The following is a 115343-nucleotide window of genomic DNA, read 5'->3' on the forward strand; positions in this document are numbered from 1 at the left end:
CGATTGCTACTCGCTATGACAAGTTAGCCTGTCATTTCCTCAGTGCGATTCATTTAGTTTCTTGTGTCATTTGGCTTAATTGATGACACGCCCTAGTATGCCACACGTTATTTTAATTTTTATGAGCGACTGAATATTATGCCCCAATCCACTAAGCCTGTTAAGAATTACGCCCTACCCGACCATTTATTGGATTTACTCGGACAGTATTTACAAGAGCAAGTCACGCCCACTATCGAAATTGATCCTGCACAGCTCGCCTATCGCTGGGTCGGTGGTCATAATGGACATTTGGAGCCATTGGCAGTGAACTTATTTTTAAGTTTAGATGATTTGCATGGTATCGATACGCAAAAGGCAAAACTGGTACAAAACACACGGCAATTTCTAAAGGGCTATCCTGCCAATCATGTCTTAATGACAGGGACACGTGGTGCTGGCAAATCATCGCTGATTCGGGCATTGCTACAAGCCTATCATAGTGAGGGACTGCGCATTATTGAAATTGCCCGTGATGACTTGCGAGTGCTTGATAAGATACGTGCCGCCATTAATGCGTTGCCAGCGGATTGTGGCTGTCATTATGTGGTGTACTGTGATGACTTGGCGTTTAACGGTCAAGATGAAAGTTATCGGACATTAAAAAGCGTATTGGACGGCTCGCTAGACTCAGAGCAAGACAAGCTACTGGTCTATGCGACCAGTAATCGCCGTCATCTATTGCCTCAGCTAATGAAAGACAATGTCAATATTTATAACGGTCAAACCGATGAGGTCAATCCTTATGAAACCATTGATGAGACGGTATCGCTGTCTGATCGCTTTGGGCTTTGGTTGTCCTTTCATCCAATGGATCAAAATACCTATTTACACATCGTGCGCCATTATTTATCACTTTCGCCAAACCGCCATCTAGATAATGCGAATGACGTTAAAGAAAGTAATAATGAAGAAAAAAATAAGACGCTACCTGATAACATCAGAGCAGCAGCGTTGCGCTGGGCATCAGAGCGCGGTGGACGTTCAGGACGTGTGGCATATCAGTTTAGCCGCTACTGGATAGGACAGACACGATTAGCAGCTGAAGACAATCCATTGTAAAGCTTCATTAAAAGTTATGTTTATGATGACGCTCAGTGCTTAACGACCGCGTGCAGAACCCAAATATTGTACGCGGTTATTTTCGTTAATACCTGCCAAGTCAACGGCACCATCGACCATATATTGGTCAAAATCGGCTGCCAACCATAAATTACCTTGATAAACACTTTCGGCATCCAAGCGAATATGCGCCATGTTGGGCGTGCTGCTATTAGGATTATCAAAGCTTTGATAACGAGCGCTGAAGTGAGTCAAAATTAGATTATTTACGCCACTTTTTTCCACAAAACCCGCCACCGATTGCGCACTACTATGCATTGGATCAAACTCTGGATTTTTGCCTTGAATTTTAGTCAATACCTCGTGCGTATATGTCGCTTCATGCACCAATAAATCCGTATCAACCAACGCCGCAGTGAGAGACGCTGGCGTATCGTTATCACCAGCCACCACTACTCGCGTTCGTGATAGGTCATCATTGACATAATCTAATGCACATAATTGCTGACCCTCTTCAGTGATGACATCATGACCTTGCTGCAATTTACCCCATAGCGCGCTTGCAGGAATACCTTGCGCCAGCAGTTTGTCCGTATCAAGCGTGCGATGATGGATAGTCTGCGTGATACCAAATGCATGAGAAGCAACCCGATGTGCTAGCAACGTGATATCAATATCAAGCTGATGCTGGTCGCTTAATCGGATATTTACCTTGTTTGTATCACTTTGCTCAGACAGTACCTCTTCAATGGCTACAAAATTGAGAGCAAAAGGTAAATACAAATCCGTGGTTAAGGTAATAGCTTTAAGCAATGTCTTGATTGCTTTTGGGGCAATCAGCGTCAATGGCTCACAGCGTCCTGACATGGCGGCACTTGCCAGCAGTCCTGGCAGACCATAACAATGATCGCCATGCACATGGGTAATACAAATCGCTTGGAGCTGATGCAAAGACAGTTTGGTATGCAATAGCTGCTGCTGCGTGCCTTCACCGCAATCTATCAGTAGCCATGGACGCGATTTTTTATTTTGATTGGCATTCTGTGGTTGATTGCCTTGCTGGGCGCCAGATAAATAAGGATCCAGACATTCAATCGCCAGTGCGGTCACATTGCGCTGTTTGGTTGGCACACCGGCAGAGGTACCCAAAAAAGTCAGCTTCAACATAGATTACCTCTCTTACACATGATACTTATCTGCTATGACAATTGGCACATCATGGTTTTTTGCGCTGCAACCATCTGCCCACCATTGGCGGTACATTCACTGACCATATTGGACTCATAAGATTTCCAGCCGCCATAAAAGCTGGCAACACATAGAATCACTACGAGCAATTTTTGTGACCATGCTTTAATGGATACCTGCTGATGGTTCACATTGTCAGCGGTAGTATCAAGCGCGGGCTTAGCAGCAATGCCAGTATCGACATCAGTATGCTTGTTATGCGATTTATTTAAGTCTGTCATTTCTTATCCTAAAAAAGGTTTTGTCTATGAATAAACAAAACCCTTCGTTTTAATATTAAATCAGTCATTTATGAACGATTGAATGCGCCGCGTTTAGAACTGCAAACGACCACCCTTTTCTTCTGCACGCTTAAAGGCATCACGCTCTTCACAGCGTTTTAGCCAAATTAAGATATTGGCATATTTACTGCTATCTAATCCTGTACCAGCATTGGCACCCACAACCGCAAGATGCATTTGGATATCAGCGGCACTAAATTCAGCCCCTGCAAACCAATGATTGTCTTGCAAATGCTGCTCCATCATGGCCAATATAGCATCTAGACTTTTGCTTATCATATTTTTTTCGACTTGATTTCGTATGCTTTTGCTCACAGGCTTGATCAGCATGGGCGACTGCTCAACCACTTTGGTAAATACCAAACGCATGACCAATGGCGGCATCACTGATGCTTCAGCGAAATGCAACCAAAACGTGTAAGCCTCCCACGCCGCTTCATTATCATCCGCAGGCTTGAACTGTTTCTCGCTATCATAATGCTTCAACAAGTATTCGATTATGAACCCTGATTCGATGAGCACACGGTCATTTACTTCTAACATGGGTGCATGACCGAGCGGATGTATTTTTTTTAAACTGTCAGGCGCACGGTATGCTTTATTGCGCTCATAGCACGTCAATTGATAATCGACGCCAAGTTCTTCTAACAGCCAAATAATACGAAATGAGCGCGAATTTGCTAAATGATGAAGGTGTAACATAAACCATCCTAGTTATAATGTGAATAAGTTATCGCGTGAATAAGTCATGATATGTATAGTTGGTGCCACGCATTCCATTAATAAACGTTATTAAGCGTGGCAGCAATGCTATCGATAATAGCGTAATTAATGCCTCTTTAACACAGAAACTGTGTAGAGTAATGACGAAAAACACTGCCTGCTAAGTCAAGTCTATATCGACTTGCTGGCAGGCGCTACTTTGAATGCAGCTCTTCAATTTTGCGTGTCATCTTATGTATTTTTTGCTGATACTTTCTAATTTTTCGGAAACGATGCGCGGTTAATACACCTTTAATACGGCGGTTTTTCAGACGGCGACGTGGCGGGAAGCTACCCACTTGTGGCTCATTATAACCATGCAAGCGGTCATCACGCTTACGTGCCAAGTAACCAAGCGCACTATCCACAATCATCATCAACAGCGCGACAAAAATCATGCCGTACATAAATAAAGAGCCGCCCTCATCGATACTTTGATGCAAAATCGTGATGGAAAATACAAATAAAAATATCGGCTCAAGGTAGCATAAGGTGCCAAATAATGAGACGGGCAGCTTTTGACTGGCAACCATGGTCAATGACATCGCAGCCGTACTGATAATGCCTAATAGTGGCAACAGATACCAAAACTTATCGGTAGATATTGCCAGCGCAAACCCGCCATTGAGATATAAAGCAATCAACACCACCGGCGTCAATAAAACAAGGTCAGAGATAAGCCCTGTGATCGGCGGCACTGCCAATTTACGACGCAGTAGATAATAAGGCGGATAACCCAAGCAAACAAATAAAGTCGCCCAAGAAATACTGCCGTACTGAAAGACGTCATAAGCAATACCTGCACCTGCACAAATGGTGGCAATCCATTGTAACAAGCTCATGTCTTCGCTATAAAAAAACCGACCAACCATAATCATAATCATTGGATATAAAAAGTAACCCAATGTCACCTCAAGCCCCAAATCATTGACAGGTGCCCACATAAATATCCAGATTTGCGCGCCCAATATTGGTGTGGGTATGATAAATAAAAACCATTCTTTTGGCGTCTTTAGGGTTTTTAAATAATCAAAAATATGCTGCCACTGCTTAAGCACACTAATCAGCAGCACCAGACTCAATAGCATCATCAATACGCGCCAAGAAGCGACTTGAGTCCCTGACAACGGCTGCATCAATAGACCAAATAAGAATAGCAATGAATATAAAAAATTTGCTGCCACTGCGGCGATGGTACCTTGCGACGTTTGATTCGTGGTAAGCATAACGACAACCTTGAAAAATGAGCGCACGTCCTTGGCAATTTTAGAAAAAAACAAAAGCCTCCGACGCGGACGTCGAAGGCTTTTTGATCTATAAACTCTGTTATCTACAACATAATCATATAAGATTGAGATAAATACTTGGAAGATATCGTGTTTATCTTATGGTCAGTATTATGTCAAAGTCAGAATAGATAAGCAATACACCCGCTTTACTAAAGCGTTCACCTACCCATTCAGCATCTTACTTTGCACTCAACTGCTCGATTTTTTGCTGTATTCTATCCATCTTTTTTTGATAGCGCCGAATCTTACGAAAACGATGCGCGGTTAAAACCCCATCAATACGCTGATCTATGAAACGACGACGTGGCGGAAACCCGCCCACTTGTGGCTCTCGATAACCATGCAAATGATTATCACGGCGGCGCTTAAGATAACCTTTTATACTATCAGCAATCATCACCAGTAATGCCAAACTTACCATACCATACATGAACAAAGAGCCGCCCTCATCGAGGCTTTGACTTAGAACAGTGATGGATAAAACAAACAGCAGCATAGGTTCGACATAGCTTAGCGCCCCAAATAATGATACAGGTAATTTGCTACTGGCAATCATGGTTAAGGACATCGCCAGCGCACTAAAGGCTCCTAGCAGTGGTAATAAATACCAGAACTTGATGTCCTGTGCTGCCGTACTAAAGCCGCCGCTAAAATACAACATAATGAGCACTACTGGGGTTAACAGAGCCAAATCAGACAACAGCCCTGTGATAGGCGGCACAGCCAGTTTACGCCGCAATAGATAATAGGGTGGATAGCCCAAGCACACAAACAACGTTACCCAAGATACTGAGCCATATTGAAAGATATCATAGCCAATACCTAAGGCTGCACATAGCGCGGCCACCCACTGCAACGCACTCATATGCTCGTGATAAAAGAAACGGCCAAGCACTATCATCACCAGCGGTAACAGAAAATAGCCCAAGGTAACATCTAGCCCAAAGCCATTGACCGGTGCCCACATAAATAGCCAAATTTGACCACCCAAAATCGGTGTGGGCAAAATAAATATCAGCCACTCTTTCGGAGTTTTTAAGGTTTTCAAATAATCAAAAACGTGTTGCCATTGCTTGGTAAAACTGACCAACAATAGCAAACTTAGCAGCATCATGAGCACGCGCCATGAGGCTACCTGCGTACCTGTCAAAGGCAGCATAAATAGCCCAAACACAAACATCATCGAAAATAAAAAGCTCGATGATATCGAAGCAAGGGTTCCTTGAAAAGTTTGATTGGTCGAGAGCATAACAACAGCCTTAAAAAATAGAACTTTATGGGCATTATTTATAAAAAATTAGAGCAGCAGAAACTTAGGGCGTGTCATCAATGAGATTGTGAGGCTTAAAATGAGAAAAATTGTAGATAAACAAGGAAGCAATTGCCGTTAATGTGAACATATTGACAAAATTGCTGACGATGTTTAGCAAAATTTAGCCATTTTAAGACCACTAAACGTACTAATGTGCTAATTGATGACACGCCCTAAAGGCAGACTCTAACAATAGATGACGTACAGAAAAAAATAAAAGCCTCCGACGATAACGTCAGAGGCTTTTTATAGAACAATCATATAAGACTAGATCAAAAAGCTAACTACTGAGACATTTATTCGTCGTCTGCGTTTTCACCGTCTGTACTGTCAACATCCATAACGTCATTCGTTGCTGTGTTGCCAGTCGCTGCATCGATATCTATCTGCTCTTGACCTGCCACATCAAATGTACCATCTTCTCTCATGGCATCAACCAGCTCATCGTCACCTTCTTCATGCTCAACACGCGCCATAGCGACCAGCTTCTCGTCTTTTGATAGACGAATCAGCGTCACACCTTGCGTATTACGACCAGAGCTAGCGACATGCTCAACGGGCGTACGAACCAACGTACCTTTGTCAGAGATTAAAATAATATCGTCTGTAGAGTCAACCTTAGTGGCTCTTACTAGCGCACCATTACGCTCACTGGTTTTGATAGCAATTACACCGCCGCCGCCACGATTTTGGGTATTGAACTCATCGATAAAGGTACGTTTACCAAAGCCGTTTTCACAAGCAATAAGGATTTCGCGGACATCATCTTCGATCACAACCAATGATCTTATCGACTCATTAGCCGCCAAACGCATACCACGGACACCTTTAGCCGTACGACCCATCACACGAGCATCATTTTCATCAAAACGAATGGCTTTACCACTGGATGCAAACAACATCACTTCTTGGCTACCATTAGTGATACGAGCACTGACCAGCTTATCGCCCTCTTCTAGTCCAACCGCAATCAAGCCGTTCGAGCGAATATTGGCAAACTGCTTAAGCTCTACCCGCTTCACCGTACCATTGGCAGTTGCAAAGAACACAAAAGGTGGCTCTGCTTGCGTGATAGCGTCTAATGAATCATCATCCCCATCTATTAGAGCATCTGTTAACGCGTCACCTTTTACCGATAATTCTTCCACTATTTTTGGAATTGGCAGTATCGTAGTGACGGTTTCATCAGGATTTAAGCCAATTAAATTCACTAGTGGACGACCACGAGCACCGCGACTGGCAATCGGCACTTCAAAACCACGTAAGCTAAAGACACGACCGCTATCCGTGAAGCACAATACGGTAGCATGCGTTGAGGTCACCACCAAATGATCAATCACATCATCTTCTTTCATTGCGGTTGCAGACTTACCTTTACCGCCACGTTTTTGTGCGACATAATCGTCAATCGGCTGAGTTTTTGCATAACCTGTACGCGAGACCGTCATGACAACCGTCTGTTCAGGAATCAAATCTTCACGGTTAAAGTCAGTACGTGAGTCAATAATATCGGTACGGCGCTCATCACCAAAGTTATCACGAATCTCAATCATCTCATTGGAGATAATGGTCATTAGCTTATCAAAATCACCAAGAATAGACTCTAAATGAGCGATTTCACGTAGCAAATCTTGGTATTCTTCGGTCAATTTGTCTTGCTCAAGACCCGTTAGACGATGCAACTGCATATCTAAAATCGCGTTGACCTGCTCAAGTGATAAGCGATAACGTTCTTCGCCCTCAATCAAGCCAAATGGTGCTTTAGGATCTTCGCCTTCGATATAGTCAGGACGCACAGATTGGCTACCAGCAGCGGTCAGCATCGCCACCACGCTACCTGAACCCCACGTGTTATTTAGTAGGCTTTCACGTGCCAAACCGCGGTTTGCAGAGGCTTTAATTGTTGCAATAATCTCGTCGATATTGGCTAATGCAACGGTCAAACCTTCGAGCAAATGACCACGTACGCGCGCTTTGTTTAACTCATAAATCGTACGGCGTGTCACCACTTCTTGGCGATGACGTACAAAGGCGGCAATCAGCTGACGCAAAGTCAGTAATTTCGGCTGACCATTATCGAGCGCCACCATATTGATACTAAAGCTTGATTCGAGCGGCGTTTGCAAGAACAAGTTATTAACGATAACTTCAGCTGTCTCACCACGACGCAAATCAATGGCGATACGCATGCCATCTTTGTCAGACTCGTCACGAATCTCGCTAATACCTTCAATCTTTTTATCACGTACGAGTTCTGCGATACGCTCAATCATTTTGGCTTTATTAGATTGATAAGGTACTTCGGTAAACACAATACGCTCACGATCGCGGTTGACACCCGTATCACTCATGGCTTCAATATGATAGCGACCACGTATGTGCAAACGACCTTTACCCGTGCGATAAGCATCTAAAATACCAGCGCGACCATAAATGATACCGCCTGTAGGAAAGTCAGGACCTGAGATGTGTGACATCAACTCTTCAGCTGATACTTGTGGGTTTTCGGCATAAGCCAAACAAGCATTAATCACTTCTGTCAGGTTGTGCGGCGCCATATTAGTCGCCATACCAACGGCAATACCAGTCGCACCATTGATTAGTAAGTTTGGAACACGCGCTGGCATGACGCTAGGCATACGCTCAGAACCATCGTAGTTGTCTTCCCAATCAACCGTGTCTTTGTCTAAATCAGCAAGCATCTGATGCGTCAGTTTGGTCATACGTACTTCGGTATAACGCATGGCAGCCGGAGGATCATCATCGATCGAACCAAAGTTACCTTGACCGTCAACCATCGGATAACGCAAACTAAAATCCTGCGCCATCCGCACAATGGCATCATAGACCGCACTATCGCCATGTGGGTGATATTTACCAATGACATCGCCGACGACACGTGCAGACTTCTTATATGGCTTATTATAGTCGTTAGATAGCACGTGCATGGCGTACATCACACGGCGGTGTACAGGTTTGAACCCATCACGCACATCAGGCAGCGCACGCGAGACAATCACGCTCATCGCATAATCCAGATAGGATTGCTTTAGTTCCTCTACGATGCCAATAGGACTGACCGATTCGCTCATATACACTCCTTCACTCACATTGTTTTTCTAATGTTGACACGTTTGTTCAAGATACTCATGGGTTATACAAAAATATAGCTGCATCAATGCGCAGCTACTATCAGAATAGTGACCCTAAAAAAGCACTGTCAAAGGTGCAAAACAATAGGAAAATAGTGATACGGTTTTTGTTAAAAATAATGTTCAATTAAAGAAGCTATTTTAGCACAAATTTGCTGATTTAGGGGCGTCTGGCTGTTATTAAAATTAAGCAAAACAGCTGATTAGCGGTTTTTTTCACTCTAATAACAAGGGTAAAAACAACTTTAACGACATACTTGTTTTGATTGACTGATTTTGCCGTTTTTGCAAACAAATTTACCATCTTTTGAGCAGTGAGATACGCCGCCCATTTTGCCCGAACAAGGTGTATTCTTAGCCTGTGCTTGACTGATCGGAGCTATGATAAAGACACAGGCAATTAGTGATAATATTATCGATTTCATATCTTTCTCTTATTGAGGATTAAATGATATTCATGAAAAAACTGCATCCAGTGGATACAGTTTTTTCGATAGTCAGGCTATTTTTTATGGTTAAAATGACCTCTATTAAGCAGGTTTAAATTCCTGATTAAAGAACTCACGTGTGGCTTGCGTACAAGCCGTACTGACCAGACCGCCGTGATAGTTGCCCAATACAGCAACGCTTGCAGGTATGCCTTGCTGTGCTCCTGCATCTACTACGCGTTGAAGATTTTGAACAAAGTTACTTTGAACACTTGCTACTACAGAATTAATATTCCATTGGTTCATGGACGCCTGTCCAATAAGTTGAACATTAGAATTATCAGGACGATCATTAGCTGTCGTCGCATCAACATCTAATACTGTCACGTTAACGGTAAGGGCTGGATTTTGTGCGACACTCCCTTGAATAATAGCAGCCATTGAACTGGTATTTAGGTCATAAAAAACCGTTGGATCTTGATTGCCACCACATAGCAGAGTTGGCATTTTTGGTACATACCCACGTAGATCATTGGCTTTTAAGGCTTTTCGTAAGTTGTTTTGTGGATTGGCTGCTGGTAATGCTCCTGTCATCGCGATTAGGCTATCAGGGTTCTGTAATGCATCTGCGACATAAGCGGTACGGAAGTCTGTTTTGATCAGATAGTTATCATCCGCGAAGCCAATAGAGGCAAAGGGAACGGTAGGCGCTGGTAGAAGATCAAGCGTAGGATTGTTTTCAGGATCTTTTTCAAACAGCGCATTATCAGGCAGTTTATTAGCAGCGACCAACTCACCAAAGCTCAATAAACTTGGTAATTGTGTGTCTGCATAATTGGCAGTGAATATATCAGCAGTACTGTTATAGACATTGCCATACGCATTTTGGAGACCAGATGCCAGTAGCGGTGCAAAACGCGATGCGCCGATATTGACGTTACCCGAAAATATTGCATCACCAAACGCTGCTAGTGCATAAGGCCCTGATAAAGGTGCAATGGCAGTGACAGGCTCATCATTTTTCTCGAACATTCTTGCAGTTGCCATCGCCACATGCCCACCCTGAGAGTAACCACTGATGAATAACTTACCAGAGTCATCAAGGTTGGTGTAGTCAGGATCATTAGCGCGCTGTTGTCTTGCAATGATGGTACGGGCACTGTCTAATGCATCAGCCATGTCAGTGGCTTGTTGTTCAGCCACAAGGTATGGATGGTAATCAAGATCAGACTCATCATAACCAGCATAGTTTGGTGCAACGACGATGTAGCCTTGAGCCGCAAAGTTGGCAGCGATTAATGTCGCCTCACCAGCTGCTGGGTTTTGAGGATTGGCGACTTGACTAAAATCGTAGCCTTTATCCGTAGTTGTGCCATGGGCATACAGTAAGATAGGTCGATCGCCTTGACAGTCAGCACTGTCGCCACTTGGTAGCATCAAAGCTGCTGTCGCGTTGGTACGCTCACCCGCTGCCCCTACTGTCGGATAGCTAACTTTTTCGATTTTGATATCGCATTTGGCATCAGGGGTTGCCGTACCATCAAGACCGAACTGGGTATTTATTTGCGCGGTGTTAAATGAGCTGATTGATTTAACTGACGTCGCAGAGTCAGAGCCTATGACAGCATCAAAATCATTGTCATCGCCACAACCGACCAGCAGCAAGCTACTAGCAATAGCGACGGATAATAGGCAGCGCAGCATCACAGGCTTGCCCGTCGTAATGGATACTGATTGATGGGTACTGCTAGATGATTTGTTATTTATAGCGGTAGTAGATTTAGATACGATCATGGTTGCTGTCCTTAGCGGTGGTAGATCAGACGTTTGCTGAGAGTCCTTGACAATAAAAAATTTCAGTATGGCAGACTCTTTTTATCGATTGTTTTTTATTGAATACAGTGAAGTATCAGATATTTTCAATAAAACTTACTCAATAATTGTTTCTTAAACCTTACTACTTATACCGTAAAATATTGTGAAAAGCTACTGGGAAACAGGTATTTAATAGCATATTTAACGCTCTGGTAAAGCTAGTATTGGTGTCAAACCTAGCTTAGATTTTGTCTTTGTTGTACGATGTTTCAAAATACCACCCTAATACAGATAGCGCTTTATGCAAACCAATAGTGAAAGTACCAAAGAACATGTCAACCAATCGGTTGATCTGACACAACCAAGCGACGCATCAGGTGATATACGTGCCGATCGTAGCTTCGATGCGATTACGGATCATTTTGAAAAAAAGGTCTACGGTGGCTTAAAAGGCGATATTCGATTGGCGGTGCTACGCCGTGATATCTTTGAATATAGCGCGCAAATGAGTGAAAGCCTTGGGCGACCTTTACGTATTTTGGATGTGGGTGCAGGGCTGGCACAGATTGCAATAGAGCTTGCAGCTCAAGGTCATAAATTGGTCATCAATGATATCTCAGCCAATATGCTAGAAAAAGCGAAAGCGAGTGCCGCGCAGATAGACGAAGACCTGAATATCACATGGTACGTTTGCCCCTATCAGGAGCTGCCAGAAAAGTTGGGTACAGAAAATAGTGAAAAGTTTGATTTAATCATGTGTCATGCGCTGCTTGAATGGTTGGCAGAGCCCGCTGCGGTGATGGACTTTTTTGATCAGCAATTAACGGATAAGGGTGCACTATCTTTATGCTTTTATAACCCAGCAAGCTTTGATTATCGCAACCTAATCATGGGGAACTTCAACTTACTCGATAATACAGAATATAAGGCGGATAACAAAAAAAGCCTCACACCCAACCATCCTGTTGCCAAAGAAGAAGTCGAATCTTGGTTGACTGCGCATCATTATCAGATCATACGCACCAGTGGTCTGCGCGTATTCCATGATTATGCCCCGCTTAAGCGTGGTGGACACAATGACCCAGATGCCGTGATACGCATGGAGCTGCGCTACTCGCAATTAGAGCCGTATAAATGGTTGGGACGTTATTTGCACATATTGGCGACACGATAAGCGTAAGTGCAAGCCGCTGTTGTTTGACGTAAACATAAATTAATATAGTCGCCGCAGTTTAAAGTAGATACAAGGCAGCCAAGCGTCAATAGCATGCTGTGTGCATGTCGCGAGGTTAATACTCTAATCACTTATAAATGCTGCGACTATTCTGTCTCGTCAACTCTCTCTGACCTATCATACTCTGACCAAGTCGTCGCATTGATGTCTTTTTCATCAAATACCACGACATGCTCTAGGATAGGTAAAATACCAATCTGCGATCCAATCTCGTGATTATGGTGACTGGCGACTAAAGACAGTACCGTTTGCCCGTCGTCAAGTTGCAAGCGATATAAATAGTTGGCACCGCGAAATACGCGTCCAACGACTAAAGCGGTTTGTGTGCTCTCATCGTCATGAATGATATCATCAGGGCGCACCAGCACCTTAATCGGTGTGCCGTTAGGATAATCGTACTCGCAATACTGTGGATACCCTGACTCATCGTACACTTCCATACGTCGATAGATATCGCCTAATGCCGTCTCAACATGGCCTTCTTTGATGATGCCATCTATCATCGCACCTTCGCCGACAAACTCAGCGACAAAAGGACTGATTGGCTCATGATATAGCTCGCTTGGGGTTGCCCACTGTACCAGTTTACCTTTATGCATCACCCCCACTTTATCAGCCAGTGCAAAAGCTTCGTTTTGATCATGAGTGACCAGTATTGCCGTGGTATTGGTGCGTTTAAGAATATCACGAACATTCATTGCCAATGATTCACGTAGCACCACATCTAGATTAGAAAACGGCTCATCGAGTAGCAATAATTTCGGCTTTGGCGCTAATGCACGGGCTAATGCCACCCGCTGCTGCTGACCACCTGACAGCTCATTTGGACGTTTGTCAGCATGCTCAGACAATTCAACCAGCTCTAGCATCTCAGCGACACGGGCCTTTTTGTCAGCAGCCGACCATTTATTCAGACCAAAAGCGATGTTTTTTGCCACGCTCAAATGCCCAAACAACGCATAGTCCTGAAACACCATACCCATACCGCGTTTGGCGGGTGCGACTGCATACGAGTTACGGTCAGTTTTATCAGTAAGACATTGATTGTTTAAGAGAACCGTACCATCACGGCTTTGTTCCAGCCCTGCAATCGCTCTTAGTGCCGTGGTCTTGCCGCAGCCGCTATAGCCCAAAAAGCAACCAATCTCGCCTTGCTTCAATTGCAATGACAAACCATTGACGATAATCGTATCGTCATAACCGACGATTAAATCTTGCACACTAAAATAAGGACTAGTAGCCGTAGCTGCCTCAGTATTTGTCTCAACATCTTGGCTAAAAGCACTGCTTTTTTCTAAAGACTTACTAGGCTGGGCGGGCGACGTCTTAATTTGAGCAACTGGTAATTTTTTTATATGCTCCAGTCTTGCCTTGGCCTTTATTGACTTGGCATTGATTGATTTAGAGTCTGCTGAGCCTTTCATTGAATCAGTGTACATAGACGGTACCAGTTAGCTATTAGTAAATAAAACCCATAGATAAAACAGTGAAAACAATCATAAAATGGAGCGTCATCGGATAATGCAGATTCACTCTAAAAACACCTTAACCTTGCTTATCGCTTTGACGCAATAATATCCAAACAGGCAGCAGCCCAACCAGCACAATCAATAAACTGGGCAACGCAGCTCGTCCCCACATGCCTTCACTGGTCATCTCAAACACCCGCACCGCCAGCGTATCCCAGCCTTGACGACGCGTCATTAACGTAATCGGCATCTCTTTCATGACTTCAACAAACCCCATCAACAGTCCTGTCAATATTCCCGGACTAATAACAGGCAACATCACTTGCCGCCAGCGCTGGTAAGTACTGTCACTCAGTAATTTGGCGGCCGCTTCTTGATTGACCGTTAGTCGCTGTAGCTGTCGATCAACTGGCTGAAAACTCACCGTCATAAAACGCGTCGATAATGCCAATAGCATCACTATCACACTGCCTGATAGCACTTGCTGCGTGGTAATCCCAAAGGCAATCATTTGGTTGTCTAGCCAAGCAATTGGTATAAAGATGCCCACTGCCAATACTGTACCCGGCACCACATAACCCAAATTTGCCAAAGTAGTCATGAGCTTGGTCAATTTATCAGGATACTGCCGCTTAATCCACGCAATGATAATCGCCAAAAAGGCAATAAAAATCGTGGTCATGCTAGCAATCATGAGGCTGTTGGTCACAAAATCAATATAGCGCGCATCGAAATCTTGGCGAAAGTTCAATGCCGTCCAGTAGATGAGCTGCAAAAGTGGGATTAAAAAAGCGCCAGCAAATACCAAGGTACATAGCAATGTCATACCCAATTTCGCAGGCGTGCTGGCATCAAAACGCTGACTGCTGCCTTGAGTCACGTTATTGCCGCGCTTGGTTTGCCAATACTGCTCAAACAATACCACAATAAAGATCACACCGATGAGCAAAGCCGCCAATTGTGCCGCAGTGGTCAAACTAAAGAAGCCAAACCATGCTTTGTAAATAGCCGTGGTAAAGGTATCAACATTAAAGACTGACACGGCACCAAAGTCTGCCAAGGTTTCCATACTGGCAAGCAATAATCCGCCAATAATCCACGGCAATGCTTGTGGTAATGCCAACCGAAAAAACACGCGGCTACGGCTTAAGCCCAGCATTTGTCCTGCTTCAATCGCTCGCCTGCCTTGCGATAAGAACGCTTGACGCGCCAACAAATAGACATAGGGATAAAATGCTAGGGACAATACCAAACCTGCTCCCCAGACATTACGGATCGAAGGAATCGCTACATCAAAGCCTAGGTCGCGCAGACCTGTCTGTAATGGTCCACTAAAATCAACAATACCAATAGTGACAAACGCCAATACATAGGCAGGTATCGCCAGCGGTAACATCAGCGCCCACGAAAAAAACCGCTGTCCAGGGAAGCGGTACATACTGGTTACCCAAGCAAGCGCGGTGCCAATAGTGCCAGACACAACCGTTACCATCAGCAATAAAATTGCGGTATTTTTAAGCACTTGCGGCAGCACATAATCTGCCATGTGCGTCCAGATATCAGCAATTGGCTGCGTCCAAGATAGCAACACAATCAAAATTGGCAAAAGCATAAACGACGAAATCAGTCCTAAGACTGATTTTGAGATAATACGTTTACGGACGGCGTGGTCTTGGCTGACAGTCTGCTTTCCATCAATATTATGATTATCCATATTGTTGGCATTAGCACTATCATTGACTGTATCGTTTTGACGTACAGACGCGTCTGGCGTTTTGATCATATCATTATTACCGTGTCATACGCATAAAGACCTTATAACATTATACCAAACTCAAAAATACGGCTAAAAACACTGTCTGCTTTGAACATAAACACTATCATTTAGCCTATCAAGCTTGATACTCGTGCTTGATAGGCATTGTCATTTTTGAGAATGGTATGACTGTCAATACCTTATTTATAACCTGCTTTGTCCATCAACTGAATGGCTTGGGTTTGTAGCTCACCAAACTTTTGCACATTGATATCGTCTTTTTTGAATTCACCCCATGATCTGAGCATTTCTGACTCATCAACCCCTACTTTTACTGGGAATTCTTTGTCTGAGCTGGCATAAAGACCTTGCGCCTCATCAGAAGACAACCATTCTATCAGTTTAAGCGTACCCTCTGGATTGTCTGAACCTGCGACCACACCAGCACCTGAAATATTTACGTGTGTACCAGTCGTGCCTTGGTTTGCCCAAAATATTTTCACAGGGAAGTTAGGTTTTTCATCGAGCAGACGACCGTAGTAGTAACTGTTGGCAATGCCCACTTCACACTGACCAGCAGCGATGGCTTCTAGCATACTGGTATCATCGCTGAACACGTCAGTAGCTAAGTTAGCGACCCAACCACGGACGATTTCTTCGGTTTTCTCTTCGCCCAAATGCTCCATCATACTGGCCACAAGTGACTGGTTATAGACCTTTTTAGAGGTACGTAGGCATAACTTGCCTTTCCACTTCGGATCAGCTAAATCTGCATAAGTAGACAATTGGTCGGCACTGACTTTACTTGGGTCATAAAAGATCGTACGAGCACGCAATGATAGCCCTGTCCACTGACCTTTTGGATCACGATATTTGGCAGGGACATTTTCTTCTAACACAGTAGATGATACTGGTTGTAACAAGCCTTGCTGAGCGGCTTGCCATAAGTTACCCGCATCAACCGTGAGCAGCATGTCGGCTGGCGTGTTCTGACCTTCAGCTTGCAAACGCGCCATGAGCGGACCTGTACTATCTGTGACCAGCTCAATCTTCACACCCGTCTGTTCGGTATAACGGTCTAGCAATGGCTTAATCAGCTGCTCATTTCGCGAAGAATAAATGGTAATCATTTGACCACCTTCGCTCGTAGCACCATCAGTAGCAGCTGGTTGCTCAGTAGCCGCCGCTGATGTCTCCGCCTCCACGCTCTCTTCTGTTGTAGATGAATTGCTACAACCAGTCAGTCCCAACATCATGCCAAATACGGCAACAGGCAAGATAAGCTTAGTAGAAGTTAGGTTAGCGCTAATGGCATTCAATGACATGGTTTTCCCCATAATGATGCTACGAAAAGGTGAGATAAATAGACAAGATGACAATAAGATAAGACGGTGCTAAAGACCTCTAACAATAAGGCTCAATCACGCGATAATCTCTGAAACAATATACTAATAGAAATGAGATTAATTATCAATACATTTGTTTAACTCAGAAATGCACCGATAATTTGGCTCAACTGTCTCTTTTTAAGGATAAATTTATAGATCCTCATGAATCAATCTATAGATTTTCTAAGTGATGGCATGTCTTAATTATCTTTCAATGATCTGCTGATTCACGACAGCAACCATTGACCCAAAATCACATTGACGGCGGCTTCTGTACGCAGGATACGCGAGCCTATAGTGACTGCCGCGCAACCTTGAGTGGCAAGCAGTGCTATTTCATAATCAATCCAGCCGCCCTCGCTACCGATACAAACCAGACTTGGTAATCCTAACGATGGCGGCTGTTGTAGATACTGTGTAAAGGATAGCTCACTATACGGGTGCGCCACGATGGCTCGATTGGTTACCAAACCTGCCAGCTCATCTTCCACGAATGGCTTAAAGCGTTTTTGTAAAGTGATACGAGGCGCTATGGTGTCAACCCCTTGTTGCAGCCCTTCTAATACAAACTCATCAAGGCGCTCAAGCATCGGACTTTGCCAATAGCTTTTTTGCGTTCGATAGCTGTTGATTAGGATGATATCGCGCACACCAAGCGCGGTCATATCCATGATTAAGCGTCGTAGCACTTTAGGACGCGGTAGTGCCAACACAACGGTTAAATCTAGCTTTGGTGGCGGCGCAGTGGTGAGCTGAATATCACGCAACTCAATAGCATCAGAGCGGATGCTCTCTATAACAGCAGTGCCCAAATAACCGCCCATTTGACCGATTTTCAGCGTATCACCAACTTTTGCTGTTAGCACTTTATTGACGTGGTTTATTTGTGATAATTCAGCAATATATGCCGCATCCGAAGAGAAGTTTTCAATGGGTAATAATAGACAATTCATAGCAGCTCTTGGCTTGGTTGTTGAATAGCATGCTGCTCGACAACCTCTTTAATCATGGTAAATTGGCGGGTCAGTACGGCTTGCTGTTGTCTCGTCATTCGCGCGCCAGCTTGCCCTGCTTGTTCCGCTACCTCAAGATCACTGAGCCAAGACACTAGCTGCTGATAAATGAGCGCTACCTCCTCTTTAGCGGCAGGCTTCTTACGAGAGGATTGTTGATTCGTATCATCATCAGTAGTAGCCGCATTAACAGTAATGGGACGATAGAAAACATTGTTTGGCTGATATAACGCGCCGACCTCCGCCAATTTATCCACCACGCTTTGACAAGACTGCGTATAGCGTCCCATGAGCACAGGCGTTGCCACACTCGCTGGCTCAACGGGATTGTGCCCACCGACATCTACTAACGAGCCGCCGACCAGTGCCACATCTGCCAACTTATACCACGCCATCAGCTCACCCATGCTATCAGCCAGATAGACTTGTGTGTCTACATGAATGCTATCTTCTGCACTACGCCGTGCCATTGTTAATTCAGACGCTTGAATGAACGCTGCTACTTCATCAAAACGTTCAGGATGTCTAGGTACAATGATAAGCAGCGCATCAGCGAGCGCGGGATGTGACAATAGCTGTTGATGCAATGACAGTGCCGTCTCTTCTTCGCCACTATGGGTACTTGCGGCAACCCAAATCGGTCGACCAGCGATATTCATCTCTTTTGCTAATGTGGACTCTTTGACCGATTCAAAATATTGGTTTGGTACACTAGAATTTTCTGTATATTCAGCTTCTATATCTTCAATTTGAGGCGTATTAATCACCCATTTGAGTGAACCTGCGACACGAATTTGCGCGCTATTCGCACCCAACTGTCGAAAGCGTTTAGCAGAGTCGCTGTCTTGGGCGATAATCAAAGTCAGATTTTTCATCATACTGGCACTGACCGCAGCGATTTTTTGATAACTTTTAAAAGAAGACGCTGACAGCCGACCGTTGACCAAGATACTGGGAATATGGTGTTCGCATAATTTGGTTAGGATATTTGCCCACAGTTCCGTTTCGACAAACAGAGCAGCGATGGGCTTTACATGCGCCAAAAAAGCCTCAATCACAGTTGGGCTGTCGACAGGTACGTAGCTATGGCTCATCCGACCTTGAGCAATATCATCGGCGAAACGGCTAGCACCGCGAGCAAAACCTGTCTGCGTGGTATTGGTTAGCCATATTTGATAGCCATCAGCCAATAATGTATCTAATAATGGCGCGACGGTATTGGTCTCGCCCAATGACACCGCATGACACCAAATAACGCCTTTATCGGTTTGCGCATTAGTCACTTTAGCCACTGGTCGCGGCGGATATTGTTTGCCAAAACGCTGCGCCACTTCTTGTTGATAGTTGTCACGGTTGTGTGAGCGTTGCCAAACTTGCAGTCGATATAGCGGCTTAAGTAAGCCAATGGCGCACTGATAATACAAAGGCGCAGTATAAACAGTGCGGCTGGGCAACGATACTGGGTCAGTCGCTTCTAAAGCACAATCAGAGGATATAGGAGAAGATGGCATAAAGTTGCCCAGATTAGTAATGGCTTAAATAATATAGTCAATTCATTATAAAAGAGTAATAGCATTAACCTCTTTAAATTAAATCGACTATAGTAAGGTGACGGTAAAAAATGCGCCAATTCTACCTGAATTTAGCGATTAACAATACGCTTTACAGCGTGTTGCCATAAAATATTTTAGACAATAATTAGGATCAATATTGCCACTACGAGTATGGCGGCGAATAACAACTGATAGCGCTTCATGCTATGTTGCTCTTGTTTTTGTGTCGTTATCAGCGCTTGCGCCTGCTGCCATTGCCCTACTACGCTCGCCGCTTCCGCGTGTCCATTCTTTGCTGCTTGCTCTAGCCAATATTTGCCAGTGTCTATATCTTGCGCCACGCCGACCCCTTGGTAATACATCTTGCTTAGTAGGCGCTGCGCACGACTGTCATTTTTGCTGGCTGCCTGCTTAACCCACTCAACCCCTGACGCTGTAGCAGCACCCTTATCAACCGCTAATCCTTCACCAAGTAACTCATACATTGCCAAATGTAGCATGGCAGCGCTATTACCCGCATGCGCCGCCTCTTGTAGTGTTAATAGCGCTTGCTTTTTTGTCGTCAAATGACTCTCTGAAAAGCGCATTTGCGCGCGCGGCTGACTTTGCTTGGCGATATGCTGTTCTAACTGCTCCAACACTTTATGGGCTTGCTGATATTCGCTATTGCCAGCCGTTTGAACGACGTCTATGTTATCCAGCTCTACGAGTAGTTGCGTAAAAATCGCAGGCGTTGGCAATTCCTGAGGAGAAGGCACTGACAATGGTAGTGGCTGCTCTAATACCGTATTTTCTGAGGTCGTATGAGGTTGCACTGTTTCTGATTTAGACAGCACAGGCTTAGTTTGGTTCTCTTGCTGAGACAGGTTCTGAGATTCTGGCACATCATGTGGCGTATGACTCAACCTTTCTTTTTCTAACGGTTTCTGACTATCAACCGTTTTAATGCGCTCTACACTAGCGCTTGTATCTGGTGTGCTGATATTAATGGCTGATGTGATTGCATTAGCAACGTGATTGTCGTGCGCGTGTGGCAACCTTGCGCTAACCGCTTGATACAGACCACTAGCCACTTGACCGCCTTGTACCGCCTTAAACGGCCGATCAATATGACCAAATAGACGCATCCCTATCGGCTCTAGTGCAAAAAACAATGACGTAACGCTATTAGCATCAGCCGACTGACAATAGACAACCGCCAGATGTTGATAAAAATCATCGGTTGTAAGAGCCAGTTCAGGATAGCGCTTATGTAGCTCAAACTGTCCATACCAATGCGGCGTACTTTGCCATTGCTGTGCCAATACTCGCCCTGCATAAAACGCCAAAAATACCATAAAGTTACGATAGCGTTCATCGAGCAATAATCTCTCTTCATGCCATCGACCAGTTTTAACCATCTCACGGCGTATGTGCGACAGCAGCGTATCGACTCGCTGTAAGCTGGCCAATGACTCATCTAATATACAATCACGAAGCTCACTTTCGTAAGCAATGCCACCAGCGATAGGACGATCCGCTAGAAAGTCTTGCCAATAGCCTGCTGCAATATAGTCAAAGGGCGTTAGAGGTGATGCAGACGATGCATACATAGACAAGCGCATCCTTTATCGGGATAAATTAATAGTAATAAAAATAAGGTCATCATGGGACTAAACTGACATCAGTCGTTTACCTTACCCTAAAATCGAAAATGCTACAATAAAGGACTAAATAAGCGTACCACATTATCAAATAAACGCTCTGCACCATGGCGCTGTTGCCACTGCTCTAAACTCAAAAAACGGCAACTTTGTAAGTAGACTTCTTGACAATCAGCCACTTGAGCGACCATCTCTGGTGTATAAATGGCCAAGCTCACCTCCATATTTAGATAAAAACTGCGCATATCGATGTTTACAGTACCAAATAAACAATAATCATCATCAATAACCACTGTTTTGGTATGCAACAGACCACCCTTAAACAAGGCAATCGTCACGCCTGCCTCGAGCAGCTCTTGATAATAGGCTTGTGACGCATGCTGTACAAGAAACGAATCCACCTTTTCAGGGACAATCAGTGTCACCTCAACCCCGCGTTTGGCAGCGATCGTTAATGCTCCCGATAGCGCCTCGTCAGGTACAAAATACGGTGTGGTAATGCGAATGCGTTTATTGGCGCGATGAATAACGGTCACCAATGTATTGTAAATCACATGGGCTGTCACTTGCGGTGCGGAGGGTATCAGCTGCGCCAGCACCCCTTCTACCATCGGCATCTTCGGTATCACAATCGATGTCGAGCCAATATTTGGCTGCTTATAATAGTCGATCTCACCAGCCAATACCTTTACCCGACTGTTTAAATCATTAATGGTTGGGTTCATCACATATAGTTTACGAGTATAGCCATTTACTCGCTGATTGAGCGCGTCTAGATTGTCGTTATTTTCCGCACCAATATCCGTGGCCACCACGATCGCCATAGCGGTCGTAATACTAATAGAGTGTTGACTGGTCGTGCGTATCGCCACATCGATCCACTGTCCAACGTTTTTATTTTGTTTAAAAAATCTTGGATCGACCAAGTTAAAGCTACCGATATAGCCAATGTGCTCATCAATCACCACAATTTTACGATGATTGCGCAAGTCAGAGCGTTTAAATAGCGTTTTAAATAAACCCACTGGTAATGACTGATGGACAAAAACACCTGCTTTTTCTAAAGTACGATGGGCGCTACTATTAAAAAAACTAAAGCTGCCCACGCTATCGGCCAAGATATGACACTCAATGCCACGCTGCGCTGCCGCTGACAGCGCCTCTATCACCTCTAGTACTTGCCCTTTAGGATAAACAATATAAAACTCCATCAGGATAATACTCTGAGCGGCATTGATATCTTCGATTAATCGCTGAAAGATAGTATGAGGATCTGTCAATAGCTGCATATTGTGATTAGGAAACACGCCCAGCCCCGTCCAACGCGTGCCTATTTGACTGACACCGCGGTAGTTGGCTGGCAGCAGCTCTTGTCCTTGATCAAAAACCAAATTCTCACGCCGTGCCATATCATCCATCAATAAGCTTGCTTGGTCTACCCGTTGACGATAGCGCCGCCCTATCATCGGCTCACCCAATAGTATATAAGCGATGAAACCAAAAAGGGGCAAGGTATAGAGCACAGCAATCCAAGCGATAGATACACCGATATTGCGCTGCACTGACACAACACGTAGCGTCATTACTATCATGAGAACAATATGCAATACCAGACCCAAGCCTGCAAAGTCTCCCCAAGACCAGGTCGTAAAAGTTTGTTCAATAGTGGAATTTTCTATGCCCGCCTCCAACAATCAACATAAAATAAAGCATGAGTCGTAAAACACCCTCAATAGTATAGTAGTTTTTGACCATCAAACAATGACTAACCATAATAAGTTTTTAGGCAGCAACCTTAGTAAACACGTGCCTCAGACTACTATTAATAATAGCTTTCAGACAGTATTTTCAATTATTTTTCAAAATAGTTAAAAAACTGTTTGACAGCCATGTGTAAATCTATATAATACACACCCACAGCAGCAGAGCTTAGTGACAAACTTAGAGCTCAGTTGATGTTGAATAAATTGCATAGCAATTGTTCGAAGGGTGATTAGCTCAGTTGGTAGAGCGTCTGCCTTACACGCAGAATGTCGGCGGTTCGAATCCGTCATCACCCACCACTATTTAGTAAGCGCTACTCTTAAGTAGTAGGCTAAGTGGTTAAATAAACTAAGTACGACCTAAGCAGCGGTAGTTCAGTTGGTTAGAATACCGGCCTGTCACGCCGGGGGTCGCGGGTTCGAGTCCCGTCCGCTGCGCCATATTTAAAACGAATTTAAACTCTTAAGTTTAAGCAAGTTTCGCCTCAAACATTAGATTGTTTGAGGTTTTTTTGTGTCTGCAGTTATTCTAGAAGCCTGTGTTTATAAGGGTTGGATGTTTTCCCTATATTGACCTTTGCGAAATGCTCTACTCTTTAACAATGCATGAATGACAAGTTTTCTTGCAAGCACTCTATGCTTTGAAAATCAGTGACCAAGTGCTCGGTGACCAAACGGTGACCATTTCGTGACCAAGATTGTTAAAATTAGTCATGGTAAACGATCCCGTTTGACAGATTTTATTCAGCTATTTTATTTTTGAGAACAGGGACAGAGATTGGTACCTTATAGAATTTAGTAAAGCCTTCAATCGATTTGCCAGCGGTTAAACAGTTTGGCAGCTTATCCCCCTCATTTTGATCAGTATAGATAACAACGCAACTAACAACCTTTGATGACTGTTCCTCTACCGTATGGTAGCCTAGCTTATCTAGTATACCCATATCTCTTGCATAACCACTTATCTGTTTAATATCATCAATGATATAGCTTAAATTCTTGTCTTGTTGATAAGTTGGTCTGTATTTGGCATCTATAATGAGCGGTTGCATGTCATCTATTAATAAATAGTCTGGGTACCCGTAGCTACCTTTTGCTTGAAAAAGTATCCTATCTCCATATTTATCTTTAAGAAGTCCTAACACGTACAGTTCGAAAAGTTTTGACATATCAATCCAGAACGGTGGTACTGATATTTGTTCAACGCTACTATTGTCGATCTCACTGATATGATAGCCAAAGCGCTTAAGAATGATCTTAGAGAGTTTTAAGGCTTCCTGATACTCTTTATAAAAGGAGTTACGCTTGACTGCTTTAAGCTCATGTAAATTAACTTCATCACTAACTCTCTCGAAAGCAGGTGTGCAATAGTCAATTAAACACTTCATTGATCCAAGATACTCTGGGTATTGAGATAAATAACGTCTAACAAAGCTTAGCGTATGCTTTAAAACTCTATTCTCAATGCTATCAAAGCCAAACTCTTCATAACTACAAAAGGTATTCGTAACTCTATTTCGAACTATATTCTTTTTGATATTCTGAGCAATTAAGACTTTGCCTTTAATTCTGCTATTAAGATTGCGTTCGACTTTATAATAGGATTGTTTCAATCCCTTTTTTACCAAGATTTTTAGAGTTTGAAGGAACTGCATGATCAATAGTGGCGTTAATAAATCCATCTGCTGATCTATTTCAATAAAAGGCTCGTTTAGCTTAATGTGGTATAGGTCTTTAGTATTCTTAGCAATATCACCATGCGTAAGACATGATTGAAGCATGCCTAGATAGTCAATTTCTTGCAGCCCTTTATTAATCTTTGGTGCTACATAGATGGCTTGTTGATTCTTTACAAGCCAGTCTGCACCAATAAAGTATGACATTTTGAGCGAAAGGCTTTCTCTACCATAAACAACTTGAACGCATCGCTCATTCTTCTCATTGTCTTGAAAAAATATATCTGAAACCTCTACCTCTTCATAAGCAAAATCTATCTGCTTGTGTTCGCTTACAGTTCCTAAATGGTTTGATCTTATTAGCTTAGACATGAAGGTTTTCGACTACCTCTCTAGCGCTATCTAATAAAACACCATCCTTTATATACTCATATAAAATGGGCTTAATCTCATATTCAATCTTTTGTTTAAGCTCAATTTCAAGCTCTTTCTCAGTCATATCTTCATCGTCAGACAATATAAAATAGCTATGACCTATTTGAACATCATTAGCATCAAAATCTGATGATAGATAGGAATTATCGTTGTCGAATAATCTAGCCACATCATCAAAAAGTTCTTTAGCTCTTTTGTGTATGACTACACTTGCATTGGGCAATACGTCATAAAATGCAAAACGTCTACGAATAGCGTAGTCAATATGACCTACCGAGCGATCAGCTGTATTCATTGTGCCTATGATATACAGGTTTTTAGGAAGCTTGATATCTCGTGTACCTTCATATTCATACATGGACTGTACAAACTCACCGCGGTATTCAAGAGCATAGATCAGTTCGCCTAGCACAGAAGGTAAATTTGCACGATTAATCTCATCAATTATAAGTAAATATTTACCATTAGGGTTTTCAAGAGCTTTTTTTGCAAACTCAGCTAGAATCTTATTCTCAACCTTATAACTTATAACTCCTTCGTGACTACTAGCAACGATACCCCTTACAAAGTCTTCATAAGTATAGGCAGAATGGAATTGGATGATTTCAAACTCTCCATGAGTCATAACTTCATCATTCTCAGATAACTCTTCACCATCTTTTAAATTAAAGTTGTCCCAAATGATGCTCGCAAATTCGATGAGAGTGAGATTAGTATTGAACTGTCTTTTATCAAGGTAGATATCTTTGAGCTTTATGTTTTTTTCAATGGTTCCCATTTGTTTATTATAGCTACCCAATAACTTCAGAGCATTATTAAGCGCATCTACACTGTTAATAGGAAAGTATTCATCTGGAAAATAACTATGCAGCAATTTAAGAGTAAAGCATGGGCCAAAAAACTTGATTGAGTTATCAAGATCGGTTCTTTGGATTAGCTTTGATAGTTCATTTGAAACTAATTCCATTGCTGATTCAGCATCGGCTGCACCTGCAACCTTATTGTTAAGCATGTATTTATTATTACTTTTGCTCCAGTATATTGGATAGTTATTCGAAAATCCTGGAGAGAATTTTCCTAAGCTCTCTAATCCTACTTCTAACCACCAGCAGAGTGAATCTTGATCTCCATGTCCAATGGCATACTCTGGCAATGAAAGGCTACTTAATTTATCTTGAGGAAAGGATTCATAGAACCTAGATAGCAATTTATCATTTTTTGTTCTAGATAACTTCGCTTCATTAGACTGTGTATCAAAGCTCTTAACCAAACTATCAATTATGTCTTGAGGTGTTCCTTTACGTTCAATCTGTGTTAATTGTTTAGCAACCAGTTTAGCCAGTCTTGTTTTACCGGTGCCAGGAGGTCCTTGTAATATGACTTGATGCTTGTATTTTAGAAGGTCGATTACTTCATTAATATCAGAGTCACTCATAACTTTTTCATACCATTTTTTTATGTTAATTGTAGTATCTGCTGTTGGACTAGAGCATCGCTTTAACGTTCCAAGCCATGCAACTTTATAATTATATTCATTTTTGTACCAGTCTAGGATCTTAATCTTACGTCTCCTTTTAAACCAATCTAGATCCGTGACTTTTTCTGTATACTCGTAATTACCTATTACCTGCGTTAAAGCTATTAATTCTTTCCCTCTTCTGACAGCAACAATGTCACCAATCTGCATCTTGGTTTCAAAATCTGTTTGTTGAGGGTTTGATGGGTCATCTTCTACCCAAACGCCCATACCAATATAGCCAGTCTTTTCGAGAACCTCCTTTTCACGTGCCCAATCCCATTTTTCATTGTTTTGGTGCATTTGCATATGCCAAAAATTCATTCTATTACCTTATTTTTATCGAATAGTTAAACGTTTTTTCCTATTCACGGGTTTAATGGCTACAATATTTGCTTACAAAGCAATGTTTGGCATAGTACCACTAACCCTTAGCGTGGAATAATATTTATTCCAACACTTGTTGGTCTTAGCTTTATCAACAATTTTCAGCTATATTAGTCTATTTAAATTCAACATTAAGATTGAACGTGAATATGACAACAAATCAGCGTCCAGAAGACATCGCCCGAGACAATATTGATCGCCAACTTAAACAAGCTGGTTGGTTGGTACAGAAACTCAAGGACTATAATCCTAATGCCGGTCTAGGGGTTGCGGTTAGGGAGTATCCAACTAGCACGGGCCCTGCTGATTATGTGCTATTCATAGATAGAGAAGCTGTCGGTATCATTGAGGCAAAAGCTGAAGACTATGGGCAGAAGATAACGACGGTTGAAGAACAAAGCGCGCGCTATGCCACTAGCGACTTTAAGCATATTAATGAAGCGGAAATTGCTTTTTTATATGAGTCTACTGGTGTTATTACTCGTTTTACCAATCAAAATGACCCCAATCCTCGCTCACGAGAAGTTTTCAACTTTCATCGCCCAGAGACGCTAGAAAAATGGTTTGCCGAGGGCAAGAATACTTTACGTAAGAAACTAAAATCTATTCCTTCGTTAAATCCAGACGACTTACCAGCGTCAGAGCTTGACCTACGTGATTGTCAAGAGCGTGCTATTGTCAATATAGAAAAGTCATTTGCTGAGGCTCGCCCGCGTGCATTGATTCAGATGGCGACAGGCGCAGGTAAAACTTATACGGCTATTAGTATTATGTACCGATTGCTGAAATACACAGGTAAGCGCCGTATTTTGTTTCTAGTAGATACCATCAACTTAGGTGAGCAAGCAGAACAAGAAATGATTGTATTCTCACCACATGATGACAATCGCAAGTTTACTGAGTTATATAACGCGCAAATCATTACCTCGCCACACGTTCCGTCAGGTGTCGAAGTTTATATTTGCACTATTCAGCGTATGTACTCTATCCTCAAAGGTGAACCGCTAGACCAAACATTGGAGCAAGAAGGTCTGGAGGAATACGAGAAACATATCAAAGAGCCATTGCCTGTGGTTTACAATAGCGCCATTCCTCCTGAGTTTTTTGACTTTATATTTATTGACGAGTGTCATCGCTCTATCTATAACCTGTGGCGACAAGTACTCGATTACTATGATTCGTTTTTGATCGGTCTAACAGCAACGCCTGATAGCCGCACCTTTGGCTTTTTCAACCAAAACGTCGTTAGTGAGTATACTCACGAAGAAGCCGTCGCTGACGGGGTCAATGTAGGCAATGAGGTCTATTTGATAGAGACCAAAATCACTAAAGAAGGCGCAAAACTAACGGCTAAAGAGCTGATAGAACACAGAGAAAAAGTCACTCGTAAAAAACGCTGGCAGGCACAAGACAGCGATGAAGCGTACTCTTCTAAGCAGCTAGATAAAGATATTGTCAATCCCAGCCAAATTCGTACAGTTATAAAAAGCTTCAGAGATAGCTTACCTACCATCTTTCCTGCACGTAACGAAGTGCCTAAAACGCTAATCTTTGCCAAAACTGATAGTCACGCTGACGATATCATCAATATTGTCCGAGAGGAATTCGGTAAAGGCAACGATTTCTGCAAAAAAATTACTTATAAAGCAGGTCAAGATAGAGTCGATGATGAAGGTGAAATCACTGAAGAAGGTGAAGCGGCCAAAACCGTACTGGCTAACTTCCGTAATAGCTATAATCCTCGTATTGCAGTTACGGTGACCATGATCGCTACTGGTACTGATGTAAAGCCTCTTGAATGTCTGCTCTTTATGCGTGATGTCAAAAGCCGCAATTTCTTTGAGCAAATGAAAGGCCGTGGCACGCGTACCCTCGATAAAGAAGGTCTCCAAAAGGTCACCCCTAGCGCTAGGAGTGCTAAAACGCATTACGTCATCGTAGATGCCATCGGTGTCACTAAGTCGCTTAAAACCAGTAGTAGTCAATTAGATACCAAGAAATCAGTCAGCTTTCGTGATCTCGCTACAGGTATCATGATGGGTCAATCCGACACCGATACGGTTAGCTCATTTGCCAGCCGATTAAAACGTCTCGATATCGCTTTGGAACCTGAACAACACGCTACGGTAGAAAAAGCCACTGACGGTATACCGTTAAGTGAGTTGGTTAAACGCTTATTCACGGCTATCGATGTCGATCTCGTGCATGAGTCCGCTTGCCAGCTTGAAGGCATCAGTATTGACGAGACGCCTAGCGATAAGGCTGTGAAGAAAGCGCAGCATAAGCGGGTGAAAGAAGCCAGTAGATGGCTCAATGGTGAGTTAATTACAGAGCTTGAGGAGATCAGACGAGAAAGTGAGCAGAAAATTGATCATCTAAATATTGATGAAGTAACTAATATAGGTTGGGAGACTGACCAAGTCGAAAAAGCCGAAAGCATTGTCAACCGATTTACTGATTATATAGAAGCCAATAAAGACAATATTACGGCGCTACAAATCTTGTATAATCAGCCGCATCGTCGTCAGGCACTCAGCTTTGCGATGATAAAAGAGCTATATGAAGCGATTAAAGCAAGCAAGCCACCCTTAGCTATATTCAGTGTTTGGGAAGCGTACTCCATCATTGATGGCGTTACGTCGCAAAAGGTGGAAGACGAGTTAACGGCGCTGGTCAGTTTGGTGCGCCGTGTGGTGGGTATCGATGATAAACTAAAGCCTTTTGATAATACGGTACGTAAAAACTTTCAAGATTGGGTGTTTGCCCACAACGCAAGAAGTAAAAGTGCTTTTACAGACACACAGATGGAATGGTTGAGGTTGATTCGTGACCATGTCACCACCTCATTTTCGATCACCGCAGATGACTTTGAGCTAACACCGTTTAATCAATATGGCGGTCTAGGCGAAGCTTATGAAGTGCTTAGCGAAGGTTCGAACTTTGATGAATTATTAAACGAAATAAATATTGAGTTAATTGCATGATAAAGAATGAAGCTAGTAAAGTGCCTGAAAACTGGCAGGAATGTGTTTTATCAGATATTTTATATTTTCAAAATGGACACGCATTTAAAAGTCATGATTTTATCAAAAGTAATGCTGATGAAGAGCTGATTCCCCTTGTTAAACAGTCTCAGTTGAAAGGTAGTCAAGTTATATTGGATGACTGTGTTTTCCTGCCCTCAGAATATCTTGATAAATACAGTGATTTTATTATTAGAAAAGGAGATATCTTAATTGGTATGTCTGGCTCTATTGGTAAGATGAGTTTTTACAATTACGATTATCCATCCTTGCTTAATCAACGCGTAGGTAAATTAGAGCTGTACTCTAAAGATGTATTCAACAATAATTTCTTTGGCTATTTATTATTAAACCTAGAACAAAATATTCAGACAATTGCAAAAGGAATGGGAGTGCAAAATGTTAGTTCTAAAGATATTGAAAAAATAATTATTAACCTTCCTCCTCTCAATGAACAAAACCGCATTGTCGATAAAATTGAAGTCTTGTTTTCAGAGGTTGATGCGGGTATTGAAAACTTAACACTTGCTAAACGGCAACTTGAGCAATACCGTCAATCGTTACTTAAGCATGCTTTTGAAGGCAAGCTGACGGCTAAGTGGCGTGAAGAATATGCCGAGAAGCGTGGCAAATCATTACCTAGCGTTGATGAATTATTAGAACGGATTCAAACCGCGCGTCAAGATTACTATGACCAGCAAATTGCGGATTGGGAACAAGCGGTTAAAGATTGGGAAGCGCAAGGTAAGGAAAGTGCAAAACCCCGAAAGCCAAGTGCACTTATAAAGCCAGAAAAAAACTCTTCAGTAAACAACTATCTAATAGATTGTTTTTGGAAAAAAGTAAGTTTTTCTGAACTTTACGATATTTTCATAGGTTCAACTCCTAGTAGAAGTATTGCAGAATATTGGAACGGCAATATTAACTGGGTTAGTAGTGGTGAAGTGACATTCTCAAATATTCACTTTACTAAAGAGAAGATTACGCAGTTGGGGTTAGTCAAAACATCTACAAGTGTTCATCCTATTGGAACCGTTATGCTAGCTATGATTGGTGAAGGAAAAACAAGAGGACAAGCAAGCATTTTAAAAATTGAGGCGTGCCATAATCAAAACACAGCTGCTTTAAGGGTTAACAATGATTTGCTAAGTTCAGAATATTTATACTTTTACTTATTATATAGCTATGAAATGACAAGAAGGATTGGCTCTGGAAATAATCAAAAAGCACTTAACAAAACTGTCATTCAAAACATGACCATACCTATCTGTTCATTTGAAGAGCAAACAGAAATTGCTCAAATTTTAGAAAAACAAAATAACGCTATTGAATCCTCAAAACAAACTTTAGATAAATATTTAAAAAAAGCTACTCTACTAAAAACCTCAATCCTGCATAAAGCCTTTCAAGGCAAGCTCGTACATCAAGACCCTAACGATCCACCAGCTAGAGAACTATTAGCACAAATCAAAGCTGAGCGTGAAGCCAAAGCGCTGGCTGAAAAACAGGCCAAACAAGATAAAGCTGCGTCAAAAAGCAAAGCGAAAGCCAAATCTTCTAAGACACCAAAGAAATCTAAAAAAGATGAGCAGATAACATTACCGCTTTAATTGCTAATGCAAAAGCCATTTATCTATAATTTATCAGTACCAGATAGCATCCATACGAGAGAAAGCCATGAGTGACACAGCAACCCCAAATATTTTATCAAGCAATCAGCAAAACAACCAAGCTAGCTCTATCGTCTCCAAGGTTTGGAGCTTTTGTAATACCCTACGTGATGATGGTGTCAGCTATGGTGATTATCTAGAACAGATTACTTATCTTATCTTTTTAAAAATGGCACACGAATACAGCTTGCCGCCTTATAACCGAGATATTGGCGTACCAGAAGGTTATGAATGGGATAGCTTGATGAGCAAGTCAGGTGCAGCGCTCGAAATCCACTATATCCAGTTACTAAGAGAGCTTGGTAAGCAAAAAGGCTTACTGGGGCAAATCTTTACCAAAGCACTTAACAAGATTCAAGACCCAGCCAAGCTTGCACGTCTTATCGATATGATAGACAGCACTAAGTGGGTAAGATTAGGCACCGATGTTAAAGGCGATATCTACGAAGGTATCTTGGAGAAAAATGCTGAGGATACTAAGTCTGGCGCAGGTCAATACTTTACCCCAAGGCCTCTGATTCAAGCTATCGTTGCCTGTATGGAACCTAGTCCTGATATTACTATTGCCGACCCAGCAGCGGGCACAGGTGGCTTTTTGCTTGCGGCTTACGACTATATAGAGCAGCATCATAAGCTTGATAAAGAAGAAAAAGAAAGCCTAAAGCACAATACATTTTCGGGTAATGAAATCGTCGCCAATACTCGTAGACTGTGCTTGATGAATTTATTCTTGCATGGCATTGGTGAGATTGATGGTGATAGCCCTATCAGCTCAGATGATGCTTTGATTGGATCAGCAGGTAAAAGTGTCGATATGGTACTTGCCAACCCACCTTTTGGTAAAAAAAGCAGCATCACCGTCACCAATGATGAAGGCGAGCAAGAAAAAGAAGACTTTGTCTATAACCGTCAAGATTTCTGGGCGACGACCTCTAATAAACAGGTTAACTTCCTCCAGCATATTTACACCATGCTCAAGATTAATGGGAAAGCTGGCGTTGTTTTACCTGATAACGTCTTGTTCGAAGGTGGTGCTGGCGAGATTGTGCGTAAGAAACTACTAGAAGTAACTAACCTGCATACGATTTTGCGTCTCCCAACAGGCATCTTTTACGCCAATGGCGTTAAAGCAAACGTCTTATTCTTTGACAACCACCCTGCTCAAGAAGACGCCGTTACCAAAGACGTATGGATATACGATTACCGTACCAACGTTCATCACACCCTTAAACGCAAACCGATGACGCTTGAGCATCTACAAGACTTTATCACTTGTTATAACGCTGATAATATCCATGAGCGTGTCGAAACCTATGACCCTGAAACCAACCCTACTGGCCGCTGGCGCAAATACAGTATCGATGACATTAAAAAGCGTGATAAGACCAGCCTAGATATCACATGGTTAAAAGATGACTCACTAACTGACCTAGATAACCTACCTGATCCTGAGGATCTGGCCAGTGATATTATCGATAATATTGAGGCTGGGCTTGCAAGCTTTAGGGCTGTATTGGATGAGCTTGACGGTTAGTTGTTTTAATTTGCAGTTTTAATTTATTTAGAAAAGTTAAGGATGAGTAATGGAAGTACAGGATTGGGGTGGTGGGCTTACACAGCATGAAGTTGAAGCTATTGAAAAAATTAAAGCAAACTTTCAAGCATCAGATGCATTAGCTGAACTCGATAGGAAAAATAGCAAAACTATTAGTTTAGCTGAACTTAAAAAAAGCGCACCTAGCAATCCTATGTTTCCATGGAAAGGGTTTTCCGGATTTAGATTAGTTGATCCTAGAGGTAGTAAAGAAGGCGAATTTGATTTAGTAATTATTACTCATTGCAATGTATTAATAATAGAGCTAAAAGATTGGAATAACCACAAAGTCACCAGCAGTAATAATCGTTGGTATCTTGGCAGTAAAGATATGGGAAAATCCCCAGTCTCTATCACTCGTAACAAAAAATTCTTGCTTGACAATATCTTAAAGAGATATAAGAGTAGATTTTCTAATAAGGGATACATTCCCTTTGTACATTTTTTAGTCGTAATGACAGGTAATGCTGACTTTAGCAAACTGAACGATGAAGAAAAGAAATACACTATAAGTCTAGATGACTTTCTAAAAATGAAAAATGAAAAGGAGTTCGATGGATATTTTAGACCTCACCCAGCATCAAAGGTCTTGAATAAAGACTTCATAATATTTGATGAAATTTTTGGTGGAGGTAACGTAAAGCCTAAAAGTATTAAAGTAAATGGCTACGTAGCAGAAGACGAACCTGCATTTCAACATCCAAATAAAATCTATAATGAGTATTTTGCTCATTCAGAGCACTCCAAAAATGATCAAGTACTATTACGTCGTTGGGATTTTTCAAAGATAAAAAATCCAGAGGCGCAAACGCCTGATGGTAGATTCAAGTTAGTCAGCCGAGAGTATGAGGTTTTACAACACTTAAAGGGTATTAATGAAGAGCTTTACTCTGCCTGTTTAAATTATAAAACAGTCCCTCAAAAATCAGAGATGACCGTAGACCATACCGACTTATTTGACTTGATGCCCTCTCAACTTAGATTTAATCAATTTATCGGTCAAACAGCCAAACAAATTCTAATTAAAGACCGTATTGACTACGTCAAGTTACTATTGCATAAATTTGTCGATTTACACAATGCTGATATTGCTCATAGGGATTTAGGAACACACAGTGTATGGCTATCAGCTGACAAGAAAGTTTCCCTATCCGGTTTCGCCACTGCTTTTTTTCCTAAAAAAGGAACTGTTGGAGACATTCGAGACATACTCACCGTATCCACTGACTTGGTCCAAAATATCTACCCTATAAACAAACCCACCGCTTACCAATTAGACGTACGAGCTTTGGCTGTATTATCCTGGCATATTCTACAAGCAAAGCGTTTATCTAACGATAGTATTGAGTCATTTAAACACGAATTAGAAGCTGATGATGAGTGGTATTCCCTTATTATTAGGAAAGCTTTATCTGAGGACTCTTATGTGAATGCAGAGGGGTTTTTAGGTGCATTTAACGAAGCTAAACCCATAGATGAGAAAGACTTTTCGTTCGATAAAAATCAGCTAGAACCTTTCTATCATGATATTAATTACTCTCGTCAGTTTAGAGAGGATGGAGATTTCATTGTTGAAACTGATGAAAAGGAAGTTTATGTATCTAATGGTCAAATAGTTAAGGCATGGTTAAATACTTTTCCAGTCAATGGAGATTATAAAGCTCGTGCCATATTTGATTGGCTACAAAGAACTTCTAGGTTAAAACAGCTTTCACCAAAATACATACCTAATATTCACGAGTTTGGTGTTGCTACTAAATCTGGTAGTTTGTATATGGTTAGCGACCTTGTAGAAGGTTTCGCGTGGTCAGAGTTACATAATTCAGATGACAAGTTAACTATTGAATATAAGTTTGGATTAATCGATCAACTTATTCATGCCGTTGAGCATCTTCATGGGATTGATATTACGCATGGTGATTTGCATCCTGAAAATATAAAAGTAAGTCAAATTGATTCTAATAGTATCGATTATCAGCTCTATCTACTTGATACTCTAGACTTTACTTCAAATGGCAATAGCAACTTAAATTATGATTATGCCCCTAGCCACGCTGAAAACGCTACGGCTCAAATGCGTGATATTTTTGCAGTTATAAAAATGAGCTGTGAGTTATTGGGGATCGCTTGGGGTGAAGACTCTACTGAATTTCCTGATATTGCTGAAGTCGTATCTACTGAGTTGTTAGACCTCAAATCAGGTTTTATTTCTCTTGAACGTTTTAAAGACGCTCTTCAACCAAAATCTGAAGTTCAAATGATTGCGGTAGGTATTGGCAATAGAGATTCTTTTGACACTCTTGAAATATATCCAGAAAACGATGAGCTGTTTTTTCAGTTTGAAAAAAGTAAAAGTAAAGAAAAGAACGACATACTAGTTAAATTTATAGGTTTAGGTGGTTTATTTAAAGCTTTTTACTCAATGACAGAAAAAAAATTCACGCATGTCCTACCGCCTATTAGCCGAGACCATATATCAGCTAAAGATAGAAGAGACAGCCAATCAATTATTTCTGTAGGAGTGCGGCTAACTAGCAAGCATCGTCATGATTTAGCTGATTTAAACAAAGTACTATTAAAGGACGCTCATTTTACTAATGCAGTTGACGACTTTATTAAAGAGTTACAAGGAACGAATGACACTACCAATCAAAATGTAGAACCTGAATCTGAGCCTGATGTTACTTCTGAAATAATTGAATCTACTGAAGAACTTTCAAAGAAGGAAAATTCATACTCCTTTACAGTTAAAGAATTATGGCAAGCAATTTTAAACACCGAAACCGAAGCGCTTCCATATATTACCGCCACTGACTCAGTTATTTGGCAGAATGAGGACAAGGTTTATGTACCCTACAATGGAGAAATAAGCCCTTTAGACCAATTCAATAAAGACGATATTGTACAAGCTTTAGGCAAAGATACCGCTAATGATAAGACCTTTGTATATGGAAACATAGATGTTAAAAGGAGCTCTTTAAACGAGCTTCATTTTAAGCCAGGTAGTGTCAAACATAATAACTCTATAGTTGAAGACACAATAGTCTATATACAAAGCAAGCAGAGTAAGGTTTCTTTCAACCGTCGTAAAAATGCACTATCTAGAATTTTAGATGGCGAGGCTGTAATCAATAACCTTTATGAATATTTTGATGCAACTTGTAAATTACCCGCTACTCATTACGACTCTACTATTGGTGAAAATGACTTCAAACGATATGATCGTATTAATGAATATGAGCAGACGATAAGATTAAATGATCCCCAAAAAGAGGCATTTGAAAAACTATTAAAAAATGGACCTGTATCTCTCCTACAAGGGCCTCCTGGGACAGGTAAAACTGAGTTTATCGCAGCATTCGTACATTACTTATTTGAAAAACAGAATACTCAAAGCATCCTACTGGTGAGTCAGTCTCATCAGGCTGTTAATACAGCGGCTGAAAGAATACGTCGCCACTGTCGTCGGCTTGATACAGAATTGGATGTTGTACGTTTTAGTAACCGTAGTAGAACTGTTTCAAGTGAATTACAGGATGTATTCTCTGAGAACTTGCAAAATTCAAAGTACGAATTACTTAAAGCTGAAAAAATTGAACGCATTCAAAACCTTGGTTTATTATTGGGGCTCGAAAAAGACTACTTACGTAAAAGAGCTCAAATACACTTTGATATAGGTAAACAAATTAAGCGTTATAACTTATTGATGAGTGATAAAGACAATAAGGAAAAGGATATAGATAATAAAGAGGAAACAAGTCTTCTTAAAGCTATTGAGCAAGATATTGAATCTAAGATGGCTCAGACCAATTTTAATATAGATTTCAACATTAAGCAGTCAAGTATTGAAGATATTTATACCAAGTTAGTTTCTGAAATCAATAAAGAATACTCCGTTGAACCAAAGGAAAGCTCAGAAGCTGGTGAGTTAATTCAACTTACTGAAGATATGCTTGATTCATTATCAAATGAGCGTACTAACTATGCAGAGTTCCTTGCTAGATCACGTCAGTTAGTAGTCGGGACCTGTGTTGGTATGGGACAGTCACATATCGGTATTAACGAAAATGTCTATGATTGGGTTATCATTGACGAAGCAGCAAGATCAATCTCTAGTGAGTTAGCCATCGCCATGCAGTCTGGGAAGAGAGTGCTATTGGTTGGTGATCATAAACAACTACCTCCCATCTATTCACAAGAACACAAGTTAGCTTTAGCACGACGATTAGGTATTCCTAAACGAGGTGAAGAGCTAGATGATGCTTTAGGTAGTGACTTTGAGCGTGTATTCCAGTCTGAATATGGAAAAAATACTTGCGCTACACTAAAAACTCAATACCGTATGGCACCTGCTATTGGTAATCTTGTTTCATACTGTTTTTACGACGGTTTGCTTGAAAACGGTAAACAAGAAGAAGATATTCCTGATATATATAACAGCGTACCCAAAGAGATCCAGTCCTGTGTCAGTTGGCTTGATACATCCTCTATGCCTAATGCATATCATACAGGTGCATCTAATGGGAGTTCATCTAATCGGGTTGAGGTTGATGTCATCATCAAATTACTACAAGATATCCAAAACAACGATGAACTTTTAAGTAGTGAGACGGCCAAAAAGTGTTTGAAAGAAAGCGATCACTTAATAGGAGTGATCTGTATGTATGCGGAACAAAAACGACTGTTACGTAAAAAATTCAATGAAAATACTTGGGATGACAGCTTTAGACAGCTGATAAAGATCGATACGGTAGACAGTTATCAAGGTAAAGAAAATAGAATAATCATTGTATCTCTTACACGTTTTGATAAACAACTGACAACGGGATTCTTACATTTACCTAACCGTACTAATGTATCGCTATCACGAGCTATGGATAAGCTCGTTATTGTTGGAGCAACGAAAACTTGGGAAAGTCCAAAAAATAAACATACACCGTTAGCGGAAGTTCTTAACTATTTTAAAGAACACGGTAACGACTCAAAATATAATCTTATAGAACTGTCTTCTAACAAGCGAGGACGCAAATAATGAATAATTCAGGAAGCATAGCTTTTAATCAAATTGATTTTGCCATCAAATCACCTAGCTTTAAAATCATATTTTCCTATATGGATGAGCGTGGAATTCCTTTTGTCAGAGAGTTTGTCCTACGTTTACTAAAGTTAAATTCGTGTAAACCTAAGCATCTAGCTGATTATTTTGACTTTACTCAAAGAGAAGCCGAAATCGCCATACAAGACTTGACTGATAAAGGATGGGTTGAATGGAATGAGGATGGTACTATCGGACTGTCAAGCAAGGGACAACTCTTATTTGATCAAAACAGTAAAGGTCCGAAAATACCTAATTTGCAAGAAAGAACCCAGCGTTTGCATTTAGAGCTATTAGATAGAAACTTCATACCGAAAAAAAGGATTTCTAAAGATAATCGTAATGCATTGGAATTAAATGTATCAAACAAAGACTTATCAGAGAGTAAGGATGTCGCTAAACGCCAGTTTCAATCAGACTTTATGAACCTAAAGGAAGATAAGGTAATCGAAAATCTTTCGGAGGATATTGAACTGTACAAGATAGATTTAATTGAACAGCTTTATACTGACTTTTTTAGATTTACCCAACCTTTCGAAATTAATGCTGAAGATGGCACTCAGTTAGAACGTAGCGAACTTGAGCTTACTAGATCCGATAACATTCAACAAATGATTACTGAAACGCTAGGCAACCATAGATCGGGGCAAAACAACTTATCTGACATCATGCAAAGTATGGAGGCAATGAGGGCTTCAGATATCTTAAAAACTATAATAGGTGGTAAACTTGATGTCCATACATTTATGGAATTAGAGTTAAATAGTAACAATAAGACATATTTTGTCGGACAAACATATCATCAAAACAAAGTAATTGATGAAATCACTAAACTAGCTAGTAAACTAAAGACAACTAAAAACTTGACTTGGATTGCGCCGAGTGATTTTTATTGGGGCAAGCAAACGAAGCTAATTGAAGTAATTAACTCAATTTCCAACGGTTCTATGGTGAAACGCAATAAAGAAAAGGTTAGATTGTATAACTTTAAAACTTATTTACCGTTACCTGAAGAAAGTAGAAGCCTACGCAATGAAGTTCGTGATTTAAAGCATCAGTTCAAAGAAGTGTCTGAAGAAAACCTTTACGGGTTTTCTGAAGGTTTTCTGAAGGGCAATATCGAAGTTATAGTATTAGAAGATACACTTGCTGTTGTTTGTTATCATGTTCAACTCCCTGATCAATACGATGTCACTCTACCTGTAGGATTCATGACTACCGATATCGAACAAGTGAATCATATTGCAACAGTCACTCAAAGCTATTTAAACTCACCTATTTTTGATGATGATAGTAAGTTTGATAGTTATGATTTTGGTTCTTTTAAAAACCTGTAAATGATCATGGGATTGTTAATAAGGACCTTATTGTATTATAAGGTCCTTTTTTCTGCTTTAAATTTTCTTTGAACTCTCACAATTATCAACTATACCATTGATTATTTACAGAACTTAGCGAACAAGCCGTTCACTGCTGGGCGAGGAATGGTTCCATCAGCCATAGCGTCTTTTAAACTTTTATAATCTTTATCACTTACTATATTTGAGTTTATCGGGCTTGAGCAAGTAATTCTCAAAACACCTCTAAAATCACTTGTTTTTCCATCTGCTGTTAAACCAATTAATAGACTATCTGGTTTTTTATAATTTGGTCCAGTATAACCTTCTATAGTCATCGGATATGCTCGCCACGTCGTTGTATATACTCCTCCATCTTGGCTCTCGTATACTTCAATACCATTCGAGAAGCCAGGAGCTGCTATAGAAACAGTAGAAATAAGAGATGAAAATATTAAAACAGCTATAGATAGTAAAAAAGGTGATTTCATAATCACTCCAATAGTAGAATTAATGTTACGCAATTATTGCTTAGTAAATATAGCACAACAATTGTATATTTTTATAATGAACTAGAAATAAACGACAGTATGTGTCGGATAAGTCTTTTTGCGCTTCTCATCCTGAAGTTGTTAAGGTAATATTGGTAAACATAACTTTACTAAAGTGTTTAGCTTCCTTGTAAGGCAGGACATTTAAATAATTTATTCAATTTAATTACACTTAATATCAACAATTGATAAAGAGCAAGGATGCTAAAGACTATGAATGCAAACACTCTGAACGATGTATTTTATAGTTCAAATAATAAAGAAGAATTAGTTCATAATCTTATCGAATTGACTACTGACATTGATTCACCTTTGTCAAAAATTTTTGCTGCGTCATTAAATAAAACTTCAGCGCTGCTACCTTTCTTTATTTCTATCAACGAGTACTTGTTTACCTTGAACAGTAAAACTGTTTCTCAGTCTTTTTACAATACTCTCAAGGACTATATTACTCTAGATGTTTTAGATATCTACTTTGACTATCAGCTCATAGACGCCGATAAAGATGACAACTTTTTTATTAACCTAGCTGAAGGAAGTAATAATTTTAATGAACCTAGAATTGTGTCTACATCTTTTAGTACTGTACAGAAAACTTCTGAAAGTGGACAACTAAATTTATTTGATGATGTTATACGTCCGTTTAATCTTCTAGCCGATGGAGTCGCCAAGCACTTTAACGAAGATAATGGACTTGATGAAGAGACTAGAGCATCAGAAGTAGAGAGCAAAAATGAGCTGTTGAATGAACTTATAGTTATCAATATACCAGCAGATGAAAAGCAATCCGAAAACAGTAAAAACACTTTTAATTTATCTGAAGGTATTAAAAATATTATAGATATCGAAAGTATTGACGAAGTTAGTGGATTCGAGAATATTGAGGACCTTGAAAGCTATGATGATTTTATCCCATCCGAGACTGATGAGGATGAAATCAATTTTGACGAGGAAGATTATTCAGCCTTAGATGATTATGTTTACGATTTTGAAGATGAGGAATTAGATAACTTTGTTGATTTAGGTATTGAAGATAATACCGTTTCAAGAGAAAAAAGAGCTCAACAGAAAGCAGTTGAATTCATAATGTTGTCTGAATGGAGTTCTAAAAAATATTTAGGACTAATTAGCGATATTTTTTATCGCTATGGTTGGAGCGCTACCAAAACTGCGTTAGAACGCTTATTGGAGTTTGATTTATCTCCTACAGAGCTTGAGCTACTATTTGAGATAAAGATATTTTGGGAAGAAAATGATCATTATTGGATAGCATTTGAAAGAGGTTGCAGTAGCTATAGTTACAGTCAACATGTTATGTCTTGGAATAGTGCTCTCAAAATAGTCAGAGCATTTGACAGCTACCCATGCATTGAAGAAATCGTAGATGTTATTGACCGACTCTATGAGGTCTGGATGTCTAAAAAAATACTACAAAGAAAGTATTGGAGATTTATTGGCTTTGTCTGGTTATGGGCATTTGAAATTAAGGGGTTTTTACCTGCAAGTGACAGCTATGTATTCGAAAATAATGATTTTACTCCTGAGGCTTGGCTAGACAATGCTGACTTATTCGAGGTTCAGCTAATCTGTGACAAGGAGCGTTTAGGTCTACCTGCTCCCCAAGTAGGTGATCCTTACTGGTATTGGACAGAAAGGCGAATTCAATTGTCAAATCAAGAGCTCAATGCAGAAACAACCAAAGAGTGAATAGTAAATATGTTGAATAATAGTTTAATACCCGTAGCTGGCTGCCTAGTCAAACATACTCATAATAAAAATCGATTTGGCACTGTAATTAGCTCCAACATTGATGAATTAAATATTCGTTGGTTGAGTGAAACTAATTCTATCACTAAGTGCGTGGCAACTGATGTGAGTTCAGGACTTATAGCTGGTATGGTGGTCATTGATAAGACTCCGGATGTAGGTCATCAATCACTCGGGCAAGGTTTGATAGTGCAACAAAGAGTGCTTGCAGGGTTTGAGCAGTTTTTGGTGGACTTTAAGGACAGTGAAAGAAAAATATGGATGCCTTATCAACATTTGGTATGGATTAAAGAATCTAAAGATAGATACATTAGAGGAGATATTAGTAAATCAAATTTAGAAGCAGAGCGGTTAAGACTTAGAACTTTGGCAAATGCTATCGAACTCTGGAATGAGAACTCAGGAGCCCTGTCTCATCTTGATATAGACCCTCTACCACACCAAATTAACCTAGTTCATCACATATTAGCTTCAGGAAATCTAAATTGGCTAATTGCAGATGATGTAGGACTTGGAAAAACTATTGAGACAGGGATGCTCATACATGCTTTGAAACAAAGAAATTTGGCTAAAAGAGTTCTTTTAGTTACTCCTGCTGGATTGGTTAAACAGTGGCAAGAAGAGATGTATGATAAGTTCAATTTAGAAGAGTTTGAAATATATGATGAAGACTTTAAAGTAGATGAAGTTCGCAAGTGGAAGCTACATGATTATGTCATTGGATCCATAGACAAGCTTAAAAATGATAATCATATTGATCTCTTATTGGCAGCTGAGCCATGGGATTTAATTATTTTTGATGAAGGGCATCGGCTAAGTCGCAAGCAGTATGGTATGCAAATAAAATCATCCGAACGCTTTATTTTAGCCAATAAACTCCGAAATAGAACAAAGTCACTGATATTGCTTAGTGCAACTCCTCATCAAGGCGAACAGGATAAATTTGTTGCTTTATTAGAGCTATTAAGGCCAGAAAGAAGAGACCAATTAGCAACTTTGAATTTTAATCCAGAGATTATGCGAGATATGGTTTTTAGAAATCATAAAGCAGATGTTACAGATCATGAAGGCAATTTTATTTTTAAAGGTAAAACCGTTCATGCCATCAATGTCCCTGCAAGTAAAAAGTTTACTGATTTTGAGCTGCAGCTAGCAGAGTATTTCAAGTTAGGCTACTCTGCGAGTACTGAGGGAGCTAATCCACAGGCAAGAGCTATTGGGTTTGTCATGACCACCTATAGAAAGCTTGCAGCGTCCAGTATTCAAGCCATTCACCAGGCTCTACTAAAACGTATCGCTAAGATAGAAGTTAGACGAGATGAGCTGCATAATAATTATAACTTAGTAGCTGATGGTGATGAGCGATTTGTAGGTGAAAATGAAGAATACCAGCTTTCTCAAACTTCTAACCGTGAATTCTTTGACGGTGAGCTTGTTCTGCTTAAAAATTTAATAAGTGCCAGTTCAGCGTTACTTATCGATGACCAAAAATTTGCATATTTTAAAAATGAAGTTGTTGATAAAATTTTATCTGACAACCCTTCTAATAAAATTCTCATTTTCAGTGAGTATCGTAATACTCAGGAGTTCTTACGGATTCATTTAGAAAAATATTTTGGTGAAGACTCGGTTAGTCTTATCAATGGTTCAATGAGTCATGACGAGAGAAGAAAAGCTATTGAGCATTTTGAGACGAAGGGAGTTTTTCTGATTTCAACAGAAGCAGGTGGCGAAGGCATTAACTTACAACGTGCTTGTAATATCATGATAAATTACGATTTACCATGGAATCCTATGAGATTAGTACAGAGAATAGGACGTTTATATCGCTATGGTCAGAAAAATCGAGTGGCTATATTCAACCTATACCAACCTGATAGCTTAGATCAAAAGCTTATCATTTCAATGTATAATAGGATTGATCAAATTGTTGACGACTTATCTTCTCTACAAAATAATGAGTATAACGAAGGTCTTAAAGATGAAATTCTTGGTGAAATATCCAATCAGATTGATGTTGAAAATGTTTTGTCTGAACTTAATCAGGTAGGTATAACTCGTACTCATAAACGTATTCAAGATGCACTTGATAATGCCAAAAATGCTGTAGAGAAGCAAAGAGAGCTTTTGGATTATGCAGCTAGTAGCAATGTAGACGAGTTAAAATATGAGGTAGTTATTGATTCTAGTCATATTCATAATTTTGTAATAGGTATGTTAGAAATTATGAAAATTGAACATACCCATCATCCTGAAATAAATACTATCCGTATTCGATTTGATGAAGAACTGCAAAATAAATTTAGAATTCTGCTTGGTAAAGCATCAATTATCGAGGTGACAACAGATAGGACGATTGCTAATGATCGTAATGCAACGCACCTGCTTGATTTATCATCTCTCATTATGCAGTATTTCATCAAACAGGCAACGAGCTACAGTTTCGGTGGACTTTCAGCTTTAATTAATACTAATACAACCGATAAATTTACTGAAATCACTACTTCAATCTTAAAGTGGCAAGACCTTCAAGGTTATATTATTAAAAAACAATTATGTATTTGCTATCGCTCACCAGAACGATTAGTTGTCAATCCAGACAATGCTTTGGATGTTTTTCTCATCAAATCAAATCCTATCGATAATGCAATGGTTTTACCAAATAAGGATTATTGTAAAAACTCTGTAACAGAAATTGATAAGACTTTATCAGATTTTATGGCATCGAATTCCAATAGGTATTTACAGCCTTCAGATATAAGATGGATAAGTGTTGCTACGACCTAACAATCGTCGGTCAATGATTGTTGAGTTATATATGAAGGAACTAAATTAAGAAGACTTATGTACTTCAAAATAGTGAATTTTGGTCAAACTAAATTAGATATAGATATAAGCACACCAATTATGTTTTATTTCGCTAAAGCATGAGTAAGCGATATTATATGTCGTGAATCAGCTAGCTAAGCATTGTAAAGATCTCCGAACGTAGTAGATTAAGTATATTGAAAACAATATTACTAATAAGGATATCTAAATGACATTAGCCACAAAAAGGCAATATGCTAATCCGTATTGATAATACTCAGTTATTATAAGTGCTAGAGCATAAAAGTAATTAGATAACTTTGAATAGACATTTTATCTATCCTACTAAAGATCAATTAAGCATAAAAAATGAAAAAGCCAGCTAATCTCTCGATTAATTGGCTTTTCATTGGTTTTAAATTGTTACCTACCTACTATAAGCTGCCCACCGGAAAAGCTAATACATGATTCACAGAACCAAGATGATTGTTTTCTGATATAAGGTATATCCGCTGGTACATCAAGTTGATACGGCCGTCCACAGTACTCACAGTGAACATCATCTAAGTAAGCCTGACACTCCGCTAATACGCCAAACAAAATATGATAATCGATATGGTATTGTCTGCAGAGTATTTCTATATACTCTACATACCGCCCATCATGCCCGTATGCCCAATAGTCTTCACATAGCTGTATGTCGGACTGATCTACATAAGGGCTAAAAATAAGTTTTAAGCTCATGGTTATCTCCAAACCAAATAGTTAACGTTGATCACAACGAATAAGGGATATCGTAGTGATTCATAATGTCCAAAAATTTGGTCTCAAGATTTGTTAATGCATAATAATTTAGCGCTAACCCCTCATTGAGCTCACGTTGAACCCATATCCTAACCGCTTCATCATTATAAAATATCGGGTTAACGCCTAGCATTCTTGCTAACTGCGAGCCCTGTTGTATTTGCAGATTTACCATAAGTTTGGTAGATAGCGATATCGCTTCGGCGCTTAACCAGATTGAAGCATGCGGCGATTTAATAAATGCGTTCATGTATAACCTCCTGTAGATGAATATTTCTTTCTGTTAGTCGTAATGACTTCCTACAGATTTAATTATACATACATTTCGATCTGATGCAACTCAAAATAACCTTCTATAGAGCTTTTTATTACTTAATAGAACATTTAACTCATTTGAGAAACTATATTGCTGCGTACTATTTGGTGTAATGACTGATAAGCGCAGCACTATCTTGAATTTTAAAAGGAGGAAAGTTTATTCTTCTTCCTTAACTAGCTCATAAAGGTCGCCCACTTCAATATCCAAATATAAGCATAGCTTTTCTACTACCTCTAGATCCACTCTGGTCGCTTCTTCGTTATACATACGTGTGATTGTGCCTCTGTTGACATCTGTATCTCTAGACACGTCGGCAATCTTAAGTCTTTTTTCGCCCATAATTCTAGATAAATTACATTTCACCATAACCTCCTCCATAATAAAATAACCTACTGTAGATAAAAATGTCTTGCAAAAGATTATTTTTAGTGTAAATTATGTTCTATAGCAGGTCATAAAGCTATCAGATAATAACACTTTAATCTTTAGTAAGGATTTTACTATGAGTTATACCTATTTAACAACAGAAGAGCTGTCACAACGTATTAAATATGACAGCAAGACCATACGCAACCAGCTTAAAGATGCTGTGTTTATTGAGGGCGTTCATTACATCAAACCATTTGGAGGTAGAAAAATCCTTTTTATATGGCAAAAGATTGAAGAGCTGATGCTGACAGGCTACGACGATACCATTCCATTTGCAGCGGGAGCGTAATCATGGCGAGTATCAATAGCCGTAATGGCAACCTGTACGTAGATTTCCGATACATAGGTCAGCGCTGTAGAGAGCAAACCTTACTAACAGACACTAAGCCCAATCGAAAGCGCCTAGAAAACTTCGTTAGCAGAATGGAAGCTGACATTCAATTGGGGAGTTTTCGGTACGAAAACTATTTTCCACAAAGTAAAAAACTTGAAAAATTTAAAAGCTTAGAATTAGTTAAGTCGACAAACAGTCATAAAGATTCAAGCTCTAGTTTTAGTAACTTTAGTAAAATCTGGTTAGAAGAGAAAAAACCAGAATGGCGTGATTCACAGATAAGTAATGTCGATGATATTTTTAGAATCTATTTATATCCTCAGTTCGGCGACATATCCTTAAACACGATTACTAAAGCTAAAATTATGGCTTTTAGAGGCAAACTGGTTAAAGGGGGAAATAATGGGCGACCATTATCAGCTTCCCGTATCAACCACATAATGACTCCTTTACGTATGGTAATCACTGAAGCTACCGAGCGCTTTGACTTTGATAACCCTTGGAAAAATATTAAGCCACTCAGTGAACCTAAAAGTAGCGTTAATCCTTTTACCTTAAACGAGGTTATGTTAATCATTAATAACGTGCGTAGGGACTTCAAACCGTATTATATTGTGCGTTTCTTTACAGGTATGAGGACAGGCGAGATAGATGGTTTGCCCTGGAAAAATATAGATTTTGAACGCAGACAAATCATTGTTGATCAGGCGGTAGTAAACGGCATAGTTGGTCCAACTAAAACTAGTGGCTCCAATCGTGTGATTCAAATGAATGCCCTGGTCTACGATGCACTGCTTGAGCAAAAAAAAATAAACAGCCAGCAAAACAAATTTGTGTTTTGTACAAAAGCTGGCACAGCTTTGAATCATCGCAACGTGACGCGGCGAGTTTGGTATCCACTACTGAGGTATCTAGAGGTAGATATGCGTAATCCTTATCAATCTAGGCATACTGCTGCAACGCTTTGGCTAGCTGCTGGCGAGGCGCCTGAATGGATTGCCTCTCAGATGGGCCATAGCAATACTAAGATGCTATTTACCGTTTATTCTCGCTATGTACCGAACCTTACTCGTCAAGACGGAAGCGCGCTGGATAAGCTATTGAAAGACCGAGGTATACTACAAAACCTATGAAAAAGCCTATATATAATAAAAAGACATCTAAATAGGTGTCTTTTTTTTGTATTAAAGCTGGATGGTTTAAATGAACGGAGCTACAGTTATTTAAATGACTTATAACGGTTGCGTAGCAATGGATACAGACAACAAAGCAACTAAAAGAGCTTGCAAAATTGGTGAATGGTTACAAACAAATATTATTAAGTGGTCAAATATAGATGAAATTTCGTGCTTACTTGTTGAATTAAAATTTCTACAAGATACTTTGCCTGAGCAATTCAGATCAGCGCTAGAAAGTGAGTACCATGCTTTATCTGAATGGGTAAAAACAAAAGATACAGTTTCTACTTTAACTGAATTAGAGAAACTACAGATATACGAAAGCGGTATTGATCAGAAAAACTTCCTAAAAACCATAAAAACACGTCATAAGTATCTCAAAGATCTCTACCTCATTAATTTTTTAGCCAGTCGTTCAGACTCACCAAAAATAAATAGCATTCGTTCTTTTTACTTTTTTCTCTGCCTTAAAATGGTTGAGTTGACTGATTATGATAGTAGGATTGAAACCACACTTGATGAATGTCGGTTTTTAACGAGTAATATTCGTGAATTCCTAGTCCCATTTTTGCCAGACATAACAGAGTTTGAGAGTCTTAATGATCTCCAAAGCCACCTTATCGAGTCTCAAGACAATGATCATTACACCAGATGGTTAAATAGCACTCTTGATACCTTTGAGTCAGAAATAAAAAAATATGGTAACAAGTTACTAAGCAGGAGCACTTCATTCTCTTCTAGCAATGCTAAAAATGAGCTTAATGAGCGTATAGCTAAATATATTTATGAGTATATTCTGCCGATAGAAAACTATTTCAAAAACGACTCTGGTATTATTCGCGTAACTAGTACCACCTATCAGGTTGCTAATGGCTCATTACATTATGATGACACGACAGGTAATACAATCAGCGACTTAGTTAATCTTACTAAGGATGTAAATAGTACAGAAGCTTTTGAAGATGAAGAACGTCAAGATAACGAGAAAGAATTTTTTGAACAAATAACAGTCAATACTCCCAGTAACTATTATCTTGATTTGGTAAGGGCTGAAGGTCAATCAAACAGTCGTCGAAAAAGTGCTATGAATTTAGTTACTAGTGTCAATATAGCCCATGAAGATGATATATCCACATTGGTAAAGTACCTTGGTTGTAAGCTCAAGGAACTAGATTTAGGCGAGCTAGATAGAGGACGTTGTATAGATGAGAAGTTTAAGTTTGACCTAAGCCATCAATCTGCTCTCTATTTACTAATGATCTTATTAACCGGTAATGAGAATATATTTGAATCAGATAATTTAGAAGATGGGTTTAATGGCTATCGATATAAACTTCAATTCGCACCGAAACGTAGTTATACGGATGAAAGTTGGGATAAAAAATTATGTGCTAATAATGAAAGTATTCTTTTCCTCTACATGCCAATTGTTCTTATAGAGCTACACCGTGAGATGACTTACGTATTGGATGATGATTTAATGATTTCGATTCATGCTCAAGCTACCAATGACATCAAGGCGTTCAATAAAAAGTATAAAGTAAGATTAAGTTTTAATAAAATAAGAAACTACTTTACTAGCTACTTATCTCAGAACGGTGTTGATCAAGCCTTGATAGAAGTAATTACTGAGTCTCCTGTACATCATTTATCAGCGCTGCCTTATTACAATGTCTCTCAGTATGATCTATATCGATGCCAATTTAAATTTACTAATCACTTATTAGGTCTGATTGACGATAAAAATATCAAGGATAGCAAGGAAAGAATAGACGTTTTTTTCAAAATAACTAATGAAGATACTGTGCCACATTTGAATGATCAGAAAATGGGCTCTTTGCTAGCTATTCGAGAAAAATTATTAACTCCAATCATCGAAGAGTTAAAGAAAAATATTCTAGAAAAAATTGGAAAAATTAGTTTTTTGAAAGTAGGTGATTTTGTAGAGTTGCATAACTTTTTCACCGATTATCTATATATTTGGCTATCCATTGCTAGCGGTTACCGCCCAGTGAATGAGCCATTCGGCAGATTGTCAGATATAGATACCAGAACAGGTTTGTATTTTATAAGTGATAAAGAAGTTCAGCAAGATACTATAGGCAGATTTATATATCTACCAGCTATATTATGTCAACAAATTGACGAGTACATAAAATTTATCAAAGGCAACGCTAGTCTTTTTAATAAATTAGGGAACGACATTGGACTAATCTATACGAATATTCTAGACGGCAATATTGGACTGGTATGCTACTTGAAGCTGGATGAAGCAACTAGCACAGTTACTAGACTAAAACTGGATAATACTTTCCTTAAAAAACGTATATCAGCTTATATCTCTTTACCACTCAACTGGCCTCGTCACTATATACGCTCGCTACAAAACGAGCATATTGGAAAATATTCTTTTGACCCATCTCTGAACAAAGACAGTATCGGATATGATGTGGTCAGTGCTTGGATGGGACACTCTGATGAGCTTGGATATAGCTTTTACGATAGATTTAGTGGATTAAAACGAAGTGAACTTAGGGCTTTTGCCCAAACTATAAATGAACTGACTAAAGATATTGGTTTTAAACTAATTAAGTTGGAGCACTAGATATGAGTAATAATAAATCAGGTGCTGAAATACGTAAAGAAAATCGAGATCAACGAGAAGAAAAACGTTTTTTGTTAGCTCGTAAACTAATAGATAAATATATTGATTTTATTAAAATTTTAGAATCAAAAGACCACCAAAAATCTTTCAATTTAATGTGGGCTAAATTTGATAAAAATTTATCTACTAACAAGCATTTTCAAGATGTAAGAAAGTATTCTACTGCTTACAGTCATGCCGTAAAGTACTGTCAAGATCGTATGGAAGATAAAAACATTACTATAGGTTTTCCAAAACTCATTATTCAATCATCTCGTCCAGCCTCCTTTCGCACACAGGAATGGTTTTCTGATGGTAAGGACGTACTAGATTTCTATTTAGAATGGAGTAAACGATTAGAAGCTCAAACTAATATTGATCTAACTTTAAACGATGTATTTTTAAGTCTTATTTTTCATAGTGCAGTACTAAAAGTGTCTGTGCTACAAGCAATATTGAAGCAGCTATCTGATGACTGCTTAATGATTGAACAAGTCTATGGTCTACCAATCATTGCTGTGGTTGTTGACGATAGCTCCTATCATACAAACACTTATGTAGGGACAGAAGCTGTACACCAAACGCAAGTTTTTATATCTCCTCTATCAGCACATATTCTTCAGTCCTATATCAAAGAAAAAGCAGTACCAGTCGCAGATAAGCTAAAAAATATTAACATTCATAATTTATATCAAAGCATGCGACAGACACTGGAAAGTAGCGTTAATTTTGGCTTAAGACGATTCTTGATTGCAGCAGTGTACATTTTAGAAAACTACCTTTCACTTAATTTGCCCGAGTATATGTGGTATATCGTTACGGGCAAAGAAGATACATTTAGTTTACCAACTTCCAATTGGCAATCGCTCATATATGAGATTCGGCATGATACAACTAATCAAGAACAGCTGAGCAACCAAGTACCTAGTACTTCTAATAATATTTCTACAGTAACAAATTCTCAATTAGCAGTTGAGATAGCGAAGATTTTTAAAAGTGATAGTAATAATAAAATTTCTAAAAAACCATTTGTTAAAAAATTAAAAAAACTCGATAGCGAACTTAAAAATAGTTATGCGCCTTTAAACGAAAGGGCAATCGTTGGTTGGCTGCTATCAATGACAACCAGTCATATGGTCTCTAGCATTCAGACTTATAGCAATAGAATTACCAATCGATGGTTAGCCCTGACAGAAAATGCGAGTCTAAAGGACTATCAAGAAGATGATTTTGTAGCACTATATACTGAGATGATCGAACTTAGTAAAACTCCAAAGGCCGCGAACGCAGCTGCTGAATTAATTGATAAAATTCATCAGTATATGGTTGCGCATCATAATATCGAATCTATACCTCCTTTTGCTACGAGTGATAGACCTCATCATAGAGTCGGTTACATTTCAGAAAGTATGTTCCAAGCTATACTCAATAAAATTGATAGTCTCACTATGACTGTTGATGAAAAGCAGGCTATAAGCCTAACACTGATACTAGGTCAACGGTGTGGTCTGCGGATTGGTGAAATCGTTAAGATAAGAATAAGAGATATTGCAGAGACACAGAACTATCTAGAAGTTCGAAATAACAAATTTGGAAACAATAAAAGCCTCTCTGCACTGCGTCGTATACCACTTTCTCAATTATTGCTAGAATCTGATATGCAACTCATAAGACGTGTATATATCAAACGTTCTAGGTACAAAAACCAGACGCTCATAGCAAATCAAGCTGGCATGCCATATAACTCTAATGCAATCTCAAAAATAATTAGTACCCTTATAAAAGAAGTTACTGGTCTTAAATACCTCACTACGCATCATTTAAGACACAGCTGCCTGACTAATTTTCAATTGATGTCCTTTTTATACGATAAAGATTATAAATTCAATAACCATTCAAGTGCAAAATTCTTAAAAAGCCTACTACCTTATGAAGATAAGCAGGCTGTCAATATTATCAATCATTTCGAGACGAGTCTCGCCTACAAAAAAGTATACGCCTTAGCAGGAGTAGCAGGTCACGCCAGTCCTAGTACAACGTTTGCATCCTATGTGCATCTTACTGATATTCAAATTGGACTACTGTTATATCATGTAGATTTTAAACTATCTGTTAAACATGCTCCGCTACTAAAAACTCCAAGAAGAAGAAAATATGAAATTGAAAACGTACCATTAAAAATTAATGAATATCTTATATACAAGATGAAACTACCAGAGTTACCACAGCCTAAGAGTAGTAAATCAGTTAGCGAGAATCTAACCAAACAAATTGATAAGACCAAAAGATACGCTTTCGATGAAGTGAATCAAATTTTGGAAGCTTACACCGAAAAAGGTGACTATGAATACCTCATGCATATCTACGATGTCAGTCAAGATACGTTTGAAAAATGGCTTTACAATGCGCAGCAACTAAGGAGGGCATCAGAGTTTCAAACTACAAAAGGTAATCCTAGACTATTTGATCCAAACAATAAGCACAGTCTACTACCTGTAAAGGATAGATACGGTGATGATAGAAAAAATATGATACGAATGACAGATAAATTTCGTGATATTTATAAAGGAAGTAATGATAAAAGTGCTATTAATAAGTTTGTTTTTCATACCCTTATTAACGCTCAACCCAGTAAGAACTTTATCATTTTTAAGCATCCTGCAGACATTTACAACTATCTTGAAATTGTCTGTCAGCTAGTATACAAAAAAGATATTAGCTTAAAGGTCTATAATTATGAGCAGGCCTCAGAGGCAGATCAAACCTCTTGGAATCTTGCATTAAAGACTATACCTCGATCACAAATGGAGTTTAATGAACTCGATTACGCAAAAGGTAGATCATATCAAAAAAAGATTCGAGCTGAGCTTTCACTAACGAGCCAAACTCAGCCTATAAGAATTGAGAATAGACTGGATTCTAATATTCCTATTAGCCAGTGGAGTGTTCGGACATTACAAATATTCTGTCATTATGTATACATCATGATAGGCGAAAAACTTAATTAGATAAAATCTAGAGGTTTAAATAAAATGAATTTATCCGCAAAAACCATCAGATTTAAGAATATTACTAAAATTGACTTACATCCATTGGCTAAAAAACTCTATGAGTTGATTATCGAAGCATATGTTACAGGAGGGCAAGAAGAGTATCTTAAGCTGATAAGCGATAGATTTGATTGTTACCCTAGTCTACCTATCCATAATGTCTCACTGATAAGTAAAGGTGCTAATAAATATCTATTGATTGGAGGTTGTTTTTCACCTCTATTTAATCTTAGAGAACTTAATGAAAGTAATACGCTTTTTCTCAGTTATAAGACGTCTAAAGATAATACTAACACTGAACATAAAAAGCGTATTGAGAAGGATTTCAATCAAGATGTAGTTGATTTTATTTTTATGGATTTTATTAGATCTATGTCTTTAATCTCGCTCAAAAGGCCAGGCTCTATAGAATCAGCACTAAGAAAAATTACTCAAGATTATAATAGTAGTATTTGGAACGAGGTGTTTGATAATAGGAGGAACTACTTGCGCCAAGCTGATTACTCCGAACTGTTAGATATGGATCGCAACACAATTAAAAATCACAGTAATCCTCTATGAGAATCAATAGTTACGATAAGAATAGTTATAAGATTGTTTTATCAAAGTTCTCTAAACTAAAAGTTAATAGACCTTCCAATTTTTTGGGCAGCTCTGAGGAGCAATATAACACTTTAACTGAAACCTTAGGTAGGGCATGTATCAACATCCGACCATAGTACTGACAGAGCCTAATTTTTAGGAATGAGGCGGCAAAAACTAGTCCTGAACTGAACTGTTTATAGTAAGAAGCTTACACTAAAATAATCGCTAGTTTACGACTGGATAAAAGGGCTTTCCCCAATCCATCTTGCTATGGTTTGCCATCATGATCTCTAACATTAACGGCAAGATAGCAGATAAGATAGCGCCACTGTCCTTGATTTGTGAACGATTGACTTGGCTGTTATGAGTGGCACCGCCATGCATGATTTGATTACGCAGGGTATATAACCTATCAAATACTACCGCCAATACTGTATCTGTATCTTTATTACTAAGTGCACGGTGAGCTTTATCTTTGGCTCGTTTAAAATCTTCTTCCCATGCTTGCTGACTAATCAGACCATTTTGATAATCCCAAAATGGCTGAAATGTATATTGGTTATCCAATAATATACGAATGCTACCGGAATATTTCTCCCAGACTAGCTTATAGACTTGCTGGTCAATGTCTAAACGGCATACCAGCTGTATAAAGCGTCTAAACTCACTGCGCTCTGAACTAGTGGTAAACAAGGCTACTTCACGAGCATAGGCTGCATTGAACGCAATCCATAGAGTGATGAAACGTATGTCGTCATCATCGACGCTAGTTGCCTTAGACAGCCAACTTAATGAGCGATGCATACGCAAGCGAAATGGGTCAGAAAATTTAGACTTCTGGGTTTGATAGTACTGTGTGAGGCTCTCTAATGTCTGGTGAGAGGTACTACTATCATTATGCATTAGCTATTACTCCGTAATCTCTTCATAGCATTCTCCAATGCATCGTCTCCCTCTGTATCACTTAATGTACTTGCGAGTAGTGTGGTATTTTGGCGCATTGAATGAACACTATTCAAGTTAAGCTTTACCTTTTGCAGAGCCTTCATAGTATCGTGATAGCCTGCTTGTACTAGTCTATCGACTGTTTCAACTGAAAAATCGAACATCGCCATCGTGCCACCTATTTCGATGCTAGGTCGGATCTCTATAATAGAGCTACCAGGAAAGTCATGTCGATGCCACAGTGAACCATCAGCTAAGTGCGTCACAATAACGTGACGACAGCCAGCTTCTATCAATGGAGTAATAGGTGTATTACCCTGTGATTTGAGGTAACCCCCTTGTCCACCATCAGTATAGCGTCCATTTTGACCATCACTGAATGCTTTAAAGAATAGGGGTACTGCAGCAGAGGCTAAAAGTACCTCTTTTTGCTCTTCTAATGATAAAGACTGTATGTGTCTAAATTCTGAAGGAGCATTGTCTATTCCTGCGAGCTCTACTTTAACAACATCTTTTATAGCTAAAAATAAGTCTATAAATGCTTTACCACTTTGTTGCTGTTTAAAAATCGAAACATATAGGGGTATAGAATGCTGTAGATGTTCTATATCTAAATATTCCTCTAACATCATTCTTAATGTGTCATCTTTAAGTATATTTTCAACACCTGAAGTTTTAAAACCAACAAATACAGAACTCAACCACCCAAGAGGACTACTAAGCCTTAATCCAGCTGATAGTAGAAGTGTAAAATAAATTAAGTAATTAAATTTACTATTTGAGATAGATTTAAGTTTGAATCTAGACGTCAGAGCGTTGCTATCAAATTGAATAGGCTTAAGATGGGGTAACTTATCCCAAAGATTTTCTATACGTTTAACGCCTTCGGTAAAATTAGGTGCTGAAGCAAGTACAGCGCCATTTAGTGCACCAATACTGGCACCCGATATCATATCGATGCCAATATTCATTTCATTGAGCGCTCTAACAACGCCAACATGATAAGCGCCTTTTGCACCGCCACCTGATAGTACTAAACCAACCTTATTATTAGATTGAGTATTTAACAGTTCGTTGTTCATAACCCAATCCCTGTTAGTCTAGAACTCTCTATACGATTATTCATCTCACCAATCATACGTTTAGAGACTCTATTGATATCTATCATATTCAGACTTAAATTTTTATACTCGGACTTTTTATCGTCTGGTAAATCATGGTACTGGGTAGCCATAAATACGATAGGATACTCATTAGGTGATAACCCGCTCCAATCGCCTTGATATGCTAAGGCATGTTGTAATACCTGAGTCTCTTGACGCTCATTAGGTAACGACAACCACTCACTTTGATGTAGATCTTCTTTGGCACCAATCTGAAGGTTCTGTTTAAAGGTAGCTATAAGCTCATTCTCTAAAGTTTCTAGCAGCTCATCTTTCTTCTTATCATCACTATAAGTGCGAAGATATAAACCAAAGTCACCCCAATATAAGGTATCTAAAGTTGTATAACATTGCCCTAAAAGAGATAGCTTAGAAAACTTCTCAGCTTTTAATTTAGCAACTACGTGACCCATCTGAGTATAGGCATAGCCATAGCTTTCGAGCCTATCCAATCGGTTACTAACTTGGCATACTCGCTGTTCAATCTGTTGCTGAAAGTCCAAGACATAATCAGTCAGCTCAGACACACCCAATTGAGTTTTTTTGAGCTTCTGATGGATATCAAGGATGGCGTGGGTATGACTATCCTGTGACTGCAATATTTCATGAAAATAATGCTGGCAAGCTTCTAAACCAACGATAAGATGATCATTAATATTTGCTTGCGCCTGTTGGGTTTTCCCAGACACTAAAGATAAGTTACGAGAGAAAAAACTACTACGCTGCATGGTTTTGTTGTTTAGCTCTGAAGCCGCATCTAAGCCGTTGACAAAATCTATGACCATTTTATCCGTTAGGTAAGGCATGTTTTCTTTTATAGACTGCTGGTACGTTGATAGGTTCACAATAAATACTTCCTTTTAATGCTCTAAGTCATAAATAATAATTGGTGAGATAAATTAAGCAGCAATATCGCTCTTAAGTTGAGTGTCTACTTTCTCAACTGCAAACTTATCTGACAGATTTTCCCAGTTCTCTTCAGTATGCTTACTAGAGCTTTGAAGTTTTACAATTTTTTCCTTGTATTGCTTTTTCTCTTCTAAATCAGGCATCTTTTCTTGGATAATAGCATTGTTCATTTCCTGCACTACATCTTTTATAGTCTCATTAAACTTATTAATAGAAGTAATGTTTTTATCCAAAAGCTCTGATAGTGTGCTTTCAATCTCTTTACCTAATGGAACAATAATCTTTTCTTTTATAGTAAATTTTATTTTATCGTTCATATCTCTTTTATTGATAGTATAAGTTTCTATATCAACTTCATAAGTTCCCCAAGTCTTCCCAAACCAACCTCCAAACTTCCTTTTAACGCCCGATGTTATTCCACTTTCATTTCTAGTTTCTCTAATCTTTTTGTATGAAACGTTTAGGTTTAAGTTTTTTAATACACCGTTTTGGTTCTGCTTTATACGCGAATCTATACTTTCTATTTTTAGCTCTTTTAAGCCTTCTCTATTAAACTCTTCTTGCAAGTTATTTAATAGCTGATTGCACTTTTTATATAGCTCTGTAGTTATTTTTTGCGTATCTTGTATACTTTCATCTAATATTAAACTGTAGACGTTAATAACTTCTTTAATTAAATCAGATGTCATTGCCTCTACACTTTTTTGAAAGGAATTAAGATCAGATTTTGTTGAGAAAACTAGTGCTTGTTCACTAGACTTTGCGAGTTCTTTAGCTTTATCAAGTTCTGCCAACTTCAATTTTCGCTCATCAGACTCTTCATGGTTAAAAAACTTTTGTAAAATAGTCTTATTTATAGTTTCATCTATTTTTTCAACTTCTTCTTTAATTTTTTTGCTTTCAATACCAAACATATCATTTAGCCTTATCTCTATGATGGGCATTATTTTTGTGGTTTCTTCCTTTTTTTTCATCTCTCTATTTGCTTTTTGCTTTATATCTGAGAATATTTTTTTTATATTTTCAGACAGTACTTCTGACTCATTAATTTGCTTCTCTAAACTTTTTATGGTTGTCTCTAATACAACTATCTCTTCATTTGTCATTTTCTCTTTTTCAGCGAAATGCCCACGAATATTGAAGAAGTTATGTAGCTTTTCGAACACATCGCTTGCTCCTGCTAGAGCCGATTGAATAGCAATATAAGGTGCATTTCTTTGCATATTGAGAATAACCTCTCTCAAAGGTTCTGACATGCGACTCTCATCTATTAATGCCTCTAGTTCTTCAGAGATGTCTTCTGTGTCCATCTTTTCGTATTTTTGTTCAGCTCTTTTACCCAATACTTGCTTAGCAAAGTCCTCTATCCAAGTCCCTTCTTTATAATCAGGTTTGTTTTTATTCTCTAATAGATAACTTTCCATCCGATTGGCTAAATAAGCATCTCTTGCTGATATAGGATAGATATGCTCCAGATCAATTTTGTCTTTGAGTAGGTTGTTGAAAATATGTTTTTTAGTAGTTTCAGCGTCATCCGCATTGGCTGACTCTTGATCAAACTTATTGACCAAAGCAAACAGTCTTGATTTTTGGATAGTAGGAATGGCTTCTATCTCATTTTTTATACTTTCTTCAGCTTCAGAATTGAGCTGCGTATAATCTAAAACCAGCATAACCGCCGAGCTACGTTTCAGTTGCTCTCTTAGAAGGCCTAAAAGCTCACTATGACCTGATTCATTTGGCCCAGCTGTATCTAACAGCATAAAGCGCCCATTCGTCTCAAAATCATCTTGTAGCTTAAATGCCACATCAATCATTGGTAAGGCATCTATGTTTTGATAGCTATCATAGGGAAATTTTAATACTTCATCATCCGCTATACTGTTTATCGTTGCAGCGAGACGGACTAAATCATTTAGACGTTGCAAAAAATCAAAGATATCTGTCTCGCCGTTATAGGTATCATTGAATGAGCTATTTTTATTTTGTTGAATGAACTGTATTAGCTCAACGATTTCTGGACTTGGGTTTTCGATGCTATAAACATCTAATGCACTATTTACGTCAACTAAGAAGTCGTTAATCGGCTTGCTAATAAAAGTTAATTTAGGTATTTTTTGTTCTTTATTGTGGCATATCAAAGTAGGAAGAGATGTCATCGGACGATTGCGGTTAGGTAGTATTTCACGGCCCACAATAGCGTTAATAGTAGTGGATTTACCGGCTTTCATTGTGCCCACAACAGCTAAGACAACATCAAAATTTTGTAGCTTATGAACCTCACCTTTCAGAACTTGCTTGAACTCTTTACAGGTCTCTTGGGTTAAAATACCTTCACTTTTAGACTCATCGTTTTTTGACTGCTCTTCTTTACTTAATATGTCAGACTCGATATCTGAAAGCATGCTTATCTGGGTTTGCAATATTTTAATAGCATCATCTTTATAACCATTAAGCGCCAATTTTGTCATTCCATTATTCACAATACTCATCATTTCACCTTAAAATTTTTCAATAATTAATGTTTGGGTTTTTAGAGCTTTTCTAAATAACTTTCGAGCAGGTCTTGAATTTGTGTTTGAACACTACTAGGGGTAATCACACGAATATGTGGTATCCAATATTGAACGATTGGGACAACTTCTCTTGGGTGTACATCTTTGCATATCAGAAGTAAGTCTCCATTATCAAGTTTTCGTAGCAACTCTTGATTGGGTAGTAGATCACGACGCTCAAAATATCCAGCAACTTTCGCATCGATTTGTAAGACTACTTCGCTGATTTGATTACCAAAAAACAAGCTGTCCGTACCAAGAATTTTCTCTTTGATATCTTCAGAGTATGCAAAGGTCTTATTATTGACTTGCAGGTTAGCTATTTGGGTAAAGCAAAATGTCCGCGTTTGTCCATGGCGACAACCAACTACATACCAAATACCATTTTTATTGAGTAGGTGATAAGGCTCTAAATGATGGTGTTTGCTGCTACTGTCACTAGCACTTCCGCTGATTTTACAGTAATCGAATTCAATATATTGGCAGTCGGTAATGGCTTGATTGATGGCTTTAAATTCATTAGTACGCGCGCTAATGTCTTCATAAGCAAAACCTTTAACGAGTATGCTTTGATTGATTTGTTCTTGAAAGAACTGGCGGTCAATTTTTGGTAGGAGATCTTGGACGCTGGCAAAGTTAGCGAAGCGTTTGATATCAGCAATATCTAAATATCCAATTTTTTTGGCATTGAGACAGTAAAATTGTGGACCTGCTTCACTAAAATCTAAGACAGTTAAACGATCTTGAAAGTCTCTTTTTAGGGTGCGAATAGATACCTTATAGATATCTGCTAGCTCAAAAATATCTAAACGTTCACCGTTGTTGAGTCTAACGATAATATCAGATAAGCGGTATGCAAGACGTTCATGCTTTTTTAATTCCATTATTTTTACTCGGTTCGAACTGTATAAAAAATTATAATAATATTACATGAACTATACAGAAATGTAATTATGCACTTTTATCTAGATTTCTCAACTAATATTTAATGCTCTTATATCAATGTTTATCTAAGTTATTGATGTTTATGTTATTAACATAGCAAAGCTAATTCAAAGAAGTAACACAATATTAAAGCTGCCAATTATGATAATCCCTTTCATAAAAAACAATAGGAGCATGAATACGCGGTACCAGTACAAACCTAGAACTCACATTAATTTGTTTAGCAATAGTACGTTGTCCACAATGTCGCAAAAACTGGTATAAGCCTGTTGTGTCCTCAATAATTAGATTGCTATTCAGATTAATACGTTGACCGGAATTAAATTCAAACCAAATAGGAATGTTTTGAGGCAGTTGCCGTGTTATAGAGAGATCGCTTAATATTCTCTTACCTCTACACTTTTTCCCTAAGAACTTTTCTAGGTAGATCATTGCTAACACTCATAAATACAGGTCAAGCATTAGTGTAGCTTAGAGGTATGACAGGTTGTGTCAAGAATACGAAATTGGAAAATAATTTTGGAGGGTGTGTGGGATTATCGATTCGTAAAGAAATTAACAAAATGCAGCTATATCTAGTATGAGGGAGTATCCTGCGGCTGCTTAGCTTATAGTAACAACACAGATGTGAGTGGGGAAGAATGAAAAAAACGACCAATATAATCAGAATGACTAGCCCAATAATTAAGCATTTATATATCAAAAATGCCTAATTATTATGCTATTTCAGTGACCAAAATATATTTATTACCCTTGCTAAGATATATTAAAATACGCTAAACGTCCTAATAAAAAATCATCTATAACTCTTTTGGTATAAAGCTTTGTAGGTTAATGTTACTTAATATAGGTTAACGAAATATGGTGGGTCTAGCCTGTCACGCCGGGGGTCGCGGGTTCGAGTCCCGTCCGCTGCGCCATATTTAAAACTTAGTTTTAATACAAAAGTTTCAACCTCAAGTATTAGTTTACTTGAGGTTTTTTTGTGTCTATTAATTCTGCCATATCTCCATTCACTTGCCTCTCATATCATTTGTCGTAAACCACCCTACCAGCTCTTTTCACAACTCTGAATTGTAATAATTGTTGCTAGTGGTTTAGTCTACCAACTACTTCGACACATCTCCTTGCTTACAAAAATAATAAAGCTGACCATTTAGTCAGTTAATTTAATAAAATCATAAACTTAGGTAATATCAAATACTTAGAAGGCTTGATAGACCATTATTTTGAGCCAGCTTATGGTTGTTACTCATTATAAAACATGCTTAACTGTTTCAAAGTGTTAAGAATTATTGCGGATAATGTAGCCAACAGAGCATTTTTTATACTTTTGACAATACTTATATTGATAACATTTATCTTCATTGTTTTAGATTACTATCGAAAATTGACCGCGCTTCGTCCTTAGCAGCATTGACCCGTTTTGACAGGAAGTTAAAACGCGCTTCTGTCATATACCCAGCCTGCTAGGATGACCCACTCTATATAAAGGAATATTACTGTGCGTTATCACTTATTTGCAAACCTGCCACTGGCTAGTCAATTATGTAAAACCAATATTAAGAAAAAACTGTTTTTTAGTAGCTCATTAACCACGGCTTTAGCCGCGATCGTTGTCTTGGGTACGATGAGCAGCAGCCATGCAAAGGTGCTCTTCACCGACACCAGTCTTTCTGTACTGTATGGTAATGACTATGAGCTGGTAGAAGACGGAGAATTGACGACCATCACTCTGGAGCACGCATCTACCCACAGTTGGGGCGGCGTATTTTTCTTCGTCGATCGCCATCAAGGCGCAAATGATATTGAAAACAATAGATTTAAAGAAACGTATGGTGAGTTTGCGCCCAAGCTTAAGCTCACAACTTTCGATGATAGCTTTATCAAACAGCTCAATCTAGCGGGGCAATATGAGTTTGGCTCGAACAGCAAAGGCTTTAGCCAAGACAACTATATGATAGGACTAGGGGCAGATTTGAATGTTCCTATTTCAGGTATGAAGTATGCCTCTGCTTCCCTATATCATGTCTTCAATGATAATACTGATGATGACCAGCAAATTACCTTAACTTACGGTTGGGAGAAAAACAATTTTGTGGTCGATGGTTATGTAGACTACTCTTTTAACAACGATGACTTAAAAAACCAACTACATATCAATCCGCAAATAAAGTATAACTTACAACCACTATTAGGCATTGATAATCGCTTAGAGGTCGGTATGGAATATAGCTATTGGAAAAATAAGTATGGTAGTGATACAACTCAAAACGTGCCTAGCGCTCTAGTGAAGTTTCATTTTTAACCGTCTAATTGGTTTGACGAATAGTTCTAAAACGGCTCTCAACTCTTTCTCACTAAAACAAATAGTTTGTTAATAAAATAAAGAGTCCTCATGCAAAATTGACAGCTTGCATGAGGACTCTTTATTTTATATTTGGTAGATTAACCCTTAGGATTCCACTGATTTTCAAGCTGGATACGCATTCATACGTTTTATAAGGCTGTTACGACGTATAATTATTGGCTATTTATAGCCGCTAAACAATCATCTTTAACTGACTTTATCAATGGCTATGTTTCAAAATTATTCAGCATTTTCTTATCATAAAAGGGACAAAATATGGAATATAACCACATACCCAGACAATCATTGGGCTTCTTCCCCACTCCATTGATAGCGCTCAGCAGATTGAGTAAAGCGCTTGATGGCCCTACTATTTTTATGAAACGAGATGACAACACGGGACTGGCATTGGGTGGCAATAAAACCCGTAAGCTTGAATTTATCATGGGTGATGCCCTTGCTCAAGGTGCTGATTGCGTGATTACGGCAGGTGCCGCACAATCGAACCATTGTCGTCAAACTGCTGCCGCAGCGGCAAGCTTGGGACTTGAATGCCATTTAGTATTAGGTGGAGAAGAACCCGAACAAACAAGTGGCAATCTTTTATTAGACAAAATTTTTGGATCACACATCCATTGGGCAGGCGCCAATCGTAAAGGAGAAGACATTCCTAAAATCGTTGAGCAGTTAACAAAACAAGGCAAAAAACCATATGTCATACCCTATGGCGGCTCCAATGAGCTGGGTGCTTTAGCGTTTGTAGAAGCTTTTAAAGAGTTGGAATCGCAACGTGAAAGCATGGACGTATTATTTACTCATATCGTTTTTGCTTCTAGCTCTGGGGCAACACAAGCCGGTTTGATGCTTGGCAAAAAAATACTCAACTCGCCCGCCCAAATCGTAGGTATTAATATCGATAAAGGCGAAACAGACAAAGTGCCTTTTGATCAGTATACCGTCGCGCTTGCCAATAGCACGGCTTCCCTTATCGGTGCCGATCATCAGTTTTCAGAAACCGATTTAATACTCAACTCTGATTATGTGGGCGAAGGCTATGGCGTGGTTGGTACATTAGAAAATGAAGCCATTGCGATGACAGCTCAAACAGAAGGCATACTTTTAGATCCTGTCTATACGGGTCGTGCGATGGGCGGACTCATAGATATGATTCGGTCTGGCAAAATCAAGAAAACCGATCGTGTCTTATTTTGGCATACGGGCGGTGCACCAGCTTTATTTGCCTACTCAAGTGACTTAGATATGATGAAAAGAAATGGATAAATAAATTTTGACGCATTAACTCAAGCTATAGGTATTAACTACGATCTTATGAGCGTTGATTCAGCCGGCTCACACTAGCAATCAACGCCACCATAATCACTCCCATAATGATGAGAATCCCAGACATCATGTGCGCTGCCTCGTAATTCAGCGCCTCTACTTGCTCGTATATCGCAATCGAGACCACTTTAGTCTCATCGGATATACTACCCCCTATCATCAAAACCACGCCAAACTCACCAATAGTATGGGCAAAACTTATTAAGCTGCCGAGCACAATACCGACACGCGCTTGTGGCAGAGCGACTCTGAGAAACCGTTTGAAACGGCTTGGCTCCAATAAATGTGCCACTTCCATCACGCTTTGTGGAATACGTAAAAATTGGGCGTAGACAGGCTGAATATAAAAAGGCAAGGAGTAAATAATCGAACCAATGACAAGACCTTCAAAGGTAAATATCAAGGGGCTGATATTATGTTCGCTAAGCCATTTACCAATACCGACACTAGGGCTCAACAGTAATAAAAGATAAAAGCCGATGACGGTAGGCGGCAAAACCAATGGCATGGCAATGATGCCCATAAGCAAGACTTTAAGACGTGCCACAACTTGCCTACGACTGGGCTTAGCGAGCCAATAAGCCACAGGCGTTGCAAACAGTAATAAACAAATGGTAGTGACACCAGCAAGCTTAATACTGACCCAAAATGGACTAAGCATATCGGACATAAGAGACTGGTCTATCATAATGTCACTGCTCGTTGCCATTCGTTATGAGGATAAAGGATCTATTGTATCTAATATTAAAAGATTGAACAGACAAATATAATGTCAGCTCTTATAAATAGCGCGTTGATAAACAAAGCGCATTGATAAACAAACAGTGTAGCGTTTATCAGTCACAGTATCAGTCTTCTTGTGTCCATATTATTTATTAAAACCTGACAAGATTAAAGTCTGTTGAAAAATAATCATAGCGAAAAATAAAAAAGCACCCTAATAAGGTGCTTTTTTATTGTATTCACTAAGCTCATCGTATTAAATACTACCGTCAAAAATGATGGTTAAAAAATTTCTTTTAACACGGTAATATTAGAATTAATACGAGTCAAAAGCAGTGCAATCAACCTGCTTCACCACGAAGCTAACGATGATGCACTACTCTGAGTAATAAAGCCGTCTGGAGTCTGACCATTGTCTGCTTGCCAGCGCTGGAACGCCAATCGAGTATTGGTACCCACGATACCGTCAGCGCCTTTAGTATCATAGCCTGAGTTGGTCAAACGCTGCTGTAAATTTCGTACTTGAGCTGTGGATAATGGACGCTCATAACGCGGCCATGATTTCTGTAATCCGCCTTGTCCAGCAAGCGCTTTACCCAATAAGCTAACACCTAGCGCATAGCTCGATGAGTTATTATAAACTTTGATCACATCAAAGTTTGGGCTGAGTAGCAACACTGGACCATCCTTGCCAGCTGGTAGCCACAGCTCCATTTCAGTATTGGCATCCAAATAAACATCAGCTATAGTATCAACACCCATCGCCGCCCATCTCGCAGCAGGCTGCTTACTACCAACCATGGAGTAATCGAATGAGGCAGGAATAGTCGCTTCGTAAAATGGTGCTAGACCTCGAACCCAACCTGAGTTGCTCAAATAATTAGCGGTGGACGCCAGTGCATCGCCCGTTGCCCACGGATTACGGTGACCATTACCATCGCCATCCACTCCGTGCTTCAGCCAAGTATCAGGGATAAACTGCGTCTGTCCCATGCCACCTGCCCAAGAACCATCCAACTGCGACCAAGACACATCACCGCGCTGCAATAGCGTCGCTAATGACAACAACTGAGTTTCGGCAAATTCTTGGCGACGACCATCATAAGCCAGACTCGCAAGCGAGCTTGGTATGCTGCTATTACCCGTCACCACGCCGTATGACGACTCCATGCCCCAAATGGCAGCGATTATTTCTGCATTGACACCGTACTGCGATTCTAATTGCGACAAAAATGCCCGTTGCTCGGCAAACTTACGCTTACCAGTACTCACACGCCCATCAGATACGGCAGAATCGACGTATTCCCATGGCATCTTAGAAAACTCTGGCTGTCCTGAGTCAAGTGAGATGACTTGCTGATTTAAATAAGCGGTATCAAGTAGACGACGCACCGTCGCTGCATCATGACCTGATGAAATCGCCCGCATAGAAAAATCCGATTTCCAATCAGAAAAGCTGTTATAGCTTGGCTTTGCCACTGGCTGCGGCTTGATGACAGGCTTCGGTGCTGGCTTCACTTGAATGGTTTGAGTTTGGGTAATCTGAACGTTGCCTTGACGCACGGGTTTGCTAGGTTTTTGCATCGCCTGTTGGCTGGTACACCCAACCATCACTAGCGCAGGAAACAGGGCAAGATATTGTTTTTTTAACATCATAAAATTCTCAAGTATGAATAAGTAAAGCGACTCAAATAAACCGATTTAGTTAAGGTGGCTTTATTCAAACGCTCTAAAATTCAAGCGCTCTGAATAAAGCCACTAAACTTGCCAAATCAGTCAAAACTTGGCATCACGTTTAACGCCCTAGTACCGCACGTGGATCAATAGGATTGCCATTTAAGCGCACTTGGAACTCTAAGCCGACCTGATTGGTTTGGCCACTGTTACCCATGTTTGCAATGCGCTGACCGCGCTGTACAGCATCGCCTTCTTTGACCAGTAGCTGACTATTATGCGCATAAGCGGTGATGTAATTATCACTATGACGAATCATAATAAGATTGCCATACTCTGGCAGACCATCGCCAGAGTACAGTACCGTGCCAGATTGGCTAGCAAGTACGGGATCACCGATATTACCAGCAAACCACATACCCATCGTGCCCGCTGCCGCATCAAAGTTACGGGTCACTTGATTGCGACTCGGATATTCATAACCTGACGTTGCGTTAGCCGTCACTTCGTATACAGGGCTTTGTGAGCTATTATTAGGCACGCTCGTTACAGGTGGTGTGTACGTTGGCTGTGTCGTTGTAGGCGCGTTATAACGATTGTTATCGGCTGGCGTACCTTGCCACAGCTTGAGCCATTGACCACTATAAATCGTATACTTGCTGTCCAAACCATTGAGCGAACCGATTTGACGGTAACTGAGACGATAGCGCTCAGCAATCTGGCTGACCGTATCGCCACGCTGTACACGATGGTAGTTAGGAACGCCTTGTGCATTGGTAATAATCTTAGGTCCCGCTTGGTTGGCTGATTGGTAAGTAGGCTTGGTTGCACAGCCCACCATCGTTAACGTTGCTGCTGTTAAAGTACCTATCAATGCCACTGTTGCAAAGCGCGATCCAGCAATAAGCTTCTTCATACAAGATTTCCTATTCTTTATGTTACTCACAAACTCCTTGTGTTACTCACAAGCATTTTGCTAACTTTTATACCGTTTAGTATTTAGTATTTGGCAAATACCATTATCAATCACTCGATAGCAAACCATTTTCTAAGGCGTGTCTTCATTTTGAAAATGGTGATAAAAATGAGATAAATGGCAGCCAAATAAGAAAAATAGCGCAGATAATATCAGGATATTGACCAGCTGTTTGACGCATTTTGGCAGCGTAAATTTATAGCATTAACGCCGACAGCGTTTTAAGCGTGTCTGCTGGCGTATGATGCAGGCGCACTGGTGATAGACTAATATAACCCGCCGCTACCGCTTGATCATCCGTCATATCTATTGCAGAGGACTGCAAATCTTCAGTTTCTAATGGCAACTCATGTGGGCGTTTACGTAGCGACAACCAATAAGCATCACGCCCACGTGGATCGACCACATGATGTACAGGACGCGCAATCTGACGGTGCCCCAACGCCGTTATTTTCCGACCTTTGATATCATCAGCACTATCCACATCAGGAATATTAACGTTTAATACATGATAGGGCAAATTTTTGCAAGCATCTAATATCGGTGTTTCTATCAATAATTTAACAATTTCAGCTGCCGCCATTTGATAATGACTGGTCTGCTCTTGCCCTTCTCCTTTGACACCGCCGCCCACTAGGGAGGTCGCAATGGCAGGTATTCCAAAGAGCTGTGCGGTTAATGCAGCACCAAAGGTACCCGAAAATAAAACGTCTTGACCAAGATTGGCACCAGAATTGATACCAGTAATCACACAATCAAAACGCGTATCAGCATACAACTCATGCAATGCCAAATGTACACAATCCGCGGGCGAACCATTTACCGCTATAAAACCAGAATCCAATTGATGAGTATATAATGGCATCGATAGGCTCAAAGCACTCGCGCAGCCACTTTGCTCACTGTTTGGTGCAACCACTACCACCTCTGCAATAGCAGACAGGGCTTGATATAATGCCAATAACCCTGGTGCATAAACCCCATCATCATTACTAATTAAAAATTTCATTTTCATTCAATATACTCATTAATGACCGCCTGTCCACTTATGAACTTTAGCCGCATAAAATTGCTATAATCAGACCCGAAAATGGTGGTTAGATTATGTGATTATACTGTTGATGCTGACACCCACATTGGCTTTTTCTGCATAAACAGTATTTATACACAGCATTTGGCAAGCGTCAAATGGTAGCTGAATTTACTATAAAAGTTAAAAAAGCCATACCGCTATCAAAGTAAAATGACACTGTGTTGATATCACAGCATGCATATGAAAAAATTGATAGAGCAAAACGCGGATGCCACCATAATTTTGGGCGATTATACCCTAATAATACGCTGACACGAACCCAGTCTTTGCGCATAATCCATCCAATTCATAATTTTATCTTTATGATATCTGCATCAATAACAGCAAAAAAACTTGGCGTGACGTTACAATAGGCAACACCTTACAACAATACAAACTTATATTTTTATGCTGACGTAACTTATGGGTCTATGCTGCTGATATGTTGCTCAAAAAGAGCTTTAGCTCACAAGATATCTACACATAAATCAATATTTTATGTGACTTTTGTTTTTTTACCCATTAACATATCACCATTAATTAAAGATAAGCGAGTGTAATACTGCATGAAAAATCAATCGATATTATCTATAGCTTCTGTGATAGCAAAGACGGCGTCCAAAATTAGTCTTGCAGGACTGGTAACGTCCGTTGCCATGCTGTCTCAAGCATCCTTTGCGGCGAATAATTCTGCTACAACCATACCTCTAGATATGTCTGGCATCAATGTTACTAAGCATGAAATTGCGGTCATGCAAGTGCTATCAGAGATATGTCCACCGATGCTCAATGGCAAACAAAAACAGCGCTTTTATAAATCTTATAACGTGCAGCTTCACGAGTTGATGCCGTCTTTAGAAGATCCAAAAGCTGCGATTCAATATCTATCCACTCAGCAAGATTATCGCCAGATATTACAAGGCATTCGTAGCTGGACAATGGGCTTCTCTAAACAAGACAACAAAGCTCTATGCGAAGATTTGGCGAATGCTGAATACCAGTAGTGGAATATCATAATTAAGCTCAAAAATTACAATATTATAATTGGCTTACTTATCATACATCCTATCGTCTCCCCTACAATAGCTATGCCCCAGCATTGATTCCAAATTGATAAAGTCAGCTATAATTAATGACAATAAATCATGGCATTATCTGTTTTGGAACGTTGAATATGGGCTATTTAGCGACAACTTATAGGCTTGTTCATCAGGCTTACAAGTAACAAAAAAGCTTACGGTAATTCTGTTTATACCAACAGGATAACCGTAAGCTTTTTTATGACAGTCGAATTATTTCTATTCGAGACATTGTGGCAGTCTTAGTCTGAGCAAACGTTTACTTCTTACCACTCTTTCTTTTTAATCGGGTCTTTTTTTGCATTTATCGATTCCCCATCGGTTGGCATTTTGCTAAGATAAGGCGTTAATTTTATGTCTGTCGCTCAGCCATCACCACTCTTATTAATACATTGTTTTTAAACAGAATGTTTAAGACAGGCTACTTAAAATGATGCATAAGATTTAGTGCAAGGTACAAGCGGTAGATACATTTGGTTTCATGATGCGGTGTAACGATATATGACAGTAAAGCGTGTAAAAAATCAGCTGGTGCAGCTGGTAGTCGGTGTGAGTATCTCTATGAGTGCAGTGATGGCAAACGCAGCCATCCAGCCGCCTGAGATGGATAATACCGCCTATGTATTGATGGATTATAATACTGGTGAGATTTTGGCACAAAAGAACGCCAATGAGTCGCTACCGCCAGCGTCTTTGACAAAAATGATGACCAGTTACATCATTGAGCAGCGCTTAGCATCAGGCGACCTCAAAGAAGATGACCAAGTCATAATGAGTCCAAATGCTTGGTGTCGTGGTAGTAGCAGCCAGTCTTGCATGTACGTGCCGGTAAATAAATCTGCGAGCGTTATCGACATGCTACGCGGTATTATTATTCAATCAGGTAACGATGCCTCAAAAGCTATGGCTGAGCATATCGCTGGTAGCGAAGCCTCATTTGCTATCTTGATGAATGAGCAAGCAGAAAAGCTTGGTATGAAAAATACCCATTTCGTCAACTCTACGGGTATGCCTGACGAAGGGCATGAGGCATCAGCACTAGATTTGGCCAAATTGTCACGTGCTATTATCAAGAATAGCGGTGACTATTATGGTATTTATGCAGAAAAAGAGTTCACCTATAACGGTATTACTCAAGGTAACCGTAATGCTCTACTTGCAACCGACCCAACCGTTGATGGTCTGAAAACTGGCCACACTGATGCAGCAGGCTATTGCTTAGCGGCTTCAAGCAATCGTGATGGCATGCGCTTGATTTCTGTGATTATGGGAACAGAGAGCCAGCAAGCACGTGCCGATCAATCACGTGAGCTGCTCAACTGGGGCTTTGGCCACTTCACTACTGTCACCAAAGCACCTGCCGGACAATTCGTCAGCAAAGTTCCAGTTTGGTTCGGTGAAACTGATGAAGTTGAGCTAGTCACTGCGGATAATTTGCAAATTCTAACCAGCAAAACGCAAAAAAACAAAATCACGACTGTGGTAGATATTCCTGAAAGCTTAGAAGCACCCATCAAAAAAGGTCAAGAAATTGGCAAAATGATGGCCGTTATTGATGGTAAAGCGGTGGCTTCAGTGCCTATTATAGCGACCAGTGATATCGAGCAATCAGGCTTTATGAGCCGCACTTGGCAGCGTGTCGTACGTTGGGCACAAAATTTGTTTTAGAGAATATTAGTAAAAGCTATTTTTCAAGAACATTACTGACAAAAAAGACGCCTCAAAACGGGGCGTCTTTTTTATGTCTTCATTCACCGCACAGATTTTATTATTGCTATTAAGTAGTGTCACCATAAAGCTGTGATAAACACTGATTTACTAGACTTAGCAGGTTTGCTCTCGTTCATCATATTTTTCAAATTAAAAGCAAGCACCCTTGTCGAAAATACGATGTTCGAAACTATTTACAGTAAATAAGTAAATGAAAGGCAATCGAGTACATTAAACGAGGTTAGTACAGTAAGCGTGACAAATCCTTTAGTCCTATTGCGTCCATACCAACCAGCGCTTAAGCAAGTCGCTTAATGCTTTATCTTTATAAGTGGCGCTATAACAGTAATCGACACCAGCTGCTTTTAAACCATGCTCAAAGCTATCTAACTGCTTCGCTCGATGTGGTGGATACCAATATACCAATAAAGCCCGATGCTCACTTTCAAATTGACGAATACGCTTGGCTAACGACTCAGCTTTACTTGGAAAAATATCTTCCGCAAACATCACCATATTCACCTGTCTTATACTCATCTCCTCTATAACCAGTGTTTCATGCTGACGATAGATGACCGTTGCGCCTAAACGCTCTAGCTCCTTCGCTAAAAACCCGACTTCATGATAATAATAGTAAATAATAGTCAATCCAGCCAATAAATGCTGCTGCCGAGACTGCTGTTTATTGGTCATCGATATGGTCAGCATGAATTGGGTGCCTGACCCTAACGTGCTATCTACTTCTATAGTAGCGCCCATCAGCTGAGCCATTTGCTTGACGACTGGCAAACCAACACCTGAACCTTCATATTGGCGAGTTTGTGATGAATCCACTTGGAAAAACGGATTAAAAATATCATCGATATGAGTGCTATCGATACCAATACCTGTGTCTTTCACACTGATTTGCCAGCGATTGCTTTTATCAAAATGAGTCAATTGCGACGTAATAGTCACCTGCCCCGCTGGAGTAAACTTAATCGCATTACTCAGTAATATTGATAATATTTGTTTTATTTTTTCCGCATCCCCTTCCAGACCATAGTCTATATGATGAATACGGCTAATCAACTCTAGCCTTTTTTGCCGAGCAATAGGCTCATATTCTGCCAACAGATCGGCGATTAACTGCAGTGGATTGAACGCAATACAATTAATACTCATCTGACCTTTTTGTATTTGATTCAATTGGATAATATGATCAAGCGACGACACCAATTTATCACTACCGTCACTGATAATTTCAACCGCATCTTTTTGTTCTCTATTGAGGGTATCGTAATCTAACAGCTGTAAACCGCCTACGATAGCATTTAGCGAAGTTTTCAGCTCATGGGTGATCATGCTTTGAAAGTTATGCAGCTGCACATCGAGGGATACGTCTTTGTTGTGTAATTGCTGCTCAAAAATAGCAAGCGCCTCATAATCTTGTTGGACTTTCTGTAAACGATCAAACAATACAGCCAAAGTTTGCTTGATTTGCACCAGTTCCTGAAATTCAAAAAGCTGTGGAATCACTGGTAACTGCTCAAGCTCTGGGTTTTTCACAACGATGTGACAGACTTCTTTCAAAGCTTCAATATCTCTGATTGGCCATTTGAGTTTGCGCAGAATGTACAATACCCAAAGTACCGTCAATATCGTGGTAATAAGCCATAGCAATATATTGCTTCGAAACCAATGTGAACGCAGGGTGTTCACATCTAAAGTGAGATTAATATATCCAACTAACGCGCTATTTTTATTGGCCTCACTAGACGCTGACGATTCTTGCTCACCATCTGGTAAAGTTGTGGACGATTGCTGACTACTGTTTAACGTATCTAGCGCGCTATCATCACCTATATCGTCACTGGTAACGGGATAATTGAAGCTGACAGTATCTGCCAATAAGGCATTCTTCCAATCATCTCTGGATTGATTAACTTCATCAATAGGTTTGGGTGTTGAATAAAATAAAATACTTCTAATGCTGGGTTCACTTTCTAACAAGAATCTCACTTGCTCAGCCACGATATCAGCACCATCGGCTGTCGATGCGCTGGTGGTCAACATGGTAGCCAATTGCTGGATATGCTGACGCTTCTCTTTATAGTGGTATAACAAACCATAAACGATAGACATCAAGAAGCCTGCCAACACAGCCAAAATAATGGCTTGTACGACAGAACGCCAAATAAGCGTAGAGATGGTTTGAGAGGGACGGTTGTTCATATTACTTAACTGAGTTAAGAAAACTTTTGATTATATTACAGGTATTTTGTAGGAGTAGTGAGGGAAATATCACACGTTAATAAAACTTAACAACGTATTAATATATCATGATGACCGATATAATCATCATGATATAGCACATTACAGAGAAGCATGAACAATAGAATCCAATAGTCTTTATTTACTACAACAATATAAAGACCATCATCATTTTGCTAAATTAACGCTTTTTATCTTTATTGGTGAATTTCTGCTTATCTTTGGTAGTAAATTTCTGTGCCCGATTACGCTCGCGTTGGCGCAATTGTTGCGTCTTCGCTTTGGTTGGCGTATCGCTCTTATTGGCATATGGGTTGTCATTTTGTTTAAGAACAACGTTGAGCGGCGTGCCTTCGAGCTTAAATACTTGACGGAATTGGTTCTCCAGATAACGCTGATAGCTCTTAGGTAATGCACTGGTTTGGTTACCATGAATGACAATCACGGGCGGATTGTGACCACCGATGTGAGCAAAGCGCAGTTTAATACGGCGACCAGCAACCGTTGGTGGTGGATTGGCTGTCACCGCATCTTGCAGAATCTGAGTCAAACGATTGGTTGATACTTCAAACATCGAAGATTTATAAGCACGCAAGATAGACGGGTATAGATTACCCACACCCGTACCATGTAGTGCTGAGATTAGATGCACTTTTACATAAGGGATAAAGTTAAAGCGGCGATCCATCTCAATCTTGATATAATTTTTCTGATCAGCAGTCAGACCATCCCACTTATTAATCGCAACAACTAAAGCACGACCCGCATCAAGCGCATAGCCAATCATATGCAAATCTTGATCAACGATACCTTCATGCGCATCAATAACAATAACGGTTACGTTAGAATCTTCGATTGCTTGTAGGGTTTTAATGACCGAGAATTTTTCTACTTTTTCATCAATTCTGCCGCGGCGGCGTACACCAGCAGTATCGATTAAGACGTAGTCCTTACCCTCACGTGTATAAGGAATATAAATACTGTCACGTGTGGTACCGGGCATATCAAAAACCACTACTCGGTCTTCACCCAATAGACGATTGACTAGCGTAGATTTACCAACGTTTGGACGACCTATGATCGCTAACTTCAAACCTTTTGGCTCTACGACATTCTCTTGCTCAGGCATATCAGCCGTCAATATTTCAAGCAAATTACCGACACCGCGACCATGACTGGCCGCCATCGGATATGGCTCACCCAAGCCTAATGCATAAAACTCGGCAGGCGCAGCATCGTGAGCACCATCGACTTTATTGGCAACCACATAAACTGGTTTACCAAGCGTATGTAAAAACTTACCAATCTCAGCATCTGCACCGATCATACCAGCACGAGCGTCAACGACAAATACAATGATATCTGCTTCATGAATCGCCGTATGCGATTGCTCAGACATATAGTCATCAATGTTGCCGCTACCGTCATCCGCCTCACCAATACCACCAGTGTCTACAACGATAAAAGACTTGTCTTCATAGGTAGCATCACCGTACTGACGGTCACGAGTCAGTCCTGACAAATCAGCAACCAATGCCTGCCGACTTTTTGTGAACTGATTAAATAAGGTGGATTTACCGACGTTTGGACGACCAATTAAGGCGACCACAGGCTTGATACTCATGGGTTACTCTCAGTGAAAGGCACAATGGCGGGCAGTACAGTTATTCTTATAACCAGTGATATAACAGTAGTCGTGAATAAGCTGCTCTTGACCGCAAATTAAAATGAATGATAAAACAATAGCAAAAATAATAGTCAGCTATTTTACAATTAGCAAGTGGTACATAGGATGACTAAATGATAAATAAATAATATATATGGATAACACCTACGGCGCATCGGTCGCATAGAGTACGCGAAAGCCTGTATTTAAACAAGCAATTTACACAAGGCACTAAACGCTGACGAAGCAGCGTTTGTGTTCTCTAAAATTGCAATCCATCAGTTAGCTTAACGATAATATCAAACATACTATCTAAGTAAGCATTAACCGATAAAAAGCTTAGCGGGCTAATTGCCAAATAGCAACCTGTCCTGATGTGCTCTGTGTCATTAAACGGCTGCCTTGTACTTGCAAGCTACTCAAAGCACCCTTAGTTTGTACACGGCTAACGATTTTACCGCTAGCTGGATCGAATAAGTGTACCATGCCGTCAAAATCACCCACGGCAATATAATTGCCAATCATTACAGGATTGGTTAAATGACGATAAGCCAGCTCTTCACTTTCCCAAAGAACCTCACCATTACTGCGATTATAGGCAACCACTTTGCCCTCTAAGCTGGTACCAATCACTTGCTGGTTATTTACAGCAAGTGACTTTAAGCTGGCAAGCTCGTTGACAAACATGACTTGACGCGAAGCCAAATCAATACCTAATAGCTGACCGCTATAACTGATGGCAAATAGCTGGTTTTTATCGACGATCGGCGTACCATCGACATCACTCATGCGCTCAACTTCACTACTACCAGTGCCAACACCAACACGTCTTGACCACTGCGGTAAACCACTATCAGTCGTTACTGCATGTAAACGACCATCAGCAGTCGCTAATAACGCCGTTTTGCTGTCCAACAACGTTGGCGCCGCACTACCGCGCACACTGATGGCTGGTACTTGCGTGGCAAACTGCCAGACAGACTGACCTGTCTGTAGTGACAAGCCATGTAAAAAGCCATCGTTCGCTGATAGAATGACACGGTTATTGGTAATTAAAGCGGGTGTCAATACTGATCCTGATAACTGCTTCTGCCAGCGTTTTGCGCCAGTCACACTATCAAATGCCATCACTTGACCACCGCGTGTGCTAATAATCGCTGTTTGGCTCAAAGCATCTAAAGCAACGCCGCCCGTGATTTGATCGCCAACGTTGATCGACCATAAACGTTCGCCTGCACTGTTAAAGCCGGTCAAATCCCCACCGCGCGATGCAGTGACGATTTGGCCATTGACATAACCTACTTGCAAGTCTAATGGATCTTTCTTACTGGCTTTTTTATTGCCAATATCTGTGCTAAAAACCGGTTGCAACACACTGATAGGCTCAGCAATCTGTACCAGTTTGACTGGATCATTGACGACGGGTTTAATACCGCGATTACACCCAATCACCGCAGTGCTCATCACTGCCAATACTGCCACATGCATCACCGTCGATTTGATGGTTTTAGCTTTTGATATCTTGCTAGAGCGAATAGATTGAGTCATTATGAGTTCTCACTACAAATAAATTATTATTAATTAGTAAATTGGTTATCAGTAAATGTAAGATCGGCGATTAGTATTCATCAAGCACATTCAATGAGTGCTGGTGGTCTATCCGATGCTGTTTTACTGCACCACTTAGCTTGTAGAACGGTTATAGATACGCGCTATTGACTAGCAATTATCAGGCATTAGGTAGAACGCAAACGCTATTATTGGTTAACAGCGCTTGTCACTGTATAATTATTGCGCAACCTCGGCAGCAGCATTTTCTTCCACTAAGGGCTGTGCAGGACTACTTGACTCTTGAATCAGACTGACTGGTTCGTCGATAGGCTCAGGTACGATGCCCAGACTCTCCATCTTTAATGCCAATACTGCACGCGTCTCTTGACGGTTGCGTAACAACTCCCAAGCATTATTGTAAGACTTGATCGCTGAGTCTTTATTATCTTGTGCTAAATAAATATCCCCTAACAACTCTTGTTGGCTGGCTTCAAATGAGCTTGGCATATCATTGTTGGCTTCTGCTAATGCAGCATCCGCATCGCCCGCCGCCAGTAATGTCGTCGCATAGCGCAAACGAGTAATTGCCTGTAAACCTGCATCACCTAAGTCAATGGCCAATGCTTTTTTGAGGGTTTCACTTGCTTCGGTAAATTCATTATTATCTACTTGCTGACGCGCTTTAATCATCAGTGCCTGCCAAGCGTAAACCGACTCACCATGCTCGCTGACTAGCGCATCAATATCTTTGTTTAGCTGGGTGCGACTTTGGGCAAGTGCTGCCTGTGCTTCTGCTTCCAAATCAGGGTTTTGTGAGGCCAAACTGACTTCTTCATTCAACCGCTGAATGTCTGCATAATGATCTGCTGCAACGGTGTCTACGCGCGCATGGTTGTCCTGCCAATATGTCCAACCAAAATAAGCGGCCAGTGCCAACAAAATCGCAGTGACAATATAGCTGCCATACTGCTTTAACGCTTGCATTGAATTGTCTGCATTCGGCGAATTGGGTGTCAGAGCCATATGTGTTTACCTGATAAAAGTGTTATTAAATTGCTAATGCTAAAACCGCAATCGATTACTGACGAACAAAATTTTCTTTGCTCGACAGCCAATCTGTCGCAACCGTCTGTTGTTCGCCCGTCTGCATGTCTTTAACGCTAAGGGTATTATCATCCAGCTCTTGCTGCGCAATAATAACGGTCAATGCAGCACCTGACTTATCGGCTTTCTTCATTTGCGCTTTTAGGCTCGTCGCACTCGCCATTTTCACCCGAATATCTGGGCGACTATAGCGTAGGCGCTGGGCATAGCCAATACCAGCACTATAAACTTCTGGATGCGCAACCACAAAGACATCACAAGCGGGAACATCAGCAATTGGCGCAACTGCTTCCATTAACAGTAATAAACGCTCAAGCCCCATGGCAAATCCAACAGCAGGCTCAGATTTTACTGGCTTATTGCCATCAGTACCGATGGATTTTAGTTGCCCGATCAAACCATCATAACGGCCGCCTGCACAAACAGTCGCTTGGCTACCAAGCTTGTCGGTCACCCACTCAAAAACCGTTTTGTTATAATAATCAAGACCGCGTACTAAGTGTGGATTGATCTCAAAATTAATACCCAGCTCAGTCAGATACGTTTGCACTTGCTCAAAATGCGCCACGCTCTCTTCACCTAAAAAGTCAGCCAGCTTCGGCGCGTCTACCAATAGAGCTTGGGTGCTTACTTCTTTGCTATCTAAAATACGTAGCGGATTGGTGGTCAAGCGGCGCTTGCTGTCTTCATCCAGCTGATCTTTTTTATCGGTTAAATAAGCAACCAATGCTTCGCGATAAGCATAACGCTCATCAATTTCGCCCAGACTGTTTAGCTCTAAACGCATCTCATCTTTTAGACCCAACTCCTGCCACATCAGATGGGTCATGGCGATCAGCTCAGCGTCAGCGTCTGGTAAGGCACTACCAAAGCTTTCAACACCTATTTGATGAAACTGACGATAACGACCTTTTTGTGGACGCTCATAGCGAAACATTGGACCGATATACCATAACTTAGGCGTATCACCGCGCAGCAAGTTGTGCTCAATCACAGCACGTACTGCACCTGCCGTACCTTCAGGGCGTAGAGCCAACGGCGTTGGTGGCTCAGACTTATCGGTAAAGCTATACATCTCTTTTTCGACAATATCAGTCGCGCCGCCAATGGCACGCGCAAACAAATCGGTTTGCTCAACGATTGGTAAGCGAATATGCTCAAAGCCGTATCTGCCCAGTACTTCAGCCAATATCGCTTCTAAATGCAGCCATTTTGCGGACTGATCAGGCAAAATATCATTAAACCCTTTGATAGCTTTAATCATGGTACGATCGTATCCTTAAAAATTTTAACAAGTGTCTCTTTTATTTTTTGCTCATAATAGTGTTTTATTTTACGCGGATAATCTCATTCTCGCGTTTTTTAGCCAAATCTTCGGCATGTGCGCGTACCATGCCTTCTATTTCATCGACCAAATTATCGGTATCGATAAGATGGCTTTTTTCGCCCATACGATATACCAAGGATCTTGGTGCGGCACCAACAATGCCAATATCTGCCTCTTTCGCTTCACCAGGACCATTTACTTTACAGCCGATCACAGACAGGTTCATCGGTTCACGAATGTCTTCTAAGCGCGACTCTAAAGCCGTCATGACTCGAATCACATCAAACTCTTGGCGCGAGCAGCTTGGGCACGCAATAAAGTTGACACCATTAGAACGTATATTGAGCGATTTTAGAATATCAAAGCCGATTTTAATTTCTTCTTCAGGCTCTGCCGCCAGTGAGATACGGATGGTATCACCGATGCCATCTAATAATAAACCGCCAAGTGCAATCGCGGATTTAACCGCGCCCGTACGATAAACGCCTGCCTCGGTGACGCCTAAATGCAGTGGATTATCAATTTGGGCAGAAATCAGGCGATACGCATCCAAGGTCAAAAACACATTACTGGCTTTGACTGATACTTTGTACTGATCAAAATTTAGACGCTCTAATATATCGATATGGCGCATGGCTGATTCAAGCATCGCCTCGCCAGTTGGCTCGGTATATTTGCGCTGAATGTCTTTTTCGAGCGAGCCTGCATTGACACCGATACGAATAGGGATGTTGTAATATTTAGCACAGGCGACCACTTCACGTACTTTGGCATCGCTACCGATGTTACCTGGATTAATACGCAGACAGTCAGCCCCTGCTTCGGCAACTGCTAACGCAATTTTGTGGTCGAAATGCACATCTGCAATCAAAGGCACACTGACCAGCTTACGAATTTCGCCAAAAGCTTTGACCGTATCCATCGTTGGCGTCGACACCCGCATCAAATCCGCACCAGCTTCAACGCAGCGTTCGATTTGAGCGACAGTTGCTGCCACATCGCAAGTATCTGTATTGGTCATACTCTGCACACTAATCGGCGCATCACCACCAATCGCGACATCACCGACATATATTTTTTTGGTAAGGCGACGGTTAATAGGCGCTGACGTTGACATAGACAAACCCTTCAGTTAAAGCGAAAAAACGCAGAAAAAATATACTTATAATAGCTTGGAGATAGCAAATTTTAAAAATAAATCTTGTACAGCAGTCGATAAGACTAGCATTCAAAATTAGCCGCTCAAAAAGTTAAGGCGCTAACTCAAAATTGGCTTGCTTATCCGTTGCATAAGTATTTAGAGCAACCGCTTCTTGGTTAAGCATTATGCTGACATTATCGACATTATCAATTTGTACATTAAACGGCGGCGTACCTGACAGTTTATAATCCCCAGATGTCTGCGAGCCACTCATTAGACTACTACCAGAAGCATCAGTAATACTCACGACGGCGGTATCCGTCAGTTTGACATCTAAAGACGCTGGACTTGCATCGCCGCCCAAGTTTAGAGCAGAGCCAGAGGCACCAACGCCCATCTCATCAGTATTGATTGCCGCCCCTTGCGCTTGCTCTATCGCTGAGACGTCTTCGACCGTCGATACTGGCTGCTCGGTATTCTCTTTACTTGCATTACTCACCATGCGAAATAAGAAAATCGCTAAAATAATGACACCAATAACGGCGATGATCAGTAGTGGGTTAAAACGAATTCGATTGTGCGTATCACGTTGCAACGTGCCCATTGGACGCAGTGGCGTATCCGTGTTATTCACTGATTTTGCTTTCAGCTCCGTAGGATAAGCGGCATCAAAGCTGGTTGCTATTTTTACAGGATCTAAACCCAAAAACTTAGCATAATTGATGGCAAACCCACGGGCAAAAGCAGCTTGCGGCATCTCCGAAAAATTTTCATTTTCAAGCGCTTGCAAATGACGCTTTAAAATAAATAACTCGGCAGCTACCTCGTCTAAGCTGATTTGCTTATTTTTACGGGCTTGCTGCAACACGGCACCAAATGATCCCTGAGCGTTAGATTGAGTGTTTAATGATGGGGTGGTCATTTCCATGGTGCCTCTGGATTGTTAAGCCAAGTCTTAAGTTGTTTTGCTTCATCACTTAAAGGATAAGCAGATAAAAGCTGCTGTGCCAATTGCTGGCGCGTCGTTATGTTATTTTGTGCAGCGGCCAATTTGATACCTTGTAATAGCAAGCGCGGGCTAATGCCCTGCCCTTGTACCAGTACCAAGGTTTCATCATAAAGCCTTTGAGCCTGTGGAACACGTTGCTGCTCAAGCAATAAGTCGACCAACTCGATATGGGCAATAATACTATTACGATTGCCATCAAGTGCCCGTAAAAATGCTTTAGCAGCCGCACTGCGATCCCCTAGCTGTAAGTAAGTGCGTCCTAGATTCTCTAGCGCACCAATACGACCTTCGTAACCTAATGCTGAACCCGCAATCTCAAACTGCTCTGCCGCCTCACGATAGCGCTTCATTTGTGACAAATAAACGCCATAGTTATTGTGGGCTTGCTCAAAATCTTTATCAAGCGTGATCGCTTTTTTAAAATATTGATCGGCTTTTTCGAGATTGAGTCGACTGCCCTCTTGCTGCAGCAAAACGCCCATCATATCATAGGCTGGCGCGTAACGGCTATCGGCAGCAAAGGCTTTTTCAAGTTGGCGCTGAGCGGTATCAAGCTCATTTTTGCGGATATATTGCGCGGCAAGTGAAGTGCGCACGCGAGCAATTTCTTGTTGATCTAAGTTACGATTGTCATTGGGTCGCGTAGACGTTTGATAAGCCGCGATATTTGTCAAATCATTGGTCGGCGTGCTTTGACAACCAGTGAGCAGCAGCCCTACCAACGCCGTCACTAATACCGTACGCTTCGACATCGCTATTGGGTCAATAGCCCCTAGTTCATTCGCTGTACTCAATCGCTTATAAGTCTGAGAAAATATTTTTTGATAATTGAACTGACAAGAATTTCTAGAAGTCATCATAGCCGCCATCATAAAACTGTGATTCAATGCGTTCGATCCTCGAGGCATCAGTTTAATAGATTTAGCCCGCATAAGTACAATTTAGTTGTCATTAATTACTATGCACATCCAAACTAATCGTTATTGCTACATTTTTATTACCATTGCGACAGATAAAAGACAAATACGATGCTACATCGAAAATGTCTATTCACCATTTATATGACCATCATACTAAACACTTTCACGATCCTTGATGCTTTGCTGCCACGCGGCTGAACGACGCGTTCTATCAGCAACTTGCCCAACCAATTGACCACATGCCGCATCAATATCATCACCGCGCGTTTGACGTATGGTACAAACAAAACCTGCTTCACTTAATATATTACTAAAGGCATGAATACGATTATTACTCGACTTATCATAATTTGCATGAGGGAACGGGTTGAACGGTATCAAGTTAATCTTACTCGGTAAATCGCCCAATAATGCGACCAATTGCTCAGCATGCTCATTACTATCATTGACACCATCTAGCATCACATATTCAATAGTCACGTGTTTTTTGTGGCGCGGATTTACTTCAAAAACGTAATTTCTCGCTGCCGCCATGAGCTGCTCTAATGGATATTTTTTATTAATTGGTACTAGCTCATTACGCAACTCATCATTTGGCGCGTGTAATGAAATCGCTAAAGCCACGTCAAGCTCCTGTGCCAACTCATACATTTTTGGCACCACACCTGAAGTCGACAAAGTAACGCGGCGTTTTGATAAACCATAAGCATGGTCACTGAGCATCAATTCCATTGAGCTGACAACGGGACGATAGTTTAATAACGGCTCGCCCATACCCATCATGACGACGTTGGTGACGTTGTTTTCCCATAAACTATGGTCAACATTTTCTAAACTATCATTTTCATCGGTCATATAAGAGGCATTTGCCACCCATAATTGTCCAAGAATCTCAGCCGCCGTCAAATCGCGCTCAAAGCCCTGCTTACCCGTACTACAAAAGCTACAGTCGAGCGCACAGCCCACTTGCGAAGAGACACACAAGGTTTTACGACCGTTTAACTTGCTGTCATCTGCGGGAATTAGTACGGTCTCGACCAACGAGCCACCCGTGACTTCAAATACCCATTTACGCGTACCATCATCGCTGTATTGACGATGAATCACTTTTGGCGGTATCACACAGGCATTGGCTGATAATTTATCACGCAAAGATTTACTAAGATTGGTCATTTGCTCAAAATCAGTGACACCCTGCTGATATATCCACTTGATGACTTGCGTCGAGCGAAACGGCTTTTCGCCAATACTCTTAAAGTATTCCGCCAGCTGCGCTTGTGTCATACCTAGTAGATTGGTTTTCGCCTGCGCCTCGTCTACTAATTTTATACTCTTAGTAGTCTTAGCAGGTACGTGTTGGACGTCAGTTTGAATAGGATTTTGAGCAGTTGACATAATAAATAACCTTTTTGCATCTACTGGTATAAGCGATGCAATTGTTGAGATGGGTGTTGCAGACGTACTCAATATATGAGTGCATGAGCAATCCGTTATGAGCGCATTTTTTACCAAAAACTGAAAGCAATATGCTGATAAAGGATTGATAACGCTATATAAAACCAATAATGAGGGAGAAAAGTTGAAATTTCAATATATAGCCCGACTATTATAATAGGTAAAACGGCTTATACCAAAAGATATAAGCCGTCTTGCCACACTAATAATTTATAGTCAATTTTATAAGCTATTAGTGCATAGTGAATCAAATATAGAGCTGTTACAAGGAAGACAAGCGCCAATTGTACATTGAGTACATTAAGCGAGTCTGACACCGTAACAGACTATATTTGGTTTACTATATTAACGCGTACGTGCACAAACTTCTTCTTCATTGAAGAAGTAGCTGATTTCACGTGCTGCTGATTCAGCTGAATCTGAACCATGAACCGCGTTTTCATCGATGCTGCTAGCGAAGTCAGCACGGATAGTGCCTTCAGCCGCGTCTTTTGGGTTAGTAGCGCCCATGATGTCACGATGCTTAGCGATCGCATTTTCGCCTTCTAATACAGATACCAATACTGGACCTGAAGTCATAAATGACACTAGATCGTTGTAAAATGGACGCTCAGCGTGCTCAGCGTAAAAACCGCCCGCTTTTTTATCATCAAGTTGCATCATTTTAGCGGCAACAATTTTTAGACCTGATTTTTCAAAACGATCGTAGATAGCGCCGATGTTGTTGCCAGCTACTGCGTCAGGTTTGATGATAGATAAAGTACGTTCGTTAGCCATGAAAAGCTCCTAATAAATAATGAATTCGATAAAAATGAGATGGTAAATACTTTGTTTTATCTTTGGCCGCAATGTTGACTTAGGCAGATTTAAATAGCTCATGGTCTATCAATGCGATAATATGAGCGCCAACACAGGATTGCTGCCTATTATAATGATTAGCGCTATAAATGATAGGGTTAATTTATGACCGCACCTTGCATAAAAGTAAATTTATGACCGCAGCTTATCTTAAGGCAAAGTGAGCATTCATCAATAGCAGATTCTTACCCTACGTATCTCATCACTAACTATCTTTGTCATTGATAGACATAAAACCAACTTGGCGAAAACTCTATGTAGTGTTACCAACAAAAATCCCTCAGCATATAATGCTAAGGGATTTTGTTAATACGCAGCTATGAAGGTCACTGCTTTCAAGCAATACTAAAAAACAACTACTCGCCTAAGCGGCTGTCGCGACAACTGCCAGCGCTACATTCACGAACACGATCATTTAAGAAGTTCACTCGCTCAGTTGTCACCCGAGTCGCACAGCCCATGTTGACAAAAAATCCTTCATCATTATTATAACTACATTGGTCATTACGCTCGCGTATCCACGCCAATTGTCCACGTTTGAGTTTGGATTTTTGCTGGCTATTTAACTGCTTAGCCAATTTTGCATAAGAATTATTCAGCTCTTTATCCGCTTCTAAATATACTTTCGTTAAGCAATATAAATCATCAAAATCATTGTTGGGTTTATCACAGTTTTGCGCGCCCCATGACAGCATAGGAAACATAAAAGCCGCAGACGTTAGCAGCGCTAAAGCTGTTTTGCCTATAGAGTGCTTGATAATAGTCGCTTTCATCACGTTTTCCTTTTTATATATTGATAAAACTACATTCATTTATGACATAATATACCAATTAAACCAGAATAATGTTAGCAATTCTCTCTTTTATACTATTTTTTCTTATCTCAATTTATTCAATGACTAGATATCTTGATTTTTTATCGTTAGAGATTAATAGTGATTAACACTTTTTATCATTTGGCATTAATAATAGTTCACATAATAGAAAATGATGAGAATTTACTCATAAACTATTACTCATAAGGTAATACTCATAAAAAAATCCCAATGCTCAGCACTGGGATTTTCTATTAATACTAAAAGCGATTTAAGCAACTTTATAGTAAAAACTAAGCGTCGTATGGATCGCGCAATACGATTGTTTCTTCACGGTCAGGACCGGTTGAGATAATATCAACTGGGCAACCAATCAACGCTTCGATACGTTTGATATATTTTTTCGCATTTTCTGGAAGTTCATCATAGTTAGTGATACCAACGGTTGACTCACTCCACCCTTGCATCGTCTCATACTTAGGCGTGACTGACTCATAGAATTCAGCATCATGTGCACCTGCACATTCAGTTTCAGGCAAGTTATAACCCACACCAATTAGTAACTCTTCAAGACCATCTAATACGTCAAGCTTAGTTAAGCAGATACCTGACATAGAGTTCAGTACCACGGCACGGCGTAATGCTTCAGCATCGAACCAACCACAGCGACGCGCACGACCAGTGGTCGCACCAAACTCATGACCGACTTTAGCCAAATGCGCACCAACATCATCAAATAGCTCAGTTGGGAATGGACCACTACCGACACGGGTAGTATAAGCTTTAGTAATACCAAGTACGTAATCTAAGTACAATGGACCGATACCTGTACCAGTCGATACGCCGCCAGCGGTTACGCTTGAGCTGGTCACAAATGGATATGTACCATGATCGATATCAAGCAATGTACCTTGCGCGCCTTCAAACATCAGGTTCTTGCCAGCAAGACGTAATTGATTTAAGTCTTCGGTCACATCGGTAACCATGCCTTTAATCTCTTCTTTCCACTCTTGGCAAAGCTTAAGTGTCTCATCAAAATCAATGGCGTCAACTTTATAATATTGAGTCAATTGGAAGTTATGATATTCGATTAAGTTGCGGAGTTTTTCTTCTAAATCATCACGGAACAAGTCAGCAAGCTTGATGGCACGGCGGGCTACTTTATCTTCATAAGCAGGTCCAATACCGCGACCCGTCGTACCGATTTTGCCAGTACCGCGCTTAGCTTCGCGTGCTTGGTCAAGTGCCACATGATACGGCATGATAAGTGGGCAGTTTGGAGAGATACGCAGACGCTCACGTACTGGTACGTTGTTGTCTTCTAGCTCTTTCATCTCTTTTAATAATGCGTCAGGTGCTAACACCACGCCGTTACCGATGAAGCAGGTAACGCCTTCACGTAAAATACCTGATGGGATTAAATGTAGGATGGTGGTTTTGCCATCGACAACTAACGTGTGACCAGCGTTATGTCCGCCTTGAAAACGTGCAACTGCTGAAGCTTTTTCGGTTAGTAAATCGACGATTTTACCTTTACCTTCATCGCCCCATTGGCTACCCAAAACTACGACATTCTTACCCATGATCAATCCTTACCTTTATGTATTGAGGTGTGTGCAATAACGGTTTAAAACCTGTGATAACTTTCGTTATCTTGATTTTAAAGACGTTAAAAAATGGTAATAATACTAATATCAATATTAAAAACTAATGCTTAAATACTCTGTAACTGCCAATGATTATCTCTAAAGCTCAAACGATGCGTCATATCAGAGGGACGATCTTCTGCATTCAATGGCATGGTGACGCGATAGCCTTGCTCACGTAAACTCTCAACCTGCTGTAGCAGTATCTGTCTCTGTTCTTGGTTCACACTGCTCAATGCTTCATAGTCGACCAATACGATGATTGGTGTCTCAAGCTGCGTGTGTGCAAGCAAACGACTGACATCCATACTAAAGCCCGTGGCTTCACGTGGCTGATTGATTGCTAACTGGTTGCCGCTTTGCATACCATCAAAACGACCGCCACGTACCAGAGGTTGCGTCTCACTATTGATATAGCCGTTGAATACGATACCCGTGTGGTAATGATAGCCTGATAATTCCGTCACATCGATACTCACAGGGCATTGCCACTGGTCTTGTAGATGTGTTTTTAAGCATTGTAATTCATTGATAGCAGTCGCGACTTGCGTGTCCTGCTGTGCAGTCTCTGACAATCTCGCCAATAGATTGGTAATATCATGACCAAAACGTGCCAAAGCATAAAAATCATCACCCATTGGCAATAACTGGCAGACACGCTTTAGCTCTGGTAGATTTTTATTGGCATATAAATGCATGAGTTGCTCAGTGTCATTATCAGACAACGCTGCCAACTCAGCCAAGCGTTTGAATATCGCCACATGACCCAAGTCTATATGTAGTGCAGCACTCATATTTAGCTTATTTATCATGCCAAATAACACATCTATCAGCTCAATATCTGCGGCAAGTGATGCACAGCCAAATATTTCAGCGCCGAGCTGCAAAGGCGTACGTGAGCCAAACAATCCTGATGGCAAGGTATGAATCACATCACCTGCATAGCAATAACGCGCAATACCTGTGCCGCCCCAATGCGCATCAATACGCAAAATCTGCGGGGTAATATCCGCACGCAGACCCATCAAGCGACCCGTTAGCTGATCGATAATCTTGAAAGTTTGACGCTTTAAATCTTCTGAGGCGCCACTCAACAATGACTCAGTAAATTCAATCATTGGTGGATTAACCAACTGATAACCATGACCAATAAGCTGCTGAGTCAGCTGATACCTAAGCACTTCTTGCTTACGCGCATCTTCGAACAGCACATCCACCACCCCATCAGGCAACAACCAGCTATTGGCAACGTCGCTGGCAAGGTTGTTCAAATATGGCATGCTAGTAGAGGTAGCAGTGTTTTCAGCAGGCTGAGCCGCCGCTTCATTAGTCGTATTTAACTGGGCAAGTTTTGCAGAATCAGAACTGACAGACACAATAAATCCTTGTTTGGCGTATCGCTTACCAAAAACGCGGTACTGATGCGGTACTTAAAGGTTATATTTACAATTGCATTGACGCCATGCATTTTTATTTTTAACGCGCAACATCATTGACCCAATTATTTATAAACAAACTAGGTAGCCGCAAAAGGGTGAGTAATAAGTATAATTTAGAATGATAAGACGAGTATCTTTATGCGCTAATAAACGGCGTTAAATAATCAAGGCACTTTATGCTTTAGTTTAGCATAGCAGCCAAGGTTCGCCTAGTGACAATTAGCCACAATTACTATCTAATTACGTCTTATTAGCACTTAATCTATGAAGGTTATCTGTAGACTATATAAGTAATCGTTGACTCAAAAATGGTTACCATCATTTTATATCATAAAGAAAATAATGAGCAAAGTGAGAACGACGCCTTCGATACCGACTCATGGTACACTAAGCCATATTTTTATCTCGGAAGCCTTATGTCATCTGATTACCACCCAAACCCTGCCAACAATCAAGCCAATGTCTTAGGTACGGCACTTGCCAGCTGCTGCTTTGACCCTATTACCGGTTATTACCGTAATGGATTTTGTCATACTGGCAACCATGACGTTGGTCAACACACTGTATGCGCCAAGATGACCAGCGAGTTTTTGAACTTTTCTGCCAGTCGCGGCAATGATTTGATTACGCCGCTACCTGAGTATGGATTTTCTGGTCTTAAGCCTGGTGATTATTGGTGCATTTGCGCGTTACGCTGGGTCGAAGCTTTGGACTTTGATATTGCCCCGCAAATCAAACTAGAAGCTTGCCACGAAAGCTTATTGAGCTTGGTCGATATTGATACTTTAAAAAGTTACGCCCTCTAATAACGATCATTATTAACAACAATCATTATAAGTTCTGATTGTGACACGTTTTTTACTTTATAAAGGGAGGGTGTATGGAAAACAATAACGACCAGTTGATCAAAAAAACCGCGCGTATTGCACCTAACTCTAATATCAATCGTATTTATGCCGATATGAATGAGGAACATCTCTATCTAGACAATGATGACAGCTATATCTATGGCGATGCTGATACCACCACTGAGGACACTATCGAGACCATGACGGTCTACGATCCTGACTCTGAACGCTATGAAGATATTGACTCTTCCAGTGCCGATGAAGTCGTCAACTGCTATGCTTACTCACGTAAGACCGGTGAAAATCTCTATAAAGTGGCGCTAAACGATGTTAGTCGTGCATTAAATAATAATGGTCAGTTTATTTGGCTTGGTCTCTATGATCCGAGCCTAGAAACCATGGTCAAAGTCAAAGAAGCCTTTGGGCTACATGAGTTGGCGATTGAGGATGCATTTGCCGATCACCAGCGTGCGAAAGTCGAGAACTACGACAATAACATGGTGTTTGTGGTATTGCGTACCGCTAAGCTTGAGGACAATGTCATTCGCTATGGCACCACCGCGATATTTATGGGCAAAAACTACCTGATTACCATCCGTAATGGTCCATCTAACTCCTATGCACCTGTCCGTGAGCATTGTCATCGTCGCCCTGAAAAGCTGCGTATGGGGCCGATATTTGTACTGCATGCTATTCTCGATTTTATCGTGGATAATTATATGCCGATTACCGATCGTTTAGGTCGCTATTTGCGTGAGCAAGAACGTTACGTGTTTACCTATGAGTTTGATAAAGGTACATTAAAAAACCTTTATGAGCTCAAATCGCAACTCGTACATATGCGGGCGATTATTTTACCAGTACAAGATATCTGTAGTTTTTTTATCAATCATAAAAAAAGCGAGATGGTCTCTGGGTTTTCTCAGGCCGCTAAGCCCTACTTCCGCGACGTCAATGACCATTTGCTACACTCATTAGACGCCATTAATGGTCTAAACGAGATGCTGAGTGTGGTCATGAATACCTATATGGCCATGGTTAATATGGGACAGAACGAGGTGGTTCGTAAGCTTGCTGCTTGGGCAGGTATTTTAGCTGTACCGACGGCCATTGCAGGTATCTATGGGATGAACTTTGATTTTATGCCCGAGCTGCATTGGCAATATTCCTACTTTGTCATCATGCTCATCATTGGATCATTATGTGGCTATTTATATTACAATTTTAAAAGACTTAAATGGTTGTAACTAAAACTTATAGTTGATGTTTCATTGATAGTCAGCGTTCAGCTTTTAAAAACAGCATCCTTGGTGGTGCTGTTTTTCCATTTTATTATTGATAATAATTCTTATTTGTAATACTATTCACATTTATTATTGCTAAACTCTTGCCGCCATTTCTATTATTCCAACGCCATCATATACGATTGACTCAGTCAATAGCACAAACCCTACAACCGTCGGATTTGTATGGGACGGTTTTGTTATTTTACGGCTGGCATACTGACATATTGTCAATTTGCATCTATCGAGGTTTTTATGCGTTTATCCCGTCTTACTCAAGCTGTCGCGGTCGTTACCGCAGCCTTGATTCTTACTGCTTGTGGCAATGATTCCGACACAGCTACTGCTATCATAGATGGGACACCGCCACTACTAACCACTGATAGCAACTTTACTGATGGCTATAGCGCGGTTGCCGCGGTATTTGTCTCAGGACAAGTACAAGATAGCAGCGGCGTTAAATCATTGACCTATATGCATAATAACGAATCAGCCCAAGCGCTAACGCTAGATACTGATGGTTATTTTGATGATCGTATTTTATTAACGCTAGGTAGCAATACCATTGTCTTAGAAGCCACAGACAATGCTGGTAATATCATGCGCTCAACCAAAACCATCTACGTAGGCGATACCATAGCGGCAGGTGGTTCGCATACCGCTGCCCTGCGTGATGGTCAGCTATATGGTTGGGGTCGCAACAACTATGGTCAGACAGGACTCGGTCTGACCACAAAAATCAGCGATATTATGGGACATCCAGACACGCCGATGCTGATGAACAGCGCACCAAAAGATTTGCTATCTATTGGCTTTAATCAAAATCATTCACTCGCTATTGCTCAAAATGGTCAAGTTTATAGTTGGGGCGAAGACAAATACGGGCAGCTGGGTCGCGGTGATGGGGGTCGTAATGACTGTAGCAAGACTGCTGACTGTCGTTTGGATATCAGCGCGATCGGAGGTATCGAAAATGCCGTCATGGTCGCACCCGGCTATAGCCATAACTTGGTATTGACTGAAGAGGGTACGGTTTGGGCCTTTGGCGCCAATGGGTACGGTCAACTTGGTAATAATACAAGCACCGATAGCAGCACCCCTGTTAAAGTTGACTTTTCAGCAGCCACAGAGGCAGGACATATCGTGCAGGTGGTTGTCAGTGGCAATAGCTCTTATGCCTTAGATGACAAAGGTCAGGTTTGGGGTTGGGGCAGCGATGCTTACGCCAACCTTGGCAAAGGCAAAGTCTGTAACACTACAACCAACTGTATCAACGTCAATACAACGCCTGTACGTATTCATGTCATTAATGAAACGATTAATAACGCCATTACTGCTAAGACAGATGACGCCACTCAAAAAGCTGACGACCAACCCGCTATAGATGTAGAAAAAGTGACCCAATTGACGGCTGGCAAAGATCATATCTTAGCATTGACCAATAAAGACGCAGTGTATGGTTGGGGGTTAAATGCCACTAGTCAATTGGGCTACAATGGTGAGACATTTAATGGCAGCGAAAAGGCATGGGCAGATGTCATTACCTCACCGACCAAACTGCCTTGGTTTACAGATAAAAAAGTTCGCCGCGTCTATGCCAATGGCAATGCCAGCTATGCGTTACTGGACAATGTCGCCACTAATAATGGCTCATCAACAACGGATGGTATTCTCTATGCATGGGGCATGTTTGGGGAGACAAATGGCGCAGGCAAGACCATTTACAACGACCTAGATGAACCGACCAATAAGCTACCGAATCTAAAGAATATCGATAATATGGCCATGGGCGCCATGCATCTGGTTGCTCATGAAAAATCGTTTGACCAAGACAATAATACGCTGAAAGCTGGTCATTTATTTACGTGGGGCTGGAGCTTTGAAGGCTCACTCGGCAACAAAGACACCACTCATATTTGGATGTATAACAACCCTATCCCAGTTGCTTTACCTAGTCAGCTATAAGTGTTTTAAGTATGACGAAGCGAACAGCGCATAGTTGGTTGAATTTCCTATCATAAAATTCTCAAACAAGCAGCCTCGTTTATGCTGCTTGTTTGAGTCAATACGCCTAACTATTGCGCGGTAGCTTATCGCATAATCCTCAGGATATCCTCAATTAAATCGACAGCTCTCTAAATAGGCTGACAATGAAGATACACCCTAACTCCTTATATTTTAGCCATTTCAGGTCAGCCCATGTTTTTACGATCAAACTCGTCAACCATATCAAATTCTTCACTGTATACATCACCTCCTATCATACGTAACACGCTACTCAGTGTAAGTATGGCGCTGCTGCTCACCGCTTGTGGTGGCTCAGACGATTCAAATAATTCCAGTAATGATGGAGATACTAACGTACCCAACCCACCTACTACTCCTGACACTCCAGAAATCGATACCAACTGGCAGCCAGCAGGTGGCAGTGCTACGATTGCCGCCAATGGATCACAGCCTTTTTTGCAAATCATGCCCAATCTACCGAGCAGCGCTTTAGGCGGAGTATCGCCTGGACGTGAGTTATTTATCACCGAGTGGACACCAGCAAATGAGGGTCGCGTACTGTTCGATGGTGTGGGGCCACTGTTAAATGCCAATGCCTGTACCCAATGCCATAGCGCTGAAGGTCGCAAACCTATTTATGCAGCCAATGGTCAGCTGAGTGATGCGATTTTATTCCGGTTGGGTAATAAGCAAGGCCTGCCACATGCTTATTACGGTGAACAGATGCAGCATCAAAGTATTGCCACAAGTATCAATCCCGAAGGGAGCATGCGCTACGCAGCAATGCTCAGTCAAAATGATAAACCTGCTGGCATACAGTTTAGCTTTACTCCAACTGACCCTAATCAACCCTTAGGAAATACAGCGATTAGCGGACGTATCTCACCGCAATTGGTCGGCATGGGCTTGCTCGACCTGATTCCTGAAGCGAATATCATTGCGGCAGCTGACCCTGATGATAACAATCAAGACGGTATCAGTGGCCGCGTACATTGGGTACAAGATGGCAAACAGCAGCGCATTGGCCGCTTTGGATGGAAGGCCATTAATACCAGTCTACGTACCCAAAATGCCAATGCCATGTCGCAAGATATGGGTTTGACGACCTCGGTATTTATGGATCCTAACTGTACGGTAAATCAGCCTATTTGTTGGACAGCAGCGAATGGCGGCTCTCCAGAAGTCTCAGACAGCAGTCTAGACGCCGTGACCGATTTTATGACCGCCCTTGCCGTACCCGAAAGACGAATAGATGATTTATCAGATTTTAATAAAGGAGCGCAACTGTTTGCGCAAGTCGGCTGTGCTGGCTGTCACACACCCAAACAAAAAACAGGCAATAGTGATCGCTTCCCGCTCCTATCACAGCAAAACATTTATCCTTATACTGATTTATTACTGCATGATATGGGCGCTGGACTAGATGACAGCGTGAAAGAGAAAAATGCAGAAAGCTTTGAGTGGCGTACGCCGCCATTGTGGGGAATTGGCATTGTGGCACGTGATCCAGAAGCGCGGTTTTTGCATGATGGTCGTGCCAGCAGCTTGACTGAAGCGATACTCTGGCATGGTGGTGAAGCAGAAGGTGCAAAGACACGCTTTACACAGTTATCCGCCACGCAAAAACAAACATTAATGACCTTCTTAAAGGGGATTTAACGCTCAAACAATAAAATGTGAGAGTTAAGAAGGCAAAAAAGGGCTACCAGTGGTAACCCTTTTTTATGCTGCTATTTAATAGTTATTCACGGCGATGCTTGGTATGACTATCAGGCGCTTGAGCATTATCAGGTAACAGCGCTTTAATCGTTAAGTTTGCATGCTGTTTATCTAGATTGTCCTCTGGACGGCCAAACGTTTTTGCTGTCCAAGTTAATACTACGATAGAACCGCTCAATAGCATAATGGCCACAGAAATTGTCGCCAGCAGCCATAAATGGAAATAGTCTGAGACTGCCTGTACATCAACCACCAAATGTCGTGATAAAGCAGTAATCGCGATAAATATCAAAAACTGTACCGGCAGACGATGGGTTTTAAAATAAATACCTATCATAGCCAGCAGCTCAAGGTAAATAAACAACATCAATATGTCTTTTAAATCCGCTGAGCCTTTTTGAACAATACCAACGAACTCTTTGCCAGCGGTCCAAACGACAACCACACTGATTAGAAATAAAATAACGTAATGACAGACATCGACAAACTCTCTACCGATACCTTGTAGTCGCTCATGAACACCTACGTTTTTTTTAGCCATGTTTAGGTCCTATCAACTGAGATGTGGTTGATTTAGCCTGAGTATATATTACCTCAGGCCCCTTATTTATCGGCAATCAGTATTCGTATGACTCTCTTTTTAGCCGATATTCAAACCGGCAGATTTTTCAGCCGCATCAACGGTTTGGCGAATGAGGGTATTAATGGTCATTGGACCCACGCCGCCCGGTACAGGCGTATAAGCACTGGCGATATTTTCTACGCCTTGCAACTCAATATCACCGACGCCGCCATTATCCGTTGGATGAAAGCCTGCATCGATAACCACAGCGCCCACTTTGATCCAATTAGCTTTAATCAGTTCAGGCACGCCCACTGCCCCAACCACGATATCCGCACGCTTAATATGCGACTCTAAATCTTGCGTTCTTGAATGGCAAATCGTTACGGTGCAGTTGGCATTCAATAGCATCATCGCCATTGGTTTACCCAAGATGGCACTGCGACCTACAACTACGGCTTCCTTACCAGCAAGCTCGATATTATTGTGCTCTAGTAAATGCATGATGCCTTGCGGAGTACATGAACCATAAGCACTCTGCTGCATCGCCATACGACCAAAGCCAAGACAGGTCACACCATCGACGTCTTTTGCCAAGTCAATCTGCTCAAAGCAAGCACGCTCATCGATATGTGCAGGCACTGGATGTTGTAGCAAGATACCATGGACGTCTGGATTGCTATTGAGCTCATCTATTTTCGCTATCAGCTCTTCAGTGGTTGTCGCACTTGGCATCTCAACGCGTATAGAATCCATGCCGACACGTTTACAAGCATTACCTTTCATACGTACATAAGTCGCAGAAGCGGGATCGTCGCCGACCAATATCGTCGCTAAGCTTGGGGTACGTCCTGTTTTAGCTTTAATAGCGTCTACACGCGTACTCAGTTGCTGTTCTATTTGTTTAGCAAGTGCTTTACCGTCCAAAACGGTAGCAGATCCTTGGGCAGTTGACATAGTAACTCCAATAGAGGGTGCGATAAAAAAAAGAAAGACAGCGCCCGCAACTACTTGCATGCCTGTCTTATGCTTGATCAATGTATGATTAAGACTGATATTGTACCTGTCTGGACTAAAAAATCCTAGCGTGAGATAAGACTTGGATACTTATAAATTTCTATCACTCGCCAATCTAGCAATATCATGTCATTACCAATGCAACCTTGACAACCTTTATCGTTTTATAAGACAGTCTACTCACAAATAAAAGCCAATAGCCGCAACTATTTATAAATACTCAACACGCCTTAATAAGCGATATTCTCACATTACTGAATCATTGAAGCAAACACGCGATCGATTGCATCTACCGTTTGCGCAATTTCGGCAGTGGTTAAGGTAGGATGAACCAAAAACATTAAGCTGGTCTCTCCCAACTGTTTTGCTATTGGCAGTCTGTTTTCTGGACGCAAGCCTGTATCATCGAATGCTTTTTCTAAATATACCTCTGAGGCAGAACCTGAATAGCAAGGCACGCCTGACGCATTTATTTCTTCAATGATGCGATCACGCGTCCAGCCCTCAGCTAGGTTATGTGGTTGCACATAAACATACAATTTATAATAAGCATGGATAGAGTTTGGAAACTGATAATCTTGCTCTAATGTTGGCACCGATAGATAGCCTTTTTCTTCCCATTTAGCACATGTTTCTAATATCGCTTGAGCATTAGCACGGCGCTTCGCTATCCAGTCACTCATATGTGCCAATTGAATACGCCCAATCACGCCTTGAATCTCGGTCATGCGCCAGTTGGTGCCAAAGCTCTCATGTAGCCAATTATAGCCGGGCAGTTGCTCGGTCTCATAGACCGCCGCATAGCTTTTACCATGATCTTTATACGCCCACATTTTTCGCCATAGCTGCTCGTCATCGGTGGTGACCATACCGCCCTCGCCGCCTGTGGTCATGATCTTATCTTGGCAAAAACTCCACGCGCCAATATGACCGATACTACCAACACCACGACCTTTGTAGCGTGCACCATGCGCTTGTGCACAGTCTTCAATGACATATAAATGATGCTGATCTGCCAGTGCCATAATGCCATCCATATCACAGGGCCAACCTGCCAAATGTACACAGACGATGCCTTTGGTTTTGTCCGTCAATACCGCCGCTATCGACTCTGGAGTGATATTCCCTGTCGCCTCGTCAACGTCCGCAAAAATGGGCGTCGCGCCTGCATTAACCACTGAGGAGATACTGGCAATAAAAGTACGCGGCGTCACGATAACTTCATCACCCACACCTATACCAAGTGCCTGCAATGCCGCGTCCAATGCCAAAGTTCCGTTGCCCAATGCAATCGCGTATTTGCTACCCGCCCAATCAGCGAATTCCTCTTCAAACTGACGGCATTCTTGCCCTGTCCAATAATTGACCTTGTTGGATAGCAATACTTGACTGACCGCATCCGCTTCTTGCTGAGTAAAACTAGGCCAAGGTGAAAAAGGAGTATTTAGCATGCGTTCCTCATCAAAGCGTGTTTTTATCGACGCTATTACCTGTGAATTTGCTCATGGTCGCTTCACCATCAGCACTAATGCCATCTTTGATAATGACTTTTTTTACTGTTTTAACCAAGATTATAATGTCTAACCATAATGACTGATGATCGACATACCATGTGTCGAGCGTAAATTTTTCATGCCAACCAATCGCATTGCGACCATTAACTTGTGCATATCCCGTAATACCCGGACGTACACAGTGGCGACGCGCTTGCTCATCATTATATAGCGGCAGATATTCCATCAATAGTGGTCGCGGCCCCACCAAACTCATATCGCCTTTAATCACATTCCATAGTTCAGGCAGCTCATCGAGACTGCTATTACGCAACGTCTTACCAAATGCCGTCAAACGCTCATCATCCTCTAAAGGATTACCCTCTGTATCGATAGCATCTTTCATCGAGCGAAACTTAATCATCTCAAACGGCTTGCCATTTAGACCAGGGCGAGTTTGTTTAAATATCACTGGTGAGCCTAAGTTTTTTTTGACTTTATAAGCCGTAATAGCATAAACAGGAGATAATATTACCAAGGCCGCTGTGGCCGCCGTGATGTCAAATAGTCGCTTTATCATTTTGCAGCCCGCCTTTTGTCGTTTACGCGGTCATCCCTACTGCGTAAATAAAAACTTAAATAACTTTGCCACAATTGCTTGCGTTCAAAATTTGCAATGGCCCAGTCTCTTGCCTCAGGATATCTCTTTTCAAATTCCTTATCAGTAGCAGCATCGCGGATTGCTTCGGCGACAGACGACATATCCTTAAAATTAAATTTTCGACCACTTACCCCTTCTTTGACACTATCCTTTACACCCACGACATCATAGGCAAAAGTTGGAACAGCGCAACTTGCTGCTTCAATAGCGACACTGCCAAACCCTTCACGATAGCTCAAAAACAAATGTAAATCAGCACACTGAAAAACTTCGTGCACATTTGGGTTGGCTGGTATATATACACCTCTATTATCTTTGACAACTTTCTCAACGACTACTTTTCCTACGTCGTCTTCACAGTCTCCTATGAACATAAAGTAGACGTTTTCTTCTCTTAGTTTTTCGGATATATACTCAATATCTTTGAAGCCTTTATCATCACAAACTCGTCCTACCACGCAAATCACAAAGGTATTTTCAGGTACCTTGTACTTCTTTCTTAATACCTCTTTTTCTAGCTGAGCCATAGGTTGTAACAAATCAGTATCGATGCCGTTAAATGAGCCATTATCAATGACAGTTGCCTTGCTTTTTTTGAGAATATTTTCTGCTAAGCATACGCTGAGCAAAGACTCAGAAACAAATAAAACTTCATGAGACAAGCCAAAACTTAATATATCCAGACCCTGAAACACCCTCTTTTTTAAACCTGAGAAATTCTCATAGGCTCTACCCACGCTAAAAGCAATTCGTCTCTTTTGCAATGTAACAGCACTTGCGATACTCCCTAACAACAAGGCTTTAGGCGTTAAATAAACCACCACATCAAAACGATTCGATAGCATATAACGGGTTAAAAGCGCGAGTGACTGAGCATCTTTAAACAAAGAAGGCTTACGCTGAAAATTTAAATTAATCACCTTGCCTATTTTGCGCTCACGTAAAATATCTAGCTGCTGTTTATCGCCACCGCAGATTAAGGTGATCTCAACATCCGCGTGATCTCTAATGTATTCAAGCTGATCACGATATAGCACATTAAATGACACCGCATCTGTCATTAGAAAGCATATCTTTAATGTCATTTCAGCACCTCAGCATTTTTTATATATTATTTTATCAGTGACGTTTTATAAACAATGTCATTTAGCACAAATACTATTTACCACTGACTGATGATGATTTCTTAGCGTGTCAGATATTGTTAATTTATTTCTTTTGTTGGCTATCTTTTGTAATAATCCTATCGAATCTAAAAAATTGACCGTTGTCAGTTTTGCTGATAATTTCAAAGAACCTAAATAACTGTTTCCCTTATATTCACAGTACGTTTTAAAACTGTCTTTATATGATCTGGTTATTTTAGATAACGATAAATTCCCTTCTTCTCTATAATAGTATAATAAATCAGGCAATACCGCTAAATTTAAATCTTGATTTGAGATAGCTCTACACCACAAATCGTAATCTTCAGACCTTGGATAATTTTCATTATATTTATTTCGTTCGTACCAACTCTTTTTTGCCAAAACAGCAGCATGTACAATAGGATAAGCAGCGGCTATTTCTTTAAATTCTGTATAAATTTGATCGACATGACGGCAACCATAAACTTTATTAAAATTATCAATAGACACGACACCTGTAGAAACTAAATCATAATCTGGATTTTTTTCTAAAAAACTTAATTGAATCGCTAGTCTATCTGGATGAATGAGATCATCGGCATCCATGCGTGCTATATAATCATAGTTCGCTTCTTCAATAAGCTGATTTAATCGAGTAGGCAGTTTTTTGTTTATGCCATCAGCAATGACCCTTATTCTATGATCAGCCTCTTCAAAACGCTTGGCGATGGCCAATGATGCATCAGTAGAGCCATCATCAATTAATATAAGCTCCCATAACTCATGCGTTTGAGCCAATATGGAGTTGATAGCATCTTCCAAGTACGCTTCAGCATTATAAATGGGAATACCAATGGATATATATGTCTGATTTTTCATTAGAAAACCTCAAATATCGGATTGATAATATATGGACTCAAGTTACTAAATCTCGATGTCGTCAAGACAAAATACATGAGAAAAATAATGATACTCGCTATATATAAATAAATATTATTAATTCTTTTTAAAATCATAGGCAGTATCAAAACCAATGTCCATGTAAAATACGCAAGCAGCCTTTGAGGACCTGAAGGACTGGTGCCCAACATCGCTAACGGTATGATAAAAACCACGCCTGATGCATAAAATGTTATTAGTTTTTGAAAATCTTTGTCTTTGATTTTATACAGATAACTGACCAAGATGATTAAAATCATGATAGCTGTATAAAAACCAAGCGTTAAAAACCCGCCTGCTTCATCAGATGCTTTCGCATAGCCCTCATATCTATCGTTAGTAGAAGAAATATAAGCGACCAATACCCCACTTACTAATAGCGACCCTAAGAATGTTGCCAAAATCTTATATAAGGGTTTTATTCTTAAATTGACGATGAAATAAAATGGAATCATAAATAATGCGGTTACATGGAACAATGAAGCAATTGCACAAATCAGCAGGTATGGAATAAATCGTTTTTCTAACAGATAAGGAATGGCCAAGGTAAAGATCGCCATTGCCAATCCTTGACGCAGTCCATTAAAAGAAAAAGTATAAACGCCCAGCGTAATAAATAAAAATACGGAGAACCAATAATTTACGCTGTATTTTTTAATCACTCTAAGATAGCAATAGACAATAATTAAACTGGTAATAACAAGCAGCCAAAAATAATGAGTGGTCATACGTAATAACGCATACTCCAATAACTGATAACCGAACTCAATGTCTTCGTTGAACCTAAAGTATTCGGCATTCAATTGACTGTTGAAATTTCTCGTATAGTTTCCTGTATCCGTACCGACTCGGTAGCTACGAAGACCTGCAAACAATGTCAATATAATTAGCGGCAGCCAAAAAGACGTACGATTGAGAGATTTTTTCTCCAGTACGATCCAAAAAATAACAAGGCTAAGAACCAGCAGGTATGGAAGCATTTAACCCTCTATAAAAGTAGATGTCGTCAATCTTATATAAATCGGATGTGATGGCAGGTTTACACCGTCTAGTATCTTTTTTACCGTCCAGTACCTATATAACTATAGCCTTCCTACCCACCTCGATTTTTTTCTCATTCCGTCCAAACTACCTTGAAACGACTATAAATAAGAAGCAACCACTCCGTCACATACTCAAGTACTTTCGCATTAGTATTTGCGCATTGGTAGCAGCACTAAATCCGTATAAATTCAGCGCTGCGGTTATGTCTTTTTCATTGGGCTTTGGCTGTTTAGACGCTAATAAGCAATCAACCCAATCCTTGGCTGAGTGAATCGGTAAAAACTGTACTAATCCAAGTCCTAAATCTACTTCAGGCGATACTTGGTCAGAAACCAGCGCCTTTAACCCAACTGTTTGGCTCTCGACCAAGACGACAGGGAAACCCTCGTGCAACGAAGGCATAATCATATAGTCGGCGCTGGCCATTAATTCTGTGATATCCGTACGCATCCCCAAAAACTTGACCGTATCTAGGAGTGACTTATCTGCTACTTGTTGCCTGAGCCTCATATCCAATGAACCTTGTCCAACAATATATAAGGTAAAGGCGATCTGACGTTGTTTTAACTGCTCAGCGACCTCTAAAGAAAACTGATGGTTTTTAACCTCATTTAGACGACCAACTTGGATGATTTTTAGCCCCTCATCGCCAAATTCTTGGTCGATATACTGTCTTGATTGGCTAGCGACTGCCATCACCTGCTGTATGTCAACAGCATTGGGTAGTAGCCACACATCTTTTATGCTGCCAAATAGGTAATGTGCCGCTTGTTCACCGCAACTCATTTTATCCGTGGCCAATTTACGATTGGTAATGAACGCCCACTGTTCATATATTTTTTTAACAATATTGGTTTTACCATTACTGGTGCTATGAGAATGTGAAATGCGATGCGGCACGCCAGCACCTTTGGCAGCCAGCAGATGAAAAGCATTGTTTAATAGCATATGAGCATGAATTATTTGATAGTCAGGATGTTGTTTAAGGAAGTTTTTAAGCTTCCACATACGCGCTAATGAATGATCCGCTAAAATCGGTATAATCCTACCGCCCAGCGCTATTATCTCAGCATCATAGTCACCGACCTCGGCAGTAAAAGTGATAAAATCAAACTGAATCTGGCTATGATCTATATGACGATATAGATTCATGAGCATGGTCTCTGCCCCAGCCCGATCCATTTTTCCCACGATGTGTAGCACTCTCTGAATAGTCATCTCTTTACCTATTAAGAAGCCATAAAACCAAACGTATTTCTCAAAACTATTCTGAATCTGTCATCTCTTGACCTTTAACCTTTGCTCTTTTGTCTAACGCTTGACGAAGCACCTGTAACATCAGCAAGGCAACTTGCGTCGGCATACGTACGATATTACTAATCATCATATTTCTTACGGTCAAATCGCTCTTATAACCCTTTAGTCGTAACGTTTTATCTGCTTTTTTAGCTTGTGCCAATGCAGCTGCTAAATAGTCATTATCTATACGAGTAAGGATACTCCAATGACTTTGTTTAATTTTATTGGCGAGTGTTTTTTTAACCTCATCCGCTTGATAGTCCTCTACTAAACTGATGACTTCTGCATGGATAACGAAAAGGTCTAATAGCTTTTTATCTGTTGACCCTGTGATCGACGTGCCGCGCTGTCTGTATAGATAAAAATCAATGGGCAGGTGATACTTAATATTAGTAGCTAAGCCAAGATGCCAATGAAAAGGCCAGTCTTCGTAGTACAGACCCACTGGGAACTGTAACGAGGCCGACCGCACTACGCTAGATTTAATAAATTTGAGCCATGCAAAATGCGGTAAGCTAAAATATGAGCCGTCTATTTTGGTTGCCTCAAATGCTAAATTTCTAGCTGGATACTGCGGATCTGTCTCTGTGATGCCATCTTTGAATGGCGTAAAGCCATACGTCACGACCTCTGCATTCGTGGTGAGCGCACAATCCACACACGCTGCCACCAAGCGAGTGTCTATAATGTCATCAGAATCAACGAACATCATGTATTCGCCTATCGCAGACTTGATACCAGTATTACGTGCCGCAGAAAGACCACTGTTTTTGTGATGCTGAATGACTTTGATGCGTTCATCTATGAGATGTGACGCGAGTGCTTGTTTTGAATCATCAGTGGAGCAATCTTCTACAACGATAATTTCAATATTCTGATAAGTCTGCTGCTTGATGGATGCCAAGCAAGCATCGATATATAACGCAACGTTATACACTGGTACGATGATACTCACTAATGGCGTTTCGATAGTCGTCATATCGCTACTAGCGCTTTTTTTAGGTCATCATACTCAGATATATCAACTGGAGACTCATCCATCGTACCGTGAGGCAGGGACAGAAGGCTATCGATGAATGTTGCAATATCAGCAATCTCTTCCAATTCTAAAAACACCAGCCTTGGATGACCGCCTAACCAGTCCAATTGCGTCTGTCTTATCTTATGATTGGAGTTCGGGAGTACCAAGCACGGCGTACCCGATAGCAGACATAAAATCATGCCATGCAGACGGTCAGTCACGACCAATTTTGCAGCACGAAACTGACTAAGCTTGTCAGTCAGTAATTTTGTGCAATGTGCCTCATCGAGTTGCGAACCACCAGCATGTGTGTCGGTCTTTTCAATCTGATAGCCAGTATCTGCTAAGGCTTTGTCTATCATGGCGTATTGCTCAGCTGATAATGCGGCTTCTTTGTCATCTCGTAAGCAGCGCAAAATACCTGAAGGCGCTAAGCAATCTGTCGTACCCAGCACTGTTGCATTAGCGCTCATCACAATATCTGGTACGAGACCAATATGCACATTACTGTAGTCAGCAAAAAGCTCGATGAGTTTTGCCGCTGTTATCGACTCTCTGGCAAAAACATGTATATCTGGATGCTTGGCGTAGACGTTTACAATACGCTGCAAGGCACGTTTAGACTGAGCAGAATCATTCCAATCTAGTGTCTGAGGAAAACAAACGATACGATTGGCAGGAAATGACTTGATGACTAATTGGCGCAGCTCCTCAATATCAGGATACGTGCCACCCATATTACCGCCGCCGATGATAGTAACGATATCCGTCTCTTTTATTTGCTGTTTAATTGAATTGAGCACAAATCTGGTTTGACTGATAGCCACACTAACAACATCATAATCCGTCAGCACACGTTGCAAATACTGCTTTTGCGCGTGAGAAATAGCAATATCACCAATATTGCCATAGTCGGCGGCAAGAAAAATAAAGCACCGTTTACCAGTTGGTAACGGTAAACCTCTCGCCCCCATATAAGCGGCTAAGTGTTTTTTTAATCTGAGCGGAATGAGCTTTTTTATAGCAGCAATATTCATTTTTAATGCTCCCTTATTCGTTTCTCATTAACAGCTTCTTCACCCACATACGACGCCTTGAGCCAACAGGAAACAATCTATTCAAGTTAGGAGGCGGTTTACGTTTGAGTGCTTTTTCAATGTATGGCAGCCATTCAAGACCTCTACCCATTTTAATCATCTCATGACGAATTAACTTCCAATCTATGCTGACAGCCCTACCCTTTAGAGCCATTGATTTAAAAAGTGATGAGTCCATGGGCTCGCTAAAACATTGAGGGTTATCTATACCTGCAACCAAAAAATTGAGACGCGTCCTAACACATTTCTCACAGCGACCGCAGTTACTATCATTTTGATCACCCGCCCAACAGAAACGCAGGCCTTCAATACCCAAGGGCCATGCTGAAAGAGTTTGAATCTTCTCTGAACGACTAAAGCCTGCACCATCATGAATGAGTCTAAAGTCGCCAGAACTTAGCAGCGGGTCAGTGATTGGGTGTGAGCCCCAAGGACTAATTAATACATCATAAGAATCACCACTACCAATGAGTCCAATGCCTGCATATCGTTTTAAGCCACATAAGACCGAAGCGATAGCAGCAGCATGATAGTCTTCCCAGTTGATAGACCAAAGCGTGCGAATATTTGTCTCAACTGGCAATAGCTCGATATTGATATCTGCGAGTGTGTTTGCCGCTATTTTTGCTGCACTGGCAAAGCCTTTTGTATCCTCTAAAGGTATATCAAAGCCATGCACAAAAACCCCTGCTTTAATATTTCGTGTGGCGTATCTTGCTCTGCCTGTCGCATGACGATAAGCGGTAAACTGAGCATCAACGCCACCAGAAAATGCAGCAATCGCACCATCTACTTGTACGTCGCTCTCTCTAATACGATCAACTTGTATATCAATCAAAAAATAACGCTCTGGTAACCACTTATTCCAAACATACTGTAGCTCTGTCAGGTTGGCTAATAGCTCATGCGACACGCTACCATGCACATGAATGGCTGCTCGCATCTGCATCGCGGGCAACAATGTGGCCAGTAAATAAGCATCACAATCATCGTCTTCTGGCATTGGCAAGTTCGCTGGATATAAAAACCACAATGCCTTCTCAGTCATTTTCCCGCTAGCTGTTGTCTGTTGCAGCAAACAACAGCGCTTTTGACCGTTTTCGTCACTGCGTAAAGGCTGAGGCAACAAATCAATATTAAGCATATTTTTTCACCTTTGCTTTAGACCAAGACAGTTGAAGAAAAACCAGCGTCATAACATACCAACGCCGTGAAAAACATAAAATCAATACACGAATGCCACGTGCAGGATGTCGTTGATAATAATGCGGCAAACAGTTCTGATAAACAAAAGACTGGCGTATTTTTATTAACTCTGCACGACGCTTTTTCATATCGATATGTGCCAAATTGTTAAGTAAATATGGCAGCATATGCTCGACATAACTACGAGCAAAGTCCGATAATAGCACTTGCTTCTCAGTAGCACTGATCGACCAATCATGTATCCTGACTCTGGCTGTATAGTCCGCTTCAATGGATTCCAAAAGCCCTGATTTATATTGTGAGCTTGTTATAGAGGTCGCATTTTCATAGTAGTTGTATGGACAGTCTGGCAGCACCGATAAACGATTCGCTTTGCTTAGACATGCGATATTAAAAATACCATCCTCACCAAATTTGACGTCGCTATCGAAACGCAGCTCTGCAATTAAATTTTTGCTATACACCTTGGTGCAGGCGTACCAATATATATGTCTATTCTCTGTCACTCTCAGTTGTAGCATTTCGATATCTTGCCGTGAGTACTCTGCCGCACTATTAGGACGCTCAATAACAGAGCCATCCAGCATCATGCGTTTATGACCAAATGCCAACATCTCGACATCTCGATCTACAGCTTGTTCAAAGACAAAATCAAAATACCAATCATCAATGGTGTCATCCGCATCTATAAAAACGATGTAATTGCCGGTTGCGATATCGAGCCCAGTATTACGAGCCTCTGCCACGCCACCATTTTTTTGAGATTTCACCGTAATCCATGACCTAGCACTCGCCCAGCCATGCAATAGGCTAGCAGTATGATCTTTAGAGCCATCGTCAATGACTATCAGCTCAATGTCGTGACTCTTTTTCGCAACGTCAATACTATTAATACAACGATCAATAGTAGCAGCGGCATTGAATGCGGCGATAATGACTGAAATCATAGTGAGCCTCTCAAGTTGAGACTTCTCATACATATCCTTTGTGACATTCAAAGCAGTCAAAAAACATACCTACTGCTCCACTTCATCGATATGAACAAGACGCCGAAAAGCGACATAAATGATAGATAAACTAAGCAAAACCCCAACAGATGAGAAAAGGGCAATGGCTATCATATCTGACTCAAAAACGTAAAAACCTACATACAGCGCTGCAGCACGAAATACCACTGCAAACACTTCTCGAATCAAAAGGAATCGCTGTAAACGTAATGCTGGCAATGCCGCAGTACTCGCACCAGATACTAAACTGGTCAAAAGCCAAATAGACAGCCACTGCGAATAACTACCTGCTAATGCCCACTCTGCACCGAACACTAAAGAAAAAAGATAATCGCCAAAAACGAACACCGTACCGAATGGAACAATACCTACCACCAATAAAATCAACGTCACTTTTAATAAAAATTGATAAGCCTCAGGTGAATTTGCTGTGATGGCACGCGTAATTTTAGGATAGAAAACCTCTCCAACCGCCTGACCTAACAGCATCGCGGGTGCACCAAGCACAAGGACAGCCAACGAATACTGCCCTGCAGAAGAGGCACTAAATAATGACGCTAACAAGATAGTTGGCAACCCCACTGAAGCCGCATTCAGGATACTTTGTGGCATACGATATATCGCAAAATCACGCTGCGATATGGCGGCATGTCGAATACCCTTAGTACCAAACCAATGACGGACATTTAATACACCTACTCTAGGTACACGAAGCATCTGCATGATAAAGTTTGTGAGCTGCCCTGCTATCGTCAATAAAATAAGCAATATCCCTGAAGGTGCTAGCATACCGCCTATCAGCTTACTACTATCTGTCACAAGCTTGCTTTCCACATAAGCCCGAGCTTTCGCTTTAAATAAGCCCACCCTAATAGCAGACTGATCAGCGACAGAAAGAAAAGCACCGACTAATAGCGTTAATGGTATGAGATATAGCATGTTTGGCGTGCTTTCCATACCCATCCAACTTGCCAAATGAAACTTACCGACATAGACAACAATGAATGAGAGGACAGCTATAACCACACTGAGCAATATAGACAATCGAGCAATGGCCGCAGCATCCTCGTCACTGTCTGGCATCACGATTGCATTTGCATAGCCCATAGTGGCAATCGGGGTAATAATGCTGACGATAGCAGTAAAGGCAGCAGCAATACCGAAATCCTCAGGTCTATATAGTCTGGTGAGAAATGGCATAAAAATCATGGCGATGGCCTGTCCAGCAGCAATCCCACCACCGACCATGACCACATCTCGCACAAAGTGACTGGTTTTCAACCTGTTTATTGTGCTCTGTATCGATGAAAATACTTCAGAGCTCATGACATATTGTCCAATTTAGTGACTCACAGAACTTGTAAGGAGTTTATGATAGCGCGCCTCTCTATTAACACATTTCATCTGTCAGTGTGGTATCTACCTTCTCTACCTCGACATCTTTATCAGATCCTTCTCGGTAACCTTCGACAAAAAACTTAAACTGTGTTTTCAGCCAGACCACATCCTGCTGCTTTGCTTTTTCTGCAAATTCAAATAAAATGTTTTCGATATCTTGCAAAGGAAAGCTGTGCTCCATTGCTTGCATAATCAATGGATGAAAAGTAGGTTCGATATTGTCTTCACCAATGATTAACTCCTCGTAGAGCTTTTCACCCGGTCTCAAGCCAGTAAATACGATTTCGATATCGCCATTGGGATTGCTATCATCTTTTAGCTCACAACCTGTCAAACGAATCATACGTTTTGCCAGATCAACAATTTTGACGGGTGCGCCCATATCAAGCACAAACACTTCACCACCGAATGCCATCGCACCTGCCTGAATAACCAAACTGGCCGCTTCTGGAATCGTCATAAAATAGCGCGTGATGTCTGGATGAGTGATGGTGATCGGACCGCCTTGCTCAATCTGTTTGGTAAATAACGGCACCACAGAGCCTGATGACCCTAAAACATTGCCAAAACGCACCATGCTAAAACAAGTCTGACTGTTACTTTGGCTCAATCCTTGGCAGACCAGCTCAGCTAAGCGTTTGGACGCTCCCATGACATTGGTAGGTCGCACAGCTTTGTCAGTAGAAATCAGCACAAAAGTCTCAACGCGGGCCTGTATCGCAGCACGGGCACAATGGTAGGTGCCTTTGGTATTATTGATGGTGCCCTCAAAGGGATTGGATTCAACAATAGGCACATGCTTATAGGCTGCAGCGTGATAAATCGTTTTTATATGGTTTTTTTCGAATATATTGATTAATTTTTTTTCGTTACTGACACTGCCGATGACGCTAATAATCTCAATATTTTGATAATCAGCATTCGCTGTTTTTAGATTACCAAGTTCTTGATATATGGTGTATAAAGCATACTCAGACTGTTCATATAGCACCAAGCATTTAGGCTTATTTTTGATGATTTGCCGACACAGCTCACTACCGATTGAACCACCTGCCCCGGTAACGAGAACGTTTTTGCCCGTGATGTTTTTTTGTAGCAACTCCGCAACAGGTTCGACTGTTTCTCGTTCGAGCACATCTAATATGTCAACGGGTCGTATATGACTGACAGTTACTATCTCATCAGCAAGCTCACGTAAGCTTGGCAAGTCTTTTATCTTAACGGAGATACCTGACAGACTGTCCATAATCTGTTTTTTACGACCACGGCTCATAGAGGGCATGGCCAAAATCACCTGCGCCACATTGAGTTTTTCTATCAACCACGGAAGCGCGTGAGCTGCATATATTTGTTTGCCATGTAAATAAGCCCCCGTAAGCTGCGGATCATCATCGATATATGCCACCACATTGTACTGATAAGAATGCCTCAAACTTTCTAGCAACTCTCTACCAGCTTCTCCTGCACCATAAATAATCACGTTGTCACAACAGGCATCTGGACGACGGTTTTGACCTGCACCCTGTAGACGTTTCAGTAACGCGCGGATCATGAGCCTACTATTCCACAGCCAAATAAAAAATAGAAATAAAAATATAACAGGGGCTGAGCGCGGTATCGTCGCTGATGGACTCAAATAAATGATGACTTGATAAACAATAATAAGTAAAAAAAACAGTTGTAGCACACGACCCATCACTGCATCAAAAAACCCTCGAGAGGCGCTGCGATAAAAACCAATAAGATATAAGCTAGCAACCGGCACGAATGCATAAAAAGCCAACGCTGCAAGACTGATATGAGAGGCCACATAGCCTTGTCGTAGCATCAAGGCCAATAATAGGCAAAAGATCGACATGGCAAAATCTATACTAAATAAGAGGGTGCTTTTAGTCAGGCGTGGTAATGACAATAAATACAGAGCCACACGCTTCGACCATTGATTAAAACCACTGGACGATTGATAAGCATTGTTTGACTCTGTTTTTATAAACATAATATCCACCCAATTAAGTTGGTTTGCTTATGAGCGACAACCACGCAAACTAGCGGTTATCTCCATAGGCATAATGATAATGGTAGCTATATTTATCCATAATACCCTGCTGTACATCGTTGAGAATAATACCATCTACTTGTACATTGGCTTTATTCATTTGCTTGATCGCATAAACCAGCTGCCCTTCTATTGAATGATTAAACTTCGTAACGATGAGTACTTTGTCTGCATGTTGCGCAAGTACCATAGCATCTGACGCCGCCAATATCGGGGGTGAGTCGATGACAATATAATCGTATTGAGTCTTTAATTCTGCCATCAAATGATTGAATTTTTCGCCCATCAATAAGGAGGTAGGATTATGCGGCTGCCGTCCGCGCGGTATGAAATCAATCAACTCCATACCAGTGGGATGCATAAAGCTTTCGACCCCTAAGCTAGAAACCTCACTGTCTGATCGAGTACCATCAATCGGAGAAAAATGCTTTTTATCCTGCAACAAATAATCGGCAAGACCATCATGTTGGCTCATATTAAACATTTTATGCAGCTCACCTAAGCGCATGTCACCATCGATGACCAAGACTTTTTTGTTGAGCTGGGCAAATACCTCTGATAAATTAGCAGCGATAAACGACTTGCCCACACCAGGGCTCTCCCCAGTAATCAATATGACTTGCGCGGGCTGCCCGACCGCTGTCCCCATTGGCATACCAAACATCAAATTGGTTCTTAAACTTTTGATCGCCTCATAACTCAAACTACTGTGATCAACATGAGCGAGCATGCGAGGGGTGGTATTCTTCTTTTTACTCAACCTCGACAGTAAGGGTGAGCGTGGAATCGTTGCAATGACAGGGATGCCCGTTGTGACCTCTAAATGCTCTGGATCTTTTACAACATTTCTAACAAGGTTCTTCAAGAGCACCAGCATTACCCCAAACATCATGCCTATCAATGTGGTCAGCATCAGGATTTGTAGTTTATTTGGTGCAATGGCATTAAAGGTACTGGTCGGTGAATCGATAATACGGGCATAGCCGATTTGACCAGCCTTGACGATTTTAAGTTGCTCATAATTTTTGAGCAGCGTTAGATAGATTTCTCGATTGATTGCCGTATCTTCTGATAGCTTTAGAAACTCTCGCTGTATTTCAGGTAGACCTGCAATGGTATTATCTATCTCTCTTGTTCTATTATTGAGCACTTTGAGCTGTTCATTAATTTGGATGACCAGTGGATGTTCTTCGGTATAATAAGTGGTTAGGTCTGCTTTTTTGAGTTTAAGCTCATTGAGCTGCTCATCGATGCGAGACTTCTCATTCAATAACAACTCGGCTTCTTTACCCACATCAATCGTGCCATATTTTTTACGAAAGTCATTAAACAGTGCTTCAGAAGTCTCTAATTTTTCTTTTAACAGAGGGATCTGCGTTTCCATAAAGGCAAGTGTTTTGGTCGTTTCTTCAGAACCGCGAGATTGATTTTGATCGACGTAAGATCGGACGATCTGATTGAGGATAGTCGTGATTTGCTCTTGATTGGGACCCGTCATCGACAGCTGAATAATCCCCGTTTTTTGACCTTTTTCTTCAACCGATAAGGCGCCGTTGATAGCGTCAGTCGCAGCCTTTATCGTCTGCTTACTAATATTAATTGGGTAACCATCAGCAGGTAACTCTGTGACAGTAATATTAATCTGACCGTCCAACCCTTTGAACTGATGCGCTTGACCAAGCTGACCTTTGAATTCATCAAAACCATTGCTCAAAACAAACCCTGTAGCAGATTTTGTTAGTGTAAAAGATTGGTTCAAGTACGCTGGTGATACATCAAATTGGCGGACTTTTACTATGCCATTTTCGGTATCAAGTGACACATCATCTGGTGTGTTTAATTGCGTGTAAGTACGATTGCTTTTTATTCTATCAAGATGACCAATATTGGGATCTGTTAGCTTAATGCGCAGGTGCAATAGCTCAACCACTGGCTCCAATATCATACGTGATCGTATCAGCTCTGCTTCTGTCTCCGCTTTGCTGACTTCTGCACCCACCAGCTCTGAGATACTCTCGCCAAGCGCCTCTATTCCTTGAGTATTTTCTTCAATCTGTATCAGCGCATCTGATTTATAGATGGGATTCACATAGCGGGTATACAAAAGCCCTAGTAAAAGCCCCAATATCGCCATGAGAGCAATGATTTTCCAACCGCGTAACAATACTAAAACCAGCGCCATTAAATCGATGTCGTCATTGTTTTTTTCGCCCGTAGACGTTGATAGGTCTTTTGAATCCATATTATTCATAACCATATACTCATCGCTCAATGTTGATCGTTTAATAGCATTCGCTGAACTTCAACGCTCTAATCGATGGCGCGTCGCTAATCTTGTCAGTCCATTGTTCAAGACTATCGATAATATCTTGTCTACTCTTCTCAAATGCTGAGTCATCCTGCTGATAAGGGTCAGCAATATCTTTATCAAGCCAATGCCCTATTCGAAAGGTTTTTCCGCGACAGTGCGGCCACTGATTTTTAATCCATTTGGTTTGGCTGGTTGTCATCGTCAAAATTAAATCTGACTGACTGACTAATGCTTCATCAATTTGCTTGGCGATATGAGCACTGATGTCTATATTATGAGTGGCCATCAATGCAACCGCTTTGGCATCAGCTGCGTGACCTACGAGCGCTGACAAACCAGCAGAGTCGATGTGTTTTTCTGGGTAATATGCCGTTAATATGGCAGCGGCCATCGGGCTGCGGCATATATTGCCAACACAAACAACCAAGATCTGATCAAACGCTCCCATGACTGACTCCTATATCCCTGAAATCACATTGATTGCTGATGTTGAAGGCAATATGGCGCTAATAATACGGTTCCAGCGCGCCAAGCCAGTTGGATCAACATAAAGGATGTCATTGGCTTGCATGTCAAAACGACTGGCCAAGGCAAAACTTGTGATGCTCTGCATGTCGACATAATAAATATTGGTGTATTGATACTTTGGATTATCCCGAACGATATATACTTTGGCCGCATTGGCCGTATTAGAATTCAATCCATTTGACTCACCCAGTACATGCGCTAGGCTCAGCCCTTGCTCAGGAATAGCAACGGGCTCAATTTTGCCAAACTCTCCTAATACATAGACCTTATTGCGGCTTTGGCTATTGACATGAATAGCATCGCCGTCTTGTAAGTATATTTGATTGGCAGACAGCCCCATTTGATTCAATGATTGGATACCGAGCTTGTAACTTTTGCCTTGACGGTTTAATACGATATGGTTTGAATCACCCGTATCAGTCGTACCACCCGCCATAGAAATAGCACCATATACTGAGATGGGCACATCTGCGATAACAAACTCACCAGACTGCTTGACCTCACCATCCACAAAAAACTTACTACCACGGTAGTTGATGATTTTGACCTGAGGATCTGAGTATTTGAGATAGCGTTGAAGCTTGCTTTGCAAAGTGGCAGTGAACTGCGGCACACTGAGACCGCTGGCTTTGACTCTCCCTATTAAGGGGAATTGTATAAACCCTTGCTGGTCAACAGTCAGACTAGACGTTGAGGCATTAATATCTGGATAATTGGTCAGGATAATATTGAGAACATCCCCTTTAGCAATGCCATAGCTGACACGCCCAGATGTTTTTACTAAATGATATAAATCTCGATCAAGGATGACGGCTTCTTTAGCTGGTAGATTAGCCAAACTCAAAGGTTGAATATAGAATTGTAAACCGTTTTCTGCAGTAAATGTCCCTGACTTAGGTAATTTTCCAGACTGAAGTCCTGAATTTATTGTGCAACTACTGAGCAATACTGTCAGCAATAAGCAAGACGCACTCGCTATTAAGGAGCGCTTTTGTACAGAAATGAAATATTTATAAACCATAACAGTTACTCATATTTATATTCGTGAATCAAAAATAAGTGCCTTGCTGCTGTCAATATATTCATAAAAAAGGATGTATTTATTGAATATACACCTAAACTATACATAACGCAATATTTATAAACATTGATGTAAGAACAATTTTTTTAGTTAATTTATTTTACGTAAGCCCTTCTCGTAAATAACGTATAGCGCATATCAATGAAAACAAAAAGACAGAAAAATCTAAATAGGAGGACATATTAAAAGGAGTTAGCAGTATTTTTTAGGGTTCATGCTGTCGAAAATAGAAATTTGGTATTGGTTATGCTGCTTAACTGCTCTTAATAATATTCAAAGAAATCACTATTTTATTAAAAAATAAATATAACCCCAGTTCGGGATAAGCGCTCAAAAAAAAGATAAAAAAAGAAGTCCAAAGTTGCTAAAGTAAGTTTACCAAGACCACTTAAGCAAAAAGGACTTCTTACATGGACAACCTAACCGAACTATACTGCCATATTGACGACTTTTATCAGCAATTCAAACCTGAGTTTGACGCTCATTTAATCGCAACGGGCCGTCAACGGCTAAGAGCATGCCAGATAAGTGTAGCAGAGATTATGACCATCTTGGTACTGTTTCATCAACTGCGGTATCGACAGTTTAAGGCGTTTTACTACCA

Annotated in this window: 82 protein-coding genes, 2 tRNA genes and 1 pseudogene (1 of these 85 running past the window's edge); 26 read left to right on the top strand and 59 right to left on the bottom strand. The window is 40.7% G+C overall.

Annotation, left to right across the window (positions count from 1 at the left end):
- Nucleotides 1-83: pseudogene (locus C8D84_RS08910) on the top strand (IS5/IS1182 family transposase); the annotation flags it as partial.
- A 55-nt stretch (nucleotides 84-138) separates the two neighbouring features.
- Nucleotides 139-1101 (top strand): ATP-binding protein, encoded by a 963-nt coding sequence (locus C8D84_RS08915; protein WP_109591564.1) that lies wholly within the window; start codon nucleotides 139-141, stop codon nucleotides 1099-1101.
- Nucleotides 1102-1140: 39 nt separating this feature from the next.
- On the opposite strand, the gene C8D84_RS08920 is transcribed toward C8D84_RS08915, so the two are convergent.
- From C8D84_RS08920 to C8D84_RS08955, 8 genes are all read right to left on the bottom strand, one after another.
- The gene (locus tag C8D84_RS08920; RefSeq protein WP_109591566.1) at nucleotides 1141-2268 is read right to left on the bottom strand and encodes a ribonuclease Z; all 1128 of its coding nucleotides are present in this window, start codon (nucleotides 2266-2268) and stop codon (nucleotides 1141-1143) included.
- Nucleotides 2269-2300: 32 nt separating this feature from the next.
- Entirely contained in the window at nucleotides 2301-2570 is a 270-nt protein-coding gene (locus C8D84_RS08925) for a hypothetical protein (protein WP_060490674.1), read from the bottom strand.
- Between the two features lie 93 nt (nucleotides 2571-2663).
- The gene (locus C8D84_RS08930; RefSeq protein WP_045444962.1) at nucleotides 2664-3332 is read right to left on the bottom strand and encodes a glutathione S-transferase; all 669 of its coding nucleotides are present in this window, start codon (nucleotides 3330-3332) and stop codon (nucleotides 2664-2666) included.
- Between the two features lie 215 nt (nucleotides 3333-3547).
- On the bottom strand, nucleotides 3548-4618 hold the full coding sequence (gene rarD / locus C8D84_RS08935) for an EamA family transporter RarD (RefSeq protein ID WP_109591568.1): 1071 nt from the start codon (nucleotides 4616-4618) through the stop codon (nucleotides 3548-3550).
- Nucleotides 4619-4859: 241 nt separating this feature from the next.
- Complete coding sequence (gene rarD, locus C8D84_RS08940; RefSeq protein ID WP_060490672.1) at nucleotides 4860-5930, bottom strand: EamA family transporter RarD; 1071 nt, start codon at nucleotides 5928-5930, stop codon at nucleotides 4860-4862.
- A gap of 359 nt (nucleotides 5931-6289) precedes the next feature.
- Nucleotides 6290-9085 carry a DNA gyrase subunit A gene (gene gyrA, locus C8D84_RS08945; RefSeq protein WP_109591570.1) on the bottom strand — a complete coding sequence of 932 codons (2796 nt, stop codon included), beginning with the start codon at nucleotides 9083-9085 and terminating at the stop codon, nucleotides 6290-6292.
- A gap of 305 nt (nucleotides 9086-9390) precedes the next feature.
- Nucleotides 9391-9570 carry a YdcA family protein gene (locus tag C8D84_RS08950; protein WP_087814632.1) on the bottom strand — a complete coding sequence of 60 codons (180 nt, stop codon included), beginning with the start codon at nucleotides 9568-9570 and terminating at the stop codon, nucleotides 9391-9393.
- 105 nt (nucleotides 9571-9675) lie between these two features.
- On the bottom strand, nucleotides 9676-11367 hold the full coding sequence (locus C8D84_RS08955; protein ID WP_109591572.1) for an alpha/beta hydrolase family protein: 1692 nt from the start codon (nucleotides 11365-11367) through the stop codon (nucleotides 9676-9678).
- 322 nt (nucleotides 11368-11689) lie between these two features.
- Here C8D84_RS08955 and C8D84_RS08960 point away from each other — a divergent pair, with 322 nt between their 5' ends.
- Nucleotides 11690-12562 (top strand): methyltransferase domain-containing protein, encoded by an 873-nt coding sequence (locus tag C8D84_RS08960; protein ID WP_109591574.1) that lies wholly within the window; start codon nucleotides 11690-11692, stop codon nucleotides 12560-12562.
- A 146-nt stretch (nucleotides 12563-12708) separates the two neighbouring features.
- Here C8D84_RS08960 and C8D84_RS08965 read toward each other — a convergent pair whose 3' ends face one another.
- From C8D84_RS08965 to C8D84_RS08995, 7 genes are all read right to left on the bottom strand, one after another.
- Nucleotides 12709-14061, bottom strand: a complete 1353-nt coding sequence (locus C8D84_RS08965) for an ABC transporter ATP-binding protein (RefSeq protein ID WP_211181249.1) — start codon at nucleotides 14059-14061, stop codon at nucleotides 12709-12711.
- Nucleotides 14062-14167: 106 nt separating this feature from the next.
- On the bottom strand, nucleotides 14168-15874 hold the full coding sequence (locus C8D84_RS08970) for an ABC transporter permease (protein WP_109591576.1): 1707 nt from the start codon (nucleotides 15872-15874) through the stop codon (nucleotides 14168-14170).
- Between the two features lie 173 nt (nucleotides 15875-16047).
- Nucleotides 16048-17172, bottom strand: a complete 1125-nt coding sequence (locus tag C8D84_RS08975) for a Fe(3+) ABC transporter substrate-binding protein (protein WP_109591578.1) — start codon at nucleotides 17170-17172, stop codon at nucleotides 16048-16050.
- Between the two features lie 290 nt (nucleotides 17173-17462).
- Complete coding sequence (locus C8D84_RS08980; protein ID WP_109591580.1) at nucleotides 17463-18188, bottom strand: 16S rRNA (uracil(1498)-N(3))-methyltransferase; 726 nt, start codon at nucleotides 18186-18188, stop codon at nucleotides 17463-17465.
- Complete coding sequence (locus tag C8D84_RS08985) at nucleotides 18185-19759, bottom strand: 3-deoxy-D-manno-octulosonic acid transferase (RefSeq protein ID WP_109591583.1); 1575 nt, start codon at nucleotides 19757-19759, stop codon at nucleotides 18185-18187. The genes C8D84_RS08980 and C8D84_RS08985 overlap by 4 nt, the downstream gene beginning before the upstream one ends.
- Nucleotides 19760-19935: 176 nt before the next feature.
- Nucleotides 19936-21393, bottom strand: coding sequence for a tetratricopeptide repeat protein (locus C8D84_RS08990; RefSeq protein ID WP_109591585.1), 1458 nt, complete (start codon nucleotides 21391-21393; stop codon nucleotides 19936-19938).
- 104 nt (nucleotides 21394-21497) lie between these two features.
- Nucleotides 21498-23135 carry a cardiolipin synthase gene (locus C8D84_RS08995; RefSeq protein ID WP_055124468.1) on the bottom strand — a complete coding sequence of 546 codons (1638 nt, stop codon included), beginning with the start codon at nucleotides 23133-23135 and terminating at the stop codon, nucleotides 21498-21500.
- Nucleotides 23136-23431: 296 nt separating this feature from the next.
- Here C8D84_RS08995 and C8D84_RS09000 point away from each other — a divergent pair.
- A tRNA-Val gene (locus tag C8D84_RS09000) sits at nucleotides 23432-23507 on the top strand.
- A 64-nt stretch (nucleotides 23508-23571) separates the two neighbouring features.
- A tRNA-Asp gene (locus C8D84_RS09005) sits at nucleotides 23572-23648 on the top strand.
- Nucleotides 23649-23947: 299 nt separating this feature from the next.
- On the opposite strand, the gene C8D84_RS09010 is transcribed toward C8D84_RS09005, so the two are convergent.
- Both C8D84_RS09010 and C8D84_RS09015 read right to left on the bottom strand, forming a co-directional pair.
- On the bottom strand, nucleotides 23948-25255 hold the full coding sequence (locus tag C8D84_RS09010) for a 5-methylcytosine restriction system specificity protein McrC (protein WP_109591587.1): 1308 nt from the start codon (nucleotides 25253-25255) through the stop codon (nucleotides 23948-23950).
- Nucleotides 25248-27158, bottom strand: coding sequence for an AAA family ATPase (locus C8D84_RS09015; protein WP_109591590.1), 1911 nt, complete (start codon nucleotides 27156-27158; stop codon nucleotides 25248-25250). Before C8D84_RS09015 ends, C8D84_RS09010 begins: the two co-directional genes overlap by 8 nt.
- A 212-nt stretch (nucleotides 27159-27370) precedes the next feature.
- Between C8D84_RS09015 and C8D84_RS09020 the strand changes: the two genes are divergently transcribed.
- The 5 genes from C8D84_RS09020 to C8D84_RS09040 all read left to right on the top strand — a co-directional run bounded on the left by C8D84_RS09020 (nucleotide 27371) and on the right by C8D84_RS09040 (nucleotide 39940).
- Nucleotides 27371-30205, top strand: coding sequence for a type I restriction endonuclease subunit R (locus tag C8D84_RS09020; RefSeq protein ID WP_170108295.1), 2835 nt, complete (start codon nucleotides 27371-27373; stop codon nucleotides 30203-30205).
- Nucleotides 30202-31854: a restriction endonuclease subunit S gene (locus tag C8D84_RS09025; protein WP_109591593.1), complete on the top strand. Its 1653-nt coding sequence runs from the start codon at nucleotides 30202-30204 to the stop codon at nucleotides 31852-31854. The genes C8D84_RS09020 and C8D84_RS09025 overlap by 4 nt, the downstream gene beginning before the upstream one ends.
- 67 nt (nucleotides 31855-31921) lie before the next feature.
- Nucleotides 31922-33448, top strand: a complete 1527-nt coding sequence (locus C8D84_RS09030; protein ID WP_109591595.1) for a class I SAM-dependent DNA methyltransferase — start codon at nucleotides 31922-31924, stop codon at nucleotides 33446-33448.
- 49 nt (nucleotides 33449-33497) lie between these two features.
- Nucleotides 33498-38540, top strand: a complete 5043-nt coding sequence (locus C8D84_RS09035; protein ID WP_109591597.1) for an AAA domain-containing protein — start codon at nucleotides 33498-33500, stop codon at nucleotides 38538-38540.
- Nucleotides 38540-39940, top strand: a complete 1401-nt coding sequence (locus C8D84_RS09040) for a hypothetical protein (protein ID WP_109591599.1) — start codon at nucleotides 38540-38542, stop codon at nucleotides 39938-39940. The genes C8D84_RS09035 and C8D84_RS09040 overlap by 1 nt, the downstream gene beginning before the upstream one ends.
- 101 nt (nucleotides 39941-40041) lie before the next feature.
- Here the strand turns inward: C8D84_RS09040 and C8D84_RS09045 are convergent, their stop codons facing one another.
- On the bottom strand, nucleotides 40042-40431 hold the full coding sequence (locus C8D84_RS09045; RefSeq protein ID WP_109591601.1) for a hypothetical protein: 390 nt from the start codon (nucleotides 40429-40431) through the stop codon (nucleotides 40042-40044).
- A 273-nt stretch (nucleotides 40432-40704) separates the two neighbouring features.
- Between C8D84_RS09045 and C8D84_RS09050 the strand changes: the two genes are divergently transcribed.
- Together C8D84_RS09050 and C8D84_RS09055 are read left to right on the top strand one after the other, a co-directional pair.
- A complete protein-coding gene (locus tag C8D84_RS09050) occupies nucleotides 40705-42198 on the top strand; it encodes a hypothetical protein (protein WP_146192888.1) in 1494 nt (497 codons plus the stop codon).
- A 9-nt stretch (nucleotides 42199-42207) separates the two neighbouring features.
- Complete coding sequence (locus C8D84_RS09055) at nucleotides 42208-45045, top strand: DEAD/DEAH box helicase (protein ID WP_109591606.1); 2838 nt, start codon at nucleotides 42208-42210, stop codon at nucleotides 45043-45045.
- Nucleotides 45046-45841: 796 nt separating this feature from the next.
- On the opposite strand, the gene C8D84_RS09065 is transcribed toward C8D84_RS09055, so the two are convergent.
- On the bottom strand, nucleotides 45842-46120 hold the full coding sequence (locus tag C8D84_RS09065) for a hypothetical protein (protein ID WP_109591610.1): 279 nt from the start codon (nucleotides 46118-46120) through the stop codon (nucleotides 45842-45844).
- Between the two features lie 225 nt (nucleotides 46121-46345).
- The gene (locus tag C8D84_RS09070) at nucleotides 46346-46567 is read right to left on the bottom strand and encodes a helix-turn-helix domain-containing protein (protein ID WP_225735171.1); all 222 of its coding nucleotides are present in this window, start codon (nucleotides 46565-46567) and stop codon (nucleotides 46346-46348) included.
- A 124-nt stretch (nucleotides 46568-46691) separates the two neighbouring features.
- Here C8D84_RS09070 and C8D84_RS09075 point away from each other — a divergent pair, with 124 nt between their 5' ends.
- From C8D84_RS09075 to C8D84_RS09095, 5 genes are all read left to right on the top strand, one after another.
- The gene (locus tag C8D84_RS09075) at nucleotides 46692-46907 is read left to right on the top strand and encodes a hypothetical protein (RefSeq protein ID WP_020442991.1); all 216 of its coding nucleotides are present in this window, start codon (nucleotides 46692-46694) and stop codon (nucleotides 46905-46907) included.
- A 2-nt stretch (nucleotides 46908-46909) separates the two neighbouring features.
- Entirely contained in the window at nucleotides 46910-48085 is a 1176-nt protein-coding gene (locus C8D84_RS09080; RefSeq protein WP_109591612.1) for an Arm DNA-binding domain-containing protein, read from the top strand.
- A gap of 118 nt (nucleotides 48086-48203) precedes the next feature.
- Nucleotides 48204-50735 (top strand): hypothetical protein, encoded by a 2532-nt coding sequence (locus tag C8D84_RS09085; RefSeq protein WP_146192889.1) that lies wholly within the window; start codon nucleotides 48204-48206, stop codon nucleotides 50733-50735.
- Nucleotides 50736-50737: 2 nt separating this feature from the next.
- On the top strand, nucleotides 50738-53782 hold the full coding sequence (locus C8D84_RS09090; protein WP_109591616.1) for a tyrosine-type recombinase/integrase: 3045 nt from the start codon (nucleotides 50738-50740) through the stop codon (nucleotides 53780-53782).
- A 24-nt stretch (nucleotides 53783-53806) separates the two neighbouring features.
- The gene (locus C8D84_RS09095; RefSeq protein ID WP_109591618.1) at nucleotides 53807-54385 is read left to right on the top strand and encodes a hypothetical protein; all 579 of its coding nucleotides are present in this window, start codon (nucleotides 53807-53809) and stop codon (nucleotides 54383-54385) included.
- Nucleotides 54386-54634: 249 nt separating this feature from the next.
- On the opposite strand, the gene C8D84_RS09100 is transcribed toward C8D84_RS09095, so the two are convergent.
- Genes C8D84_RS09100 through C8D84_RS09120 form a run of 5 tightly spaced genes read right to left on the bottom strand, consistent with a single transcriptional unit; the run spans nucleotide 54635 to nucleotide 60865 of the window.
- Nucleotides 54635-55312 carry a HEPN domain-containing protein gene (locus tag C8D84_RS09100; protein WP_109591620.1) on the bottom strand — a complete coding sequence of 226 codons (678 nt, stop codon included), beginning with the start codon at nucleotides 55310-55312 and terminating at the stop codon, nucleotides 54635-54637.
- Nucleotides 55312-56436 carry a patatin-like phospholipase family protein gene (locus C8D84_RS09105; protein WP_109591622.1) on the bottom strand — a complete coding sequence of 375 codons (1125 nt, stop codon included), beginning with the start codon at nucleotides 56434-56436 and terminating at the stop codon, nucleotides 55312-55314. The genes C8D84_RS09100 and C8D84_RS09105 overlap by 1 nt, the downstream gene beginning before the upstream one ends.
- Nucleotides 56433-57362, bottom strand: coding sequence for a diguanylate cyclase regulator RdcB family protein (locus tag C8D84_RS09110; protein WP_109591624.1), 930 nt, complete (start codon nucleotides 57360-57362; stop codon nucleotides 56433-56435). The genes C8D84_RS09105 and C8D84_RS09110 overlap by 4 nt, the downstream gene beginning before the upstream one ends.
- 54 nt (nucleotides 57363-57416) lie before the next feature.
- Nucleotides 57417-59918, bottom strand: a complete 2502-nt coding sequence (locus tag C8D84_RS09115) for a dynamin family protein (protein WP_170108296.1) — start codon at nucleotides 59916-59918, stop codon at nucleotides 57417-57419.
- Between the two features lie 41 nt (nucleotides 59919-59959).
- Nucleotides 59960-60865: a helix-turn-helix transcriptional regulator gene (locus C8D84_RS09120; RefSeq protein ID WP_109591629.1), complete on the bottom strand. Its 906-nt coding sequence runs from the start codon at nucleotides 60863-60865 to the stop codon at nucleotides 59960-59962.
- 1565 nt (nucleotides 60866-62430) lie between these two features.
- On the opposite strand from C8D84_RS09120, the gene C8D84_RS09130 reads away from it, so the two are divergent.
- Entirely contained in the window at nucleotides 62431-63234 is an 804-nt protein-coding gene (locus tag C8D84_RS09130) for a DUF5020 family protein (protein WP_228244522.1), read from the top strand.
- A gap of 318 nt (nucleotides 63235-63552) precedes the next feature.
- Nucleotides 63553-64557, top strand: coding sequence for a D-cysteine desulfhydrase family protein (locus C8D84_RS09135; RefSeq protein ID WP_109591633.1), 1005 nt, complete (start codon nucleotides 63553-63555; stop codon nucleotides 64555-64557).
- Nucleotides 64558-64603: 46 nt separating this feature from the next.
- On the opposite strand, the gene modB is transcribed toward C8D84_RS09135, so the two are convergent.
- The 4 genes from modB to surE form a co-directional block, all read right to left on the bottom strand.
- Nucleotides 64604-65305 (bottom strand): molybdate ABC transporter permease subunit, encoded by a 702-nt coding sequence (gene modB / locus C8D84_RS09140; protein ID WP_109591635.1) that lies wholly within the window; start codon nucleotides 65303-65305, stop codon nucleotides 64604-64606.
- 386 nt (nucleotides 65306-65691) lie between these two features.
- Nucleotides 65692-66996, bottom strand: a complete 1305-nt coding sequence (locus tag C8D84_RS09145; RefSeq protein WP_109591637.1) for a lytic murein transglycosylase — start codon at nucleotides 66994-66996, stop codon at nucleotides 65692-65694.
- A 139-nt stretch (nucleotides 66997-67135) separates the two neighbouring features.
- Complete coding sequence (locus tag C8D84_RS09150; protein WP_087813560.1) at nucleotides 67136-67930, bottom strand: M23 family metallopeptidase; 795 nt, start codon at nucleotides 67928-67930, stop codon at nucleotides 67136-67138.
- Nucleotides 67931-68186: 256 nt separating this feature from the next.
- A complete protein-coding gene (surE, locus tag C8D84_RS09155) occupies nucleotides 68187-69005 on the bottom strand; it encodes a 5'/3'-nucleotidase SurE (RefSeq protein WP_228244523.1) in 819 nt (272 codons plus the stop codon).
- 623 nt (nucleotides 69006-69628) lie between these two features.
- On the opposite strand from surE, the gene C8D84_RS09165 reads away from it, so the two are divergent.
- Nucleotides 69629-70066 (top strand): MCR_0457 family protein, encoded by a 438-nt coding sequence (locus tag C8D84_RS09165; protein WP_045444876.1) that lies wholly within the window; start codon nucleotides 69629-69631, stop codon nucleotides 70064-70066.
- Between the two features lie 576 nt (nucleotides 70067-70642).
- Nucleotides 70643-71809 carry a D-alanyl-D-alanine carboxypeptidase family protein gene (locus C8D84_RS09170; RefSeq protein WP_109591638.1) on the top strand — a complete coding sequence of 389 codons (1167 nt, stop codon included), beginning with the start codon at nucleotides 70643-70645 and terminating at the stop codon, nucleotides 71807-71809.
- 315 nt (nucleotides 71810-72124) lie between these two features.
- Here the strand turns inward: C8D84_RS09170 and C8D84_RS09175 are convergent, their stop codons facing one another.
- The 13 genes from C8D84_RS09175 to C8D84_RS09235 form a co-directional block, all read right to left on the bottom strand.
- Nucleotides 72125-74065, bottom strand: coding sequence for a sensor histidine kinase (locus C8D84_RS09175; RefSeq protein WP_109591641.1), 1941 nt, complete (start codon nucleotides 74063-74065; stop codon nucleotides 72125-72127).
- A gap of 220 nt (nucleotides 74066-74285) precedes the next feature.
- The gene (gene der / locus C8D84_RS09180) at nucleotides 74286-75728 is read right to left on the bottom strand and encodes a ribosome biogenesis GTPase Der (RefSeq protein ID WP_055124475.1); all 1443 of its coding nucleotides are present in this window, start codon (nucleotides 75726-75728) and stop codon (nucleotides 74286-74288) included.
- A gap of 381 nt (nucleotides 75729-76109) precedes the next feature.
- A complete protein-coding gene (bamB, locus tag C8D84_RS09185) occupies nucleotides 76110-77318 on the bottom strand; it encodes an outer membrane protein assembly factor BamB (RefSeq protein WP_045451756.1) in 1209 nt (402 codons plus the stop codon).
- Nucleotides 77319-77558: 240 nt separating this feature from the next.
- Nucleotides 77559-78344 carry a YfgM family protein gene (locus tag C8D84_RS09190; protein ID WP_109591643.1) on the bottom strand — a complete coding sequence of 262 codons (786 nt, stop codon included), beginning with the start codon at nucleotides 78342-78344 and terminating at the stop codon, nucleotides 77559-77561.
- A 55-nt stretch (nucleotides 78345-78399) separates the two neighbouring features.
- Nucleotides 78400-79689 (bottom strand): histidine--tRNA ligase, encoded by a 1290-nt coding sequence (hisS, locus tag C8D84_RS09195; protein ID WP_109591645.1) that lies wholly within the window; start codon nucleotides 79687-79689, stop codon nucleotides 78400-78402.
- Nucleotides 79690-79753: 64 nt separating this feature from the next.
- Entirely contained in the window at nucleotides 79754-80869 is a 1116-nt protein-coding gene (ispG, locus tag C8D84_RS09200) for a flavodoxin-dependent (E)-4-hydroxy-3-methylbut-2-enyl-diphosphate synthase (RefSeq protein WP_055124478.1), read from the bottom strand.
- Between the two features lie 133 nt (nucleotides 80870-81002).
- Complete coding sequence (locus tag C8D84_RS09205; RefSeq protein WP_109591647.1) at nucleotides 81003-81815, bottom strand: helix-turn-helix domain-containing protein; 813 nt, start codon at nucleotides 81813-81815, stop codon at nucleotides 81003-81005.
- A complete protein-coding gene (gene pilW / locus C8D84_RS09210; protein ID WP_228244524.1) occupies nucleotides 81812-82762 on the bottom strand; it encodes a type IV pilus biogenesis/stability protein PilW in 951 nt (316 codons plus the stop codon). The genes C8D84_RS09205 and pilW overlap by 4 nt, the downstream gene beginning before the upstream one ends.
- 213 nt (nucleotides 82763-82975) lie before the next feature.
- The gene (gene rlmN, locus C8D84_RS09215; RefSeq protein WP_228244525.1) at nucleotides 82976-84217 is read right to left on the bottom strand and encodes a 23S rRNA (adenine(2503)-C(2))-methyltransferase RlmN; all 1242 of its coding nucleotides are present in this window, start codon (nucleotides 84215-84217) and stop codon (nucleotides 82976-82978) included.
- Nucleotides 84218-84622: 405 nt separating this feature from the next.
- Nucleotides 84623-85054 (bottom strand): nucleoside-diphosphate kinase, encoded by a 432-nt coding sequence (ndk, locus tag C8D84_RS09220; protein WP_055124481.1) that lies wholly within the window; start codon nucleotides 85052-85054, stop codon nucleotides 84623-84625.
- Nucleotides 85055-85491: 437 nt separating this feature from the next.
- On the bottom strand, nucleotides 85492-85908 hold the full coding sequence (locus C8D84_RS09225; protein ID WP_060490620.1) for a lysozyme inhibitor LprI family protein: 417 nt from the start codon (nucleotides 85906-85908) through the stop codon (nucleotides 85492-85494).
- 335 nt (nucleotides 85909-86243) lie between these two features.
- Nucleotides 86244-87533 carry an adenylosuccinate synthase gene (locus C8D84_RS09230; RefSeq protein ID WP_109591652.1) on the bottom strand — a complete coding sequence of 430 codons (1290 nt, stop codon included), beginning with the start codon at nucleotides 87531-87533 and terminating at the stop codon, nucleotides 86244-86246.
- A gap of 131 nt (nucleotides 87534-87664) precedes the next feature.
- Nucleotides 87665-88972 (bottom strand): ATP phosphoribosyltransferase regulatory subunit, encoded by a 1308-nt coding sequence (locus C8D84_RS09235; protein WP_109591654.1) that lies wholly within the window; start codon nucleotides 88970-88972, stop codon nucleotides 87665-87667.
- A gap of 479 nt (nucleotides 88973-89451) precedes the next feature.
- Here C8D84_RS09235 and C8D84_RS09240 point away from each other — a divergent pair, with 479 nt between their 5' ends.
- From C8D84_RS09240 to C8D84_RS09255, 4 genes are all read left to right on the top strand, one after another.
- The gene (locus C8D84_RS09240; RefSeq protein WP_045451983.1) at nucleotides 89452-89841 is read left to right on the top strand and encodes a DUF2237 family protein; all 390 of its coding nucleotides are present in this window, start codon (nucleotides 89452-89454) and stop codon (nucleotides 89839-89841) included.
- 74 nt (nucleotides 89842-89915) lie between these two features.
- Nucleotides 89916-91130 (top strand): magnesium/cobalt transporter CorA, encoded by a 1215-nt coding sequence (corA, locus tag C8D84_RS09245; RefSeq protein ID WP_109591656.1) that lies wholly within the window; start codon nucleotides 89916-89918, stop codon nucleotides 91128-91130.
- Between the two features lie 291 nt (nucleotides 91131-91421).
- Nucleotides 91422-93131 carry a chromosome condensation regulator RCC1 gene (locus C8D84_RS09250; protein WP_109591658.1) on the top strand — a complete coding sequence of 570 codons (1710 nt, stop codon included), beginning with the start codon at nucleotides 91422-91424 and terminating at the stop codon, nucleotides 93129-93131.
- A gap of 324 nt (nucleotides 93132-93455) precedes the next feature.
- The gene (locus C8D84_RS09255) at nucleotides 93456-94832 is read left to right on the top strand and encodes a di-heme oxidoredictase family protein (RefSeq protein ID WP_170108297.1); all 1377 of its coding nucleotides are present in this window, start codon (nucleotides 93456-93458) and stop codon (nucleotides 94830-94832) included.
- An 82-nt stretch (nucleotides 94833-94914) separates the two neighbouring features.
- Here the strand turns inward: C8D84_RS09255 and C8D84_RS09260 are convergent, their stop codons facing one another.
- The 17 genes from C8D84_RS09260 to C8D84_RS09340 all read right to left on the bottom strand — a co-directional run bounded on the left by C8D84_RS09260 (nucleotide 94915) and on the right by C8D84_RS09340 (nucleotide 114496).
- Entirely contained in the window at nucleotides 94915-95433 is a 519-nt protein-coding gene (locus tag C8D84_RS09260) for a phosphate-starvation-inducible protein PsiE (RefSeq protein ID WP_045451736.1), read from the bottom strand.
- Between the two features lie 99 nt (nucleotides 95434-95532).
- Entirely contained in the window at nucleotides 95533-96411 is an 879-nt protein-coding gene (folD, locus tag C8D84_RS09265) for a bifunctional methylenetetrahydrofolate dehydrogenase/methenyltetrahydrofolate cyclohydrolase FolD (protein ID WP_109591662.1), read from the bottom strand.
- A 311-nt stretch (nucleotides 96412-96722) separates the two neighbouring features.
- Entirely contained in the window at nucleotides 96723-97922 is a 1200-nt protein-coding gene (locus C8D84_RS09270) for a DegT/DnrJ/EryC1/StrS family aminotransferase (RefSeq protein ID WP_109591664.1), read from the bottom strand.
- Nucleotides 97923-97932: 10 nt separating this feature from the next.
- Nucleotides 97933-98544 (bottom strand): sugar transferase, encoded by a 612-nt coding sequence (locus C8D84_RS09275; RefSeq protein ID WP_109591666.1) that lies wholly within the window; start codon nucleotides 98542-98544, stop codon nucleotides 97933-97935.
- The gene (locus tag C8D84_RS09280) at nucleotides 98541-99710 is read right to left on the bottom strand and encodes a glycosyltransferase (protein ID WP_109591668.1); all 1170 of its coding nucleotides are present in this window, start codon (nucleotides 99708-99710) and stop codon (nucleotides 98541-98543) included. Before C8D84_RS09280 ends, C8D84_RS09275 begins: the two co-directional genes overlap by 4 nt.
- Nucleotides 99711-99767: 57 nt before the next feature.
- Nucleotides 99768-100631: a glycosyltransferase family 2 protein gene (locus C8D84_RS09285; protein ID WP_109591670.1), complete on the bottom strand. Its 864-nt coding sequence runs from the start codon at nucleotides 100629-100631 to the stop codon at nucleotides 99768-99770.
- Nucleotides 100631-101671 (bottom strand): EpsG family protein, encoded by a 1041-nt coding sequence (locus C8D84_RS09290; RefSeq protein WP_109591672.1) that lies wholly within the window; start codon nucleotides 101669-101671, stop codon nucleotides 100631-100633. The genes C8D84_RS09285 and C8D84_RS09290 overlap by 1 nt, the downstream gene beginning before the upstream one ends.
- Nucleotides 101672-101858: 187 nt before the next feature.
- Nucleotides 101859-102953: a glycosyltransferase gene (locus C8D84_RS09295; protein ID WP_228244526.1), complete on the bottom strand. Its 1095-nt coding sequence runs from the start codon at nucleotides 102951-102953 to the stop codon at nucleotides 101859-101861.
- Between the two features lie 46 nt (nucleotides 102954-102999).
- Nucleotides 103000-104013 carry a glycosyltransferase family 2 protein gene (locus tag C8D84_RS09300; RefSeq protein WP_109591674.1) on the bottom strand — a complete coding sequence of 338 codons (1014 nt, stop codon included), beginning with the start codon at nucleotides 104011-104013 and terminating at the stop codon, nucleotides 103000-103002.
- Nucleotides 104010-105092, bottom strand: coding sequence for a polysaccharide pyruvyl transferase family protein (locus tag C8D84_RS09305; RefSeq protein WP_109591676.1), 1083 nt, complete (start codon nucleotides 105090-105092; stop codon nucleotides 104010-104012). Before C8D84_RS09305 ends, C8D84_RS09300 begins: the two co-directional genes overlap by 4 nt.
- A gap of 13 nt (nucleotides 105093-105105) precedes the next feature.
- Complete coding sequence (locus tag C8D84_RS09310) at nucleotides 105106-106296, bottom strand: hypothetical protein (RefSeq protein ID WP_109591679.1); 1191 nt, start codon at nucleotides 106294-106296, stop codon at nucleotides 105106-105108.
- The gene (locus C8D84_RS09315) at nucleotides 106289-107305 is read right to left on the bottom strand and encodes a glycosyltransferase family 2 protein (RefSeq protein WP_170108298.1); all 1017 of its coding nucleotides are present in this window, start codon (nucleotides 107303-107305) and stop codon (nucleotides 106289-106291) included. The genes C8D84_RS09310 and C8D84_RS09315 overlap by 8 nt, the downstream gene beginning before the upstream one ends.
- A 69-nt stretch (nucleotides 107306-107374) precedes the next feature.
- Nucleotides 107375-108691, bottom strand: coding sequence for a lipopolysaccharide biosynthesis protein (locus tag C8D84_RS09320; RefSeq protein ID WP_109591683.1), 1317 nt, complete (start codon nucleotides 108689-108691; stop codon nucleotides 107375-107377).
- 64 nt (nucleotides 108692-108755) lie between these two features.
- Nucleotides 108756-110759 (bottom strand): nucleoside-diphosphate sugar epimerase/dehydratase, encoded by a 2004-nt coding sequence (locus tag C8D84_RS09325; RefSeq protein ID WP_109591685.1) that lies wholly within the window; start codon nucleotides 110757-110759, stop codon nucleotides 108756-108758.
- 49 nt (nucleotides 110760-110808) lie between these two features.
- Nucleotides 110809-113070 (bottom strand): polysaccharide biosynthesis tyrosine autokinase, encoded by a 2262-nt coding sequence (locus tag C8D84_RS09330; RefSeq protein ID WP_109591699.1) that lies wholly within the window; start codon nucleotides 113068-113070, stop codon nucleotides 110809-110811.
- A gap of 31 nt (nucleotides 113071-113101) precedes the next feature.
- Nucleotides 113102-113578, bottom strand: a complete 477-nt coding sequence (locus C8D84_RS09335) for a low molecular weight protein-tyrosine-phosphatase (protein ID WP_109591687.1) — start codon at nucleotides 113576-113578, stop codon at nucleotides 113102-113104.
- Between the two features lie 9 nt (nucleotides 113579-113587).
- Complete coding sequence (locus tag C8D84_RS09340) at nucleotides 113588-114496, bottom strand: polysaccharide biosynthesis/export family protein (protein ID WP_228244527.1); 909 nt, start codon at nucleotides 114494-114496, stop codon at nucleotides 113588-113590.
- 653 nt (nucleotides 114497-115149) lie between these two features.
- On the opposite strand from C8D84_RS09340, the gene C8D84_RS09345 reads away from it, so the two are divergent.
- The coding region annotated (locus C8D84_RS09345; protein ID WP_322872469.1) for a transposase crosses the window boundary (this coding region is incomplete at its 3' end): on the top strand, nucleotides 115150-115343 show 194 of its 385 nt. The annotated region continues 191 nt past the right edge of the window.

The sequence above is a fragment of the Psychrobacter immobilis genome, from assembly GCF_003148585.1.
GTDB classification, from domain to species: Bacteria; Pseudomonadota; Gammaproteobacteria; order Pseudomonadales; family Moraxellaceae; genus Psychrobacter; species Psychrobacter immobilis.

Excerpts from the sequence above, each read along its gene's own strand:
- C8D84_RS08915 (WP_109591564.1), top strand. The coding sequence starts at position 139 with ATGCCCCAATCCACTAAGCCTGTTAAGAATTACGCCCTACCCGACCAT.
- C8D84_RS08920 (WP_109591566.1), bottom strand. The coding sequence starts at position 2,268 with ATGTTGAAGCTGACTTTTTTGGGTACCTCTGCCGGTGTGCCAACCAAA.
- C8D84_RS08925 (WP_060490674.1), bottom strand. The coding sequence starts at position 2,570 with ATGACAGACTTAAATAAATCGCATAACAAGCATACTGATGTCGATACT.
- C8D84_RS08930 (WP_045444962.1), bottom strand. The coding sequence starts at position 3,332 with ATGTTACACCTTCATCATTTAGCAAATTCGCGCTCATTTCGTATTATT.
- rarD (WP_109591568.1), bottom strand. The coding sequence starts at position 4,618 with ATGCTTACCACGAATCAAACGTCGCAAGGTACCATCGCCGCAGTGGCA.
- rarD (WP_060490672.1), bottom strand. The coding sequence starts at position 5,930 with ATGCTCTCGACCAATCAAACTTTTCAAGGAACCCTTGCTTCGATATCA.
- gyrA (WP_109591570.1), bottom strand. The coding sequence starts at position 9,085 with ATGAGCGAATCGGTCAGTCCTATTGGCATCGTAGAGGAACTAAAGCAA.
- C8D84_RS08950 (WP_087814632.1), bottom strand. The coding sequence starts at position 9,570 with ATGAAATCGATAATATTATCACTAATTGCCTGTGTCTTTATCATAGCT.
- C8D84_RS08955 (WP_109591572.1), bottom strand. The coding sequence starts at position 11,367 with ATGATCGTATCTAAATCTACTACCGCTATAAATAACAAATCATCTAGC.
- C8D84_RS08960 (WP_109591574.1), top strand. The coding sequence starts at position 11,690 with ATGCAAACCAATAGTGAAAGTACCAAAGAACATGTCAACCAATCGGTT.
- C8D84_RS08965 (WP_211181249.1), bottom strand. The coding sequence starts at position 14,061 with ATGTACACTGATTCAATGAAAGGCTCAGCAGACTCTAAATCAATCAAT.
- C8D84_RS08970 (WP_109591576.1), bottom strand. The coding sequence starts at position 15,874 with ATGATCAAAACGCCAGACGCGTCTGTACGTCAAAACGATACAGTCAAT.
- C8D84_RS08975 (WP_109591578.1), bottom strand. The coding sequence starts at position 17,172 with ATGTCATTGAATGCCATTAGCGCTAACCTAACTTCTACTAAGCTTATC.
- C8D84_RS08980 (WP_109591580.1), bottom strand. The coding sequence starts at position 18,188 with ATGAATTGTCTATTATTACCCATTGAAAACTTCTCTTCGGATGCGGCA.
- C8D84_RS08985 (WP_109591583.1), bottom strand. The coding sequence starts at position 19,759 with ATGCCATCTTCTCCTATATCCTCTGATTGTGCTTTAGAAGCGACTGAC.
- C8D84_RS08990 (WP_109591585.1), bottom strand. The coding sequence starts at position 21,393 with ATGTATGCATCGTCTGCATCACCTCTAACGCCCTTTGACTATATTGCA.
- C8D84_RS09010 (WP_109591587.1), bottom strand. The coding sequence starts at position 25,255 with ATGTCTAAGCTAATAAGATCAAACCATTTAGGAACTGTAAGCGAACAC.
- C8D84_RS09015 (WP_109591590.1), bottom strand. The coding sequence starts at position 27,158 with ATGAATTTTTGGCATATGCAAATGCACCAAAACAATGAAAAATGGGAT.
- C8D84_RS09020 (WP_170108295.1), top strand. The coding sequence starts at position 27,371 with ATGACAACAAATCAGCGTCCAGAAGACATCGCCCGAGACAATATTGAT.
- C8D84_RS09025 (WP_109591593.1), top strand. The coding sequence starts at position 30,202 with ATGATAAAGAATGAAGCTAGTAAAGTGCCTGAAAACTGGCAGGAATGT.
- C8D84_RS09030 (WP_109591595.1), top strand. The coding sequence starts at position 31,922 with ATGAGTGACACAGCAACCCCAAATATTTTATCAAGCAATCAGCAAAAC.
- C8D84_RS09035 (WP_109591597.1), top strand. The coding sequence starts at position 33,498 with ATGGAAGTACAGGATTGGGGTGGTGGGCTTACACAGCATGAAGTTGAA.
- C8D84_RS09040 (WP_109591599.1), top strand. The coding sequence starts at position 38,540 with ATGAATAATTCAGGAAGCATAGCTTTTAATCAAATTGATTTTGCCATC.
- C8D84_RS09045 (WP_109591601.1), bottom strand. The coding sequence starts at position 40,431 with ATGAAATCACCTTTTTTACTATCTATAGCTGTTTTAATATTTTCATCT.
- C8D84_RS09050 (WP_146192888.1), top strand. The coding sequence starts at position 40,705 with ATGAATGCAAACACTCTGAACGATGTATTTTATAGTTCAAATAATAAA.
- C8D84_RS09055 (WP_109591606.1), top strand. The coding sequence starts at position 42,208 with ATGTTGAATAATAGTTTAATACCCGTAGCTGGCTGCCTAGTCAAACAT.
- C8D84_RS09065 (WP_109591610.1), bottom strand. The coding sequence starts at position 46,120 with ATGAACGCATTTATTAAATCGCCGCATGCTTCAATCTGGTTAAGCGCC.
- C8D84_RS09070 (WP_225735171.1), bottom strand. The coding sequence starts at position 46,567 with ATGGAGGAGGTTATGGTGAAATGTAATTTATCTAGAATTATGGGCGAA.
- C8D84_RS09075 (WP_020442991.1), top strand. The coding sequence starts at position 46,692 with ATGAGTTATACCTATTTAACAACAGAAGAGCTGTCACAACGTATTAAA.
- C8D84_RS09080 (WP_109591612.1), top strand. The coding sequence starts at position 46,910 with ATGGCGAGTATCAATAGCCGTAATGGCAACCTGTACGTAGATTTCCGA.
- C8D84_RS09085 (WP_146192889.1), top strand. The coding sequence starts at position 48,204 with ATGGATACAGACAACAAAGCAACTAAAAGAGCTTGCAAAATTGGTGAA.
- C8D84_RS09090 (WP_109591616.1), top strand. The coding sequence starts at position 50,738 with ATGAGTAATAATAAATCAGGTGCTGAAATACGTAAAGAAAATCGAGAT.
- C8D84_RS09095 (WP_109591618.1), top strand. The coding sequence starts at position 53,807 with ATGAATTTATCCGCAAAAACCATCAGATTTAAGAATATTACTAAAATT.
- C8D84_RS09100 (WP_109591620.1), bottom strand. The coding sequence starts at position 55,312 with ATGCATAATGATAGTAGTACCTCTCACCAGACATTAGAGAGCCTCACA.
- C8D84_RS09105 (WP_109591622.1), bottom strand. The coding sequence starts at position 56,436 with ATGAACAACGAACTGTTAAATACTCAATCTAATAATAAGGTTGGTTTA.
- C8D84_RS09115 (WP_170108296.1), bottom strand. The coding sequence starts at position 59,918 with ATGAGTATTGTGAATAATGGAATGACAAAATTGGCGCTTAATGGTTAT.
- C8D84_RS09120 (WP_109591629.1), bottom strand. The coding sequence starts at position 60,865 with ATGGAATTAAAAAAGCATGAACGTCTTGCATACCGCTTATCTGATATT.
- C8D84_RS09135 (WP_109591633.1), top strand. The coding sequence starts at position 63,553 with ATGGAATATAACCACATACCCAGACAATCATTGGGCTTCTTCCCCACT.
- modB (WP_109591635.1), bottom strand. The coding sequence starts at position 65,305 with ATGATAGACCAGTCTCTTATGTCCGATATGCTTAGTCCATTTTGGGTC.
- C8D84_RS09145 (WP_109591637.1), bottom strand. The coding sequence starts at position 66,996 with ATGATGTTAAAAAAACAATATCTTGCCCTGTTTCCTGCGCTAGTGATG.
- C8D84_RS09150 (WP_087813560.1), bottom strand. The coding sequence starts at position 67,930 with ATGAAGAAGCTTATTGCTGGATCGCGCTTTGCAACAGTGGCATTGATA.
- surE (WP_228244523.1), bottom strand. The coding sequence starts at position 69,005 with ATGAAAATGAAATTTTTAATTAGTAATGATGATGGGGTTTATGCACCA.
- C8D84_RS09165 (WP_045444876.1), top strand. The coding sequence starts at position 69,629 with ATGAAAAATCAATCGATATTATCTATAGCTTCTGTGATAGCAAAGACG.
- C8D84_RS09170 (WP_109591638.1), top strand. The coding sequence starts at position 70,643 with ATGACAGTAAAGCGTGTAAAAAATCAGCTGGTGCAGCTGGTAGTCGGT.
- C8D84_RS09175 (WP_109591641.1), bottom strand. The coding sequence starts at position 74,065 with ATGAACAACCGTCCCTCTCAAACCATCTCTACGCTTATTTGGCGTTCT.
- der (WP_055124475.1), bottom strand. The coding sequence starts at position 75,728 with ATGAGTATCAAGCCTGTGGTCGCCTTAATTGGTCGTCCAAACGTCGGT.
- bamB (WP_045451756.1), bottom strand. The coding sequence starts at position 77,318 with ATGACTCAATCTATTCGCTCTAGCAAGATATCAAAAGCTAAAACCATC.
- C8D84_RS09190 (WP_109591643.1), bottom strand. The coding sequence starts at position 78,344 with ATGGCTCTGACACCCAATTCGCCGAATGCAGACAATTCAATGCAAGCG.
- hisS (WP_109591645.1), bottom strand. The coding sequence starts at position 79,689 with ATGATTAAAGCTATCAAAGGGTTTAATGATATTTTGCCTGATCAGTCC.
- ispG (WP_055124478.1), bottom strand. The coding sequence starts at position 80,869 with ATGTCAACGTCAGCGCCTATTAACCGTCGCCTTACCAAAAAAATATAT.
- C8D84_RS09205 (WP_109591647.1), bottom strand. The coding sequence starts at position 81,815 with ATGACCACCCCATCATTAAACACTCAATCTAACGCTCAGGGATCATTT.
- pilW (WP_228244524.1), bottom strand. The coding sequence starts at position 82,762 with ATGATGACTTCTAGAAATTCTTGTCAGTTCAATTATCAAAAAATATTT.
- rlmN (WP_228244525.1), bottom strand. The coding sequence starts at position 84,217 with ATGTCAACTGCTCAAAATCCTATTCAAACTGACGTCCAACACGTACCT.
- ndk (WP_055124481.1), bottom strand. The coding sequence starts at position 85,054 with ATGGCTAACGAACGTACTTTATCTATCATCAAACCTGACGCAGTAGCT.
- C8D84_RS09225 (WP_060490620.1), bottom strand. The coding sequence starts at position 85,908 with ATGAAAGCGACTATTATCAAGCACTCTATAGGCAAAACAGCTTTAGCG.
- C8D84_RS09230 (WP_109591652.1), bottom strand. The coding sequence starts at position 87,533 with ATGGGTAAGAATGTCGTAGTTTTGGGTAGCCAATGGGGCGATGAAGGT.
- C8D84_RS09240 (WP_045451983.1), top strand. The coding sequence starts at position 89,452 with ATGTCATCTGATTACCACCCAAACCCTGCCAACAATCAAGCCAATGTC.
- corA (WP_109591656.1), top strand. The coding sequence starts at position 89,916 with ATGGAAAACAATAACGACCAGTTGATCAAAAAAACCGCGCGTATTGCA.
- C8D84_RS09250 (WP_109591658.1), top strand. The coding sequence starts at position 91,422 with ATGCGTTTATCCCGTCTTACTCAAGCTGTCGCGGTCGTTACCGCAGCC.
- C8D84_RS09255 (WP_170108297.1), top strand. The coding sequence starts at position 93,456 with ATGGCGCTGCTGCTCACCGCTTGTGGTGGCTCAGACGATTCAAATAAT.
- C8D84_RS09260 (WP_045451736.1), bottom strand. The coding sequence starts at position 95,433 with ATGGCTAAAAAAAACGTAGGTGTTCATGAGCGACTACAAGGTATCGGT.
- folD (WP_109591662.1), bottom strand. The coding sequence starts at position 96,411 with ATGTCAACTGCCCAAGGATCTGCTACCGTTTTGGACGGTAAAGCACTT.
- C8D84_RS09270 (WP_109591664.1), bottom strand. The coding sequence starts at position 97,922 with ATGCTAAATACTCCTTTTTCACCTTGGCCTAGTTTTACTCAGCAAGAA.
- C8D84_RS09275 (WP_109591666.1), bottom strand. The coding sequence starts at position 98,544 with ATGATAAAGCGACTATTTGACATCACGGCGGCCACAGCGGCCTTGGTA.
- C8D84_RS09280 (WP_109591668.1), bottom strand. The coding sequence starts at position 99,710 with ATGACATTAAAGATATGCTTTCTAATGACAGATGCGGTGTCATTTAAT.
- C8D84_RS09285 (WP_109591670.1), bottom strand. The coding sequence starts at position 100,631 with ATGAAAAATCAGACATATATATCCATTGGTATTCCCATTTATAATGCT.
- C8D84_RS09290 (WP_109591672.1), bottom strand. The coding sequence starts at position 101,671 with ATGCTTCCATACCTGCTGGTTCTTAGCCTTGTTATTTTTTGGATCGTA.
- C8D84_RS09295 (WP_228244526.1), bottom strand. The coding sequence starts at position 102,953 with ATGACTATTCAGAGAGTGCTACACATCGTGGGAAAAATGGATCGGGCT.
- C8D84_RS09300 (WP_109591674.1), bottom strand. The coding sequence starts at position 104,013 with ATGACGACTATCGAAACGCCATTAGTGAGTATCATCGTACCAGTGTAT.
- C8D84_RS09305 (WP_109591676.1), bottom strand. The coding sequence starts at position 105,092 with ATGAATATTGCTGCTATAAAAAAGCTCATTCCGCTCAGATTAAAAAAA.
- C8D84_RS09310 (WP_109591679.1), bottom strand. The coding sequence starts at position 106,296 with ATGCTTAATATTGATTTGTTGCCTCAGCCTTTACGCAGTGACGAAAAC.
- C8D84_RS09315 (WP_170108298.1), bottom strand. The coding sequence starts at position 107,305 with ATGATTTCAGTCATTATCGCCGCATTCAATGCCGCTGCTACTATTGAT.
- C8D84_RS09320 (WP_109591683.1), bottom strand. The coding sequence starts at position 108,691 with ATGAGCTCTGAAGTATTTTCATCGATACAGAGCACAATAAACAGGTTG.
- C8D84_RS09325 (WP_109591685.1), bottom strand. The coding sequence starts at position 110,759 with ATGTTTATAAAAACAGAGTCAAACAATGCTTATCAATCGTCCAGTGGT.
- C8D84_RS09330 (WP_109591699.1), bottom strand. The coding sequence starts at position 113,070 with ATGAATAATATGGATTCAAAAGACCTATCAACGTCTACGGGCGAAAAA.
- C8D84_RS09335 (WP_109591687.1), bottom strand. The coding sequence starts at position 113,578 with ATGGGAGCGTTTGATCAGATCTTGGTTGTTTGTGTTGGCAATATATGC.